The 95,474-nt window shown below is 34.6% G+C and carries 88 protein-coding genes and 1 riboswitch; of the genes, 17 read left to right on the plus strand and 71 right to left on the minus strand.

The annotated features are described in order from the left end of the window. From DOK76_RS08155 to hrcA, 3 genes are all read right to left on the minus strand, one after another. Positions 1 to 650 (minus strand): Hsp70 family protein (locus tag DOK76_RS08155; RefSeq protein ID WP_206966651.1); only part of this gene is annotated, 650 nt, incomplete at its 3' end. Between the two features lie 30 nt (positions 651 to 680). After that, entirely contained in the window at positions 681 to 1,223 is a 543-nt protein-coding gene (gene grpE, locus DOK76_RS08160) for a nucleotide exchange factor GrpE (RefSeq protein WP_206966653.1), read from the minus strand. 24 nt (positions 1,224 to 1,247) lie between these two features. Next, complete coding sequence (gene hrcA / locus DOK76_RS08165) at positions 1,248 to 2,294, minus strand: heat-inducible transcriptional repressor HrcA (protein WP_206966814.1); 1,047 nt, start codon at positions 2,292 to 2,294, stop codon at positions 1,248 to 1,250. 275 nt (positions 2,295 to 2,569) lie between these two features. On the opposite strand from hrcA, the gene DOK76_RS08170 reads away from it, so the two are divergent. Then, positions 2,570 to 4,099 (plus strand): YfcC family protein, encoded by a 1,530-nt coding sequence (locus DOK76_RS08170; RefSeq protein WP_206966654.1) that lies wholly within the window; start codon positions 2,570 to 2,572, stop codon positions 4,097 to 4,099. Positions 4,100 to 4,145: 46 nt separating this feature from the next. On the opposite strand, the gene hemW is transcribed toward DOK76_RS08170, so the two are convergent. The 17 genes from hemW to rimP all read right to left on the minus strand — a co-directional run bounded on the left by hemW (position 4,146) and on the right by rimP (position 19,128). Continuing rightward, positions 4,146 to 5,315 (minus strand): radical SAM family heme chaperone HemW, encoded by a 1,170-nt coding sequence (gene hemW, locus DOK76_RS08175; protein WP_206966656.1) that lies wholly within the window; start codon positions 5,313 to 5,315, stop codon positions 4,146 to 4,148. A gap of 159 nt (positions 5,316 to 5,474) precedes the next feature. After that, positions 5,475 to 6,425: a riboflavin biosynthesis protein RibF gene (gene ribF / locus DOK76_RS08180; RefSeq protein ID WP_206966658.1), complete on the minus strand. Its 951-nt coding sequence runs from the start codon at positions 6,423 to 6,425 to the stop codon at positions 5,475 to 5,477. Between the two features lie 12 nt (positions 6,426 to 6,437). After that, entirely contained in the window at positions 6,438 to 7,349 is a 912-nt protein-coding gene (gene truB / locus DOK76_RS08185; protein ID WP_206966660.1) for a tRNA pseudouridine(55) synthase TruB, read from the minus strand. Between the two features lie 77 nt (positions 7,350 to 7,426). Then, entirely contained in the window at positions 7,427 to 8,839 is a 1,413-nt protein-coding gene (locus tag DOK76_RS08190; RefSeq protein ID WP_206966663.1) for a phospholipase D-like domain-containing protein, read from the minus strand. 145 nt (positions 8,840 to 8,984) lie between these two features. Then, positions 8,985 to 10,073 carry a M42 family metallopeptidase gene (locus DOK76_RS08195; protein ID WP_206966665.1) on the minus strand — a complete coding sequence of 363 codons (1,089 nt, stop codon included), beginning with the start codon at positions 10,071 to 10,073 and terminating at the stop codon, positions 8,985 to 8,987. 26 nt (positions 10,074 to 10,099) lie between these two features. Next, entirely contained in the window at positions 10,100 to 11,056 is a 957-nt protein-coding gene (locus tag DOK76_RS08200) for a Gfo/Idh/MocA family protein (RefSeq protein WP_206966667.1), read from the minus strand. 129 nt (positions 11,057 to 11,185) lie between these two features. Then, a complete protein-coding gene (folP, locus tag DOK76_RS08205) occupies positions 11,186 to 11,962 on the minus strand; it encodes a dihydropteroate synthase (RefSeq protein WP_206966669.1) in 777 nt (258 codons plus the stop codon). A 7-nt stretch (positions 11,963 to 11,969) separates the two neighbouring features. Then, a complete protein-coding gene (locus DOK76_RS08210; RefSeq protein ID WP_206966671.1) occupies positions 11,970 to 12,557 on the minus strand; it encodes a non-canonical purine NTP pyrophosphatase in 588 nt (195 codons plus the stop codon). A 9-nt stretch (positions 12,558 to 12,566) separates the two neighbouring features. Beyond that, positions 12,567 to 13,133 (minus strand): GTP cyclohydrolase I FolE, encoded by a 567-nt coding sequence (folE, locus tag DOK76_RS08215; RefSeq protein WP_206966673.1) that lies wholly within the window; start codon positions 13,131 to 13,133, stop codon positions 12,567 to 12,569. 4 nt (positions 13,134 to 13,137) lie between these two features. After that, positions 13,138 to 13,626, minus strand: coding sequence for a 2-amino-4-hydroxy-6-hydroxymethyldihydropteridine diphosphokinase (gene folK / locus DOK76_RS08220; RefSeq protein WP_206966675.1), 489 nt, complete (start codon positions 13,624 to 13,626; stop codon positions 13,138 to 13,140). Next, positions 13,623 to 13,994, minus strand: a complete 372-nt coding sequence (gene folB / locus DOK76_RS08225) for a dihydroneopterin aldolase (RefSeq protein ID WP_206966677.1) — start codon at positions 13,992 to 13,994, stop codon at positions 13,623 to 13,625. The genes folK and folB overlap by 4 nt, the downstream gene beginning before the upstream one ends. Before the next feature lie 185 nt (positions 13,995 to 14,179). After that, positions 14,180 to 14,533 carry a 30S ribosome-binding factor RbfA gene (gene rbfA, locus DOK76_RS08230; protein ID WP_206966679.1) on the minus strand — a complete coding sequence of 118 codons (354 nt, stop codon included), beginning with the start codon at positions 14,531 to 14,533 and terminating at the stop codon, positions 14,180 to 14,182. Positions 14,534 to 14,553: 20 nt separating this feature from the next. Beyond that, positions 14,554 to 16,851 carry a translation initiation factor IF-2 gene (gene infB, locus DOK76_RS08235; protein ID WP_206966681.1) on the minus strand — a complete coding sequence of 766 codons (2,298 nt, stop codon included), beginning with the start codon at positions 16,849 to 16,851 and terminating at the stop codon, positions 14,554 to 14,556. Positions 16,852 to 16,863: 12 nt separating this feature from the next. After that, a complete protein-coding gene (locus DOK76_RS08240; RefSeq protein ID WP_206966683.1) occupies positions 16,864 to 17,172 on the minus strand; it encodes a YlxQ-related RNA-binding protein in 309 nt (102 codons plus the stop codon). Beyond that, positions 17,162 to 17,461: an RNase P modulator RnpM gene (gene rnpM / locus DOK76_RS08245; RefSeq protein ID WP_206966686.1), complete on the minus strand. Its 300-nt coding sequence runs from the start codon at positions 17,459 to 17,461 to the stop codon at positions 17,162 to 17,164. The genes DOK76_RS08240 and rnpM overlap by 11 nt, the downstream gene beginning before the upstream one ends. A 19-nt stretch (positions 17,462 to 17,480) precedes the next feature. Continuing rightward, complete coding sequence (nusA, locus tag DOK76_RS08250; RefSeq protein WP_206966688.1) at positions 17,481 to 18,632, minus strand: transcription termination factor NusA; 1,152 nt, start codon at positions 18,630 to 18,632, stop codon at positions 17,481 to 17,483. 22 nt (positions 18,633 to 18,654) lie between these two features. After that, the gene (gene rimP / locus DOK76_RS08255) at positions 18,655 to 19,128 is read right to left on the minus strand and encodes a ribosome maturation factor RimP (protein ID WP_206966689.1); all 474 of its coding nucleotides are present in this window, start codon (positions 19,126 to 19,128) and stop codon (positions 18,655 to 18,657) included. A gap of 219 nt (positions 19,129 to 19,347) precedes the next feature. Between rimP and DOK76_RS08260 the strand changes: the two genes are divergently transcribed. Next, positions 19,348 to 20,184, plus strand: coding sequence for a metallophosphoesterase (locus tag DOK76_RS08260; protein ID WP_206966691.1), 837 nt, complete (start codon positions 19,348 to 19,350; stop codon positions 20,182 to 20,184). A 20-nt stretch (positions 20,185 to 20,204) separates the two neighbouring features. On the opposite strand, the gene DOK76_RS08265 is transcribed toward DOK76_RS08260, so the two are convergent. From DOK76_RS08265 to DOK76_RS08310, 10 genes are all read right to left on the minus strand, one after another. Continuing rightward, positions 20,205 to 24,539 carry a PolC-type DNA polymerase III gene (locus DOK76_RS08265; protein WP_206966693.1) on the minus strand — a complete coding sequence of 1,445 codons (4,335 nt, stop codon included), beginning with the start codon at positions 24,537 to 24,539 and terminating at the stop codon, positions 20,205 to 20,207. An 83-nt stretch (positions 24,540 to 24,622) separates the two neighbouring features. After that, on the minus strand, positions 24,623 to 26,323 hold the full coding sequence (locus tag DOK76_RS08270; protein WP_206966695.1) for a proline--tRNA ligase: 1,701 nt from the start codon (positions 26,321 to 26,323) through the stop codon (positions 24,623 to 24,625). A gap of 24 nt (positions 26,324 to 26,347) precedes the next feature. Continuing rightward, on the minus strand, positions 26,348 to 27,619 hold the full coding sequence (gene rseP, locus DOK76_RS08275) for an RIP metalloprotease RseP (RefSeq protein ID WP_206966697.1): 1,272 nt from the start codon (positions 27,617 to 27,619) through the stop codon (positions 26,348 to 26,350). A gap of 29 nt (positions 27,620 to 27,648) precedes the next feature. Next, positions 27,649 to 28,440, minus strand: a complete 792-nt coding sequence (locus tag DOK76_RS08280; RefSeq protein WP_206966699.1) for a phosphatidate cytidylyltransferase — start codon at positions 28,438 to 28,440, stop codon at positions 27,649 to 27,651. Positions 28,441 to 28,453: 13 nt separating this feature from the next. Further along, a complete protein-coding gene (gene uppS / locus DOK76_RS08285; RefSeq protein ID WP_206966701.1) occupies positions 28,454 to 29,236 on the minus strand; it encodes an undecaprenyl pyrophosphate synthase in 783 nt (260 codons plus the stop codon). Between the two features lie 176 nt (positions 29,237 to 29,412). Continuing rightward, positions 29,413 to 29,970, minus strand: a complete 558-nt coding sequence (gene frr, locus DOK76_RS08290) for a ribosome recycling factor (protein WP_206966703.1) — start codon at positions 29,968 to 29,970, stop codon at positions 29,413 to 29,415. 1 nt (position 29,971) lies between these two features. Continuing rightward, positions 29,972 to 30,694, minus strand: coding sequence for a UMP kinase (gene pyrH, locus DOK76_RS08295; protein ID WP_206966705.1), 723 nt, complete (start codon positions 30,692 to 30,694; stop codon positions 29,972 to 29,974). A 118-nt stretch (positions 30,695 to 30,812) separates the two neighbouring features. Then, complete coding sequence (tsf, locus tag DOK76_RS08300; protein ID WP_206966707.1) at positions 30,813 to 31,691, minus strand: translation elongation factor Ts; 879 nt, start codon at positions 31,689 to 31,691, stop codon at positions 30,813 to 30,815. Between the two features lie 117 nt (positions 31,692 to 31,808). After that, positions 31,809 to 32,591, minus strand: coding sequence for a 30S ribosomal protein S2 (gene rpsB, locus DOK76_RS08305; protein ID WP_206966709.1), 783 nt, complete (start codon positions 32,589 to 32,591; stop codon positions 31,809 to 31,811). 181 nt (positions 32,592 to 32,772) lie between these two features. After that, positions 32,773 to 32,994 carry a hypothetical protein gene (locus DOK76_RS08310; RefSeq protein WP_206966711.1) on the minus strand — a complete coding sequence of 74 codons (222 nt, stop codon included), beginning with the start codon at positions 32,992 to 32,994 and terminating at the stop codon, positions 32,773 to 32,775. Positions 32,995 to 33,144: 150 nt separating this feature from the next. Here DOK76_RS08310 and DOK76_RS08315 point away from each other — a divergent pair, with 150 nt between their 5' ends. Further along, positions 33,145 to 33,768 carry a histidine phosphatase family protein gene (locus DOK76_RS08315; protein WP_206966713.1) on the plus strand — a complete coding sequence of 208 codons (624 nt, stop codon included), beginning with the start codon at positions 33,145 to 33,147 and terminating at the stop codon, positions 33,766 to 33,768. A gap of 69 nt (positions 33,769 to 33,837) precedes the next feature. Further along, complete coding sequence (locus tag DOK76_RS08320) at positions 33,838 to 34,404, plus strand: hypothetical protein (protein WP_206966715.1); 567 nt, start codon at positions 33,838 to 33,840, stop codon at positions 34,402 to 34,404. On the opposite strand, the gene DOK76_RS08325 is transcribed toward DOK76_RS08320, so the two are convergent. Next, positions 34,401 to 35,762 (minus strand): hypothetical protein, encoded by a 1,362-nt coding sequence (locus tag DOK76_RS08325; protein ID WP_206966717.1) that lies wholly within the window; start codon positions 35,760 to 35,762, stop codon positions 34,401 to 34,403. The genes DOK76_RS08320 and DOK76_RS08325 overlap by 4 nt on opposite strands. Positions 35,763 to 35,879: 117 nt before the next feature. On the opposite strand from DOK76_RS08325, the gene DOK76_RS08330 reads away from it, so the two are divergent. From DOK76_RS08330 to rpsT, 7 genes are all read left to right on the plus strand, one after another. Continuing rightward, a complete protein-coding gene (locus tag DOK76_RS08330; protein ID WP_206966720.1) occupies positions 35,880 to 36,623 on the plus strand; it encodes a MerR family transcriptional regulator in 744 nt (247 codons plus the stop codon). 67 nt (positions 36,624 to 36,690) lie between these two features. Beyond that, entirely contained in the window at positions 36,691 to 37,320 is a 630-nt protein-coding gene (locus tag DOK76_RS08335; protein ID WP_206966722.1) for an MBL fold metallo-hydrolase, read from the plus strand. 197 nt (positions 37,321 to 37,517) lie between these two features. Next, positions 37,518 to 38,351, plus strand: coding sequence for an undecaprenyl-diphosphate phosphatase (locus tag DOK76_RS08340; RefSeq protein ID WP_206966724.1), 834 nt, complete (start codon positions 37,518 to 37,520; stop codon positions 38,349 to 38,351). Between the two features lie 126 nt (positions 38,352 to 38,477). After that, positions 38,478 to 40,349 carry a heavy metal translocating P-type ATPase gene (locus DOK76_RS08345; protein ID WP_206966725.1) on the plus strand — a complete coding sequence of 624 codons (1,872 nt, stop codon included), beginning with the start codon at positions 38,478 to 38,480 and terminating at the stop codon, positions 40,347 to 40,349. Positions 40,350 to 40,462: 113 nt separating this feature from the next. Continuing rightward, the gene (locus DOK76_RS08350; protein ID WP_206966727.1) at positions 40,463 to 41,014 is read left to right on the plus strand and encodes a DUF1836 domain-containing protein; all 552 of its coding nucleotides are present in this window, start codon (positions 40,463 to 40,465) and stop codon (positions 41,012 to 41,014) included. Then, a complete protein-coding gene (locus tag DOK76_RS08355) occupies positions 41,007 to 41,855 on the plus strand; it encodes a DegV family protein (RefSeq protein ID WP_206966730.1) in 849 nt (282 codons plus the stop codon). Before DOK76_RS08350 ends, DOK76_RS08355 begins: the two co-directional genes overlap by 8 nt. Positions 41,856 to 41,965: 110 nt before the next feature. Beyond that, a complete protein-coding gene (gene rpsT, locus DOK76_RS08360) occupies positions 41,966 to 42,217 on the plus strand; it encodes a 30S ribosomal protein S20 (protein WP_206966732.1) in 252 nt (83 codons plus the stop codon). A gap of 51 nt (positions 42,218 to 42,268) precedes the next feature. Here rpsT and holA read toward each other — a convergent pair whose 3' ends face one another. From holA to DOK76_RS08445, 17 genes are all read right to left on the minus strand, one after another. Beyond that, positions 42,269 to 43,282, minus strand: a complete 1,014-nt coding sequence (holA, locus tag DOK76_RS08365; RefSeq protein ID WP_206966733.1) for a DNA polymerase III subunit delta — start codon at positions 43,280 to 43,282, stop codon at positions 42,269 to 42,271. 50 nt (positions 43,283 to 43,332) lie between these two features. Then, positions 43,333 to 45,432: a DNA internalization-related competence protein ComEC/Rec2 gene (locus DOK76_RS08370; protein ID WP_206966735.1), complete on the minus strand. Its 2,100-nt coding sequence runs from the start codon at positions 45,430 to 45,432 to the stop codon at positions 43,333 to 43,335. 205 nt (positions 45,433 to 45,637) lie between these two features. After that, the gene (locus DOK76_RS08375) at positions 45,638 to 46,126 is read right to left on the minus strand and encodes a ComE operon protein 2 (RefSeq protein ID WP_206966737.1); all 489 of its coding nucleotides are present in this window, start codon (positions 46,124 to 46,126) and stop codon (positions 45,638 to 45,640) included. 29 nt (positions 46,127 to 46,155) lie between these two features. Then, positions 46,156 to 46,764: a helix-hairpin-helix domain-containing protein gene (locus DOK76_RS08380; RefSeq protein ID WP_206966738.1), complete on the minus strand. Its 609-nt coding sequence runs from the start codon at positions 46,762 to 46,764 to the stop codon at positions 46,156 to 46,158. Between the two features lie 58 nt (positions 46,765 to 46,822). After that, positions 46,823 to 47,857, minus strand: a complete 1,035-nt coding sequence (locus DOK76_RS08385) for a SepM family pheromone-processing serine protease (RefSeq protein WP_206966740.1) — start codon at positions 47,855 to 47,857, stop codon at positions 46,823 to 46,825. 15 nt (positions 47,858 to 47,872) lie between these two features. Next, positions 47,873 to 48,361, minus strand: coding sequence for a pantetheine-phosphate adenylyltransferase (coaD, locus tag DOK76_RS08390; RefSeq protein ID WP_206966742.1), 489 nt, complete (start codon positions 48,359 to 48,361; stop codon positions 47,873 to 47,875). Between the two features lie 3 nt (positions 48,362 to 48,364). Continuing rightward, positions 48,365 to 48,925 (minus strand): 16S rRNA (guanine(966)-N(2))-methyltransferase RsmD, encoded by a 561-nt coding sequence (rsmD, locus tag DOK76_RS08395; protein WP_206966744.1) that lies wholly within the window; start codon positions 48,923 to 48,925, stop codon positions 48,365 to 48,367. Between the two features lie 95 nt (positions 48,926 to 49,020). After that, positions 49,021 to 50,379: a phosphoglucosamine mutase gene (glmM, locus tag DOK76_RS08400; RefSeq protein WP_206966746.1), complete on the minus strand. Its 1,359-nt coding sequence runs from the start codon at positions 50,377 to 50,379 to the stop codon at positions 49,021 to 49,023. Between the two features lie 53 nt (positions 50,380 to 50,432). Next, positions 50,433 to 51,461, minus strand: coding sequence for a CdaR family protein (locus DOK76_RS08405; RefSeq protein WP_206966748.1), 1,029 nt, complete (start codon positions 51,459 to 51,461; stop codon positions 50,433 to 50,435). After that, on the minus strand, positions 51,461 to 52,348 hold the full coding sequence (cdaA, locus tag DOK76_RS08410) for a diadenylate cyclase CdaA (RefSeq protein ID WP_206966750.1): 888 nt from the start codon (positions 52,346 to 52,348) through the stop codon (positions 51,461 to 51,463). The genes DOK76_RS08405 and cdaA overlap by 1 nt, the downstream gene beginning before the upstream one ends. Positions 52,349 to 52,492: 144 nt before the next feature. Then, the gene (gene efp / locus DOK76_RS08415) at positions 52,493 to 53,053 is read right to left on the minus strand and encodes an elongation factor P (RefSeq protein ID WP_206966752.1); all 561 of its coding nucleotides are present in this window, start codon (positions 53,051 to 53,053) and stop codon (positions 52,493 to 52,495) included. 100 nt (positions 53,054 to 53,153) lie between these two features. Beyond that, positions 53,154 to 54,491 (minus strand): type I glutamate--ammonia ligase, encoded by a 1,338-nt coding sequence (gene glnA / locus DOK76_RS08420; RefSeq protein ID WP_206966754.1) that lies wholly within the window; start codon positions 54,489 to 54,491, stop codon positions 53,154 to 53,156. 22 nt (positions 54,492 to 54,513) lie between these two features. Beyond that, the gene (locus DOK76_RS08425; protein WP_206966756.1) at positions 54,514 to 54,840 is read right to left on the minus strand and encodes a MerR family transcriptional regulator; all 327 of its coding nucleotides are present in this window, start codon (positions 54,838 to 54,840) and stop codon (positions 54,514 to 54,516) included. Between the two features lie 109 nt (positions 54,841 to 54,949). Further along, positions 54,950 to 56,200 (minus strand): methionine gamma-lyase family protein, encoded by a 1,251-nt coding sequence (locus DOK76_RS08430; RefSeq protein ID WP_206966758.1) that lies wholly within the window; start codon positions 56,198 to 56,200, stop codon positions 54,950 to 54,952. Next, complete coding sequence (gene hflX / locus DOK76_RS08435) at positions 56,184 to 57,437, minus strand: GTPase HflX (RefSeq protein WP_206966759.1); 1,254 nt, start codon at positions 57,435 to 57,437, stop codon at positions 56,184 to 56,186. Before hflX ends, DOK76_RS08430 begins: the two co-directional genes overlap by 17 nt. Before the next feature lie 7 nt (positions 57,438 to 57,444). Beyond that, entirely contained in the window at positions 57,445 to 58,386 is a 942-nt protein-coding gene (gene miaA, locus DOK76_RS08440) for a tRNA (adenosine(37)-N6)-dimethylallyltransferase MiaA (RefSeq protein WP_206966761.1), read from the minus strand. Next, positions 58,383 to 59,114, minus strand: a complete 732-nt coding sequence (locus DOK76_RS08445) for a glycerophosphodiester phosphodiesterase (RefSeq protein ID WP_206966763.1) — start codon at positions 59,112 to 59,114, stop codon at positions 58,383 to 58,385. The genes miaA and DOK76_RS08445 overlap by 4 nt, the downstream gene beginning before the upstream one ends. 138 nt (positions 59,115 to 59,252) lie before the next feature. On the opposite strand from DOK76_RS08445, the gene DOK76_RS08450 reads away from it, so the two are divergent. Continuing rightward, positions 59,253 to 59,420, plus strand: coding sequence for a DUF3042 family protein (locus tag DOK76_RS08450; protein ID WP_086342884.1), 168 nt, complete (start codon positions 59,253 to 59,255; stop codon positions 59,418 to 59,420). Between the two features lie 48 nt (positions 59,421 to 59,468). On the opposite strand, the gene DOK76_RS08455 is transcribed toward DOK76_RS08450, so the two are convergent. The 7 genes from DOK76_RS08455 to DOK76_RS08485 form a co-directional block, all read right to left on the minus strand. Beyond that, positions 59,469 to 59,870, minus strand: a complete 402-nt coding sequence (locus DOK76_RS08455) for a rhodanese-like domain-containing protein (RefSeq protein WP_206966765.1) — start codon at positions 59,868 to 59,870, stop codon at positions 59,469 to 59,471. A 29-nt stretch (positions 59,871 to 59,899) separates the two neighbouring features. Then, complete coding sequence (locus tag DOK76_RS08460; RefSeq protein ID WP_206966767.1) at positions 59,900 to 60,862, minus strand: ROK family glucokinase; 963 nt, start codon at positions 60,860 to 60,862, stop codon at positions 59,900 to 59,902. Next, positions 60,859 to 61,071 (minus strand): YqgQ family protein, encoded by a 213-nt coding sequence (locus DOK76_RS08465; RefSeq protein WP_206966769.1) that lies wholly within the window; start codon positions 61,069 to 61,071, stop codon positions 60,859 to 60,861. The genes DOK76_RS08460 and DOK76_RS08465 overlap by 4 nt, the downstream gene beginning before the upstream one ends. A 78-nt stretch (positions 61,072 to 61,149) precedes the next feature. Then, the gene (locus DOK76_RS08470) at positions 61,150 to 61,872 is read right to left on the minus strand and encodes a rhomboid family intramembrane serine protease (RefSeq protein WP_206966770.1); all 723 of its coding nucleotides are present in this window, start codon (positions 61,870 to 61,872) and stop codon (positions 61,150 to 61,152) included. Continuing rightward, complete coding sequence (locus tag DOK76_RS08475; protein ID WP_206966772.1) at positions 61,869 to 62,423, minus strand: 5-formyltetrahydrofolate cyclo-ligase; 555 nt, start codon at positions 62,421 to 62,423, stop codon at positions 61,869 to 61,871. The genes DOK76_RS08470 and DOK76_RS08475 overlap by 4 nt, the downstream gene beginning before the upstream one ends. Positions 62,424 to 62,523: 100 nt before the next feature. Beyond that, complete coding sequence (locus DOK76_RS08480; protein ID WP_206966774.1) at positions 62,524 to 62,823, minus strand: MazG-like family protein; 300 nt, start codon at positions 62,821 to 62,823, stop codon at positions 62,524 to 62,526. Positions 62,824 to 62,872: 49 nt separating this feature from the next. Further along, positions 62,873 to 63,166: a hypothetical protein gene (locus DOK76_RS08485; protein ID WP_206966776.1), complete on the minus strand. Its 294-nt coding sequence runs from the start codon at positions 63,164 to 63,166 to the stop codon at positions 62,873 to 62,875. 348 nt (positions 63,167 to 63,514) lie between these two features. Here DOK76_RS08485 and DOK76_RS08490 point away from each other — a divergent pair, with 348 nt between their 5' ends. Further along, positions 63,515 to 63,754: a helix-turn-helix transcriptional regulator gene (locus tag DOK76_RS08490; RefSeq protein ID WP_206966777.1), complete on the plus strand. Its 240-nt coding sequence runs from the start codon at positions 63,515 to 63,517 to the stop codon at positions 63,752 to 63,754. Further along, positions 63,744 to 64,094, plus strand: coding sequence for a DUF2178 domain-containing protein (locus DOK76_RS08495; RefSeq protein WP_206966779.1), 351 nt, complete (start codon positions 63,744 to 63,746; stop codon positions 64,092 to 64,094). The genes DOK76_RS08490 and DOK76_RS08495 overlap by 11 nt, the downstream gene beginning before the upstream one ends. A 572-nt stretch (positions 64,095 to 64,666) precedes the next feature. Here DOK76_RS08495 and rpmG read toward each other — a convergent pair. From rpmG to DOK76_RS08520, 5 genes are all read right to left on the minus strand, one after another. Continuing rightward, complete coding sequence (gene rpmG / locus DOK76_RS08500; RefSeq protein WP_077275288.1) at positions 64,667 to 64,816, minus strand: 50S ribosomal protein L33; 150 nt, start codon at positions 64,814 to 64,816, stop codon at positions 64,667 to 64,669. Positions 64,817 to 64,938: 122 nt separating this feature from the next. Beyond that, positions 64,939 to 67,041: a penicillin-binding transpeptidase domain-containing protein gene (locus DOK76_RS08505; protein ID WP_206966781.1), complete on the minus strand. Its 2,103-nt coding sequence runs from the start codon at positions 67,039 to 67,041 to the stop codon at positions 64,939 to 64,941. 233 nt (positions 67,042 to 67,274) lie between these two features. Beyond that, positions 67,275 to 69,218, minus strand: a complete 1,944-nt coding sequence (thrS, locus tag DOK76_RS08510) for a threonine--tRNA ligase (protein ID WP_206966783.1) — start codon at positions 69,216 to 69,218, stop codon at positions 67,275 to 67,277. 313 nt (positions 69,219 to 69,531) lie between these two features. Beyond that, a complete protein-coding gene (locus tag DOK76_RS08515; protein ID WP_206966785.1) occupies positions 69,532 to 71,160 on the minus strand; it encodes a hypothetical protein in 1,629 nt (542 codons plus the stop codon). After that, positions 71,153 to 71,872 (minus strand): ABC transporter ATP-binding protein, encoded by a 720-nt coding sequence (locus DOK76_RS08520; protein WP_206966787.1) that lies wholly within the window; start codon positions 71,870 to 71,872, stop codon positions 71,153 to 71,155. The genes DOK76_RS08515 and DOK76_RS08520 overlap by 8 nt, the downstream gene beginning before the upstream one ends. 183 nt (positions 71,873 to 72,055) lie before the next feature. Between DOK76_RS08520 and proC the strand changes: the two genes are divergently transcribed. Continuing rightward, the gene (proC, locus tag DOK76_RS08525; protein WP_206966789.1) at positions 72,056 to 72,838 is read left to right on the plus strand and encodes a pyrroline-5-carboxylate reductase; all 783 of its coding nucleotides are present in this window, start codon (positions 72,056 to 72,058) and stop codon (positions 72,836 to 72,838) included. A gap of 13 nt (positions 72,839 to 72,851) precedes the next feature. Here the strand turns inward: proC and DOK76_RS08530 are convergent, their stop codons facing one another. From DOK76_RS08530 to DOK76_RS08540, 3 genes are all read right to left on the minus strand, one after another. Continuing rightward, positions 72,852 to 73,226, minus strand: a complete 375-nt coding sequence (locus DOK76_RS08530; RefSeq protein ID WP_206966791.1) for an MmcQ/YjbR family DNA-binding protein — start codon at positions 73,224 to 73,226, stop codon at positions 72,852 to 72,854. A gap of 78 nt (positions 73,227 to 73,304) precedes the next feature. After that, positions 73,305 to 75,182 (minus strand): ABC transporter permease, encoded by a 1,878-nt coding sequence (locus DOK76_RS08535; protein ID WP_206966793.1) that lies wholly within the window; start codon positions 75,180 to 75,182, stop codon positions 73,305 to 73,307. Continuing rightward, a complete protein-coding gene (locus DOK76_RS08540; protein ID WP_206966795.1) occupies positions 75,172 to 75,921 on the minus strand; it encodes an ABC transporter ATP-binding protein in 750 nt (249 codons plus the stop codon). Before DOK76_RS08540 ends, DOK76_RS08535 begins: the two co-directional genes overlap by 11 nt. 196 nt (positions 75,922 to 76,117) lie before the next feature. Between DOK76_RS08540 and DOK76_RS08545 the strand changes: the two genes are divergently transcribed. After that, positions 76,118 to 78,211: a Na+/H+ antiporter gene (locus DOK76_RS08545; protein ID WP_206966797.1), complete on the plus strand. Its 2,094-nt coding sequence runs from the start codon at positions 76,118 to 76,120 to the stop codon at positions 78,209 to 78,211. Positions 78,212 to 78,259: 48 nt separating this feature from the next. Here DOK76_RS08545 and DOK76_RS08550 read toward each other — a convergent pair whose 3' ends face one another. From DOK76_RS08550 to DOK76_RS08580, 7 genes are all read right to left on the minus strand, one after another. Beyond that, positions 78,260 to 80,614 carry a DNA translocase FtsK gene (locus tag DOK76_RS08550; RefSeq protein ID WP_206966799.1) on the minus strand — a complete coding sequence of 785 codons (2,355 nt, stop codon included), beginning with the start codon at positions 80,612 to 80,614 and terminating at the stop codon, positions 78,260 to 78,262. 60 nt (positions 80,615 to 80,674) lie between these two features. After that, entirely contained in the window at positions 80,675 to 82,057 is a 1,383-nt protein-coding gene (locus DOK76_RS08555) for an aldehyde dehydrogenase family protein (RefSeq protein WP_370590121.1), read from the minus strand. Between the two features lie 77 nt (positions 82,058 to 82,134). Beyond that, on the minus strand, positions 82,135 to 84,210 hold the full coding sequence (locus tag DOK76_RS08560; protein WP_206966801.1) for a DNA topoisomerase 3: 2,076 nt from the start codon (positions 84,208 to 84,210) through the stop codon (positions 82,135 to 82,137). After that, entirely contained in the window at positions 84,158 to 84,517 is a 360-nt protein-coding gene (locus DOK76_RS08565; protein ID WP_206966802.1) for a DUF1033 family protein, read from the minus strand. The genes DOK76_RS08560 and DOK76_RS08565 overlap by 53 nt, the downstream gene beginning before the upstream one ends. Positions 84,518 to 84,628: 111 nt before the next feature. Beyond that, a complete protein-coding gene (gene mgtA / locus DOK76_RS08570) occupies positions 84,629 to 87,271 on the minus strand; it encodes a magnesium-translocating P-type ATPase (protein ID WP_206966805.1) in 2,643 nt (880 codons plus the stop codon). Between the two features lie 360 nt (positions 87,272 to 87,631). Further along, a riboswitch (M-box (ykoK) riboswitch) is annotated at positions 87,632 to 87,800 on the minus strand. Between the two features lie 63 nt (positions 87,801 to 87,863). Then, positions 87,864 to 88,991 (minus strand): tRNA 2-thiouridine(34) synthase MnmA, encoded by a 1,128-nt coding sequence (gene mnmA, locus DOK76_RS08575; RefSeq protein ID WP_206966807.1) that lies wholly within the window; start codon positions 88,989 to 88,991, stop codon positions 87,864 to 87,866. 526 nt (positions 88,992 to 89,517) lie between these two features. Continuing rightward, the gene (locus tag DOK76_RS08580; RefSeq protein ID WP_206966808.1) at positions 89,518 to 89,874 is read right to left on the minus strand and encodes a YrvL family regulatory protein; all 357 of its coding nucleotides are present in this window, start codon (positions 89,872 to 89,874) and stop codon (positions 89,518 to 89,520) included. 516 nt (positions 89,875 to 90,390) lie between these two features. Here DOK76_RS08580 and DOK76_RS08585 point away from each other — a divergent pair. Next, on the plus strand, positions 90,391 to 92,040 hold the full coding sequence (locus DOK76_RS08585; RefSeq protein WP_206966810.1) for a phosphoenolpyruvate carboxykinase (ATP): 1,650 nt from the start codon (positions 90,391 to 90,393) through the stop codon (positions 92,038 to 92,040). Positions 92,041 to 92,154: 114 nt separating this feature from the next. On the opposite strand, the gene DOK76_RS08590 is transcribed toward DOK76_RS08585, so the two are convergent. After that, on the minus strand, positions 92,155 to 95,286 hold the full coding sequence (locus tag DOK76_RS08590) for a type I restriction endonuclease subunit R (protein ID WP_206966812.1): 3,132 nt from the start codon (positions 95,284 to 95,286) through the stop codon (positions 92,155 to 92,157). Positions 95,287 to 95,474 lie beyond the last annotated feature (188 nt).

Genomic DNA, 95,474 nt, shown 5'->3' on the forward strand with positions numbered 1-95,474 from the left:
TTTTTGAATTCTTCTACTAAGTAAGCGATGATTTTTTCGTCAAAGTCATCTCCACCTAAGTTGTTATCTCCAGCAGTTGATAATACGTCAAATACGCCATCACCTAATTCAAGGATAGAAACGTCAAACGTACCACCACCAAGGTCAAATACTAATACTTTTTCTTCTTTATCTGTTTTGTCTAAACCATATGCTAATGCAGCTGCAGTTGGTTCGTTAACAATACGTTCTACTTCTAAACCAGCGATTTTACCAGCGTCTTTTGTTGCTTGACGTTGCGCATCGTTAAAGTATGCAGGTACTGTAATAACAGCTTTTTCTACTTTTTCGCCTAAGTAATCTTCAGCAAAACCTTTTAAGTATTGTAAAATCATTGCTGAGATTTCTTGAGGTGTGTATGTTTTTCCTTCGATTTCTTCTTTGTATCCAACTTCACCTACGTGACGTTTGATAGAAGCAATTGTGTTAGGGTTAGTTACTGCTTGACGTTTAGCAACTTCACCTACTTGGATTTCTCCATTTTTAAATGAAACAACAGATGGTGTTGTTCTGTTACCTTCTGGGTTTGTAATAATTTTTGCTTCTCCACCTTCTAATACTGATACAGCAGAGTTTGTAGTTCCTAAGTCAATACCGATAATTTTACTCATAATAATAGTCTCCTTTAATGTTTTCTATTTTTATTGTGCAACGATTACCATTGCAGGTCTTAAAACGCGGTCATGTAAGATGTAGCCTTTTTGTAAGACTTGAACAATCTCATCAGTTTGTTGTCCTTCTGATAAAGGAACAGTTTGAACTGCTTGATGTTTGTTCGGGTCAAAAATCTGACCAAGAGAATCGATTTCAACAACGCTTGCTTCTTTCAAAGCATGAATCATTCCTTCACGAACCATTTCGATTCCTTTTTTCATTGCTTCACCATGTTCATCACTTGTTTCGATTTCAAGAGCACGATCCAAGTTATCTAATGATGTTAGCAAATCTTTCGCTAAGTTTTGTGCGCGATATTTCGCTGAATCTTCACGTTCTTTATTGTGACGATTTCTCATATTCACAATTTCAGCCTGTGCACGTAAGAATTTATCTTCCATGTCACTTAATTCTTGCTTCAATGTGTCTTCAACAGAAATTTCTGCCACCTCTTCTGTAGCTGCCTCATCAATGGCTACTTCTTCTGCCACTTCTTCTTTTTCAATATGTTCAGTTTTATCTTTCTTCAATTCATGACTCTCCTTTTCCTAGCTTTATTGACTAATTGAGTCATTCAAGCTTCGATAATATGAATCTAAATGTCCTGATAACTCAGTTGTCATAGTAGTTACTAAACCATGTAACTTCGAGTAAGACATATTAGTTGGACCTAATAAAGCAATAACACCTTTACCATGATTTGGTACTTCGTAAGCAGCGGTAATCAAACTCATGTTAAGTAACAAGTCATTTTCAATTTCATCACCAATTTTTATTTCGATTCCGGTAGAATCTGGTAATAAAATCTCTGTTAATTGATCTGTGTCACTAATTAGGGAATAAATAGATTTAAACTCAGCAATATCTGTTACGTTTTCTGAATTCAATAAATTCATTCCACCACTAATGTAAACCTGATCATCAAAAGCTTGGTTAAAGACTTCTTCAAACAAGTACAACACATTAGTTGAATTAACAAAATACTTTTGAAGGACCAATGGAATCTCTGTCCTAAGTTTATGATAGACAGTCAACAAGCTCTCTCCAACTAATCGATCATTGATGATTTGAATCATTTTTTCAATATCCTCAGAGGTAATACTTTCTGGAATCGAAAAAACTTGGCTTTCTACATAACCTTGATCCGTTACAATAATCGCAATCAATTGATTCTTATTTAGAGGAACAATTCTAAAACCTGTTAACTTTCTCTCCTTCACTTCTGGGCCAAGAGAAAACGCTGTGTAACTTGTTAAGTCAGAAAGAATCTTAGCAGATGCTTCTATAATTTCATTTGTCGCATGGTACTGCTTGTTTAAAAGCTGGCGAATTTGAAATATGTCATGACTTGATACTTCAGTTGGTCGCATCAGATGATCCACATAAAACCGATAACCTTTAATGGAAGGAATCCTTCCTGAAGATGAATGGGTCTTTTGAATAAGTTCAAGCTCTTCTAATTTTGCTAAGTCATTACGAATCGTCGCAGAACTTGCCTTTATCCCTTGATTCATCAAGGTCTTAGAACCAACTGGCACTCCCGTTTCAGTGTAAATTTTTACAAGTAAATGTAAGATGTTCAGTTGTCTTTCACTTAAAATAATCATCACCTTCTTTATTTAGCACTCTTATTTAACAAGTGCTAATTACATTTACTAATATAACAAGGATTAATTTTATTGTCAACAGTTAACACTTAAATTTTTAGCACTCGAATACAACGAGTGCTAAAAATTAAAACTAAGGAACTTGTAAGCGGGACCATTGTTAATTAATGGCTTTTTCATTAACTTTTTTATTCTTTTTTAGACTTTTTCTCATATATCAATCGCACTTTAATAACTTACGTTATAATTTATTTATCACGAAAGAGGAGATGGATGTTTTGAAAAAGAAAAAATTTAGCTTTCCTACTGCGTATACAGTTATACTAATTGTCTTGTTACTTGTGATGGTTCTCACCTTCTTTATTCCGGCTGGTAAATACGCTAGTTTAAGCTATGATATGGCTAAAGAAGAATTTATTGTCACGCAACCAGATGGTAAAACATCAGTTGAACCTGGAAACCAGGCAACACTAGATAAGTATAATATCAATACAAATCTAGATAAGTTTAAAGATGGTTCTGTTTATAAGCCTGTTGGGATTCCTGGCTCTTATGAAGAGTTAGAAAGAGAAAAAAGAACAGCTTTTGGAACTCTTACCGAATTTTTAAAAGCTCCTATTCAAGGACTAGCTGAGTCCATTGATATTGTTACATTCGTATTAATTTTAGGTGGTATTATTGGAGTTATTAATAAAACCGGTGCTTTTGCAGCTGGTATGAATGCTTTATCTAAGAAACTAAAAGGGAAAGAAAAATGGCTTATCATTTTAACATTAACCCTGATTTCTATTGGTGGGACAACATTCGGGCTTGCTGAAGAAACTATTGCTTTTTATCCTATACTAGTTCCAATTTTTATAGCGGCTGGTTATGATGCTTTAGTAGCTATTGCCACAATCTATTTAGGTAGTTGTATTGGGACTCTTGCCTCCACAATCAACCCATTCTCAATTGTTATTGCAAGTAATACTGCTGGGATTAATTTTACTGACGGCATAGGATTAAGAATTGTCATGTTAGTACTTGGTACCTTATTATGTATTTGGTACACAGTTAGATATGCTGAAAAAGTTAGAAAAAATCCTGAAGAATCTCTTATTTACGATCAAAAAGAAGAGTTAGAGCATAAGTTTTTAATGGCAAATGCCGATGAAGAGATTCCAACATTTGATTTCCGTAAAAAATTGATGTTAATTATTTTTGCCTTAGGCTTTGTCGTTATGGTTTATGGCGTGAAAGAGTTAAACTGGATGTTCGTTGAAATCTCATGTGTGTTCTTATTAATTACTTTCATTCTTGCAATGATTTCTGGCCTTAAAGAAAAAGACTTTGTTGGTGAATTTGTTACAGGAGCAAGTGATTTACTTGGTGTCGCTCTTGTTATTGGTTTAGCTCGTGGTGTAACTATCATCATGGAAAACGGTATGATTAGTGACACTTTAATGTACTGGCTAAGTAATGGTGTATCTAATATGAGTGGTCCTATCTTTACCACATTTATGTTCTTTATCTACATTTTGCTTGGTTTCTTCATTCCTTCTTCATCTGGTTTAGCTGTGCTATCTATGCCTATTATGGCGCCTCTTGCAGATGTGGTAAATGTTGACCGAGCTCTTGTTATTGATGCCTACAATTGGGGACAAGGAATCATTTCATTTATTGCTCCAACAGGTTTGATTCTTGCCTCCTTAGCAATGGTTGATATTACCTTTGATAAGTGGTTGAAATTTATTATGAAACTGATGATTATGATTATTATCCTTTCTATCGTTTTACTTGCGATTGGTGTATATATTTAAAAAAAGTGGTTGTGACGAAATAACGTCGCAACCACTTTTCTTCATATTAATTAATTAAAAATTCTTTAAATACTTCGTTTCCTAAGATGAGGCCTTTTTCTGTTAAACAAAGACGATCATTATTCGTCTGAATCATTTTATCCGCTAATAACTTTCCAATAACATCCCCGTAAACAGAATCCAAAGATTGATTAAACTTCTCCTCAAAATGCGAAACAGAAACACCTTCTATTTTTCTTAATCCTAAGAACATCTCTTCTTCCATTTGATTTTGAATAGTTAAATTCTCAGTTGTAATCGTTGGTAATTGATTTTCTCTTAAAGGTTTTAAGTAATGTTGAATTGGTCCGTGATTTTTATAGCGAACATTACCCAAATAACCACTTGCTCCAGCGCCTAGTCCATAGTAGTGTTCATTATTCCAATAAACTAAGTTATGCTGACTCTCTTTACCTGGTATACAGAAATTACTGACCTCATATTGATGACGACCTGCCTTAGTCATTTTATCAATCGCTAATTCAAACATGTCACCCTCAACATCAATTCCTGGTAAATGTAATCTCCCTTGTCTTGCCCAATTGTAAAACATTGTCTTATTCTCAAGTATTAAAGAATACATAGAGTAGTGAGGCAAATCTAAAGATAATGCTTGATTTAAGGTATCTTCAAAATCCTCAATGGTTTGATTAGGCAACGCAAAAATCAAATCGATACTAACATTTCGAAAATCAGCTGCTTCAAAAATCTTCATGGTATCATACACGTCTTGAGCTGTATGCTTACGACCAATTTTTTTAAGCAGACGATCGTTAAAAGATTGAACCCCCATAGACAAACGATTGACACCATAATTTTGTAATACTTGCAGTTTTTCAAGTGTTAAATCTCCTGGGTTTGCTTCAACCGTAAACTCATCACCATCAGTAAAAGGCAATTCTTCTCTAACACCCTTTAGTAAGGCATCCAATTGGTTAGCTGATAATGAAGTTGGAGTTCCACCACCAATATAGATAGTATTGGTTTTTTTACTTGGGTATTTCAATCTAGTTAATTTAATTTCTTTGATTAAGGCTTCAATGTATTCATCTACTGGTTGCCCCTCAATAAAAACTTTATTAAAGTCACAATAAAAACAGATATGCTCACAAAAAGGAATGTGAATATACGCTGAGATGCTTTCTTGCTTTTGATTTATTTTATTTAGTTCAGTCATTTAGTTACTCCTCTGAGTTAGTCTCAGTGCTTATTTTAACATACTTTTCTTTTTTACGTTAAAAAGAGCCTATAAAAGCAAATCAGCTTACCTTCATTATTAACCTATCTCAGTATAAAAAACATGACCTCCTCATTATGAGATGTCATGTTTTATAGTTTATTTGATTCCTTTGTAAGTAAAATATTCTCGTGTATCTTCTTCATCAATTTTCAATTGTGTGACTAATCCTTCTACACCATTAAATTTCATCTCTTTACGTAAAAAATGACACCACTGAACAGATACTTGTTCACCATAAATATCATCATCAAAATCCAAAATGTTTACTTCAATGGTCATTGGACGATCTTTTTCAAAGGTAATGTTATAGCCAATTTGAGCCATTCCCATATACCATTGGTTAGCAACTTTGATTTTCACTGCATAAACGCCACCAACTGGCAATAAAGACTGTTGTGGAATTTTTATATTAGCTGTTGGAAACCCTAGAGTTCGTCCTCTTTTATCTCCATGAACTACCATACCAGATAACTCATAGGTATAACCTAAAAAGTCATTAGCGCCTTCCATATCGCCATTTGCCATCATTTTTCTAATGTTCGTTGAGCTAATTTTTTCCTCACCTTGAGTTTGTTTAGCTACTTCAATAATATCAAATCGACCATTAGCATATTCTGGTAAGTGAGACATCGCTGCAATATCTTTTTTGCCGTAAGTATAATCAAAACCTGCAACAGCTACTTTTGCGTGTAAACCAACAATGTATTGATCAACAAACTCTTGAGGAGACAATCCAGCAAACGCTGATGTGAATTCTACAACGTATAATAAATCTACATTAGCTTCTTCCATACGTTTTGTCTTTTGTTCAACTGTTGTAATGTACTTCATTTTTTTGTGATCTACTTTTTGAAAGACCACTGATGGATGATGATTAAACGTCATCACCGCAAGTTTTAATCCTCTATTATTTGCTTCTTGTCTTGCTGTTTCAATCACCTTTTGATGACCTCTATGAACGCCATCAAAAAAGCCAAGAACCAAGACAACGTCGCCTTCTGGTATTTCTGTTGTTTTATATGGATGGTGTATATGTATAACTTCCATGAACTTTCCCCTTTAATCGTTTCTAAATACTTTGACTGGTTTCAACAACCCTGTTTTAGTTGGGTGCTCCCCGTAAATACTAACTGCCTGATTCTCATAGAATAAAACGGTTGGTTCCTTGATGGTATCACCTTCAAAGAAGGTATCTTCAAGTACAGAACCGTTTCTAACCACTTGATACATCTCTTTTGTTAATGTAATAGAAGGGAATTCTGCCAATCCTCTTTCAAGAGGTAGTAAAAATTCATATTCTCTTTCTAATTCCATTAATAAAGCAATTTCTTCTATAGTAAAGCACTCTTCTTTTGTGAAGCCACCACTTTTTATTCTTGTTAAATCTGACATATGGGCTTGAAAACCAAGTTTGCTACCTAAATCCACTGCTAGAGTTCGCACGTAAGTTCCTTTACCGCAATCAACGTGGAATTGCCACTTTTGTAACCCTTCAGAAAAAGTAGGCTCACTTTGACGAGAAAACTCATAAATCATTACCTTTCTTTTTGGTCGCTCTACTTCTTCACCTTTTCTGGCGTAGTCATATAATCGACGACCATTAACTTTAACTGCGGAATACATAGGTGGAATTTGTGTGATTTCGCCTAAAAAACTAGCCATAGTTTCATCAATTGTTTCAATTGATACAGGTTGATCTAAAAGACTTGTTTCAATAACCTCTCCACTAGCATCTTCTGTTTCAGTAGAAAAACCTAAGGTAACTTCACCTTGATAAATCTTGTTTGAATCTTGAATGTATTCAATTACTTTAGTCGCTTTACCAATACAAATTGGTAGCACACCGTCTACATCTGGATCTAGGGTACCACTGTGACCGACTTTTTTTGTTTTTAATATCTTTCTTAGTTTGAAGACCACATCATGACTAGTCATGCCACGAGGCTTCCAAACGGGAATTATTCCTTCCATTCGCTAACTCCTTAACATAGAATATACGTTGAATATTATAACACACTTAACCTAATATAAATAACTACCAGAGCTTACTAAAGTAAAAATCTAAAGAACGGACTAAAAACACTCAACAGATTAACCAAAATCTTTTTAAACAAATTAACTGGTTTTTCCATTACACTTCGATTCTCTTCATAAGTTGTTCGTCCAGTTACTTTAAGACTTTGATTCTCATAACGGGTAATAACAGATTGTAACTCTTTAGCTAACCCTTCGCTTTGCACAATTAACATATTTTCACTACTAAAAAATGCAGATCTTGAATCACTGTTCATTGAGCCAACACCAACAATACCTTCTTCCATTAAAAAGGCTTTTTGATGATTCGAATTCTCTGCTTGCAATTCCCAAATATCAGCTTTTTCTAGTAATTTATTTTTTTGAAATAAATAACCACTAAATGCCAATACATTGGGGCTATTACTCATAGAGTTTGTATATATTTCTAATTGTGCGTTGTTGTTAGCTTTTATGTAATCTTGCATAGGATTCGTTAATACAACATAAGGACTTATTAATTTAAACTTTCCAGTACCTTGATTCATAAAGGCTGTCATTTGAGCCCACACAATTGGCTTTTTCACCCATTCGTTCGTTGAATTATAACTAAAGAAAGCACGATCCATTGGATAAAAATCCAGATTAGATAATACAGGTTGTCCTATATCATTCTTCAATTCCTTAGTTGTTTGACTCACCTCATTTGAAAAATCAGATGAAGTAGTTAGCCATCTTGAATTCGGGTATTTCTTTTTATTTTTGGCATAATCAGCTGCCCATAATTCGTTGTAATACGCTTTTCCTTCATTAATTATTTTAGGACTCTTCTCATGTTTCCCATTTTGAACAATAATATCTAAATCATTCACTACAGCTTCTTTAGTTGAAGGTACTTGAAAGCGGTCATTCACATTACGACCTGAAGATAGGAGATACTCATCGTCCACAATAATGAGCTTATCATGAATCACATTATTCATTTTCCAAGGCTGGAGTAGGTTTATTCCTCCGACTACTTTTATTTCCACATTCTCAAACTCATCTAAAACTGATAAATAAGAATTTTTTGACACACTATTTGAGAAGCGATTGACTAATAGTTTAACCTTGACACCTCTTTGGGCCGCTTCTTTGATTTCATTAACAAACATCAAACCACTTTTATCATGACCAATAGAATATTGACTAATATAGAGTTCTTCTTTTGCTGATCTAATCAAATCTAGTCTTAACTGAAGCGCTCCTTCTACTGTCGAATGTAGGGCAACAGTCTCCGTTAAGTTAGGCTCACTACTAGTAAACTCATCTAAGCTGACAATCTCTTCATCTAAAATAGACTTATTTTGAACATTCATCTTAATAAAAGAATAACCAAATAAACTAATTAACACATACAAGCTATATACCAATAAGGAAGTAGCAATAATTTTCATTGTTTTTGACATTCAAAAAACCTCCTTTATTTTCATAAATAAATCTCTATTCTTTTATTCTATCATTCCTCTTAAGAAAAAATCAAAATTTGTTTCCTAAACCAACAAAAAAGAAGCTAACCAGATTGTCAGCTTCTTCTTATTCTCTACTTTGTTATTACCCTAAAGGCTTAGCTAATAAAGCAACATCAGCTTCTGACAATGACTCTAAAAAGATGACCACTAATTCTTTAGCTGCTTGATAATCTCTGAAATCAACATAACAATGATGGGTATGAGCATATCTCACGGGAATTCCCACAACAATGGCTGGTGCTCCATTATATAAATTAATCGGCGCACCATTTGTTCCACCACCACTTCTAACAGACACTTGGACTGGAATGTTTTGTTTTTTCGCAAGATCAATAACCTGATCTTGAAATTCAGGATTAGTTATCATGGATACATCAAAGTAACGTAACATAGGACCTTTCCCAAGAGCTGATTGAATCATGTACTCTTCAGAAGACGTATCATCAGCAGGACACCCTTCAAACACAATAGCTAAATCTGCTTGAACTCGCTTAGCACCAACTTGAGCCCCACGTAAACCTACTTCTTCTTGAGAAGATAGTGTTCCTGCCAGTTTAAAAGGTAAGGACTTCTCTTTAAGTTCATCAAAAACGTCCATCATACACGCAACTCCAATGCGACAATCAAAAGCTTTTCCTAAAAAAAGGCCTGTTGATCCATCAAAAGAACAAGCGACATCTGGAATCACTGGAGCCCCAATCCGAATTGAGAATCTCTCCTCCACGTCTTCAATTGAAGTAGCGCCAATATCGATTGATAAAGAAGAGATGCTTAATCCTTTAGCACGTTCTTCTTCACTCATAAAATGAGGCGGTTTGCTGGTGACAATTCCTTGAATGTACTCACCTTTTTTGTTTTTAACTTTTACTTTTTGAGCAGCAATATTACTTGGAATCCAACCACCCACAGTTAAAAACTGCAACAAGCCATTTGGTTTAATCGCTTGAACAATAAAACCAACCTCATCACTATGAGCGTCCAACTGAACAGTGAGTGAGGACTCTTGATTTCCCACACCATCTAAATACAAATTTTTAATCCCATCTGTATCTGTCTGGCCTAACTTGTCCCAACTTTCTCGGACATAAGTCACAACTTCATCTTCAAATCCTGAAACACCTGGTAAATTAGATAGGTGAACAATATTTTTGATTGCTTCTTGTTTTTTCATTTTGTAACAACCCTCTTCTTCATTTTTTAGTTATTATTCCAAGCTTTTCCCATGTCGTCCATTAAGGAAATTACTTGTTGTGTGATATCTCTTAGATCATTTTCTTTTGGTGCTCCTTGTAAATAATCATTTAACATATCTAACTCATAGTTAAAGACTTCTACTGAATTCCCACTTGTCACCTCAACTACTTCTCCCGAATTCATATACATAGTTGCTGTTTCTGCACGTGGAAAATCATTTATTTGAACAAATCCCTTATCTCCCGTAATAAGTATTTGTTTAGGCATTTTCCCTCTAAATGAGATCATCACACTTGCTTGTTGCCCCGATTCATTTTTAAAGATAGACACAGATTTTTCATCAACACCTGTTGGAGCAAACTCAACATCTGTTCCTAAAAGACTTAATGACGTACCTAAAAAGTAAACTGCTGCTGAAAGAGCATATGTTCCAATATCAAACAATGCTCCGCCACCTTTTTCTTTTGAGAAAAAGCGATTGTTTGGATCATAGTCTTTACAACTTCCAAACAACACACTAGCGCCACTGACTTTTCCTATTTCACCATTAGCAATTTTTTCTCTAACAGCTTGAAACATAGGCATATAAAATAAAGTAACAGCTTCTAATAGAACGACCTTATTTTCTTTAGCCACTTGAAATAGATGTGCTGATTCCTTACTTGTTAAAACCATTACCTTTTCACATAAGACATGTTTCCCATGTTCTAATGCTTTCAGGACATAGTCATAATGAGTCGAATTAGGTGTAGCGATGTACACTATTTCTACCTCTTTATTAGCCAAAAATGCTTGGTAATCTGTTGTACTATTTTTTAATGAATAGTCTTGAACAAATTGTTTTAAAGAAGCCTCACTATGATTGTAGACAGAAACCACTTCATATTTACTTCGATCTAGCTGACTTACAAATTGTTTAGCAATGTCACCTTTTCCGACGACACCAATTTTTGTTTTCAATCATATCCCTCCTTATTAGGCTTTATTTTATCACACCTTGCCAAAAGTACTAGTCCTATATCCCTAAAAATTAGTAACAAAAATGAAAAAAGAAGCTGACAATTAAGTCAAACTCCTTTTCATTTCATCTTAATCTGCTAATTGCTGCCAAACCTTCAGAGCATCTTTCATTCCTTTGACTTGATGAACTCGAATAACCTCTACGCCTTTTACTGCGCTATATAAGGTTGCTGTTACAGAAGCATAATCTCGTTCTAGGGGACGATCTTCGTCTACTAAATGAGCAATCGTTCTTTTTCGCGAAACACCGTATAATAAAGGAAAATCTTTAAAACGATATTTATCTGGATATTTTAAGATATCTATGTTTTCCTCTAAGCTTTTACCAAAACCAATCCCTGGATCAAAGAAAATACGTGTTGGATCGATTCCTTCTTTTAAACAGGCTTCGTATTTTTCAGTGTAAAATTGTTGAATGTCTTCTTCAACACTAAGCTCAGTTCTTCTATCTCGTGAATGCATGATAACTAAATCTGCTTCAGGGTATTTTTTAGCAACTGCCATCATACCTTCTAAATCTAGTCCACGCACATCATTTAAAATAGTAGCCCCATTGTTTAACGCATAATCGGCCACTTCAGGGAAATACGTATCCACAGAAATAGGAATATCACTTTTCTCTCGAATCGCTTTAATAACAGGTCCAATACGCCTAATTTCTTCTTCTGGAGAAATTTCAATATAACCTGGTCTAGTTGATTGACCACCAATATCTAAGATATCTGCTCCTTCTTCAATTAGTTGAAAGGCATGTTGAATCGCTTGATCAGACTCAAAAAAATTACCACCATCTGAAAATGAATCTGGCGTCACATTAACAATTCCCATTACTTTAACATCATTCATGACTATCTTACTCCTGTTCTAAAATACGTTTAGTAATTTCTTTTAAGGCTCTTACTCTAGGGCTGTGCTCATTTCTTTTAGTTAAAGGAAGCTCTGCCAATGTTTTTCCTATTTCAGGTAAATAGAAACAACGATCAAAACCGTAACCTTCCTCACCAATTTCGTTATGAGTTAATTCACCTACTAGACTTTTTTCTACAATAATTGACTCTCCTTGAGGATCAACATACGCCAGTGTTGCAAAAAGAGTGATTCTTCGATTTGTTTCACCAGCCATTAAATCAAATAATTGTTGATTCTTTTCGTGATCATTTGTCCCTTCATGAAAGAAACGAGCTGTTTTCACCCCTAAAAGAGTCGGAAACGCTTCTAAAATTAAGCCTCCATCATCTGCTAAGACAGGTCTTTCAAGTAATTTGGCAAAATTTTGTGCTTTTTCTAAGGCGTTTTCTTTAAAAGTAGTCCCTGTCTCTTCAAAGTCAACTCGTTTCTTACTCTTTTCTCCGTAAGAAACAAGTTTCACTTTTGAAGTATTTAAACTTTCTTGCATCTCATTTAATTTGCCTAAATTATTTGTCCCTACAATGATTTCCATTATCTACACCTAATTATTAATAGCAGCTAAAAAATCATTTTTCCACTCACGGTCTTCTTTAAAAATACCTGTATAATGGAAAGTTTTAGTTGAACTACTTGGTGTTTTTACTCCACGCATCGTCATACACATATGCTCTGCTTCAACAGAAACAGCAACACCTTTTACAGGTACGTGTTTCATTAATTGATCCGCAATCATTATTGTTAAATCTTCTTGAACACTTGGTCGTTTGGCACAATACTCAACCAATCTTGGTAATTTACTTAAACCAAGGACTTTATTGCCATCTGGAACATACGCAACATGAGCTTTACCAAAGAAAGGTAGTAAATGATGTTCACACATAGAGTAAAACTGAATATCTTTCACTAAAACCATATCTTCATCGTTACGACTGTCAAATAAGGCATAGTCATCAAACTCAGGGCCAGTTAAAGAGGCAAAGACTTCGTTATACATTTTTGCTACACGTTTTGGTGTATTTTTTAACCCTTCACGTTCAGTATCTTCACCGAGTGCTTCTAAGATTTGCTTGACTGCCTCTTCTATAATCACTTGTTTTTCAGTATCCATTAGTTTACCAACTTTCCGTCGTTTCCCAAACTTCTTCTTTATTACCAGTTTGGTTAATCAAATTTTCTAGTGTTTGTCCAAATAAAGTATCTTCTTCATAAACATCTTTTAAGGGTATCAAAACAAAGGAGCGCTTTTTAATTTCAATATGAGGAATAGTTAAACGCTCAGTATTCACGTGTTTATCTCCTAAAAGAATTAAATCAATATCTATAGTTCTTGGGCCCCATCTAATAAGACGTTCCCTACCTAATTTCGCTTCAATCCCTTGTGTGATATCTAATAGCTTAATAGGTTCAATAGACGTCTCAATTTTTACCACTGCATTTAGGTAATTATCTTGAGGAACGTCACCATAAGGCTCAGTCTCGTAAATCTTAGACTTACCTAAAACGCTTATCCCTTCTGTCTCAGAAAGATAGGTTACAGCTTGCGTTAAATAAGACATTCTATCGCCTAAATTACTTCCTAAAGCTAAGTAACCTATTGTCATTTACCTGACATCTCTCTTTCCATTTCGATTTCAATATTATCAAATATACCTGGCATTGGCACACTGTATTTTCTAATTCGAACCATGGCTTTTTGTAACTTATCTCCATGGACTTCTTCTATATCATCTAAAATAGCTGAAGCAACAGCTTCGATTAAATCAAACGAATCACGTGCAAGGCGTTCACTGATTTGATCATTCACTTCTGCGTAACTAACTGTATCCATCACATCGTCTGTTTTTCCTGCTTTTGTTAAATCCATTGTTAATTCCACATCAACTTCTAGTTGTTGACCTAAAACTCTTTCCTCTTTCAATACACCATTTTTTGTGTAAAACTTTAAGTTATTAATTCGAATTTTTCCCATCAGTAACATCCTTTGTATTGTTAGTTTTTTCATCAATTAAAATAATTATTGATAACGTTATCCTACCACAATAACTAGGCATAGTTCACCATAAAAGTGACAAAAAACCGTCTATAATTCAAAATTTTCTCATTTAAACAAAAAAGAGCTTAGCCCAAATGGACTAAACTCTTTTTAATTAACTCTTAGTATTCACTTTTGTTTAAATTTCTAAGTAACTCATCAATATGATTACCATATTGTACTGAACTATCTACTTCAAAAATAAGTTCAGGTGTTTTGTAAATGCTTAGTCTATGTCCTAATTCTCGACGAATTAAGCCACTAGCTTTAGCTAAACCTTGTTGCACTTTTTCTTTTTCAGAAGCTTTATCACTTAAAGAACTATAATAAATAGTTGCTTGTTGTAAATCACCTGTTACACGAACTTCAGTAATCGTAATTTCTGAAACGCGAGGATCTCTTACTTTTTTCTTTAAGATATCATTTACTTCTCTCAAAATCTCTTGAGCTACTCGGCGGTCACGATAATTTGCCATCGTTTATCCTCCTTTTGAGATTATTTTCTCTTAACTTCTTCCATAATGAAGCCTTCAATAATGTCGTCAACTTTAACATCATTGTATTTTTCAATCATGGCACCACATTCAAATCCTAATTTAACTTCTTTAGCATCATCTTTAAAACGTTTCAAGCTTGCTAATTCACCTTCATGAATAACAATACCATCACGAATTAAACGAATGCCGCTTTCACGACGAATGAAGCCTTCTGTTACGTAACAACCAGCAATAGTTCCGACTTTAGAAACATTATACGTTTCACGGACAACCATTTGGCCTGTAATTTTTTCAACAAATTCAGGATCTAACATACCATTCATTGCTGTTTCGATTTCTTCGATTACTTTGTAGATAATACGGTGTAAACGAATATCAACGTTTTCTTGTTCAGCTTGGCTTCTTGCTTGTGGTGTAGGTCTAACGTTAAATCCTACGATGATTGCATTACTTGCTGATGCTAACGTGATATCACTTTCGTTGATTGCTCCAACGGCAGAGTGAACGATTTTCACACGAACGCCTTCTACATCAATTTTGTTTAAACTTGCTGCTAAAGCTTCAGCTGATCCTTGAACGTCAGCTTTAATAATCACATTAACTTCTTTCATTTCGCCATCTTTTAGACTTTCAAATAAGTTGTCTAAAGTCACGCGTTGAGCTGATGAACGTTGCTCTAATAAAGCACGTTTAGCTCTTTCTTCACCCGCTGTACGAGCTGTTTTTTCATCTTCAAAAGTTACAAAACGATCTCCTGCTTGAGGAACATCATTTAAACCAGTGATTTCGACTGGTGCTGCAGGACCAGCTTCTTTATCACGACGACCAATGTCATTTGTCATGACACGAACACGTCCGTGAGTATTACCAACAACAATTGGATCACCTACATGTAGCGTTCCTTGTTGAACTAATAATGTAACAATAGGACCTTTACTCTTATCAAGACGAGCCTCAATAACTGTACCGATAGCGCGTTGTGTTGGGTCAGCTTTTAAATCTTCAACTTCTGATACAAGTAAAACCATTTCTAATAAATCATCAATGTTGTCACCGAATTTAGCTGAAATTGGTACGAAGATTGTATCTCCACCCCAATCTTCAGGAATTAAACCATGTTCTGATAATTCTTGCATAACGCGATCTGGGTTAGCAGTTGGTTTATCAATTTTGTTAACAGCAACAATAATCGGTACACCAGCAGCTTTAGCATGGTTAATAGCTTCAACTGTTTGAGGCATTACACCATCATCAGCTGCAACAACTAAAATTGTAATATCTGTGATACTTGCTCCACGTGCACGCATGCTAGTGAAGGCCGCATGTCCTGGTGTATCTAAGAAAGTGATTGTTTTACCACCAGTTTCAATTTGATAAGCACCAATATGCTGTGTGATTCCTCCTGCTTCACCTAAAGATACTTTTGTGTTTCTTAATGTATCAAGTAAAGTTGTTTTACCGTGGTCAACGTGTCCCATGATAGTTACAACTGGTGGGCGTGTCACTAAATTATCTTCATTAATTGCTTCACCTTCGAAGAATTTATCGATATCAGCCACATCTTCTTGAATTTTTTCTTCAGCATTAATGCCATAATCAGCTGCTAAGATCTCAATAGTGTCTTTATCTAAAGGTTGGTTTTGGTTAACCATAACACCTAGCATAAATAATTTTTTAATAATTTCTGCTGGCTCACGGTAAATTTTCTTAGCAATATCTGCTACATTCATACCTTCTGTATAAACTAATACTTCTGGCAACTCTTTAAACTTACGTGCTGGAACTGCAGGTTTATTAGATGTAGGATATTTCTTTTTACCTTTTTTACCTCTTTTGTTAAAGCGGTTGTTAGGATTTTGACCAAAATTTTGGTTTCGGTTTTTGTTTCCTTTGTAATTGCTGTTGTTGCCACCTTGAGATTTGTTTTGGTCATTCTTTTGAGTAGAATGTGGTTGTGATTGTGTGTTACTTGGTTTGTTTTGAGCTGGTTTGTTACTTGGTTTACTTTGAGTCTTGTTTGAGTTGTTACTTGGGCGATTTTGTTCTTGTTTATTCACAGGCATTTCCTTACTATTTGGTTTATTTTCCACTTTAGTAGAATGAGTTGTTGCTTTTTTTGCTTCTTGTTTTGGTGCTTTATGTTTACCAATTTCATTCTTGATTTTAGTTATATCAGAATCGGCTAAGGTACTCATGTGATTCTTCACATCGATTCCTATTGAATGAGCTTTGTCCACAATATTCTTGCTTGACATCTCTAGTTCCTTTGCCAATTCGTATACGCGTTTTTTACTCATACCATCACCATCCTATTCTTCTTTCATTAATTCACGCATCTTCCTAGAAAAACCATTATCGCAAACGCCTATGATCGCACGACTTTTGCCAATCGCATGACTTAACTCAGCTTTTGTACAAGTAATCATCATAGGTGTTTCATAATAGTGGCACTTATCTGTAAATTTTTTAATGGTGCCTTCACTGGCATCAGTGGCAACAATAACCAAACTCACTTTTTCTTTTCTAACTGATGTTAATGTCGTCTCATCTCCTGAGATTAGCTTCCCTGCTCGAGTAGCTAATCCCAATAGATTTAAAAATTTTTCTTTATTTGTCATGGCCGAATAACTCTCTTCTCGCTTTTTGATGAGTCACATAATCAAGTAACTCTTGGTAAAACTCATCTGTTAATTTTGATTCAAGTACTCGGTCAAGAATCTTGTTGTCCCAACTGCGTTGAACAACATCAGGCTCCATAGAAAGATAAGCACCTCTTCCAGCTAGTTTTCCTGTTGGATCAATTGAGATTTCTCCCTCTTTTGAGCGTACGATTCGAATCATCTCTTTTTTGGGTTTCATTTCGTTAGATACCACACATTTTCTCATTGGAATTTTTCTTGGTTTCATCTATTTCGCCTCCTAATTTCTACTCTTCTGAACTTTCTTCTGTATCAGCTACAACTTCTGTTACGATTTCTTCTGCTACAGCTTCAGTCATTACGTCTTCTAATTCTTCTACTACTTCTTCAACTTCTGCTTCTAAAGCTTCCATTTCAGATTCAGGTTTAATATCAATCTTGAATCCTGTTAATTTTGCTGCTAAACGAGCATTTTGTCCTCTTTTACCAATAGCTAATGATAATTGGAAATCTGGAACAACCACTGTACAAGCGCGTTGTGTTTCATCAAAAATAACATCAACAACTTGTGCTGGGTTTAAAGCATTTGAAATAAAGATTGCTGGGTCTTCGTTCCACTCAACAATATCCATGTTTTCACCTTTAAGCTCATTAACGATTGCTTGAACACGTTGGCCTTTTGGTCCAACACATGTTCCCACAGGATCAATATCAGGGTTATCAGATTTAACAGCTACTTTAGCACGATCTCCAGCTTCACGAGCGATACTGACAATTTCAACTTCTCCGTCGTATACTTCTGGGATTTCTTGCTCAAATAAACGTTTTAATAAATCTGGGTGACTACGGCTTACATATACTTGAGGGCCTTTTGATGTGTTTTCAACTTTATGAATATACACTTTGATACGATCAAATGGTTGGTATGTTTCATTTGGAATTTGGTCGTGTTTTGAAAGAACTGCTTCAATTTTTCCAAGGTTAACATAGATATAACGACTATCTTGTCTTTCTACGATACCTTGCATAATTTCATTTTCATATTCACTAAATTCGTTATAAATAATTGAACGCTCAGCTTCACGGACACGTTGTAAAATGACTTGTTTAGCTGTTTGAGCGGCAATACGACCAAAGTCTTTTGGTGTTACTTCAAAACGAATGGTATCGCCAATTTCATAAGCTGGATTAATTTTAGTTGCTTCTTCTAAACTAACTTCTAATTGGGAGTCCATCACTTCTTCAGTTACTTCTTTCACTGAATAAATATGAACGTCTCCTTTTTTATCATCAAACTCAACTTCAACGTTTTGTGCTTGTCCATAATGACGTTTGTATGCTGAAATCATCGCTGCTTCTAAAGCTTCAATAACAATTGCTTTAGAAATCCCTTTTTCGGTTTCTAGGGCGTCTAATGCGCCTAACATTTCCTTGTTCATGATTCTTTCTTAACCTCCGATATTAAAATTGAATTGCTAATCTAGCTTTAGCAATGTTTTTACGTTCAAACACCATTGTTTTTTCTTGGGTTTTTATTTTCACACGTAATGTTAATTCATCTTTATCAATGCTTTCTAAGAAACCTTGAAATTGTTTTTCACCTTCAACAGCTTGGTAAAACGAAACATTAATGTATTCGCCTAGAGCATTGGTGTAATCCTCTTCTTTCTTTAAAGGGCGCTCTGCTCCTGGAGAAGACACTTCTAGAAAATACGCTTGTGGGATTGGATCTGGTTGTACGGTATCTAACTTCTCACCAAGTTTTTCACTTACAAGAGCACATTCATTGATATCAATGCCTCCAGTTTTATCTATAAATACACGTAGAAACCAATTTTTTCCTTCTTTCACATACTCCATGTCTACCAATTCAAATGATAATTCATCTAGAATGGGAGTCACTAAGTCTGTCACTATCTCGACAACGTTTGCCAATTAATAGTCGCCTCCTTTAAAGTTTTTATGCAGTTCATCAAAAAGAGTGAGCGTCTACACGCTCACTCCTCACACATATCTTACAAAAGTATTTTATCACGTCTCACGAAAAAAAACAAATCTCTTGCTAAAGGTCCTTAAGCTTTTATTAAAACTGTTATTTATTAAAGAAACTTTAACCATTATTTGTTACAGTACCATTACATTAAGAGGTGACTTATGAAACTATATAAAAAAATAACTATAGCAAGCCTTGTCTTAACGGCTGCACTATTTTTAGAAGGCTATCGTGAAAATAGACAATTAGAAAAGTCTTATTACACGATTCATTCCAATAAAGTAACATCAAGTAAACCAATCAAAATTGCTCAAGTCTCTGACACGCAATTTCCAAGACTTAGAGTCTCTATGGACAAACTAGTCAATGCTATTTCAAATGAAAAACCTGATATGATTTTTTATACAGGTGATACCATAGACCGAACAGAAACAATTGATGAAACAGACTTGACCCTGTTTTTAAAAAAATTAACCCAAATTGCACCAACCTTTGTTGTCTCAGGAAACCACGAAACCACTCATCCTGACTACAAACAATGGCTATCGATTATTGAAAATAGTGACGCAATTTTACTAGAAAATGAAGTTAAACAAATGACTGTCAATCAAGACAAGGTCAATGTAGTCGGTTTAAGTAACGGCTCTACTCAACTACCTAAAAAAGAGTTAGACAAAATAGATAGCTCGTCAGAGACTCTAGTCTTAGCTCATCATCCTGAAAAAATGGACGACTACAGTCAACATCTTAAAACAAAAGGTTTTACTGTTTTTAGTGGTCATGCCCATGGTGGACAAATTATTATTCCTGGGATTGGTGGTGTTCTTTCACCTGATCAAGGGTTCTTTCCTGATTACACAGACGGCTTGTACCAAGTCGAAGACAACCATCTCGTTGTTAGTCGGGGCTTAGCTAATAGTAGTTTCCCTGCGAGAATTAACAATTACCCTCATTTAATTTTTACAACTATATCAAACGAAAAAGCAGACAACTCCTAAATAAGAATTGTCTGCTTTTTTTAAAACATATCAAATAATGATAATTGGTTCTCGTCTGGTAAGTCTTTCAACACACCATTTTCAGTCATATACTCAATAATGGTTTTAGAAACTTTACCCCGTGTTGCTAAATCTTCTTTAGAAAGGAACTTGCTTTCCTCTCTGGCAATACAGATTTGTTTCGCCACGTTGGCTCCCAAACTTGGCACGGAACGAAACGGCGGAATCAATGTATCCCCATCAATGATGAAGTTTTCAGCATCTGATTTATATAAATCGATCATGCTAAATTTGAATCCACGTTCTAACATTTCGTTAGCTAGCTCAAGAACCGTTAATAAGTTCTTCTCTTTGGTTGAAGCGTCCATTCCTTTGTCCATGATTTCTTTCATACTTGCTTTTGTTGCATCTTTTCCTTGAGACATAGCAACAATATCAAAGTCATCTGCACGCACACTAAAGTACGCAGCATAGTAAAGAATAGGGAAATGAACTTTAAAGTAAGCCACACGTAAAGCCATTAATACATAGGCTGCCGCATGGGCTTTCGGGAACATGTACTTAATTTTCAAACAAGAATCAATGTACCACTCTGGCACATTATTATCTCTCATCTCTTTTTGCCAATCATCAGGAATCCCTTTTCCTTTACGCACGCTCTCCATAATTTTAAAGGCAATCCCATCTTCAAGTCCTGCATGCATTAAGTAAACCATAATATCATCACGACAACCGATTACTTTAGCTAAGGTTGCTTCGCCTCTTTTAATCAATTCATCGGCATTACCTAACCATACGTCTGTTCCGTGGGATAGACCTGAAATTTGAAGTAACTCAGCAAATGTTGTTGGTTTTGTTTGTTCTAACATGCCTCGAACAAATTTTGTCCCAAACTCTGGAATACCTAGTGTTCCTGTTTTTGAGTAAATTTGCTCAGGTGACACACCCAACACGTCAGGACCAGCAAAAATCTTCATCACTTCAGGATCATCTGTAGGAATCGTTTTGGGATCAATTCCTGATAAATCTTGTAACATCCTAATAACAGTCGGATCATCATGACCTAATATATCAAGTTTTAGGACATTATCATGAATAGAATGAAAATCAAAGTGAGTTGTACGCCATTCCGCATTTTGATCATCTGCCGGATACTGAATCGGCGTAAAATCATAAACATCCATGTAATCAGGAATAACAATAATCCCCCCCGGATGTTGTCCTGTTGTCCGTTTCACACCAGTTGAGCCTTTAGCCAAGCGATCAATTTCTGCTGCTCTAAAGTTAAAATTATTATCTCTTTCATATCCCTTTACAAATCCATAGGCTGTTTTGTCTGCCACAGTACCAATTGTTCCCGCTTTGTAAACATAGTCTTCACCAAATAAAACTTTGGTGTAGTTATGCGCTGTCGATTGATACACTCCAGAGAAGTTCAAATCGATATCGGGTACTTTATCCCCGTGGAAACCTAAGAATGTTTCAAATGGAATATCATGACCATCTTTAAATAAACGGACACCACATTTTGGACATTCTTTTTCAGGTAAGTCAAAACCAGAACCATATGAACCGTCTTCAAAAAATTCAGAGTAATGACATTTTGGACATCGGTAATGAGGAGGAAGTGGATTAACTTCAGTGATTCCTGTCATAGTTGCTACAAAACTTGAGCCAACAGACCCACGGGAACCTACTAAATAGCCATCTTCTAAGCTTTTATGCACTAATTTTTGAGAGATTAAGTAAATAACTGAGAAACCATTTCCATTGATACTTTTTAATTCCTTCTCAATTCGTTTCACAACGATTTCTGGTAACTCTTCTCCATACAATCTGTGAGCTTCGGTGTAACTTAAATTCGTAATCTCATCTTCAGAACCTTCAATTTTCGGTGTATAAAGATCTGTTTTAACTGGGACAACTTCCTCACACCAATCAGCTATTAATTGTGTATTATCTACAACAACCTTTTTAGCTACATCTTTTCCTAGAAAAGCAAACTCATCTAACATTTCATTTGTAGTTCTAAAATGAACTTCAGGTAAGGAATAGCGATTAAGAGGATTGGCTCCCCCCATAGAATTAATTAAAATCTTACGATAAATACCATCTTCTTCATTTAAGTAGTGAACATTCCCTGTCGCAACAACAGGCTTATTCAATGTCTCACCAATGTTAACTAAGTTTTGAATGATATCTTCCATATCTTCATTATTCTTAACAAGCTCAGCTTCAATTAATGGGGCATAAACAGGCTTAGGCATAATTTCAATGTAGTCATAAAACTTCGCTCGTTTCTTAGCTTCTTCGACCCCTTTTTGCATCATTGCTTCAAAAATTTCACCTTTACTACAAGCAGAACCAATAATTAAGCCTTCTCGTAGCTCAGATAGTTTTGAACGAGGAATACGAGGAACTCGGTAATAATAATTAACATTAGACATAGAAATCAACTTAAACAGATTTTTTAAACCTGCTTGAGTTTTCGCAAGAATAGTCACATGGAAAGGACGAGCTCTTTTATAAGCATCCCCCTCACCAATATGTTGATTAAACTCATCGTGATACTCTACTCCAAAATCTTCTTTTGCTTTTTTTACAAATAACCAACATAAATGCCCTGTGGCTTCTGAATCATAAATCGCACGGTGATGCTGTTCCAGATTGATGTTGTATTTTTTAGACAAAGTGTTTAAACGATGTGATTTCATCTCAGGATGAAGTAATCTTGACAACTCTAACGTATCAATGACTGGATTGGGTGCTTCAGGCATGTCGTATTTTTCATAACTCGTATTTAAGAATCCCATATCAAAACTAGCATTATGGGCTACTAAAATATCATCGCCACAAAACTCTTTAAACAACTTAAGGACTTCTTCTTCTGACTTAGAGCCACGAACCATCTCGTCTGTAATTCCTGTTAAATTAATCGTTGTCTGAGATAAGGGATGACCTGGATCAATAAACTCTTCAAAGGTATCAATCACATTTCCTTTATGCATTTTAACCGCAGCTAACTCAATAATCGTATCGTAAACAGCTGATAGACCTGTCGTCTCAACGTCAAACACCACATAAATAGCATCTGTTAAGGCAACATGTTTGGGCATGTAAGCAATAGGAACACCATCATCAACTACATTGGCTTCGATACCAAATAAAACTTTGACACCGTGTTTTTGACCTGCATGATAAGCATCAGGAAAAGCCTGCGCCCCCGCATGGTCTGTGATAGCAATTGCCGGCATGCCCCATTTTCCAGCTTGAGCCACTAAATCCCCTACTCCACTAATGCCGTCCATAGTACTCATATTAGTATGGGTATGTAGTTCTACTCTTTTTTCATTTTCAGGAGCAGTGTCTTTTCTCGTTGCGTGTTTGACTTCAATTAAATCCTGGCAGTTCATCACTAAATCACGCATGAAGGTATCTTCCTGGATACTTCCTCGTACCTTTAGCCAAGAACCTTCTTTAATCGCATCAAAAACAGCAACATCTTTATCGTTATTTGAGAACTTTTTAACGGAAAATGAAGACGTATAATCTGTCATCTTGATAATTAAAATCTTTCGTCCAGAGCGCAAGTCTCTAACTTCTTTAGAAAAAACAAACCCTTCAAGTGTCACACGACGTTCTTCTTCAAAAATATTCCCCATTGGCGTAATCATTTCATCTGCAGGAATAGATCGTCCTAATTGAATTGGACCAGAAAGAGGTGCCACTTCAGCCTTTTGTTTTTGCTGTTGTTCATTTTTTTCAATAGCTTGAGCCGCTTGTTTCATCATTTGCTCTGTTTGTTCTTTTTGTCTTTCATCAAAGGCTTTTTTGATTGCTTCTGCTTTTTGTTCATCCATTTTAGGTTGGAACTTAAATTTCGGAAACCCAAATTTTTGATAACTGTCCACAATAAATGTGCCATATTGTTGTGTAATATAATCAATCATGCCCTCATTTTCAACTAACAATACCACTTGTTGATCTTCTAAAAAAGGTGCTTGTGTTGCTAACTTTTGTCTAACAACTGGTGTGACACAATTTTTATCTTTTAATACTTCTAACCAATAGTCTTGAAGTAACTCATTAGTATACGTCTCATTTTTAGCTGCTATTTTAATACTGACATTAGCAATTGACTGAAACGCCATTGTTAAGCGATTAGAGAATTCTTGATACAAAGAAAAGGGTAAAATCTCTGAAAACTCTAAGTAAAACTCCCATAAGCGACTTTTCTTATGAACTTTTACTTCTTTAATTTCTCCAGATTTTAACGTACCTGTTGTATCTTGTTCTAACTCTAATCCAATTTGATTTAGTAATTGAGAAAATAATTCCTTCGAATTCATAGCCATTCAATCACGCCTCACTTTCTCATTTATTCTACATGAAAAAGGACCTTAGCAAAAGCCTAAACATCTGCTAAAGATCCCTTTATTTAATTATTTAAGATACTTAAAATATCATGAAGCTCTTCTCTTCTAACTTCTAGCATTTCTTCTGTTTTCTTAATTTTAACTTCAACAATGCCTTCTTCAGCTTTTTTACCTACCGTAATTCTGAAAGGCGCTCCCACAAGGTCAGCATCTTTAAATTTAACGCCAGGGCGTTCTTTACGGTCATCAAGAAGGGTATCTACTCCTTTAGACATCATCTCTTTTTCAATATCAAGTGCTAGTTGCCACTGAATCTCATCATTTGGATTAATTGGAATAATATGAGCATCAAACGGCGCAATTCCTTTAGGCCAATTGATTCCTGTTTCATCTGCATTTTGCTCAGCAATAGCTGCTAACAATCGGCTAACACCAATGCCGTAACAACCCATTTGAACTGGAATAGAACGACCATTCTCATCTAAAACCGTAGCCCCCGTCTTCTCACTATAGAAAGTTCCAAGCTTGAAGATATGACCTAGTTCAATTCCCTTCGCAAATTTCAGAACACCTTGACCGTCTGGAGAAGGCTCACCCTCTTTAACTAATCTAAAATCTTCATAATATTCAACATCAAAGTCTCGTCCTGGCGTCACGTTAATGATATGATAACCATCTTCATTAGCACCAACCACGCTATTCGTTAACTCTTGAACGTACATATCTGCAACAAGTTTAATGTCATCAGATAAACCAACTGGGCCTAAAGACCCAAAATTAGCACCTAAAATGCTTTTGGCTTCTTCTTCTGTAGCAGCTTCAAGGAAATCTACACCTAAAAAGTTTTTAAGTTTAATGTCATTTAACTCATGATCTCCTCTTAAAAGAACAACAACAGGTTTGTCATCTGCCATAAACAATAAAGACTTGATTGTCTTCTCAGGTGATATATCTAAAAATTCGGCCAACTCTTGAATAGTTCCCACATTAGGTGTTTCAACTTTTTCTTGTTCTAAAAGAGGCTCATGAGATTTTTTTCCTGTATACAAGCTTGTTGCCATTTCTAAATTTGCAGAATAATCACTTGTATCAGAATAGACAACTGTATCTTCACCAATTTCAGATATTCCCATAAATTCTTTTGAATCATTACTTCCCATGGCACCACCGTCACCAATGATTACACGGAAATCCAAGCCACATCGTTCGAAAATTTTCACATAAGCTTGTTCGAAAGCTCTAAAGCCTTCATCAAGACTTTCTTTTGTACTATGAAATGAGTACGCATCTTTCATAATAAACTCGCGACCTCTTAATAGGCCAAAACGAGGTCTTTTTTCATCTCGATATTTTGGTTGAATCTGATACAAGGACATAGGTAACTTTTTGTATGACGAAATATCATTTCTTATTAGATCAGTAAATGTTTCCTCATGGGTTGGTCCTAAGACAAACTCTTTACCATTTGAGTCATTTAATTTCAACAAAGCATCGCCATAAGTTGCATATCTGCCAGATTCTTTCCATAACTCGGCAGGAATTACTGCTGGTAGTAGCATTTCATTCGCACCAATTGCTTCAAATTCTTCTCGCATAATTTGTTCTAATCGTTTAATCACTCGGTATGCTAGTGGTAAATAACTATAATAGCCACTTGATACTTGACGAATGTAGCCACCTCTTAAAAGCATTTGATGACTAATAACCTCTGCATCACTTGGGACTTCCCTTAAAGTGGGCATAAAAAATCTTGACTGTCTCATCTTTAACAAACTCCTTTTTACTGTTTATTGAATAAAGAACCTCTGAATATCGTTCCAAGTCACAGCAATCATTAATAACAACAGGATACCAACACCAATCATTGTAATCATGACTTCTTTTTCTTGACTTAGAGGTTTTCCTCTAACACCTTCAAAAATATTTAAAGCTAACTTACCACCATCTAATCCAGGTATAGGAATTAAATTCATGATACCTAAGTTAACTGATAACATAGCTGTAAATGATAAAATGGCAATAAAACCACTATTTGATACTTGTTCTGATGCTTTAAAGATCATCACAGGTCCACCTAATTTATTTAAGCTGAAATCTGTCACTAAGTTACCTAGTGCTTTAAAAATCATTAATGAATTAGCAAACGTCTCAGTTACACCATATTTGAATTTCTCAAATAGAGATAACTCTTTATATTCAGGAGAAATCCCAACCATACCTTGCTCTGGATTTTCTTTGCTAGCTGCAGGAACTACAGGAATATTTTTAGTTTCACCTGATTTCTTTTGAACGAGTAAATCAACTTTTTTATTTGCATTAGGTGAAATTTCACTTGAAAGCTCATTAAATGTGCTTGTTTTCTTACCATTTACTTCTAGTATTTTATCGCCAGATTCAATCCCAGCTTTTTGAGCCACACTATTATCGACTACTTTTCCAATGGTATTAGAATTTTGATACATCCCGCCCATTAAAAAAGCAACTAAGGTAAACAAGACAAATGATAAGATAAAATTATTCATTGGTCCAGCAAAGTTAGTCATCATACGACGGCCTAATGAAGCAGACTGAAATTGTACGTCTCTTGGAGCGATTTGAGTTTCTAAACCGTCCTCTTCTATAATAGTTGCGTTATGTGCCACTTCAAATCGTTTTTCTTTTGTCTCGTCTCCGTTTTCATAACCCGTAATAAATAAGTCATCTACTAAATCATACTTAATGACTTCTACAGGGACACTATTTGGTAATTGTACTTTTTTATTTGGGTTAATTTTGATAACCACACCATTTTCATCTAGTACAAGTGATACGGGCATTCCAGGTGCAAGTTCTACCTCTTCGTCTGCCTCACCTGCCATACGTACGTAGCCACCAATGGGTAACATACGAATCGTATAAGTTGTTTCATTTTTTCGGTGATGGAACAATTTTGGTCCCATTCCTATTGCAAATTCTCTCACTAAAATTCCGCCTCGCTTGGCGAAAATAAAATGTCCAAACTCATGGACTAAGACTATAAGTCCGAAAACAAAAATAAATGTTACGATTGTACTTACCATTCATCTAATCCTTTCTGAATCAATCTAATTTAGAATATACCAACAAGATGCATTAACGGAAATACAAACAACAAACTATCAAACCTATCTAAAATCCCACCATGACCTGGTAAAATATTTCCTGAATCTTTTACGCCATAATGACGTTTATAAGCTGATTGAACCAAATCTCCCATTTGTCCAACAACTGAAAAAATAGCTGTTAATGGTAACATAATTAGTAGATTGTAATTAGCCATTGGCCAAACTAATAGATACACTAACGCGACTACTACTGCACAAATCACACCACCTAAAGCACCTTCAATCGTTTTGTTAGGTGAAATATGTGGAGCTAATTTGTTCTTACCAAATTTCATTCCGCAGAAATAAGCGCCAATATCTGTTGACCAAACAACTAATAAAGCAAACATTAATACGGTCACACCTGATTCTCTTGCTAGAATGAAGTTTTGGAAACCAAAACCAACATATAGACTGACTAATACAGGAAAGGCTGCGTCATCAAAGGTATAACTATTCTTTGAAAAAACAGGTACCATTAGAATAAACATCACGATCAAATAAAATAAAGTGATATTAGTTACAGTATCTGGTAAAAAGTTGAACCATGTTGCTTTAGGAAGAACTAGAAGAACACTGGCTAAAATAGCTAATACACCTTCTAAACTTTTAATTTCTAAACCCTTCATATTAAACAATTCGTAAACGCCTACTCCTGCCATAGCTGCTGCTAAAAGTTGAAGAGGCATTCCGCCAATAGCCACTAAAGGAATGAAAAAAAGTAGGGCTACAACGGCTGTAATAATTCGTTGTTTCATCTTAAAAACTCCTTTATTTTTTCGCTTTCACATCGCCAAAACGACGATTTCTACTTTGGAAAGAACCAATAGCATCTTCCAAATGTTGAGATGTAAAATCAGGCCAGTACTTATCTGTGAAAAATAGTTCACTATAGGCAATTTGCCACAATAAGAAATTACTGATTCTCTCTTCACCACTCGTTCGGATTAATAAATCTGGATCTTGTAAATCAGGACCTAAACTTGCAGTCATTAAGTGCTTTGCAAATTCTTCTTCTGTGATTTCCTCTGTCAAACGCTCTTCTTTGACTAATGACATAATGTCATTCACAGCAGTTAAAATTTCTGCTCGACTTCCATAATTCAAAGCAAAATTTAGAATCATCCCGGTATTATCTTTTGTTTGCTCAATAGCATTTTCCACTGCTTTTTGCGTGTGCTTTGGAAGGCTCTCTTGATAGCCCATTACTTGAACCTTAACATTTTCTTCTATTAGTTCAGGAACAAACACATCAAAGAAGTCCACAGGTAATTTCATTAAAAAATCTACTTCTTCTGTTGGACGTTTCCAATTTTCAGTTGAAAAAGCATAGAGCGTTAACACTTTAACACCTAACTGACTAGCGTGTTTCGTGATGACCTTAACGTTGTTCATCCCTTCTTTATGACCAGCAATTCTTGGAAGGAAACGCTTTTGAGCCCAGCGACCATTACCATCCATTATAATAGCAATATGCTTGGGTATTTCTTTATCAGTATCGAAAGATCCTAATAGTGTTTCTTCGTTATTATTATTTTTTAAAAAATTAAACATGATGAAGCCCCCTAAAAGACTATAATTACTTAAACTACCTTTTCTATTGTAGCAAAACCTTGATAAAAAGCCTATATAAAAAGAAAAATATCCCTTTATTTAAGGAAATTGTAAAATATCAAGCCTAAATAATAAAAATCGTGGAAATTTGATTTAAACTTCCACGACTTTGATTATTAAACTTCTAATAACTCTTCTTCTTTTTTAGCAACAATGCTATCAATATTTTTTGTACTAGCATCTGTCAATGTTTGAACATCTTTTTCTAAATTGTGTAATTCGTCTTCAGAAATATCTTTTGATTTTTCTAATTTTTTCAATTCATCAATTGCATCACGACGAATATTTCTAATCGCCACTTTTGCGTTTTCGCCATTTTTACCAACTTCTTTAGCTAGCTCTTTACGACGTTCTTCTGTTAATTGAGGAATGACTAAGCGAATGATTGAACCATCATTTGTTGGGCTGATTCCAATATCACTTGCTAAGATAGCTTTCTCAATGTTTTCTAATGCACTTTTATCAAAAGGAGTAATCATTAAAACACGTGCTTCTGGAATTGAGATTCCGGCAATTTGATTTAGTGGTGTTGGTACACCGTAGTATTCAACTTGAATACGGTCTAAAAGACTTGCATTAGCGCGTCCTGCTCTGATTTGGCCTAACTCACGAGTTAAGCTTTCTTCTGACTTCGTCATTTTTTCTTTCGCATCGTTTAAAATTACGTTTTGCATGTTATTTCCCCCTTACAGTTGTACCGATTTGCTCACCTAAGCAAACTCGTTTGATATTTCCTGGTTCATTGATATTAAACACAACTAATGGAATATCATTATCCATACTTAAACTACTTGCAGTTGAATCCATTACTGATAATCCTTTAGAAATCACATCTAAATGAGTTAGTTCTTCAAATTTAGTAGCAGATGCATCTAATTTAGGGTCAGCTGAATAAACACCATCAACGTTATTTTTAGCCATTAAGATAACATCAGCATTAATTTCTACTGCTCTTAAAGCGGCTGTTGTATCTGTTGTGAAATAAGGGTTACCTGTTCCTCCAGCAAAAATAACCACACGACCTTTTTCTAGATGACGAACTGCACGACGTCTGATATAAGGCTCAGCGATTTGACGCATTTCAATTGATGTTTGAACACGTGTTGGAACACCTTGGTTTTCTAATGTATCTTGTAACGCAAGTCCATTCATCACAGTTGCAAGCATTCCCATGTAATCAGCTTGAGCTCTTTCCATACCCATTTCAGCGCCAATATTTCCTCGCCAAATATTACCACCACCGACAACGATAGCCACTTCAACACCTAAACTGTGAACTTCTTTAATTTCTTTGATTAATTCATTCACAACTGGTGGGTTAATACCAAAGCCTTTCTCTCCTGCTAGGGCTTCTCCACTAACTTTAAGTAATATTCTGCGGTATTTTGGTTCTGTCATTATAATTCCCTCCGTCTAATATCTGTACCTAATTTTATCATAAATAGGTTCATTTTTCCCTAAAAAAAAGGAGCGCAAATATCATAACAATAATAGATGCGTTCCCATAAACTTCCTGTTATTTCATTTGGCTAGCAACTTCAGCAGCGAAATCTTCTTCGCGTTTCTCGATTCCTTCACCAACTTCAAAACGTACGAAACCTTTAACAGTTCCGCCTTTAGAAGCTACAAATTTTTCAACAGTCATGTCTGGATCTTTAACAAATGGTTGGTCAACTAAACAAACTTCAGCTAAGAATTTGTTCATACGGCCCATTACCATTTTTTCAACGATATTAGCAGGTTTTCCTTCGTTTAATGCTTGTTCAGTTAAAACTTTTTTCTCATGTTCTAACTCTTCAGCAGATACTTCGTCTTTAGTTACGTAACGAGGGTTGATAGCCGCAACGTGCATAGCAACGTCTTTAGCAGCTTCTTCGTCTGTAGTTCCTTCTAAAGTAACTAATACAGCGATTTTACCACCCATATGTAAGTAACCACCAAAGGCAGCGTTATCTTCTTTTTCAACAACTTCGAAACGACGGAAGCTGATTTTTTCACCGATAACTGTTTGAGCTTCGATTAAATCTGTTTCAATTGTTCCTTTTTCAGTTTTAATAGCCATAGCTTCTTCCATTGTAGCTGGTTTGTTAGCAGCAATTAAAGTAGCAACTTCTTTTACTAAGTTTTGGAATAATTCATTTTTAGCAACAAAGTCTGTTTCTGAGTTGATTTCAACGATTGCAGCTGTATTTCCATTGATAGCAACGTTTGCTAATCCTTCAGCAGCGATACGATCGTTTTTCTTACCAGCTTTAGCCATTCCTTTTTCTCTTAATAAGTCAATAGCTTTTTGTAATTCTCCTTCAACTTCAACTAATGCACGTTTGGCATCCATCATACCAACACCAGTTAAGTCACGTAATTCTTTAACCATAGCAGCTGTAATTTTAGACATGTATTATTCCTCCGATTTTTTTTAGTTAAGTAAAAAACTGTCCCAAGCAATGAAAACTCTAGGCTACTTTGTTCACCTTGACCTTCGTAGCCTGAGACAGCCAATTTTATTTAGTAATTATTCAGCGTTGTTTCCTTCAACAGCTTCAACGATTTCTTCGATTGAAGTTGCTTCAGTTGTTTCTTCAGCTGAGAATGATTCTTCAGTTACTTCATCTTCGCCTTGACGTCCTTCGATAAATGCGTCAGCCATTTTAGCTGAGATTAATTTAACGGCGCGGATAGCGTCATCGTTTGATGGGATAACTACATCAATTTCATCAGGGTCACAGTTAGTATCAACCATAGCCACGATTGGAATATTTAATTTATGAGCTTCTTGAACTGCAATACGCTCTTTACGAGGGTCAACGATAAACATAACGTCTGGGATTCTTGGCATATCAGCGATACCGCCTAAGAATTTTTCTAAACGTTCACGTTCTTTGTTTAATCCTGCAACTTCTTTTTTAGGAAGAACTTCGAATGTTCCTTCTTCTTCCATTTTGTTGATTTGTTTTAAGCGAGCAATACGTTTTTGGATTGTATCCCAGTTAGTTAAAGTTCCACCTAACCATCTGTGGTTTACATAGTATTGACCAGAGCGGATAGCTTCATCTTTAATAGCTTCTTGAGCTTGTTTTTTAGTACCTACGAATAAAGCGATTCCGCCTTCTTCAGCTACATTTCTCATGTAGTTGTAAGCATCGTCTACTAAACGAACTGTTTTTTGTAAGTCGATGATGTAGATTCCGTTTCTTTCTGTGAAGATGTATTTCTTCATTTTAGGGTTCCAGCGACGTGTTTGGTGACCAAAGTGTACACCAGCCTCTAGCAATTGTTTCATTGAAATTACTGCCATTTTTGTTTCCTCCAATTGGTTTTGTATTTCCCTCTCAACTGTATCCTCTCTTAATAGAACTAAAAATAATTTAGCACCACTATTAAAATCACAGGTGATGTGGATTAGTGTTTTTAACACCTTAATTAATATAACCTAATCAATCAGATATTTCAACTATTATCTGTTAACTTTTTCATTTTTAGTCATTTACCTCATTCATTCGATCAATTTCTCTGTCAATCAATAAGATAGACAATTTAAGAGCCTTGACTCTTTCGTTTGATAAAGTAATTTGTGCGGTTAGTTTTTTCCCTTGGGCTTCTTTTTCTTCTAAACTCACAATCGCTTTTTCAATCTTATTCAATGTAGAAACTAGTGATTTTTTTGCTGCAATATAATCTGTCAACTGATATTCTTTCACGAAACACACCTTCTTTTCTTCTATAATTATAAAACGGCTTATGAATCATGGTCAATCATAGTTCAAAAATGATAACTATCCTATATTTTTTTACTTTGTTTCTGCTTTCTACTATAATAAACCTATCAAATAAAGGAGTGACATAACGACATGACAACTTTTTATTGCGTCAGACATGGTAAAACAGAATTCAACTTAAACAGAGTGTTTCAAGGTGGTCTTGCAGATTCCCCTCTTTTACCTGAAGGAATTGAAAATGCCAAGAAAGTTGGCGAGCATTTAAAAGACATTACCTTTGAAGCTGCCTTTGTTAGCCCACAAACAAGAGCCCAAGACACAGCTAAGAACATTTTACTTGGACTAACTTCACCCCTTGAACTCAATACAGTCAAAGATTTAAGAGAAATGGAGTTTGGTGAGTGGGATGGTCAGCCTGAATCTATTTATGAAAAAGAAGAAGAATTTCAAAATCTAGTTCATTGCCCTCATTTATATAACCCTTCTGAATTTGGCGGTGAAACATTTGAAGAATTAATCGAGCGCGCTTTAGCTGTCTTTAAAAAAATCAGTCTTGCCTATCCAAACGGTAATGTATTAGTTGTTTCCCATGGTTTAACGCTTCAATCCATCCTTAAGCACCTTGATGGCTCGTCTATTGCTGATATTAGAAGTGGACGTTTACTTGATAACACAAGTATCACTATAATAGATAACACAAAAGATTTTGATACTTATGAAATGGTTAAATGGAATGACACAAGTCACTTAGCTTAAATTTTAGTATTAAATCATTTCTTTTCATGATAAACTAGTTTGGTTCATCAATGTTAAGGAGTGAGATAGTTGCTAAGTAACAAAGTTAAATCATTAGTTTATCTATTAGATCGCTATGAATGGATTAGTTGGATTAGCGCCATGATTATGATGGCTGTTAGTATTAATTTATTTATCCACTATTCAGCTCAAGCATTTGAGATCATTATTATTATTGGTCTAATGGCTATATTAAAAGGTTTCTTAAACTTCCATATTTGTTTATCCCTTGATTTAGCAACACATAAACCAAAAGGTATTATCTCTTTTGTCTATGTGGCTCTAATCAATATCTTTATTGGGATTACCTTGATACTAAATTTATTAACAAGTCCTCTCTTGCTAATTCTATTGGTATCAGCATGGATGGCTATTGATTCCTATCCGTATATCCAATTTATCATTAGAAATAAAATCGGTTTTCAACATAAATACAATCCATTTATTTTTAGCTATCTAGCTATTTTAATCGTGATTATTATGCAAGTAATGACACTAAAAACAACTGCTTATGGTCCAGCCTTAACAACAGGAAGTTTTTTAATGTTATCTTGTTTAAATTTATTTCTACTCAAAAAAGAAAGCAAAGCAGCTTAATCAAGCGCTTTGCTTTTTTTATATTGTTTTTGTAAAACGTATAAACTAACTAAAAAAATAAAGATAATAATGGCTTTAGTCACGTTTAATGTCAGAAAAGCTGATTCATCTACATGCTTGTAAGTATACAATTGTAGAATCTCATCGATGGTAATTGTTTTAAAATAAATCGTTGCTAAATACATAATAAACATCATTATTAATTGATGAAGGACACTGCCCACATTTGTTAGTCTGTATTTAGCTAACAAGCGATGATCTTTTGGTAGTTCTGCTTCAAAATACACTAATTTATTCAATCTTAAATTTAACTGTGACGTAAATAAACTTAACAAAAGAATACCTACATAAAAACTAGGTGACCATAAAATTAACAATAGCCCACTTGCTATTCCTAACACAATGACATTCACTATCTTCGTATCTAAGTAACGCTTTAGTAAACGAGAATAAATCATTGGCGCTAAAGTGATTGCCACTAAATAAATCAGATAGATTTTATTAATCGCCATGCCACCTTCTTTAATCAATTGATAGAAAGTACAAAAAACAAGAATAAAGTTAGTTAACATCCCTTTAAAAATAATCATTCTGGTCAATAAAGGTGATAAACGTCTTTCTGGTTTAGTCTTTTTAACAAAGAAAAAGTACAATATAATTAATGTTGCTAAAAAGAGGAAAAAAATAGGTAATGAATCTGCTATACCTAGTTTTTTATCAATTTTAATAATAAAAATAACAAAAAATCCTGTTATAAACAAAAACAAAGTTTCAAATACTGGATACCTGACTTCTTCGGTATCTTCAACTATCTCATAATGAGGATACGCTCTTAAGATAGCAAGTAGTAAGGCTAATGATAGAGCTAAAAACAGAAACGTTAATGAAATTGAATATTTGATTAATCCAAATAGAGCTAACGCATAGATAATAGCAAAACCAATTGAATACAAAGGATCTTTTTTCCCTGAACCAAAATCATTGTATGTCTTTTCATGAAATTGAACGGTTAAAAAACTTGGATAGAGTGTTCCTGAACAAATACCCAAAAGTGCTCCTGATAACAACCCAAAATAAATATTACTTTCATACAAACTTCCCATAACAGAGCCAATGATGCCAATAATAATCGATCCCTGTAACAACTGATTTACCGTGATTGGCTTCAATCGTATTAAAAATAGGACTGTCGTTTTAAAACTATAATATAAAATCAAAGGCAACACATATTTATCAATGTCACGATACTTAAGATATATCTGCGCCAAAATTAAAACTGGAAATAAATTCATACCGTTTGTCAAAACAAATGGGATAAAGCGAAGGGAAAGTAGAAAGTGTTTGTTTTTTTCGCTCATAAAACCCTCCTCATGGTGTTAATAATTACATTATACTTGTTTTGTTACTAATAAAACATCTTTTTCTTGACACTAACCTTACGTAACCCCCTATACTTCTAGTTAGAGGTGATAAGGATGTACTTAATTATAGAATTTGCTAACTTAACCGGTGTGACTGTTAGGACTCTTCGTTATTACGATGAGATAGATCTACTTAAACCTCATCAAGTTAATGAAGCTGGTCACAGAATCTACACTGAAAAAGAAAGTAAACAACTACAACAAATCCTATTTTTGAGAGAATTAGACTTTTCTCTAAAAGAAACAAAAGAGCTTTTAGCCAATGAAACCAACCAACTTGCTTTTTTTGAAGAACAACGATTAGCTCTTATTGCCAAAAAGGATCACTTAACAGATATTATTCACTTAATCGAAGACACGATTAAGGAACAGAAAGGACAATTAAACATGACTGACTCAGAAAGATTTAAAGCTTTTAAAAACAAACAATTAAAAGAGAACCGTGATAAATACGGCCAAGAAATCATTGATACGTATGGACAAGAGTCTCTTGAATCATCAGAAAAAAAATACCAACAACTATCTGAAAAAGAACTTTTCGGAGAAATGCCAGAAATCGAATCAGAGTTACTTGATTTATTAAAAGCAGATGTCGTGATTCCTTCTGATAGTGCCGCACGCATCTATGCTCTTCACGCCAAATGGCTTAGTTTTTCATTAGATTTGACACCACAGATTCACTTATCTTTAGTTGATATGTATTTATTAGATGATCGCTTTAAAGCCTATTACGATGACAAATCAGGTGCCGGAGCCACACAACGTTTACATGATATAGTTCATTTCTACAGTAAATAATCGTGATTTTTGATAATTAAGGACCTTTTCAGTTATAATAGTGGTTATAACCAAGGAGGTATTTTTTATGATTAACATTAAACAAATTGTAACTGGTCCGATTCAAGAGAATTGCTATGTTATTTACAGCGAAAAGCAAGCTTTAATCGTCGATCCAGGTGCAGATGGTGACTTAATAAAAACAACAATCGCTTCTCTTAATGTGACTCCAGTAGCTGTTTTAATTACACATGCTCACTATGATCACATTGGTGCTCTTGAAGAGATTCGTTCTGAATACAATATTCCAGTTTATATCAGCCCTATCGAACAAGATTGGTTGACAGATCCAAGTCTAAACTTATCTGGGTTAACAAGACACGATGATATTCCTGACGTGGTTTGTCGCCCAGCAGAATTTGAATTTAATAACTATGATAGTTACACACTTGGCGACATGACTTTTAAAGTGGTCCCAACGCCAGGGCACTCACCAGGAAGTGTTAGTTTCATTTTTGATGACTTTGTGGTTACAGGAGATGCTCTTTTCAGAGGAAGCGTTGGACGAAGTGACTTACCTATGGGAGATGGCGCTCGCTTACTACGAGGCATCCAAGAAGAATTATTCACTTTACCTGATTCATTCAAAGCTTTTCCAGGTCACGGACCACAAACAACTATCAGACGTGAAAAAGAAACCAATCCATTTTTTAATTAAATAAGACAAACAAGAGGTTGACTCACATGTCAGCCTCTTGTTTTTTACTGAATTTTCTATACTAGTTAGCGAATAAAAAGTCTGGTTTATTCCCCAACCTAACAAAACTGTTAGAAAATTTTACTGGTGTTATCATCTATTATCATCTAAAATGATATCGTTAGTACTTATTATTTATATATGAAGGGAATGTCAAAATGGATTTTATTAATATACTAAAAGTTATTTTCCTAGGAGTCGTCGAAGGAATCACTGAATGGCTACCAATCAGTAGTACTGGTCATTTAATTTTAGTTGATGAATTTATCAAACTAAATGCTTCAAAAGATTTCATGGAAATGTTTAATGTGGTCATTCAGTTAGGAGCTATTTTAGCCGTTGTTGTTATTTACTTCAGTAAGCTAAATCCTTTCTCATCTACTAAAACAGCGGGTCAAAAAAAAGCAACTTGGGTCTTATGGTCTAAAGTAGTTATCGCTTCAGTGCCTGCCGGTGTGTTAGGTTTACTATTCGATGACTTTTTAGAAGAACATTTTCATAAGTTCTTACCCGTTGCATTAATGTTAATCATTTACGGTATCTTGTTTATTGTCGTTGAAAATCGTAACAAAGACCGTGAACCTACAACTCTGACATTAGGTAGTTTAAGCTATCAAACAGCGATGATCATCGGTATGTTCCAAGTGCTTTCTTTAATACCTGGTACCTCACGTTCAGGAGCTACTATTATTGGAGCTATTTTATTCGGTTGTTCTCGCTACGTTGCTGCTGAATTTACTTTCTTCCTTGGAATCCCAGTAATGTTTGGTGCTAGTGGTTACAAAATCCTTAAATTTATCAAAAACGGTAACTCTTTTGATTTAACACAAACAACTCTTTTATTAATTGGTTGTGTGGTTGCCTTTGTAGTTTCAATCTTTGTCATCAAGTTCTTAATGAATTACATTAAAAAACATGACTTCAAAGTATTTGGTTGGTACCGAATTGTTCTTGGAACAATTATTATTGCCTACTGGTTATTTTTCTCTTAAAGAATCCTTTTTAGGATTCTTTTTTTATAGTCATTTTAACTGATAATGACTATCATTCCTATCTAGATTATAATCATTCCAATCTATATATAACTATGTTACACTTAAAATGTAGGAGGAATGAACATGACATTCATAAAAGAAAGAAGTAGTATGATCGCAACAATTGTTTGTGGAATACTTATGGTTACTGGGTTAATTAATCAAAATATTGGAGGGACACTGTATCCATACATTTTTGTTATTGGAATGATTATCGGTGGCTACAACCAAACGAAAGAAGGTATTATCGATACAATCGAAGAACGTCATTTAAATGTCGATTTATTGATGGCTCTTGCAGCTATCGGAGCTTGTACGATTTCTTATTACTTTGAAGGGATTATGCTGACCTTTATCTTCTCTTTAAGCGGCTCATTAGAAGAGTTCACAACCAATAAAAGTAAAAAAGAAATCGAGGGTTTAATGGAAATTCAACCTGAGAATGCTTTTCTTCTAAATGAGAATGGACAAACAACTGAAGTACCTGTAAAAAGCTTAAAAATTGGTGACTTATTGATTGTGCCAAAAGGTGCTAGTGTTCCTATTGATGGTATTCTTTTAACAGATAATGCCACCATTGATGAAGCTGCTATTACAGGAGAATCCATTCCAAATGAAAAATTAAAAAACAATGACTTATTTGCTGGGACAATTAATATTGGTAATTCCTTAAAAATGAAAGTTTCGAAAGAATCTAAAGATACTTTATTTAGTAAAATTATTCAATTAGTTGACGAAGCTCAAAATACCCCTTCTAAAACTGCTAGTTTTTTAACAAACTTTGAAAATATTTATGTGAAAGCTGTTTTAGTGATTGTTCCATTAGCTATTCTTATTCCTTATTTTTTCCTAGGCTGGACATGGAGTGAGAGTTTCTACCGCGGGATGGTTCTTTTAGTAGTAGCTTCCCCTTGTGCTCTTGTTGCCTCTGCAACACCAGCAACTTTAGCAGCAATCTCTCATGGAGCTAAGAATGGTGTTCTATTTAAAGGTGGTATCTATCTAGAAGCTTTAGCTGATTTAAAAGCCATTACTTTTGATAAAACAGGTACCTTAACAAAAGGCTTTCCTGTTGTAACAGATGAGTTCTTCCTAAGTGACGACAAACAAACCATCATAAATACTCTTGTCGCAATTGAAACGGAATCAACTCACCCATTAGCTAATGCTATTACAACGAAGTTCGCTAATAAAACAACTCAAAAATTAAGTTTAGATGTTAAAGACGTTACTGGTTCAGGTATGCTTGCTCATGAGAATAACAACGAATGGAAAGTTGGAAACATTGAGTTCGTGACAACACAAACCGTCTCAGAAGCAATCGCCTCACAAACCGAACAACTTCAAAACGAAGGTAAAACTGTTATCTATGTCTCAAAAAATAATGACATTCTCGGATTCTTTGGTTTACTAGATGTTCCAAAAGAAGATGCCATTAAAACCATTGAATACTTTAAAAAAGAAGGCATTGTCACAACTATGTTAACAGGAGATCATTCTCACACAGCTAATGCAGTTGCTGACATGTTAGGAATTGATGCTGTTGTTGCCGATTGTTTACCTGAGGACAAAACAGTCTTTATCAAAAAACAAAAAGAAACTGTCGGAACGAATGCAATGATTGGAGACGGAGTCAACGACGCCCCTGCCCTTGCCAACGCTACTATCGGTATCGCTATGGGCCAAGGAACTGATATTGCTATTGATGTTGCTGATATTGTTTTAATGAAAGATGACTTAGAAAAATTAGCAGTGAGCCATCAGTTATCAAAAAAATTAAAACGAATTGTCACTCAAAATATTGTCTTTTCTCTTTCAGTGATTACTATCTTAATCATTTCAAACTTCTTTAAAGTCATTAATCTTCCTCTAGGCGTTATTGGGCATGAAGGAAGCACAATTCTCGTTATTCTAAACGGACTACGTATGCTTCGAAAATTACCCATGGAAAAATAAATATTTAAAAAAACCTTAGTTTATCTAAGGTTTTTTTGTGCCCCCGTTGTAATCTTAGTTATCTTGTGATATAGTTTTCGTTACTAGATGTACTTTTTAAGGAGATTAGATACATGACACAAACACCATCCACTAAACAGTGGGAAACTGAGCTACTCAACGTTTCAATGCCACGTTGGGATGATTTACCAGAAATTGAAATATATATGGATCAGCTTGTTAAAATAGTCGATAGGTACACAAGCGCATTGCAACTCGATCATTCAAAACCCATTACACCAGCAATGATAAACAACTACGTTAAATTAAAGCTTGTTCCTAAACCCGTTAAAAAGAAATACGGGAAAAATCATTTAGCTAGAATTATTGTCATCACTCTCTTAAAACAAGCTTTTGATATTCCAGCTATTAAAAGCGGGATTGAATTTCAAATTCATTCAACTAACGCAAAGGATGCTTACAATTTCTTTTGTGATCATCTTGAATCAACGATTCGCTGGTTTATTATCAAAGAAAATGAAACTATTACCATTGAACACATTAAGCACGGTTATGCACCCATCCAAATGGCCTGCACAACTTTTATCGCTAAATTAATTACAGAAAATAATTTGAGTGACCTATTAACACAACAGGTTACAACGGGGGAAACAATCAATGACTAAAATCGCATTACTAGTAGACTCAGGTATGGATGTACCTGTAGAACTAATCAACCAAGGTGGTATTTTTGTTGCGCCATTAAATATTATGTACAAAGATAAAACCTACATGGATAAGATTGAAATCACATCAAAGGAAATCTATGATCGTCTAGATCAAGAAATCCCTAAAACGTCATTACCTTCTATGGCATACGTTGAAAAATTAATCGCAGAAATTACAGAACAAGGTTACACTCATGTCATTGGGATTACAATTGCTAGCGCTTTAAGTGGTACGCATAACGCCTTAAGACTTGCCTTAGAACATCATCCAGAGTTAGAAAGTTTTATGGTTGACACAAAAAGTATTGGTATTGGTGGCGGTATGCAAGCAGCTTTCCTAAAAGAGGAAATTGACAAGGGCACTAGTTTTGAAGAGCTACGAGACATTTCTCAACAACTTCCTGTTAATGGTCGCGTTTATTTTAGTATTCCAACCTTAGAGTATCTAAAAAAAGGCGGTCGTATCGGCTTAGTTACTTCTGTATTAGGAACTGCTTTAAACCTAAACCCTATTATTTCATGTAACGAAGATGGTGTTTACTACACCGTTAGTAAAGCACGCGGTAGAAAAAAAAGCTTATCCAAAATGCTTGATTGCATGGAAAAAGCGTTACATGGATATGCTGCTTATGATTTAGCTATTGCTTATGGAAATGATAAAGAAGAAGCATTAAAATTAATGGCAGTCATGAAAGAGCGCTTTAGCAACTACCGTCATTGTTATTTTGGTGAAGCGAGCCCTGTTTTAGGAGCCCATACAGGACCCGGCGTTGTCGGAATTGGATTTTTACCGATTTAACTGTAAACTTTTTAGATTAATTATTGCAAACTTAAAACTCATTCTGTATAATGAGAATGTTGATTATATTTGTTTTACAAATATAAAGTCTATGCCGGAGGTGAACTTAAATGCCAAACATCGAATCTGCTATCAAACGCGTTCGCACAAGTGAAAAATCTAATGAAGCTAACTCAGCTAAATTAAGCAAAATGCGTACTGCTGTGAAAAAATTTGAAAAAGCTGTAGAAGCTAACGCTGATAATCAACAAGAATTATTAGTTGCTGCGACTAGAGAAATTGATGTAGTCTCTGCAAAAGGACTTATCCATCAAAACAAAGCTAACCGCGAAAAATCTCGCTTAGCTAAAAAACTAGCTTAATAAAAAACTTGTTGGAAATGATATTATATCACTCTAACAAGTTTTTTTATTTTATCTATTTTTAAGTAAAAACAGTTCAAAACCTAATTCTTTTTCTACTTGTCCTGTTTTAATGTTGTAATCCAGATCGATTAATTCGTTAAACATCTCTCCAAGATTTTTTTTGTCTAGCGTCCTGCTTTGTTGAACAGCAAGCTTCACTCGGTACGGATGAATCTTAAGCGCATCAGTGATGTTACTTTGTTGATAGTTCATTTCAAGTAAGAATTTCACTTGAAGCAACAGTCGAATTTGTCCGATTAAAATAGATATGACTTTAATCGTCTCTTCTCCTGCCACCACCAAACTTTGATACAATTCCAAGGCTTCACCAATCTGATTGTTTAGTACGTATTGATTCAAATCAAAAATATTATGTTCTAAAGATTTAGGAATCAATAAATCCACATCATGCTTAGTTATTTTCTTTTCTTCCATCTTAAATAAGAAGAGTTTATCCAATTCATTCATCACTTGACTTAGTTTCATATCTGTTAAATAAAGAAGCTGTTCAAATGCTGATTTATCTATCTGATAACCTTCACTCTCCACATAATGACTCACATATGGAATTAGCTCTTTTTCGCCCATTTGATTCACATCAATTAATTGGCTCTCTTTTTTAAGAAGTTTCACTACTTTTTTTCGCTCGTCTAATTTAACTACATTAGTAATAAAAACTAACACAGTGGTTTCCATCGGATTTTTTAGGTAAGCCTCTAAAAGAGTTGTGTCATGAGTTAGGTCATTCTTCTTCTTTTCCCCTGTAAAAAAATAAGGATTTTCTACAAAGATTACTTTATTATCTCCAAAAAAAGGAATCGTTTCTGCTTCATGAATTACTTCGCTTAACTCAGTTTCTAGCATATCAAATAAAATGATATTTAAATCCTGACTATCGCTATCCACGCTATCTTTTAACGTCTCTTTAAAGGTCTCAATTAAATAGGACTCAGTTCCTAAAAGGGTATAAACTGCTTGATAATCTCTTTTTTTTATTTTAGTTAGTTCAGTTTGTAATGTCATCTCTTCACCTGCTTCACTCTATATCCTATCATAAATTATTGATTCAGACCTCATTTAATTGTATGGCCGTGAGATAATTTTTTTGAAAAGACGTGCCAACTAAAATAAACCATTCCTTTTTCATCTGTTCGAAAATAATCAATCTGTTTGTCAGCTAACGTTTCTAATGTCTCAGGTGAGGGATGTCCATATGAGTTATGCAGGCCACAAGATATAATGCCTATCTCAGGTTTCACCTCTTCAATAAAACTAGGTTGTGAAGAAGTTTTACTTCCATGGTGACCCATTTTCAGGATGTTTGCTTGGAGTTTGTCACTAGAATGAGTTAGTAATTCTTGCTCTCCTTCTTTTTCTAAGTCTCCCATGAGTAGTACACTAGAATCTTTAACTCCTAATTTCAGAACAACTGAATCGTTATTTTGACCATCTCCTTGCCCAATTGGATACAGGCAATCTAAAGAGATAGATCCTTTTTGCCAGTTATTTTGATTAGTGATACTGACTTTTCTAGTTTTAGCTAAACTTGGTTTATCCAAAAGATTACGAAAATTTTGTTGCGTATAACTTCCTGGACCGAACAAAACCGTTTTAACCTTGATAGATTCACTAATTCGGTCTAAATCCCCAAAGTGATCTTCATGAGCGTGTGAGATAAAGACAGCATCTAATGTCTTCACTCCTCGGCTTTTCATAAAAGGAATCAATGTATAATCTGCTCCTCGTTTATCCGATGATTTCTGCCACTCTTCTTCATTAAACCCAAGCCTACCACCCGTATCAACTAAATAATTCCCTTGATGGAAGGGTAGTTGTACAAAAACGGCATCGCCTTGACCAACATCAACAAAGGCTATCATACCTCTTGGGTCCATGTACTTGACGAATGATAAGCCAAAAACAACGATCACTAAGAAATAGCTTTTCTTATGCCAAAAAGTCCTTTTCTTCTCCCATTCCATTAACCACAACCACTGACAACCTATTGAAAGAATTAAGAGTATGAAAGGTAATTTACCTGTAACTTGCTTAAACAAGGATACCGAGGACAATAAATGACCTCCTTGTTGAAACCAAAGTAATAATTGCTCTAGCCAGTTAAAGCTCCAACTACTCACTAAAAGTCCCATAACAAATGCAACTAATAAGATAGGTAGGATAACCATCATTAACAGTGGTCCTAGAATCAAATTAGTCAAAAAGCTTAACCAATTCCATTCGTAAAAATAATACCAAATTAAGGGTAATGAAAGCCATGAAAGGACAATATTAAATAACCATCCTCTATACAATTCTCCTTCTATCTTTCCAATCATTGGCTGAATCACGATTATGATAAACGTCAAATAGTAAGTTAATTGACCTCCTACTGTTAGCAAAACATATGGATCAAATAAGCAATTAATGAACAACGCTAAGGACCAACAATCTAATGGACTAAGCTGCCATGAAAAAGTGTCATTATACTTCTTAATTAACCACTGTAAACCTGCCCTAGCCATCCCATAACCAAATCCTGTTAAAACCACTAAACTTAGTACAAAAGGATGACTCCATTTGAAGAGGGCTTCTTTTGTAACCCCCATACTTAACAATAAATACTCAAATAAAAAGATAAAGACATAAATATGCATTCCAGACAAACTAAATAAATGGGCAACTCCTAATTCCTGCCAAGTCACTTGAAAAGCGCCAGGTTCATTACTTTTACTACCAAAAAGCAAAGCACTCATATAATTAGCGGTTAATGGGTGAAATTGATTCCTAATCCTTATCAAGCACCAACTTCTAACTTCTCTTAAACCTTGTAGGGGTTGAAACCATTTTGCAGGTATAGCCTTTACCTCTATTAGTGATTCAATAGTCATTTTCTGTGAAACTCGCGTTATCTCCAAGTATTTTTCGTAATCAAATCCATTCAAGTTTCTAACTGTTTGAATCTCCATGCTCGTAGTTTTTGCAGTTATGCTTAGGGTATTTGTTTGTTGCTTAAACCACTCTTTTTCTGATTCACTTGCTAATCGATAATTTAGCAATACCTTCTCTTTAGTTCCCTCTTCTATCCCCTCCATAGTCAATAAATTTCCATCTACCTTAATCGTATCAGGATAGACTTTAAAACTAAGGTTTTGTGAGGTTTCTAGAAAAGACAACGAAGAATCTTTTTGATAATAGGCACTTACTACAACAGATAACCCTATGCCAATAAGACCTAATAAAAAAACTTCACGCCTTTTTAAACAAATCAAACGAGTGATAATAAAAAAGAGGCATAACACAAAAAATAGGTTAGGCTCTCTTAAACACAGTAAACTAATGACAAATAACATAATCGGGAAGAGATAAAAGCCAGTGATTTTATTCAGAAATAAACTCAGAATCGTCTCCAAACTGAAGATTATTGAAATATTGTTTGGATAATTTAACCTGATGAACAGAAGCTCCTGCTTGTTCAATCAGGTTAATGGCGTAATCATCATTGCGGTAATCTTTTAAATAATGAATCTTTTTAATGCCTGATTGGAGAATCATTTTAGTACATTGTAAACAAGGAAAGTGAGTCACATATATTTCTGCTTCATCAGTCCCCACACCAAACTTAGCACACTGTAAAATAGCATTCATTTCAGCATGAATGGTCCTCACACAATGACCATCTACTAAATAACAACCTTCATCTATACAGTGGACATCTCCACTGACAGAGCCATTATATCCTCCTGCTATAATACGTTTATCACGAACAATAGTCGCTCCTACAGCTAAACGTGTACAAGTACTTCTTAATGATAATAATAAACTTTGTCCCATAAAATATTGATCCCAGGGGATTCTTTCATATTGCATGACGTCACTACTTTCTATTTAGTCTTTCTCTATATTGTAATATAGCTACTCAAACTGTCAAATGATTTCTCGCCAAATCCATTCACATTTTTCAACTCTTCAATAGTTTTAAAAGAACCGTTCTCTTCACGATAATCAATAATCTTCTCCGCTTTTTTCTCCCCGACGCCATTTAATGTCATTAATTCTTCCTTTGTCGCTGTGTTTAAGCTAACTTTACTATCCTCTTCCTTTGTTCCACTTTGACTAGATGTGGCTTTAGCCAGTGATTCTGGTATCTCTTCACCTTCTTTAGGGATATAGATAATCATCTGATCTTCAACTTTTTGAGCAAAATTAATTTGCCCTTCATCAGCTTGACTCGTTAAGCCTCCTGCCATATCAATCACATGTAGCACCCGCATATCAGATGTTACTTCATACATACCTGGCAGTTTAACAGCTCCTTTAATATCTACATATAACTTACTTGGTGTGGCACTTTCTTCTGAAGAAGGAGACGTTGATTCAATTGTCACATCGTCTAACAGAACATCTGAGGTAACTGCCTTAGAAAATAAACTTTTAAATCCAATAAAACCAATCAACAACAATAGAACTACAATAATTAAGTACTCTCTTTTTATTTTTCCTTTCATCTTATGCTCCTTTCGATAGAAACATAAGAAAAAGAAAGTAAAAGATATTTTTTATCTCTTACTTTCTTTTTTCTAAATAATCAACTGCATCTTGTGCTGTTTTAACTGGCACTATGGTTAATTTCAATTTATTTTTCTTAGCAGATTCAACCGCTTCTTCATAATTTGTTTTTATATCAGGGTATTTCTTTTTGAGCTCTGGTGAAATGTCATCGTCCGGGGCAAAAAAGACATCGGCTCCACTGTATTCTGCGGCAATCACTTTTTTATCAATGCCACCAATACGCCCAACTTCCCCTTTTGAGTTAATCGTCCCAGTTCCAGCAATTTCTAAACCATGTCGAATATCTTTTTGAGCAAGTAAGCTATATAGCTCCAAAGTAAACATCAAGCCAGCTGAAGGACCACCAATATCTTTAGTTTGAAACTCTATCTTGTCTTTTGATTCAAGAGACGTATGATCCACTAAGGAGATGCCAATACCGGTTTTCTTTGTTTCTTTTAACTCAACTAGTTTACCAGAAACTTCTTTTGTTTCTTTATCCTCTTCAACTGTTAATGTAACCGTGTCACCTGGTTTCTTGTTTTGAACGGTTTTAATCAACTCTTCTGAAGAAGTAATAGGTTTTCCTTCTATATGAGTAATCGTGCTTCCAATAGTCAATTTCCCTTTGAAATCTGATTCCTCATTAATTGACATGACGTAAACACCTTTATAGTTAATATCATAAGGCTTATCAGTTAAATCTAAAGCTACCTTACTCGCAAAGTTTTGCGAACTTTCCATATAGTAAGACTGCATTTGATTGTATTCTTCTGAACTGCTTGAGCCCATCATTTCTTTTTTACTAACAATCTCCCGACTTGGATCGAAATAACTTGTTAGTAAATTAAAGGGAGTTCCTTGTTGCACTGCGACTGTTGTTAGCATAAAAGAACCTTTATAGTCATCACTTTTACCATTCACTGTCACATGGTCTCTTAAATCTTCAGCCGTTCCAGGCATTTCAATGAAATAAGGGAGTGGTAAAAAGAAAAAGACTAATATCCCTAGTACTGCTACAATGAGCCATTTAATATTTATTTTTTTCATTTTGTTACAAATTCCTTATCCTAGTTTTTCGATTAACGCTTGATTGACTGCTTCTGGTACAAAAGCAGAGACATCTCCTTTAAATCGAGCAATTTCTTTAATCATACTTGAGCTGATATTGCTATACTCTTCATCTGACAATAAAAAGACGGTATCAATTTCAGGTGCCATTTTTTTATTCATCGAAGCGATATTTTTTTCGTATTCATAATCTTGACTATTTCGGACACCACGAACTAAGAAATTAGCTCCTAATTCTTTTGCAATCGTGACTGTTAAACCTGCCGATTGACTAACAATCTTTACATTATCTAAATGACTGGTCGCCTCACAAGCTAATTGTTCTTTTTCCTCTGCCGAAAATAAAGGATGTTTCGTTGTATTAGTAAAAATCCCAACAATTACTTCATCAAACAACGCACTTGCTCGTTCCACTGTATTAAGATGCCCATTTGTAAATGGATCAAAACTCCCTGGAAATAAAGCTACTTTTTTATTTGTCATTGGTTATTCCTCCATTACACGCTTATAAATTGTTACTTTTGTTGTTCCGTAAACTTGAGTTTTAACTAATTCTAATTCACCTATAGATTCTGGTAAATCTACTTGTTTATCCGTCTCGCATACGACACGGGCAAATGGATTTATCAATTGACATTCTAACATTTCTTCAAGTTGCTCAACTATTCTTTGTTTAGCATAAGGTGGGTCTAGAAAAACTAAATCTAAAGTTACTTGATTGTCTTTCAACCACAATATCGCCTTGTCAGCATCCATTTTTTTCACCACAAAAGCTTTTTCCTCTTTTGTTAAGGCAATGTTTTCTTTAATTACACTAATTGCCTTAAAATGATGATCGAAACAGTACGCTTTTCGACTACCTCGTGAGATCGCCTCAATCGCTAAGTTACCACTGCCACTATATAAATCTAAAACAACTTCATCATCAAAATAAGGTCCTATCATATTAAAAATAGAGCCTTTTATTTTATCACTTGTGGGACGTGTGTTATCTCCTGAAAGTGAATTTAGTTTTCTGCCTTTAAAATTACCTGCTATTACTCGCATTGTGTACTCCCTTGTTTTGTCTTATGTTATCTATTATAACAAATTTTTTCCATAAAAAAACCTAGAGTTCTCACTCTAGGTCTCTCTTATAAAAATTAGTCTAAACCAATTTCTTCTACTACAACTGCTGCAATTTTATCAACATAGTAATTCACTTTTTCAGTTGTTGGCGCTTCTGCCATCACACGTAAAAGCGGCTCTGTTCCTGAAGGTCTAACTAAGATACGTCCGTCTCCGTTCATTTCTTGTTCTACTTCTTCAATGATTGCTTTGATTTTAGGAACATCCATAGCACCATTTTTGTCGCTAACTTTAATGTTCACTAATTTTTGTGGGTATTCTTCAATGTCCGCTGTTAATTCAGATAATGTTTTACCTGTTTCTTTCATCACGTTCATTAATTGGATACCAGATAATAAACCATCACCTGTTGTATTGTAGTTTAAGAATACAATGTGTCCTGATTGCTCTCCACCTAGTGAATAACCAGATTTACGCATTTCTTCTACCACATAACGGTCACCTACTTGTGTACAAATAGCTGTCATATCTGCTTCATCAACTGCTTTATGGAAACCAAGGTTACTCATAACAGTTGCTACGATTGTATCTTTATCTAATAAGCCTTTTTCTTTTAAATGTTTACCACAGATATAAAGAATTTTATCACCATCAACAATATTTCCTTTTTCGTCAATAGCAATCACACGGTCGCCATCACCATCAAAAGCTAAACCAAGGTCTGCCTGTTTTTCAACAACAAATTTAGCAAGTTCTTCTGGATGAGTTGATCCAACACCATCATTGATATTAATGCCATCTGGTTTAACTCCCATTGTATAGAAGTCAGTATCTAAGTCTGCAAATAAATGGTTAACAATTGGAGATGTTGCTCCATTAGCTCCATCAAGACAAACTGTTAAACCTGATAAATCATTAGGAATCGTACTTTTCAGGAATTCCATATATTTTTGTAAGCCTTCAGGATACACATCAAGTGTTCCTAATCCATCAGCAGAAGGTCTTGGTAATGTATCTACTTCAGCATCTAGTAAAGCTTCGATTTCTAATTCTTCATCATCTGCTAATTTAAATCCGTCTGAACCGAAGAATTTAATCCCGTTATCGGCTGCTGGGTTATGTGAAGCTGAAATCATAACACCTGCAGCAGCTTTTTGAGTTCTTGTTAAATAAGCTACACCTGGTGTTGAAATAACGCCTAATTGTAACACTTCAATTCCAACAGATAGTAGTCCAGCTACTAATGCTTGTTCTAGTAATTGTCCAGAAATTCGAGTGTCCCTTCCAACTAAAACTTGTGGCTTGTTTGTTTCAGACGCACTATGCTGGCATAAAACAAATCCTCCACAACGTCCAATTTTAAAAGCTAACTCTGGTGTTAATTCTTGATTAGCAATCCCTCTAACACCATCTGTTCCAAAATACTTACCCATTTTTAAATCTCCTAACTAATAAATATATTTACACTTTATTTTTATATATTTTGTTATTTTTTAATACTGACAGGAATTTTATCAGACTTTTTTTGTATTGTCGATAATTTACTATCAAGTTGTGCCGTTTTCTCATTTTCTTTTTTCGGAACGACTTGTACTGTCAATGTTTCCGGTGAGACACTTACATCTTTTGGCACCACAACTGGGTACGCATTTTCTATTGTTTCTTTAATGTTACTTGTATCAATTTTTAATTCTATTAGGTTAATCTCATCAAGAATTTCTTTTGGTCCTGTAATTTCCACTTCGTCTTGCTTCATATTGAACGCATAATCTTTAATGCCTTGTGGTATAGTGCCTGTTTGAACAGCCTTAACTTTTACCTTTTTAGTTGGTTGTTTTAATGAAATGTCCACTCGAACAGATTCAGGCTCAACTCGAACATTCAAAGGTTCATTATTGGCATCTACAGCATATGGTTTGATTTTTTCATAAAAATCACCACTGACATTTGATTTTTCACTCACACTCGCAATTACTCTTGCTACTTTTTTGATAGATTCTTCCCCACCATAAAGGGTGACATTTTCAGGATCAACTTCTGCTTTATCTAACTCATACCCGTTAGCAAAAATACTTGGGTCAATAACAGGATCCACTTTAAACTTGTTACTTGCTTTGTTTTCTACTGTCACATTGAGCTTATTCGGTGAGATTTTAGCTTTCATGCCACTTGGTAAGCCTGAAACTTGTAATGGTACCTCATGAGTCCCTTCACCGTATTTGGTTAAGTCCATTACCACTGAAAAACTTCTAGTTTCAGCATTAGACTCTTTGTCGAGTAAAATTTTATTAGCTGATGATAACTCAACATTAACTGTCTGCTCATAGCCAGAGATAAAATACTTGTCTTGATTATAGGTTACATTGACAGGCACCTTTTCAGCTAAAGCAGTAAGTTGCGTAAAATTGGTATCATTTTTATTAAACTTCGCTAGATTCGCATTATAAAAAAACAATAACGCGAAAAACAAAGATAAAATACGAATCAACCAAGGGGTTTTTCCTTTACTACGCATTATTTACTCCCCCCTTTAAATCCATGAATAAAGTCTTCCAAAAACTGAGTAAGTCCATTATTTTTTGACTCTTCTTCTTTCTCAATTAATTCTTTATTCAAAATAGCTAAATACTCTTCTTTTGAAAGGTGAGGTAAAAATTTGTTACTGTGAGCGATACTAACATCACCTGTTTCTTCTGAAACAATTAAAGTCAAAGAGTCGCTAACTTCGCTCAAACCTATTGCCGCTCGATGTCTCGTTCCATACTCTTTAGGTATTAAGCTACTTTCTGAGAGTGGTAAATAAGAACAAGCTGATGCAATCTTATCATCTCTGATAATAACGGCACCATCATGGAGTGGTGTGTTTGGAATAAAAATATTAATCAACAACTGACTGGAAATGTCTGAATCTAGTGAAATACCTGTTTCAACGTAATCAACTAAACTATCTTTTTTCTCAATAGAAATCAGAGCACCAATCTTACGTTTTGACATGTACTGAACAGCTTCGTCTAATTGATTAATCAAACGATCTTTATTATTTTCTTTCTTACGAGAAGACTTAAGAATCGAGCCTCTTCCTAAATGCTCTAAGCCTCGTCTTACTTCTGGTTGGAAGATGACAATCGCAGCAATTGCTCCATAAGTGATTACTTGGTTCATCAACCAAGATACGGTTGAAAGACCAATCACATCACTCACAATTCGAATAATGATGATAACTGCGATCCCTTTAAATACTTGAATGGCTTTTGTGCCGTTTAATAACATAATTAGTTTATAGATAACAAACCATACGACTAAAATATCGATGAGATGTATGATGACATCAGATGAAAAATGGGTGGTAAAAAATACCTGCCATGTACTGGGTTTGAACAAGTCAAAAAAATGTAGTTCCATCTTGTTCCTCCCTCTCTATTATATTTGTATACGAGCTTAAGTATAGCACAATGACAATTCACATGTTTACCTTTTGAGAAGTTTTCGAAAAAAATTCGAAAAAAAAGCAAAATAACTCATATAGTTACTTGCTTTTTTTATCTATTATTTTGCTCGTTTCATGTATGTTCCTTCTTGTGTACTGATTTCGATTAATTCATCGACTTCAATAAAATCTGGAACGTTTACAACTAGACCAGTTTCCATTGTAGCAGGTTTACCTGAACCTGACACTGTAGCACCCTTAATAGAAGGCGGTGTGTCTTGAACTCTTAAGACCACTGTTCCCGGTAGAGTTACACCAATTACTTCGTCACCATAAAATTGAATTTTAACTTCCATATTATCTAATAAATACAATAACTCTTCTTTAATAATACTTGTTGGAATTTCATATTGTTCGTAAGTATCTAAGTCCATGAATACACCCATGTCATCTTGTAGGTATAAATATTGAACTTCTTTACTATCAATATGCGCTTTTTTAACTTTTTCTTCAGGACGCATAGTTGTTTCTGTTGTTGAACCACTTCTTACGTCTCTTAATTTAAGGCGCATTACTGTGTTACCTTTTCCTGGTTTATGGTGGCTTGCTTCTAATACTTTAATTAGCTTACCATCCTTTTCAAACGTCATTCCACTTCTTAAATCTGAAATAGCAATCATTTTGTTGTCTCCTTTATTTTTGAACTAGCCACATTTTAACACACATCCTCAAAATAAAAAAACCTTTGTTAATTTTGAACTTAACAAAGGTTTAATTGGTCTAGTACATTTCTAAGTATTGTTCTCTTTCCCACTCAGAAACTTGTTGACGATACGCTGACCACTCCATTTTTTTAGCTTCAATGAAGTTGTTGTAAATATGGTTACCTAATGCTTCCTTAACAATCTCATCTTTTCTCATATATTTAATAGCATTATGTAATGTTGATGGTAAATCTGTAATGTCAGCTTCTTTTCGTTCATCTTCAGTCATAACATAAATATTTCTATCCACTGCTGCTGGAGGAGTGATTTTATTTTTAACCCCATCTAATCCAGCTTGTAGTAAAACAGCCATTGCAAGGTATGGATTTGCTGTTGGGTCTACTGAACGTAATTCTAAACGAGTTGAAAGCCCACGTGAGCTTGGTACACGTACTAATGGCGAACGATTTTTTCCACTCCATGCCACATAAACAGGCGCTTCATAACCAGGTACTAAACGTTTATAAGAGTTAACGATTGGGTTACACACAGCCGTATAACCTCTTGCATGTTTCAATAAACCGCCTAAGAAATGATAAGCTGTTTCACTTAAACCATCTACGCCGTTTTCATCATAGAAGACATTGCCGTTTTCGTTAAATAAAGACATGTTAATATGCATTCCACTACCTGCAATACCATGTAAAGGTTTTGGCATGAAAGTTGCGTGTAGACCATGTTTTCTAGCAATCGTACGAACAACTAATTCGAAGGTTTGGATATTATCACACGCTTCAATAGCGTTAGCATACTTAAAGTCAATTTCATGTTGCCCTGGTGCACACTCATGGTGAGAAGCTTCTACTTCAAAACCTAAACTTTCTAATTCTAATACAATATCACGACGACAGTTTTCACCTAAATCAGTTGGAGCAAAGTCGAAGTAACCACCTTGGTCATTCAATTCTTGAGTTGGATGACCTTTTTCATCTAATTTAAATAAGAAAAACTCTGGTTCTGGTCCAATGTTAAATCCTGTAAACCCTAAATCAGTCATTTCTTTTAAAACACGTTTTAAATTACCACGAGGATCCCCTGCGAATGGTTCTCCTTCTGTATTATAAACATCACAAATTAAACGAGCTACTTTTCCTTTTTCGCTTTCCCATGGAAAAATCATCCATGTCGAAAAATCTGGGTGTAAGTACATGTCACTCTCTTCAATACGGACAAATCCTTCAATAGAAGAACCATCAAACATCATTTTATTATCTAGAACTTTGTCTATTTGGCTAATAGGAACCTCAACATTTTTTAGTCGACCTAAAATATCAGTGAACATTAATCGTAAAAATCTGACATTTTCTTTTTGTGCTGCTTCTTTAATCTGTTCTTTTGTTGTGTATTTTCCCATTATTCACGCCTCTTCTTTTAGTTTAATATAGTCCGCTTTCTTTCATTAAGTCATTGTATAAAGCAATTCTAATTTTTTCTTCAGAAAGTTGTTTTTCTTTCTGCTCAATTTTTAAGAATTGTTTTTTTATTTCCTTAATAGAGAAATCATCACTAAGCATTTCTTTAATATCCAGAAGTCGATCAATATCGTTTAAAGAAAACAAACGATTATTACCTGCATTCCGTTCTGGAAAAATTAGTTCCTGTTCTTCATAATACCTAATTTTTCGTGCTGTTAAGTCTGTTAATTGCATAACAGAGCTCATTGGAAAGACAGCTAAATTTCGACGTAATTCTTTTTCACTCATTTTTTCGACCTCCTTTTCTTAAAGGTTAAAAAGATAATAACAAGGCACAAAAAAAAAGTCAACTATCCATGTTAGATAATCTAACATGGATAGACAACTTTATTGAAATTTAATAAAATATTTGATTAACCGCTTGAGATACGGCTATTTTAACATGTTCAAAAGTTAGACCACCTTGGACATATAATTCGTATGGCGCTCTAATAGGACCATCCGCTGTTAATTCCAAGCTTGCTCCTTGAATAAAGGTTCCAGCAGCCATAATCACATCATCTTCATATCCTGGCATATAAGAAGGAATAGGCAAAACATGAGCATCAATTGGAGATGCTTTTTGAACAGCTTGACAAAAAGCAATCATTTTTTCTTTGTCTTTTAGTGAAATCAATTGAATTAAATCTGTTCTAGGGTCATTCCATTTTGGTGTTGACTCAATACCAAACTCTTCTAATAAAGCTGCTGTGAATACAGCTCCTTGAATTGCTTGAGACACAACATGAGGCGCTAAAAAGAAACCTTGAATCATTTCATGGGTACTATAAATCATCGCTCCCCCTTCACCACCAACACCAGGTGTTGTTAAACGGAAGCTAGCTTTTTCAACTAATTCTTTTCGCCCAACAATGTATCCACCAGTTTTAACAATACCACCACCAGGATTTTTAATTAAAGAGCCTGCCATTAAATCTGCTCCAACTTCTGTTGGTTCCATCGCTTCAGCAAATTCTCCATAACAGTTATCAACAAAAACCACTAAATCAGGATTAATCTCTTTAACAAAAGCGATCATCTCTTCAATTTGTCCCACTGTAAAGGACGGTCTTGAATCATAACCACGAGAGCGTTGGATACCAATTACTTTCGTTTTCTCCGTAATGCTTCTCTTAACTGCATCAAAATCAACGGTTCCGTCTGTTTTTAGTAGGACTTCTTGGTAGCCGATGTTGTATTCTTTAAACGAGCCAACACCACTCCCTGTTGTACCGATAACCTCATGTAACGTGTCGTAAGGTGTTCCTGTGATGTAAATTAACTCGTCTCCCGGTCTAAGAACACCAAAAAGAGCTGTAGCAATCGCATGAGTCCCTGAAATAATTTGGGGACGAACTAGGGCTGCTTCTGTATGAAAGACTTCAGCATAAACAGCTTCCAAAGCATCTCTTCCTAAATCATCGTAACCATATCCTGTTGAAGGAGCAAAATGACTTTCTGATAGTTTATTATTTCTGAAAGCTTCTAGTACTTTAGCTTGATTCGTTAAGGCGATTTCTTGTAATTCTTGACGCACGCCCATTATTTTTGCATCTGCTTTTTTTATTTTTTCATTTAAATCTGGGTGAAAATTAGTATTCCAACTCATCTGTTTCTTCTCCTCTAGTCCACTTTGAACGCTCATGAGCATATCCTTGAACTTGGTACGTGTTGCTTTCTTCTAAATACTCATAAGCATCTATTAATGTTTCTTTTTTCATTTGACTGATTTTATAGGCATCTTTTGCTTCTAAAGTAATATCAAAAGATACAAATAATTCTTTCATTCGTTTAGTGATTGCTTCCACTAGTACTTCCTGACTCTCCTGATTCATTGCTGAGATTAAGCAATTTGGGTATAGAGTCGGTACAAATTGAGTCGCATCATCTAATAAATCAGCTTTGTTATAAACGGTTAAAACAGGAATATGATTCATCTCTAATTCATCTAAAAGAGTCATTACCGTTTCTTCTTGTTGATGACGATTATCTGAACTGGCATCAACTACATGAAGCAGTAAATCCACACTACGACTTTCCTCTAAAGTTGACTGAAACGCCTCAATTAATTGTGTCGGTAAATCTTGAATAAATCCAACTGTGTCAGTTATCGTGGTTTCAAAGCCATCTGGTAATTGCCATTTTTTGGTTAAAGGATCCAGGGTTGCGAATAATTGATCCTCTGCGTAGGTTTTTGTATCTGTCAACAAATTCATAATCGTCGATTTCCCTGCATTGGTATAACCAATTAATCCAATTTGAAACACAGAAGAGTCCTTTCTTTTTTGACGACTGCGCTCACGGTGCTCTTCTGTTTCTTTTAATTCCCTTTTGATTAAAGTAATTTTATGACGGATATGACGACGGTCTGTTTCCAATTTCGTTTCACCTGGACCACGTGTTCCTATCCCACCACCAAGTCTTGAAAGTGAGGTTCCTTGTCCCACGAGTCGAGGCAATAGATAGTTAAGTTGCGCTAATTCTACTTGAAGTTGTCCTTCTTTTGATTGAGCACGCATCGCAAATATATCCAAAATCAACTGTACACGATCGATAATCTTTGCATCAACTACTTCTTCAATTAACCGAGCTTGCCTAGCTGACAGCTCATGGTTAAATATAACTGTATCTGCCTCTTTTGAGGCAACTAATGCCGAAAGTTCTTCTAGTTTCCCTTTTCCAACAATGGTTCGTCGGTCAATTTTTTGACGTCTTTGAATCAATTCACCTACTACTTCTCCTTGAGCTGTTTCAGATAAATTAACTAACTCTTTCATAGACTCGGGAAAATTTCCGTAATTCTCTTGATTTTCAACGCCAACTAAAATAATCTTCTCCACACACAACTTCCTTTCATTCCAAGAGCCAATCTGCTACTTGTTGTTCAATACGAGCCATGTCTTCTGGTTGTTCTACCACATCAAACCAATCGACTGTCATTCGGTTTTTAAACCACGTTAACTGACGTTTGGCATACTGTCTTGAGTGTTGTTTCACTTTTTCAATACAAATATCTAGTGACATATCGCCTCTAAAATAAGGGAAGAATTCTTTATAGCCAATCCCTTGAGTTGCCTGTACATCACCTAAGGAAAATACATACTCTGCTTCTTTTAGTAAACCTAAATCCATCATGATATCCACTCGCTGATTAATTCGCTTATATAACAACTCACGATCTGTTTCAAGACCAATTAACATCACATCATAAGGCGATTGACTTAAATCTTTCAAATCAATCCCTTGTTGATCTAAAATGCTTGTTCCGGTTTTTTCCATGACTTCAATCGCACGAATCACTCGCTTTTCATTGTTTAAGTGAATCGATTGAGCAGCTCTTTCATCCATTTCGTTTAAGACTTGCCAAAGGGCTTCTTTTCCTTTTTCTCTTGCAAATGTTTCCCAATACTCTCTTCGTTTAGAAGCGTCAGCATCTGACTCAGGAGCACCTAGTTGAAAATCAAATAAGAGGGATTGAATGTACATACCCGTCCCACCTGCGATGATGGGTAACTTGCCTTCATAACTGATTTCATCAATACATGCTTGAGCCGTTTCTTTAAATTCAAAGGCAGAATAAGAATCGGTTGGTTCTTTAACATCAATCAAATGATGGGCAACCCCCTCTGCTTCTTCTTCCGTCACTTTTGCTGTCCCAATATCTAACTTCTTATAGACTTGAAGTGAGTCCCCACTAATAACTTCCCCATTAAACGCTTTGGCAAGTTGAATACTTAAAGAGGTCTTTCCAACAGCAGTGGGTCCAACGATTACGAGAACTTTTTTCTTTTTCATGACAAACTTTCCTTCAACTGCATCGCTTTTTCAGGAAAATCTGTATGGAACCCTGTGATACCTAACTCAAAGCATAAGGTCATATCCTCTGTTGAATTAATAGTCCAAGGACGTAAGCCCTCATTAAAACCTTTCACAGTCTCAATATTACCTTTAATCCACTCAATCGAAGGATGCATCCCACTTATTTCAGTGGTTTCTTCGCAGAAAGCAATTTTTCTCTTAGAGCTATCCAAAATAATCGCTTTTTCAAACGTGTTATTTAAAGCAATTAGTCGCTTCATGGTTTCTGTATTAAAACTAGATAGCATAATAGTAAATGGATACTCTTTTGAGGTAATCACTTTTAAGACCATCTCTTCAATACCTTCATAATCATATTCATCTGTTTTTATTTCTATATTTAAAAGCCCTTTATAATCTGACTCATCTAATAATGCAATGACTTCTTCAAAGGTTGGAATGGTTTCTTTGTTATAGTCTTCATGAAACCAACTACCTGCATCAAATTCTTTTAACTCTTTCAAGGTATACTCCTTAACGAGACCTTGCCCATTTGTCGTTCGGTCCACTTCACCATCATGAATGACTACTAAATGATTATCTAAACTTAATTGAACATCTAATTCAATCCCTTCAGATTTGACGCGAACTGCTTCTTTAAATGCTGCTAATGTATTTTCAGGGTGAGTCCCTTTTGACCCACGATGTGCTAATACCATTGTCATTTCTATCACTTGCCTTTCCGTTAATAGTTTAACACTTCATGTTACTTTTGACATCTATTGTACATAAGTTAATACTGGATTTTTTTACGAAAATGTTAGATAATGATAATGTACAAAAAACAGAGGAAGTGTGAACTTATGAAAAAATTTACATCAGGATTTTTAACTGGAACAACTGTTACTCTTGCAGCACTAGCTGGGGTTGCTTTAGGCTTTAAAAAATTAGTCATCGAACCCGTTGAAGAAAAAGAAATGATGATCGACGATAGCCGTAAAAAAGCAATGAGAAAAAGTCGCGCACGTTAACACACAAAGAGAAGAGGTTTGCCCTTAACTAGGACAACCTCTTCTTTTTTATTTTTTCTTTGTTTTTCCTGTCCAACCGCTATAGCCTTCTTTTAAGATATAAATATCAGTAAATCCTTGTTTTTTAAGCATTCTAGCCATGTAGATAGCCATTGTTTGCTTGTTATCATATAAATAGATAGGTTTATCTTTTCTAATAGCTGTTAAATATTCTTTGTGCGCTTTAGAAATAGTATAAGGAACACTTCTAGCTCCTAAAATGTGACCACGGTTGAAATCCTCTTTTTCACGGACATCAATGATTTGAACATTTCTCATGTTTTCTTGAAATTCTTCTTGAGTCGCTACTTTAGCAGCACTCTTTCTTAATAAGAATAAATACAAACGATTTAATCCGTATAGAACACCGATTGTTAAAATAAAAATAGTTAATGTGTTTAAAAAGCTCATTACTCAATACCTCTTCCAATTCTCGTCTTTTAGTTAAAATCACGGGCTAATGAAGCAGCTCCAATAACACCTGCCTCGTTCCCTAATAAAGCTAATTTAATCTGTGTACTTTCTCTTACTTGAGGGAAAGTAAATGTATCAAAATGTTTTCTGACTTTCTCTAATAAGAAATCACCTGCTGCTGATACGCCACCACCAATGACAATGTCACTAGGGTTTAACATGTTGCCGATATTACCACAGGCTAATCCAAGATAGAAACAAACTTTATCTACTACTAGTAACGCAAAATCATCATCGTTTTTAGCTGCATCGAAAACATCCTTACTTGTTACTTCTTGACCATCGTCAATCTGGAATTTCAAATGAGAATCACCTGAATAAGTTTCAGATAAAGTTCTTGCTAGACGTACTACACCAGTGGCACTTGCTACTGTTTCTAGACAGCCTTTTTTACCGCATGTACACATGAAGCCTTCTGGATCAACAGTGATGTGGCCAATCTCTCCACCAGCACCATTAACTCCATGAATTAAATTGCCTTCAGCGATAATACCACCACCAACACCTGTTCCAAGTGTAATGAAAGTGACGTCAGCAGAGTTTTCACCTGCACCCATCCATCTTTCACCAAGAGCTGCAACGTTGGCATCATTGTCTAAAGTAAATGGAATACCTAAAGCTTCCTCAATTGGTTTTTTAATTTCTTGAAGTGTTTTCCAATTCAAGTTGTATGCCCCAATAACTGTTCCATTTTCACGGTTAACAGTTCCTGGTGTTCCCATGCCGATACCGATAAAATCTTCAGCCGTCATGTTGTATAAATCAAGACGATGTTTAATAGATTCAATAATATCTGGAACAATATGTGTTCCTTCATCGTTGATATTTGTCTCGATACTCCACTTTTGTTGAATCTCACCTGTTTCTGTTAGAATGGCAAACTTCGCCGTAGTTCCCCCTAAATCAATACCAATTAATTTCTTGCTCAATTTAGTCCCTCCTGATATTCCAATTCATCTTGGTGTTCTTTTTTTAAAACCATCATAGCATTAAGAAAGACTTGTCTCTCAATCACACCACTGTCATACAACTCACGTATTTCTATTTGCATCATTTCAATATCCCACAAACGATTGCCTACATAAATAAACGTACCAAATTGTTTCAACAGCTGTTGCACATCATACATTGTCCTCATCATAACGCTCCTATATCATTATACAGATAACAAAAATAAAATAATAGAGTCTTTTTCATTTTCATTTCTTTTCATTCATTATTTAAACCGAAAGCCGTACATCACACAAAATACCATAAAAAAGATAACAAAGATTCCGACAGCTATTCGTTGATGCACATTTAATTTTTCACTTAAGTTCTTTTTAGGAACTCCTAGAACAATCATCATAAGAACGCCACCGATTGCACCACCTAAATGCCCTAAAATATCCACACCAGAATCAAATAAATTCATCACTAAGTTTAGGATAATTAGTAACTTCATGTTTTGTGACATATGTCGAATAAGTGGATGATACGGGAACCATCTGCCTAAAATAATAAAGGCCGCAAACATACCAAAAAGAGAGGTACTTGCTCCAGCTGATAAACCATAAGCATCTCCAAAAGCAAAGCTCAGCATATTTCCCATGACACCACTCAGTAGATACAATAGGAAGAACCTAGTGTGACCGATAATCGGCTCAAGAATACGGCCGACAAAATAAATACTAAGTGAGTTAATTGCTAAATGACTTAAACCAATATGAATAAATATCGGTGTCACAAATCGCCAATATTCGTGATTTTGGATAACCGCTTGAGGCGACATAGCTCCAAATAAATACAAAATTTGAGAATTCTCTGAGCCACCACTCATACCAAATCGCATACCTGAAATTTCCATTAAGACAAAAACAACTAACTGAATGCCTAAAAATAGAAACGTAAAAAATGGCGCATTGTTTATTTTTTGGAGTTTTCTTTGATATGGCTTCATAATGGCCCCTCCTCTTGATAAGTAAATAAAGTATCAACAGGCAGGTCATATTTGTCAGGAGTAAACTCATTTAATAATTGCTCATCAAATACTAGACTACAGGTTTCCCCTTCATAATCAGCTAAGTAGCGGTCATAAAAACCACCACCAAAACCAATGCGGTAGCCCTCTTTCGTAAAACCAACACCAGGAACTATAAGTAAATCAATCTCTGATTTATCAAATTTTTGACTATCTACTGGTTCATATACACCAAAACTGGTTTGAAACATTTCAATCGTTTCGTCATAGAAATGAAAGTCCATTAACCCTTTACCAAACGTTTTTGGCACACAAATAGTCTTTCCTGATCTGATTGCTTCTTTAATTAGCCTTGAGGTGTCAAATTCAATAGGCATAGCTAGAGTTACACCAATAACTTGACTCTCTTGCCACTCAGGACTTTGATATAGCTGTTTTAAGATATTATCTTCTTTATTTTGCTTCTTTAAACTATCTTGACTCATGTCTTTTAATGAAGCTAAAATTTTTTTTCGATACGTTTTCTTCACGCGGTCTCCCCCTTCTTTATAGATGAATAGTTTTATTATACTCATTTCAGAAAGTAAAACCAAACAATATCTAAAAATGCTGTTCTTTCTCCTTAAACTTTTATTTCCCTTGCTTACTTTCCCACTTATTAATTTTCTTTGTCAAAAGATTAGTTAGTTCCTCATTTGAAATACCAGTCTTCTTTAATAGAGTCAACGTCACAAGAATAGTATCCACCAACTCCTCTTGAAAATCTTCATCAGTTAATTCCTTGTACTGACTGCCAGATGCTTTCACTGTTGACAGATGGGCTTGAGACACTTCTCCAACCTCTTCCATTAATTTGATAATAAGTTGTTCTCTAGATTTAGGTTCTGTTTCTGCGACCTTAAAAATTCGATTGATTAATTCTTGGTTCATGTTTGTCTCCTTTATTGTATTTATTCCTTAATTATAGTTTAGTCTCTCATTATCCTAGCCATAACATGAAGACCAAAAAGAGAAAATCTACAATAATAAAAATTGTTTTTTCTAATTTCCCTGACAGATTGCTAAAAAATAATGGTTCCTTTGCATGCCAATTTTCTCCAAATTTAATAGCATACTGGTTAGGTATTTGAGCATTTAGCCTTAAGCAAATAAAAAACATCACCATAAATAAAAGAAGATTCCTTTTTACCATGAAATAGACACTTAAAAAGAATAACACCTGAGATAATATAAAGGATATTCTAATCACTTTTAAACTTTGGTTATTTTCCACTTTAACAACCCTCTCTAACATGTATTTATACTCTTAGTAATCACTTATGTTATGAAGCTAATACATTCATTAGTATAACACGATACGTAGTTAGTTTTATTTATCATTATTTATATGTCACAAATTCTAGTTTTATCATTTGTAGAAAAATCGGTCTTATTTTTAATGAATACTTTGGAGATATGAGACTCGGTTTATTATTTTAAAATCATTAAGTAGTTCAATCGAACAGTTTCCAAGATGATTAATATATTTAGCAGGGAATAAAAGTATTATTAGTTTGAATATAACTTTACTTTACTTTTGTATAAGTATAATGTATATTGATTTACATTAGGAGGTGCATAAATGAAAAAGGATCCCATAGATTTCATTAATAATAAAGTGTATGACTATAGAGTTCTTTCTCGAATGACACAACAAGAACTAGCTGATAAGGTTGGTGTGTCTAAACAAACCATTTTTGTAATGGAAAAAGGAAATTATGTTCCATCGTTGTTATTAGCATTTAGAATTGCAACTTTTTTTGAAGTTGAAATATCAGATATATTTACTTACGAATCAGGAGGAGAAGACAATGAAAATTAAAAGCTTAATGGATGTACCGTCAGCACTATTTTATCCGTTAAAAGAATGGACAGAAAAATCAATAACTAATTTTAATATTTTTGTTGGTATCGGAATGGCATTTATGATTTTTAGTATGGTTCTTTATTATATATATGCATCAAAGATAGGTAAATCAGATGAACGGACTTCTAAAATACATTTAAAAAGCGCTTATTTTATGCTTATGACAATTATTATCTGTGACTTAGCGTTTCCTCGTGATTATCTTGTAAATCAATTTTTTATGATTAAATATAGCCTTGCTATTTTTGTCTCAGGAGTTTATTTGTCTCTCCAATATCGCAAAGACTTTAAATAAAAATCAATATTAAATCCATTTGATATTTTTTATAAGCTTTTATTTCTAAAAAATTTACTCATTAGCAGTTAGACATATTTAGCCTACTCCTTTGATTATTATTAGTTTATTTATATATGCTATAATAAATCAAAAAAAGAGGTTTCTTATGAATAAAACAAGTAAAATAATCTGTCTAGAAATATTTTTTATTGTACTCTCACTATTAATGTATAGTATCCAACCTTTTATTAACCCCACAATGAATTTATTTATATCTAACTTAGGAATTATATTCTATGTTCTATTTTTAATTTTCCTTTTATTTTTCGGAATTATCTACACTGCTAAAAATAAAGAACCTCGATTATTACTTACTAACATATTGTTGTTTATAGTCTATTTGATATCACCATTTATCATTTCTCATTATTTTCATTTTTATGGCTAGTTTCACGCTTTAGTTTGTATGACTAGGGAATAGAATGACTAAAAAATAACAAGTTTTAACTAATATGTATTATCACCTTTTAAATACAACAAAAAAAGCTGTACTCCTTACAAATAAAAGGGTACAGCTTTTCTTTAATTAATTATTTTGTTTCACGGTGTAAAGTAACTTTACGCTCACGTGGACAATATTTTTTAACTTCTAAACGATCAGGGTTGTTACGTTTGTTTTTATTTGAAAGATAGTTTCTTTCTTTACATTCAGTACATTCTAAAGTAATGTTTACGCGCATGTTGTTTCCCTCCAAAAATATATATAATTCAAGTACATCTACTTGACACTAGAATATAGTAACATGATTTTTTATGAAATACAAGTCTTTGTTAAGTAAAAGTCCTTTACAAAATTGAGGACTTATTTATTTTTTGTTTCTGCATAGGCGTTCACAACTTGTTTCAAGATAGCAGTGTTAACACCATCTTTGTCATCAGTAATTTGCGGAATCACAACACTTACGGCAATTTCTGGATTGTCGTAAGGTGCAAAGCCAACAATCGTACTATTGATGACAGATTTACCACCTGCAAATGTTTCGGCAGTACCTGTTTTAGCAGCAATTGGAAGTGAAGCGCCTTGTAAAGCGTGCCCTGTTCCAAGTGGTCCATTAACTACTTGAACCATACCTTCATGAATAATATCAAACTCATTGTCATAACCTTCGATGATATTCATAGTTTTTGGTTTGATTTCTTCTTTCAACTCTCCTAAATCACCTTTTTCATCATTACCATAAATTCCTTTAACCACGTGTGGTGCCACTCGTGTGCCTTTGTTTGCCACTGTTGCCACGTATTGATTCAACTGCATTGGTGTATAAGTATCGTAGTTACCAAAAGATAAATCGAGAACTTTCCCCATTGTTCCAGGGATCATGTTACCATTTTTATCAGTGTACTGCGTATTGACAATACCTGTTCCTTCACCTGGTAAATCAATACCAGTTGACACTCCTAGACCAAACTGTTCATAAGTTTTTCTTAGAGTTTCGAAGACATCAGTTCGAATCGGTAAGCTTAAGTTAGGTTGATACGTTACGCCCATCATACCTAAAGCAATTTTCATCATATAAACGTTTGAAGATACTTCTAAGGCTTGAACTGTCGTTAGTGGATAAGAACCATACTGATTAAATAAGGAAGATTTCACTTGTCCGCCTTCAAATACTAACGGCTCATCTACCATAACTTCATTTCCACTAATAATACCATTTTGATACCCTGACATAACCGTTGCAGCCTTAATTGAAGAACCTGGTACATAGGCTTTATTGTACGTACCTAAGGCATCATCTTTTAATTCGCCTGTCTCAGGGTCACGATTTAAACCAACCATAGCTAAAATATTCCCTGTTTTTGGCTCACTTACAACAACATAAGCACCTTCTGAGTCCTCAGCTTTTCCATTTTGAATCAATGTCTCATAGTTTGATTTTAAGATTTCTTCTACTTTTTTCTGGAATTCAAGGTCAATCGTTAAGACAACGTTGTCCCCTTTTTCACTTGGTTTTGTTTCTGTTTTTGAAACGATTTTTTGATTTTTATCAGTCACTACCTCAGATGTTCCTTTTTTACCTTTAAGATTATCTTCATAAGACTCTTCTAAGTAACTTAAACCAACACGGTCGTTGATTTTATAACCTTTTTTCAAGTATTCATCTGCTTTTTCTTCAGGAATCCCTTGTTTTTCTGTTGAAACAGTCCCCAAAATCGAGCGAATTTGATCTTTTTCTGGGTATTCTCGCTCCCAGTCCATACCAGCTGATAAGCCAGGAATAGTGGCTGTGTTCTCACCAACAATAGCGACTTCTTCTGCTGATACATCTTTATTTTTAATCATGATTGGTTGCAGAGCTGTCCCTGCGTTGATTTTCTTAAAGATTGTCGCAATTTCCATCTCTTCAGGTGTTAAATCTAATTTCTTAGTATCCACTTTGTCTACCATTTTAGAGTATAGCTCTCCTTGAGAGATTTGCTCACCCTTACTGTTTAATTTATCTGAGACAGTTAGTTCCGCTTCTGCTTTTTTTAGCTCATCTGGATTAGCTAATAAGAAATCTGCTTTGTCACGCTCAGATAATTTTTCCGGCTCAACAGTGATTAATTTAGCAATTTTTTCACTGACATCTTTTATTTCTTGAGCACTCATACCGTTACTTCTTGTATAAAGAATTGCTTGATTGGCTTTGTTGCCAACTAAAACTTTCCCGTTGGCATCATAGATATAGCCACGTGGTGCATTTTCTTCAACAATATTCGTTTGACCTTTTTCCACGATTTCAACAAATTCATCGTGTTGGTTGATTTGTAAGTATGATAAACGGACAACTAGTGCCGTGAATAAGACAAATACAATGAAAAAAAGAAAATCGAGCCTAATCGGTACATGTCCCTTTTTATTAGAACCTTCTTTTTTTACTTTTTTTGAAAATGGACGCCAAGATGTTTTTTTATTTTTCATGTATGTAAATAGTCCTTTCAATTCGAGGATTGAGTTTTATTATAAAATACCATTCATTAAAATGATAAGTTTCATTTGAAATTTAAGAAATTTTTAGTTTTAAACGCTAATAATGAGTATCTCATGTATTTCTTGTATTTTCAATGAAATTCACTTTCTTTTCATATTTTTTTAGGAATCAAAAAAGAAAGAAATTCTTAGTTTCCTAAGAACTTCCTTCTCACCTCGTATGACTATTTTCGGCTGTAGTTTTTCACATCTGCTACTACAGATTCGACAAACATATCCACGTTCATTGTGTTTGTTTCTTTACTTCCATAACGACGAATATTTACTTCACCGTTATCTAATTCTTTATCACCGACAACAATTTGGTAAGGGATTTTTTGTGTTTGAGATTCACGGATCTTGTAACCCATTTTTTCATTACGTGCGTCTACATCAAAACGTAACCCTTGCATATCTAATTTTTCTTTGATTTCATAAGCGTAATCACTATGTAAATCTAAGTTAACTGGAATGATTGTTCCTTGAACAGGAGCTAACCAAGTTGGGAAGGCACCTTTATGCACTTCAGTTAAGTGAGCCACAAAACGTTCCATTGTAGAAACGATACCACGGTGAATAACCACTGGACGGTGATTGTTTTCTCCATCTTCACCAACATAAGTTAGGTCAAAACGCTCTGGTAATAAGAAGTCTAATTGAATAGTAGAAAGTGTTTCTTCTGTTCCTAAGGCTGTTTTAATTTGAACGTCCATCTTAGGTCCGTAGAAAGCTGCTTCTCCTTCTGCTTCAAAGAACTCTACACCAGCTTCATTTAATGCTTCTCGTAAAGTACTTTCTGCTTTTTCCCACATCTCGTCATCATCAAAGTATTTTTCAGTGTTGTTAGGGTCACGTAAGCTTAAACGTAAACGATAATCATCAATATTGAAGTCTTCATACACATTCACCATTAAGTTAAGTGTTCTTAAGAATTCATCTTTGATTTGATCTGGTCTAACAAAAGTATGACCATCGTTTAATGTCATTTCACGAACACGAGCTAGTCCTGATAAAGCGCCTGATTTTTCATAACGGTGCATCATACCAAGTTCTGCGATACGAATTGGTAATTCACGGTAGCTATGAATATCATTTTTATAAACCATCATGTGGTGTGGACAGTTCATCGGACGTAATACTAACATTTCGCCGTCTCCCATATCCATTGGTGGGAACATATCTTCATGGTAATGATCCCAGTGACCACTTGTTTTGTATAGTTCAACGTCTGCCATGATTGGAGTGTAAACGTGTTGGTAGCCTAAGCTAATTTCTTTATCAACAATATAGCGTTCTACAACGCGACGAATTGTTGCGCCTTTTGGTAACCAGAATGGTAAACCAGATCCAACATCAGGGTTCACCATGAATAAATCAAGCTCTTTACCTAATTTACGGTGGTCACGTTCCTTAGCTTCTTCACGCATTTTCAAGTACTCTTTTAATTCTTTTTTATCAAAGAAGGCAGTCCCGTAAACACGTTGCATCATTTTATTGTTTGAGTTTCCTCTCCAATAAGCACCAGCTACAGATAATAATTTGAAGACTTGAATACGTCCTGTTGAAGGCACATGTACCCCGCGACATAAATCGACAAAGTCACCTTGATCATAAACAGTAATTGTTTCATCTGCTGGTAAATCATTGATTAATTCTTGTTTATAAGAATCATCTGCAAATAAAGCTAAAGCTTCTTCTTTTGATACTTCTTTTCGAACGATTGGGTTGTTTTCTTTAACAATCTTCATCATTTCTTCTTCGATTTTAACTAAGTCTTCTTCAGAAACAGCGTGTCCTTCGTTATCTGTATCATAGTAAAAACCATTGTCAATTGCTGGTCCTACACCAAAATGAATATCTGGAAATAGTCTTCTTAAGGCATTAGCCATTAAGTGAGCTGTTGAGTGACGTAAAATTTGTAGTGAATCGTCATGACCTGGTGTCACGATTTCTAATTTTCCATCTTCCTCAATCTCGCGGTTCAAATCGATTAATTCTCCGTTTAATTTTCCAGCTAAAGCTTTTTTAGCTAATCCTGGACTAATACTTCTTGCAATATCATAAGTTGTTGATTTTGCCTCAAATTCTTTCACAGCACCATCTGGAAAGGTAATGTTAATAACTGACATATAATCTCCTCCTAAAAATAATAAAAAAAGCCCTATTAAGTCATCATGACCTAATAGGACGAAGTTATCGTGGTTCCACCTAATATTTGAATTTATGCGACATAAATTCTTCTCAAACGTGATAACGGTACGACCGGTTTAGCTTCAACTAAACTCTTGAAAGTGGTCAAACATTGGACTTATTTAAAAAGCTCTCAGTCATGGCTTTTCTCCCTGATAAATAGTTTTCAATGAAAGGTGTCTTTCGCATCAATCAAATATTAACTTTAAAGCTATTTAAACACTTTTCCATGATTTTATCAAGAGCTAAGAGTTAATTTTTTAGCTTAAATGTTTTTGGCGCCACTTTTGTAATCACGATAATACCAATCACAAAGTACACAAGTGAAAAACCAGAAACAAGTAAGGCATAGATAAATCCAGCTGTTTTGATTTGTAAACTAAAGTAAGCAAGGAAATAAAATAAACCATCCACTACTTTGTAAACTGGATTTTTCACTTGAAAATCACTGGTGAAAGGCTGAAGAATGTAATAAACAAATAACTCATGGAATGAAAAGAGGATCGATAAACTAAGCATAACAAAGGCTAGAATAAGTAAAAAGTCTATTCCTAGAGGTTGATGATTCACGATGTTAAAAACAAAGACCCAAACGTAAATCGTTGCACTAATAATACCGTTGTAATAAAAAGTCTTAAAGAATCGATAGAAAAATCCTCTGACAATAGCCCCTGATTCTCTATAAAAAGGATAAGCTAACATAGACGAGTCACAGTTAACAAAAATCGTTTGAACCACTTTTTTCCCAAATGACAATAAGTACAAAATAAAAAACATAGCTGGAATAAAATTATAAAGAATGGTCTCCATTCGTTCACCACTAATGCCAATTGGAAACAAGATGCTTGCGACAACAATCCCTAGCATCACAATACTAATACCACCTACGCGGTATAAAAGTTGCTTTCGAAGTGCTGTATTAAAACGACTAAACAATAATGTATTTAAGTAGTTGCTGCCAGTTAAGTGATCTAAACTTTTATCATTGGCTGTTTTTTCAAGCTTCATTTTTTGGCCTTCACCAAGGTATTGTTGTTTGTCCTTATTTTCTGTATTACTGTAGTTAATCATAACTTCTGAAGACTTAAACATTTGTTGTGCGTATTGGTCATAATGTTTAAAGTGAACGTATAAGTAAAGAAATGGGAACCATGCGACAAGCCAAATAAAAGCAATCATCCAATTTAAACTAACTTGCTCCATAACTGCTAGTTCTTGGTTGATTAATAACCAAAAAGCTCCCCCTATAATCATAAGTGTCCACGCAGAAATAAGAGTTAGTTTTAAAGCCAGTCGATTTTTCATTAGTGTCATGTGCAGCTCTACCACTGACCAAATAAGTGACATAGATAAAAATGAAAATAAGCCAATCAATAGATAAAGAATGACATTTTCTCCATTAACTCCTAAAACAATCATACCAGGCAACATGAAGACCATGTCTTTTAGCGTTGATAAGATAGTTGTGCGCTTAATGTATTGTTCTTTTGACACTCTAAAATTTGTAATAAATTGAATTTCTTGTTTATTCAAACTTGGAAATATTTTAGCAATGCAAGTCCAAACCAGATTAAATAGGACAAACCAAACTAAAAAGACTGAAATTTTCTCGTCACTGACTGTATTAACCCCTTTTGCAATAACAAAGCTTAGGGCAAAAGGAATTGATTGAATGGCAAAGGAAATTAAAAAGGATAAAGCTAACTTAATTCCTGCCACGCCTTTTTTTAAGCCATATTCTCGGTATAGCATAGTCGTTGGTACATGTTTTCCTACAAGTGGAATACGTCCTAAAAAGTAGAACAGTCCATTAACAAAAGTACTGGCTTTAAATTGCCTGAATCGCCAGTCAAGGTAAAGTAATTCTTTAAACTCACTCATCGTGACTCACTCCATCTTCCTCAGACAAAAGACGCACGACTTCATTTTCAAAATCAGGGTCATGAATGCTTGCTGCAGGAATACCACGCAACTCACCATTGTGTAGTAACACAATTTCGTCACACAAATCTTTTGCTAACTGTAAGATATGTGTTGAAAAAATGACCACTGAATCTGATTTCATTGATAAGATTAATTCCTTCACCTCATGAGCTGCCACCACATCAAATGAGGTTAAAGGCTCATCTAATAATAAAATCGGTGGTTGAATCATCATAGTAGCAATCATTTGGACTTTATTTCTCATACCATGAGAGTATTCTTTCATTAATCTATGACGGTCTTCTTCCTTGATACCCACTTTTGCTAAATAAGCATCGGGTGTTCTAATGTGTTTCATTTGATGTTGATTCATATCAATAAAAAACTTAATAAATTCATAGCCAGTCATAAAGTCAGGTACATTAGGTGTTGCATGGACTAAACCAATATCCGTTTCCTTGTAGTCAACTAACTCCCCGTTCTCTTCTAACTTAACGCTACCGCTTTCAAAAGAAATGTCTTTTGAAATACAACTAAATAAAGTCGTCTTACCTGCGCCATTTCGGCCCAGTAAACCGTATATTTTTCCCTTTTGAAATTCAAAAGAAGCATTTTTTATCACTTTTTTACCCTTGAATTCTTTTTCTAATTGTTCAACAACTAATTTCATTTTTCTCCTCCAAAAACAATTTCATTCATTATACCTAAACAATAGCTTTTTGACAAAAAACATTTGTCATTTAAAAGTTTGACTCATTTTATCATCCCTTTTTGTAATTTCACAGGAAAAATCCTGTATTTTTGTCTCAAGTCATCTATAATAAGAGGGAATAAAGACACAAGGAGTGATTCAATGAAAATCGGAATTTTTGGCGCAGGCCACATGGGAAGTGCAATGATTAAAGGGTGGATTCGCTCAGGTGAAATCGCTCCACCAGATATTTTTGTCCAAGGTGGCAAGCGTGGTACGGCACAAAGTTTACAACAAGATTTACATTTTACTCTAAGTAATAATATGACCGATTTTAAGAATACTGATATTATTTTCTTAGCTGTAGGAACACCTGTCATTTTACCTATTTTGACAGATTTATACACCGAACTAGCCGGTAAAGTGATTCCAATTATTTCTGTTTCAGCTGGTGTTTCAGTTAAAGCTATGCAAGAAATCACTGGAGACACTTACCCAATTGCTCAAGCTATCCCTAATACACCTGTTCAAATTAATGAAGGGATGACTGGTATTGTTTATCCAGATAACTTATCTGAAGAACACAAAAACCTTATGACAACTTCTTTAGAACTTTTAGGTGAATTAGTAGAAATTACAGAAGATAAAATCGGTATTTTCGGGACTCTTGCTGGTTGTGGACCAGCCTTTGTAGATGTCTTCATGGAAAGTTTAGCCGATGGCGCTGTTTTAAACGGTATGGACCGTGATATGGCTTATCATGTAGCTGCTAAAATGGTAAGTAGCTCAGCTAATCTACTTCTGAAATCAAAAAAACATCCTGGTGAATTAAAAGACGGCGTAACGTCTCCAGGTGGTACTACTATTAAAGGGATTACCGCTCTTGAAAAAGAAGGCTTCCGTTACGCAACGATTAATGCCATTGATACAATTATGAAAAGCTAGAGACCTTGATTCTCTAGCTTTTTTCTTTGTATTCATTTCTAACTTTAGCTGGTAAATTCTTCCAAACGAGATCATATGAAACTTGTACCATTTGTTTTAAGGCGTCATCACTTAGTTCTGTGGTTTTTAAATAAATCGAGTTCCAATGTTTTTTATTCGCATAATACCCAGGAATCACATCTTGATACATCTCTCGCCATTCTTCATTTTTTTCAGGAGGCCCCTTCAATGTAATCATACTCTCTTCACTTGCTTCCTTACTCATCATGCCAAATTGTTTACCTAGTAAATCAAAAAAAATACAATCCCAGTCTTCTCGGTAATAAACTTTAGCATGTGGTAATTGATTGCCAAAATCAGTTAATAAAGTCATTCGTTGTTCAATCATCGACTCACCTCTTTTTGTTTCCATTATACCAAAATAGCCATCAACCACATAATTCTTTTAAGGCTGATGGCTAACTTATTACTCAGTAACTGAACGATATAACTTATTAAAGTAAAAGACACGAGCAATTAAGTAATACACAATTTGAATAACGATAAATGCTCCTAACACATAGAGTGCTGTAACTTGTAACCCTTGTTCAAACAAGGCATACATGGCTGTCAAGGCCACTGCTCCGTGAATACAAGAAACAATAATCGGTGTAAAGAATAGAATGCCTACTTGTTGATAGACGACTTTCTTCATTTCTTTTTTACTAAATCCTAACTTGTGAACCATTTTGAATTTCTCAATATCCACATTCATATCACTATACAATCTAAAGTATAGGAAACTTCCTGCAGAAATAAAGAAGATAATACCGATAAAGAAGCCAATGAACAGAATCGGTGCATACGCATCAGTAATCATTTGTTTCATAAATACTTTCGCTTGAACGTCATGATTATTTTCAAATGTTTTACCGATAGCTAATTGATCGTCGTAAGAACCTTTTGTTACGAGCCAAGCGTAGAAAGGAGCCGCTTGATTTTCTTTATCTATTTTTTCGTAGTTTTCTGACGAAATCACATAAAGATTTCCGAATGATGGGTAAGCTACTTTATTCACTTCTTTGTCTTCAATCGGTAACACTTGTTGATTGATTGTTAAATTAGCAGCTCTTGTGCCACCCATTCCTTGAGTCATGCCAGATACATTTTTATCTTTAACAGCAATAGCTTTGGTCGAATCAACAGATAATGCTTCTTCTCCAATTGCGGTAGCGGCTTTGTTGTATTCATCAACTGATACTAGTTTAACATTCATATCTTGTCTGCCATCAATTCCAGTCATGGTCATAGCATTTAATTGATACTCTTCTGTTTCAATTCCTTGTTTATTGAATGATTCTTTTAAGGCAGTAATATCTTCACTACCTTTAGCTGGATCTTCTTTATTGATTTGATAAGAGAAATCATATGGATCTTGATTTGCCCCTTTTAACGTCATCTCTTTAAATCCAGTTAATGTTCCAATAGCTGAGAAAGCGACTGTTGTAATAACAGCGACTAAAAAGAATGAACGAGCATTATCTTTCATACGGAAGGCTAAATCCGAAAAGACTAACATATTTGTTTTTTTCCAGAAACGACTTTCTTTTTTCTTAAGTAAGTTAACAACAAAGACACTTACTTGATTGAATAGTAATTTCGTACCTACGATAACCATAATGATGACTGGCACCATTGCCATAACAACTTGCATACCTTCTACATAAAGAGCCACAGCGTAACCAACTGCAATTAAAGCCACACCTAATATAGATTTAAAAATAGAAGCTTCCACTTCCCCTTTACCTAAATCTTGACTCTTCAATAACTCTTGAACGTCCATTTTTGGAATCTTAAATTGAATGAAGAATGAAATTAACATAAACAATAGAAGGAAGGAAATAAATGTGACCCCCATTGCTTTTAATGGGAAGTAAAATCCTAAGTCAACATGCATGGTTACTTTACTTAACCAAAGAATGAATTGAGAGAAGAAAATTCCTACAACAATCCCAACGGCAGTGGCAAAGAAACCAATAATCGTATTTTCTTGAAAGACCATTTTTCTTAACTGTTTTGGCGACATCCCTTGAATTAGTAACAAGCCAAATTCTTTCTTACGTGATTGGAGAAAAATATCCATTGAATAAAGGACATAAAAGAAAGAAAAAAGATAGATAATTACAGCAGAGACCGTCATACCTGATTTCACTGCCATATGTAACCCACTACTTAATTTTGGGTGAAAAACAAACACAGCAAAGGTAAAAAAGGTCATAACAGTTGTCAATGTACTGAAAAAGTAAGCCATGTAAAGATTTTTGTTGCGAATCGTGTTCTTAAAGACGAATTCCTTAAATCTCATTTGATGCACCTTCTAACTCTCGCAAGTTTAAAAGAATTTCATCATAAAATTCTGCGCGACTACCATTATTTTGAATCTGTTGAACTAACTCGCCATCTTTAATAAAAATAATTTTTTCGCAATAACTTGCTGCAAACGGATCATGAGTTACCATTAGAATCGTTGATTTTTCTTCTTCATTTAAACGTGAGAGTAAGCCCATTACGTCTTTAGATGATTTAGTATCTAAATTTCCCGTAGGCTCATCTGCTAAAACTAATTTTGGTTGATGAATCATTGCACGAGCAATTGCCACACGTTGCGCTTGACCACCTGAGATAGTGGCGATACGTTTTTTTAGTAAGCTTTCAATGCCTAACGTTTTTGCTACTTCATAAAGTGCTTTTTTCATCACACTAACTTTTTCTCCGTCTAGTGTTAATGGTAAGACAATATTTTCTTCCACTGTTAAAGTTGGCATTAAGTTAAAACTTTGGAAAACAAAACCTAATTGGTTACGTCTAAATTTAGCTAACTCTTCTTGATTTAATTTTGCTGGTTCAAAACCGTCTAAAGAAATACTACCTGACGTTGGCTTGTCAATTGTACCGATTAAATTAAGTAAGGTAGATTTTCCACTTCCTGATGGTCCCATGACACCAATGAATTCTCCTTCTGCTACTGTTAAATCAATGCCTTTAAGTGCTTGATATTTTACTGTATCTCCATATGTTTTAGTTACATTTTTTATTTCTAACATGTTTTGTCCCTCTTTCTCATTAATTGATCTTGACTAAAGTTTACCGAAAAATAAGTAACTTTTACATGGATGTATCTAACAACAAACGAACAAATTTGTAAGATAACAAAAAATGTCGGAATAAAAGTACAAAAAAGTGAAAAAAATGCACGTTTTTTTGTTATACTATAAGTGAAATAAAAAACGGAGGTGTTTTATGGCAGTATTAGAAACAACAATTTTACTTGTATTACTTGTGATTATTTCTAACATCATTAGCCATTATTTAGTGTCGATTCCAACGGCGTTAATCGAAATCGCTATTGGTGTTGCCGCAGCAGTGTTATTAAATTTGAACATAGAACTAGAGACGGATTGGTTCATGCTTCTCTTTGTCGCCCCACTTCTTTATAGTGATGCGAAGCATTTTCCTAAAAAAGAATTATGGGAAATGCGTGCCCCGATTTTCGCCAATGCGATTTGGCTAGTCTTCTTAACAACCATTTTAGGTGGTTTCTTAATTAATTTCTTTGTCGCTGAGATTTCTCTACCACTTTCATTTGCCTTAGCAGCAGTTCTTTCACCTACAGACCCTGTAGCCGTTCAAGGGATTGCCGAGCAGGTAAAACTTCCAAAAAGAATTTTAAGTTTAATTAGCGGTGAGAGTCTAATCAACGATGCCAGTGGATTAATCGCCTTTAAATATGCGTTAGCAGCCTTTTTAACAGGTGCTTTCTCAATTAAAGATGCAACAACTGACTTCATTTATATGGCAATTGTTGGTGCTATTATCGGGTACTTATTCTCTAAATTTATGTATTTCTTAGAGGTTGCTCTATTAAGACAAGGAATTCAAGATGTGATTTTACATACATCTTCTCAAATTTTAACACCCTTTATTATCTTTATTGCAGCAGAAATCGTTCACGCTTCAGGCGTTATCGCTGTTGTAGTTGCTGGGGTTGTTGCCGTTCAACAAGAACCGCTTTACCGTGGACAATACTCAGAAATCAAACTCGTTACGAACAAAGTTTGGGATATTATCATTTACCAACTTAACGGGATTGTCTTTGTTGTATTAGGTTCAACACTACCTTTAGCCATGCGTGCAGCTATCATTGACCCATCTATTAACAACTTTACTTTAATCTTCTATGTTGTTGTGATTTGGTTAATTTTACTTATTATCAGAACTTTCTGGTCATATGGTTACATGTGGATGTCTTACAAAAAAACGCGTAATGTTATCAATCCAAAACCTAAATTCTACACAGCCCTTTTAACAGGACTAACAGGTGTGCGTGGTGCTATTACAATGGCTATGGTACTATCTATTCCTTTCTTCTTACCTAATGGTGAAGTATTCAAAGAAAGATATTTAGTCATCTTCTTAGCCAGTGGCGTCATTTTAATGAGTTTATTAGTTGCTGTTATTACCTTGCCATTCTTGACGAAGAAGAAAACAAGGTTGATTTTAACAGGTGATGAAGCAAGCTTTGAGCCAGAAGATTTCGAAGATGATTCTGATTTGTCAGAAGTTGAAGCGAAGAAATTGATGACTAAAAAAGCGATTCGTTCATTGCAACAGGACTTAACAGGTGAAAACAGAACCGTAGTCACTGACCTATTAAACGACTTAGATAATCAGCTCAAGCATTTATATCTTGCTGATAACGTCACATCTAATGAACTATATCACGCCATCGAAATGAATTACCGTAGTATTGCCGTTCAAAGCGAATTTAACGCTGCAATGAAATTAATCGATGAAAATGATTTTTCAAAAGTAATGGTTAAAAATTACTTACAAATGTTGAACTATAAGAAACGTGCTCACAATACGAATATTACCATTGTGATGAAGCAATCACTTTACCGTGCAAGTAGAAAAACGAAGAAACTCTTTATTCAAACTTTCTTACGTCAAAACTATCGCCCACAAGTGAATCAAGAAGAAATTATTCTCCTTGAAAACGAAAGTTCAAGAGAAGCTATTGTTACCTTGAAACAGCTTCAAGCAGATTTAAATCAAACTGATCCTGATTTTGGATTAAAAAACTCTATTCTACATCAAATTATTTTAGAATATAAGAGTAAAGTTGACCGCATTCAAAATTACAAGTTCCGTCAAGAAGAAGAGTATCAAACGACTTATCAAGAGTATTTCTTAAAAACCCTTGATGAAGAACGTAGTGTAATTCAATCCCTTCTGGAACAAGGTCGCATTTCAGCAGACTTAGCCAACCAGCTAAGACAAAGTGTGAACTACAATGAGACAACCTTTATCCAAGGTTCAGTTGACGTTCATTAAAACCCAAAAAAGTGCTACGACTCAAATGAGTCATAGCACTTTTTTTATTTATTCTGTGTAGGTTTCATTCTCATCAGGTAGATAAGTCAACAGAACTTTTCTTGGTTTACTACCTTCAGATGGCCCCACAACTCCATGTTCTTCTAGCTCATCAATTAAACGAGCTGCACGGTTATAGCCAATTCTAAAACGACGTTGTAATAAAGAAATACTTGCCGTTTGCATCTCTACAATTAAAGCTTTCGCTTCCTCAAAGTACTCATCTACAGAGGCACCTGAACCACCAGTTGAAGATTCAACTTCATCAGGCATCATGTGTTCTTGATAGTCAGCTTCTTGTTGATTGGTTACAAACTCAACAATATTTTCAACTTCCTGATCGGAAATAAACGCTCCTTGAATACGAATCGGTTTATTCTCACCCATTGGGACAAACAACATATCCCCACGGCCTAATAATTTTTCTGCTCCATTGCCATCAATGATGGTACGTGAGTCAATCCCACTCGAAACGGCAAAGGCAATACGTGAAGGCACATTGGCTTTAATAATCCCTGTAATAACGTCCACACTAGGTCGTTGTGTAGCTAGAATCATATGAATCCCAGCGGCACGAGCCATTTGGGCAAGACGAATGATGGCGTCTTCTACTTCATTACTTGCAACCATCATTAAATCAGCTAACTCATCTACAATTACCACAATATAAGGTAACAGTGATTTATTCTCACCTGTTTCATGATTATGACGCTTAACCATATCATTGTAGCCGTTCATATTTCTAACACCAAAACCTGCGAATAACTCGTATCTGCGCTCCATTTCTTCAACAACTTTTTGTAGCGCTTGAGCTGCCTTACGCGGATTTGTTACCACTGGTGTTAACAAATGAGGAACGCCATTATACACATTTAACTCAACCATTTTCGGGTCAATCATCATTAATTTCACTTGATTTGGCTTAGCTTTCATCAGTAAACATGAAATAATCCCATTAATACAAACTGACTTACCACTACCAGTTGAACCAGCAATTAATAAATGAGGCATTTTCGTCAAATCACAAGACATGACATCTCCAGAAATACTTCGTCCCAAGGGAACTTCTAATAATCTATCGGGATGACTTTCTTGTGACTCAACCACATCACGGAATGACACCATACTTGTTGTTTGGTTTGGCACTTCAATTCCAATCAATGATTTTCCAGGAATTGGCGCTTCCATCCTGATATCTTTAGCTGCTAAAGCAAGGGCTAAATCGTCTGTTAATCCAACAATTTTACTTACCTTGACCCCAACAGCTGGTTGGATTTCAAATTTTGTAACAGAAGGTCCTAAACTCGCTCGAACGACTTTGGCATCTACTCCAAAACTATCAAATGTTCTTTCTAACACTTGGACATTTTTCTCTACTAATTTGTATTCCTTACTTTGATCCGTTAAAGGAATTTCATTTAATAAATCAATACCAGGCAAGACATAGTCTTCGTTTTCTATTTCTTCTGGAATATCAAAATCTAATAATTGCTCTTTTTCATTTAACTCTTCTTTTGCTTCACTTGGTTTTGTTTCTTTAATAGAAGCTTTTGATTTATGATAAGTATCTTGATAACTATCAATTTCAAGAGTCATTTGCTCTGTTGGGACAACCGCAGGAACATCTTGATTTTGTTTAGCTAATAATTCTCCTGGCGACAATTCTCTAACAGAGTTTTCAGAAAGTTTCTTCTTCTCTTTCTCTATTTTCAACTTTTTTTTTTCCTCTTGACGCTCAGCCATTTGTTGTTTCTTTTCGTCCATGCTCTCAGCAGCACTGCCACCCCATGTACGAACTTTTTCTATCACATCATTCAAACCAATATTAAAGAATAACAACACACCTGTAGCCATTCCCACAAAGGAAATCACATAAGAACCAAACTTAGAAACAAGGAAATAAGTCACTGTATATAGGGTAGCTCCAATCATACCTCCACCTACTGATTGACTAATTTGATTGGTTTTAATATCAGCAAATATTTTTTGCCATGTCATAGACATAATGGCAGTATCTCGACTAATCTGTTTGAAAAGACCGATTTCTAAAAATAATAGGAAACTCATGTAAAACACAAGTCCACCAATCCAAATGGTTTTTCGCTTAAACTTAGGATCTTTTCCCATAAATAATAACAACACACCATAAATAACTAATAAAACTGCCATTACAGCATAAGTATTACCTACTAAAAAGCGAAACGCATTGGCCATAATCATCCCTAGAAAGCCTAATTTTAAGCCACCAATAATACCAAATATAATAAACCCTAGACCAATTAAAAAATAAGTGGTCTTTTCTTGTTGTTGTTTTTGTTTTTTTGTCGGGGCTTTCTTTGCTTTCCCGTTCTTTTTCTTCGCCATACACATACTCCTTACTTTTCTCACCCATTATTATACCCTAAATGCCATTTTTTTGTGAGATTAGTTAAAAAATGAACGGATGGTATTATCTTTTTCCTTAGTAAAAGGAGGAAACATAATCGGCAATCTAAAAATAGTTGATCGCTTCAAAACTGATTTAGTATGAGTAAATGTCTCAAGGCTTTTACGTCCGTGATAATGTCCCATACCAGACTCACCCACTCCACCAAACGGCAAGTTTTCGTTAGATAGATGCAACAACGTATCATTCACTGTCGCTCCACCAAAATCAACTGTTTCAAGTAAATACTCGATTTCTTCTTTATTATTTGAGAACGGATAAAAGGCTAATGGTTTACCTTTTTGTTTCACATACGAGACCGCTTCTTCTAACTCTTCATAAGCTAGGACGGGTAAAATTGGTCCAAAAATCTCTTCTTCCATGGTTCTTAAATCATCTGACAAAGAAGCAGAAAGCAGTGTTGGTTCTAAATAGTTGTCATCATAGTTATAACTACCACCTTGATAAACAAACAACTTATCGTAATCTAATTGATTCAATAAACGAGTCAAACTGCGGTCATTGATTAAACGACCATAATCCACACTATCTTCAGGATACACACCGTAAAATTTAGTTAATTGATTTCTCAATAACTTCATAAACTCATCTCTAATGCTTATGTCCACTAAACAATAATCTGGTGCCACACACGTTTGACCTGCGTTTACAAATTTTCCCCAAATAATTCGCTCAACAGCTACTTCTAAGTCAGCATATTTGGTTACAATAACTGGGCTTTTTCCACCCAATTCAAGTGTCACAGGTGTTAAATGCTCAGCGGCTTTTTGTAAGACAATTTTGCCCACTCTCGTACTTCCAGTGAAAAATATTTTATCAAAAGGATGAGTCAACAATTCTGTATTGACTTCTTTACTACTTGTCACCAAATAAATATACTCGGACATAAATGCTTCACCAATAAGCACTTGAAGTACATGATTAGTATGCTCTGTATGCTCTGAAATCCCCACAATCGCTGTGTTTCCTCCAGCAATAGCACCAATCAAAGGATCCAGAGTTAGTAAGACTGGGTAGTTGAATGGTGCAAGAATCAACGTATTGCCATAAGGTACTTGAATCGTGTAACTTTTTGCAGGCATCAAAAATAAAGGGGTTGAGACACGTTGTTTTTTTCCCCATTTTGGTAATTTTTTTATCATTTCATCTAAGTGACGATAGACTAGACCAATTTCAGTCATAAAACTTTCAGTTCGATGCTTTCCTAAGTCTTTTTGTAAGGCATCAATCAGTTCTTCTTCGTAACGTCTAACTTGATGTTTTAATTTTTTTAGTTGGTCCACGCGAAAAGCTAAGGACTTTGTTTTTCCAGTTGCATAAAACTGACGTTGTTTTTCTATTACTTCCATTATCTCTTCCACAAAACAACCTCCTATTGGTACATTATAGCATGACTCCGCAGAAAAAGACTAAGCCAAAAACCTAGTCCCTTTCATCTTTATTTCTTTTCCATGGCAGCTTTTAAAGCTAATGCTAATGGGCTTTCTTGTTCTTCTTCTTGATTGACTTTTTTCATCAAACGATTGGTTTCATGTTTAGTCATTTTTTTATTCTTTTTACCTTTAGGATCTAATTTTTCCGTAATATTACAGTTCTTACATTTAAAGTAAGCACCGTTTTTATTCTCTAAAATTTCCATTTTTTTCTTACATTGAGAGCAACGACGATTAGACAGTTTCGGGTCTTTTCGACGTCGATATGAGCAACCCTCACTACTACACACGTAAATTTTACCATCTCGTGTGTTTTTCTCTCTTAGTTTTTCACCACAATCAGGACACACCTTTGTTGTTAAAGAATGATCCACATAGTTATCTTCACTCATTTTGATTTCTTTAACAAGAGCTGTTGTTTCTTGTTCAATCTCTTTAATAAAGGCTTGATAATTTAATTGTCCTTGTGCTATTTTTTCAAGGGAAATTTCCCATTTCTGAGTTAACTCTGGTGTCACTAGAGAAGGGTTCACTAAAGTTAATAGTTGTTTTCCTTTTGGTGTTACCGATAATTTACTATTAGAACGCTCCATTAGCTCTGAGCTGATTAATTTTTCAATAATTTCTGCTCGTGTAGCTGGCGTTCCAAGGTTATGTTTTTCCATTTGACCAAGCAAAGTACCTTCATTTAATGAGGCTGGCGGTGTGGTTAATTCTTTATTAATCACAAAATTAGCAGGGATGACTTGTCCTATTTTGAAATCCACACGTTTTTGAGTTGTTTCTTTTTCTTGTTTCCAACCATATGTCTCAACTTTAGATTGTCTAAATAAGAAAATATAACCTTTCACTTCTGCTTTAATTGTTTGGTTAGTTGAAACAAATGGCTCTTCAAACAACCCTAAGAAACGCTCAACAATTAAGCGATAAATTTTTAATTCTTCATTATCTAGTTTTTCTAATCTAGGTGCTTGCTCAGTTGGGATTAACCCATGATGGTCTGTTACTTTCTTATCTTGGAAGACACTTTTTTGTAAAACTGTTCCTCCATTTCGAATAATCCCTTTCACACGGTCACTATCCATAACTGTTACTGCTTGTAGTCGGTCTTTCATGGTTTGTTTTAAGTCAGTTGTTAAGTATTTTGAGTCTGTTCGAGGATACGTCACAATTTTGTGTGTTTCATAAAGACGTTGAATAATTGACAATGTTTTTTTAGCAGAATACTGGTAGCGAGCATTTGCCTCTCGTTGCATCTCTGTTAAATCATAAGGAAGTGGCGCTCCTTCTTTTTTTGTCTTCTCATTGATATCAACTACTTTAATTGGTGTTCCTTCAACTTGTTTAATCAACTTCTCTAATTCTTGACGTTCTTTGTACTGTCTTGGATTCTTAAGTTGTAACTTCCCTGACAAACCTTGATACGTTAAATCTAGCGTAAAATAATTTTCTGGTTTAAAGGTTTCTTGTTTTTCTTCTTGACGTCTGACCATAGCAAGCGTTGGTGTTTGAACACGTCCAGCTGATAGACTATCTTTGTATTTAACTGTTAAGGCACGGGTCACATTTAATCCAACTAACCAGTCTGACTCTGCTCTAGCAATAGCTGAATAATACAAATCGTCATACATTTTACTTGGTTTTAGATTTTTGAAACCATCTTTAATGGCTTTATCTGTTTGAGAAGAAATCCATAAACGTTTTACTGGTTTTTTAAATTTCACATATTGTAAAATCCATCTAGCTACTAATTCACCCTCACGTCCAGCATCAGTTGCAATAACAGCTTCTGACACATCTGCTCGATTTGCCAATTGACTAATCGCTTTTAGTTGAGGTCTTGTTTTGGGTAATGGTTTAATGCCTGTTTTTTTAGGAATCATTGGTAATGTATTCATTTCCCAAGTTGTCCAATCTTTATTGTAATCTTCTGGCATTTTTAAGCCCAGTAAATGACCTAATGCCCAAGTCACAATCACATTTTTTCCTTCTATATAATTCTTACTTTTTTGAGTCGCACCAAGAACACTAGCGATGTCGCGGGCAACACTTGGCTTTTCTGCAATTATTAGCTGTTTCATCTTCTCCACATTCTCCAATATCTAATTTTTCATGATTTTTAAGGATCATTAAGCCTTTATATGCCTGTAACTCTTCGTCACAGTCCTCACAATAGATAAGCTCCCCTTCATTCCAAAAAGCAACCATCCAAGGATCTTTTTCTCTTAATTCTTCATATTCTTTGTGTAATTGTTTGGCGATTTGATGGAAGTAAGACATCGCTTCATTAAAATCTTGATATTCTTTTTCTTCTATTATATCTTCTTGCCAATCCTCAAAAAACCACCAAGGTTCATTTTCACCATACATTGTAATGACTTGATACATAAATAGAAGCCTCCCTTTTTGTCCTCATATTATAACACATTACCCAATGATCTTCTAAATAAGGCATTCCAAACAAAAAAAGAGAAGCATAGCGCTTCTCTCATTTGACTCTTATAGTAATTCTCCAAAACGATTAACGTAAATTTTCTTAACAAACATTACTAGAACTAAGTATGCCACAATTGTTACTGCTAAGAATCCCCAATAGTTACTTGGTAACGGTGCTAATCCTAAGTTTTCGCCAAAAGCAGTGAATGGTAAAATTGAACCTACTGCAATACCAATACTTGTAATCGTAGTTAAAATAAATGAAGCGTTACTTTGTAAGAATGGTAATTTTGGTGTTCTTAATGTATGGATTACTAAGGTTTGAGACCATAGAGACTCAACGAACCAACCAGCATGGAATACAGCTACAAATAGAGCTTGTTGTTCTACATTTAATGAATGATAAGAACCACCTGCAACAGCAGGACAAATAACAAAGTACATTAAGGCATAAGTTGTAATATCAAAGATAGAACTTGTTGGTCCTAACCATCTCATAAATGAACCAATACTTGAAGAATCCCATTTCTTAGGCTCTTCTAAATACTCTTTATCCATATTATCCCATGGAATTGACATACATGAAATGTCATAAATCAAGTTCAGGAATAGTAATTGTAATGGTAGCATTGGTAAGAATGGTAAGAAGATACTTGCCACAACTACTGAGAACATGTTACCAAAGTTTGAGCTGGCAGTCATTTTCACATATTTCATGATGTTACCAAAAATAGTACGACCAGATAAAATACCACGTTCTAAAATCATTAAATCTTTTTCAAGTAAAATAACATCTGCAGATTCTTTTGCAATATCTACTGCTGTATCTACTGAAATACCAACATCTGCTTCTTTCATTGCTGGCGCATCGTTGATACCATCTCCCATGAAACCAACTGTATGACCTGCTTCACGTAAAACTTTCACTAAACGTGTTTTTTGAGCTGGAGATAGTTTAACAAAAATATTGAATTCTTCTGCCACAATCGTTAATTCTTCATCGGTCATTTTAGCAATTTCACTACCAGTAATTAACTCTTCTTCTGCTAAACCAACTTGTTTACAAACAGATTTAGTTACAAGAGCATTGTCTCCTGTTAGTACTTTCACTCCAACACCGTGGTCTTTTAATGCTTTTAGAGCATCTTTTGTTGTTTCTTTTGGTGGGTCTAAGAAAGCCAAGTAACCAATCAATACCATGTCACTTTCATCTTTAATTGAAAATTCGCCTACAACACTTGGATTTGTTTTTTGAGCCACAGCAATAACACGTAGTCCATCTTCATTTAAATCATCTACTGTTTTTAAAATTGTTTGGCTTAATTCTTCTGTTAAAGGAATCACTTTACCTTGATAATCTACATAATTTGAGATTTCAAGCATTTCCTCAACAGCGCCTTTAGTAATCATTTGTGTCTTACCATTAACGTCTTCAATAACCACACTCATACGACGGCGTTGGAAATCAAAAGGAATTTCATCAACTTTATTGTAGTTTGACACATTGATATCAAGCTCTTCTTCTGCTGATTCAATAATCGCTTTATCCATTAAGTTTTTTAATCCTGTTTGGTAGTAGCTGTTAAAGAACGCATGACGTAATACACGTGCATCTTCATTACCGTCAACATCCATGTGATACTCTAAAATAATTTTATCTTGAGTCAAAGTCCCTGTTTTATCTGTACATAAAATATCAATGGCACCAAAATTTTGAATAGAGTTTAAATTTTTAATGATAGTCCCTTTCTTAGCCATACTTGAAGCACCTTTAACTAAGTTAGTTGTTACAATCATTGGTAACATTTCAGGTGTTAAACCAACTGCTACTGATAAACCAAACATAAATGCTTCTAACCAATCTCCCTTAGTTAACCCATTAATTAGGAAAACGGTTGGAGCCATTACTAACATGAAACGAATTAATAACCAAGATGTTTTATTAATACCAATATCAAAACTTGTTAATTTTTTTGTACCAGAAACATCTTTAGCGATTTGCCCAAATAGTGTTTTATTACCAACTGCAATAACGATTCCTAAAGCACTACCACTAACTACATTGCTTCCCATGTAAGCAATATTTTCTAAATCTGTTTCACTACTATGCTCAACAACTTCAAAATGAGCTTTCTTTTCAACAGGATAACTTTCACCTGTCATAGCTGCTTGTGAGACAAATAAGTCTTTTGTTTGGAATAAACGAATATCTGCTGGAATCATGTCTCCTGCTGATAGCTTAATCACATCACCACAAACTAATTCTTCAATTGGCAGTTCATCTTCCTTGCCTTTTCGAACAACAGTCGCCGTTACTTTAACTAAGTTACCTAACTTCTCTGCTGCGTTGTTTGATTTTACTGATTGAATCAATGTCATCGTTCCACTTAAAGTTACCATCACCACAATAATAATCACACCAGTTAAATCTCTTTCTGCTGGAGAAACTAAGACATAATCTGTCATGAATGAAATAATAGCTAAAATAATTAAGACAATTGTAAATGGCGTAAAATAAGCTTTTAAAATTTGAACAATCAATGGTGTTTTTTTCGTATGAGAAATCACATTTTCTCCATATTCTTCTCTTAAATCACTTGCTTGTTGATTAGAGACACCACTTTTTGAGCTATCGTACTTACCAAAAACACTTTCGATTGGCATTTGTGACATTGTTTCGTAATTGAATTTATTTTTTTCTGTCATTTTTCTTTACCTTCTTCCCATAAAATATTCCCCATAGAAAACATCCAACACCTAGAAACAATAAAAAAATTGTTAATTCTGACATGTTTGTTTCCTCCTATTCTAGTGGGTTCACGGAAGAAAGTTGAGCTAAAGAAGCACTACATCACTGTTTAGAAACAAATAAACAATAATAGATTTTCTTTATTTCATAGGTTTCTTCACATAAACCCTGTCGACTTCGACCCTGACTACTGTCGTCCATTTGTTTCCATCTCCTTTTTCCCTTTTGTTATTTAAATAGATTTAAACATCAAAAAACCTCTCGCAAAAAACTCGACGAGAGGTTTTGAAGTCATCACTAAATAAGACATTCATATGTATAAGATCCCATCGTTGAGTTTTAGCACTATACAACGTAAAAGCAATTGCTTTAGCTACGTTAAGAAGAACCTTAGATCGGTAATTCCTGTTATACCCATTGGCGTCTCTCGACATTTTTGGGCAGCAGCCTGTGTTTGTATAGGAGCCTCACCTAACAAATCTATTTAATTATTAATACAAACGTACTATAAATCATTTTTAAATAACTGTCAACCACAAATTTCAAAAACTATACGTATTGTCTAATTTTATTTTCGTTAAAAGCACTGTCAATCAAGCCGCCACCTAAACACTCTTCACCATTATAAAAAACAACAGCTTGTCCTGGTGTAATGGCACGAACTGGTTCATCAAAAATAACTGTACCTGTTTTTTGATCGTCATTTAAAATAACAGTAACCCCTGTATCTTGTTGACGATAACGGAATTTAGCTGTACATTTAAATTCTTTTGGCATAGGTGTATTACTTGTAAAATGAATCTCACTTGCTTCTAAACTAGTAGCATATAAATGCTCATGGTGGAAACCTTGACCTACAAGTAATGTATTCGTTTCAAGTTCTTTTCCGACTACAAACCAAGGCTCACTTGCCTCACCTTGTCCACCGCCAATACCTAATCCTTGTCTTTGACCAATGGTATAGTACATTAGTCCAGCGTGATCACCCTTAACTTGACCATCAAGAGTCACCATTTTCCCCGGTTGAGCAGGTAAATATTTACCTAAGAATTCTTTGAAGTTTTTCTCACCAATAAAGCATACACCTGTAGAATCTTTTTTCTTAGCTGTTGCTAAATTAGCTCTTTCAGCAATGGCACGAACTTCGGATTTCTCCATATGTCCTAATGGAAACATCGTTTTTGCTAATTGCTCTTGAGATAATTGGCTTAAAAAGTAAGTTTGATCTTTATTGTTATCAACACCTCTTAGCATATGTACCGTACCATCTTCATCACGCTTAACTTGTGCGTAATGACCAGTAGCCACAAAATCAGCTCCTAAGTCCATAGCATAGTCTAAAAAGGCTTTAAATTTAATTTCTTTGTTACACATGACATCAGGATTAGGCGTTCTACCTAAACGGTATTCAGCTAAAAAGTATTCAAACACACGGTCCCAGTACTCTTTTTCAAAATTGACAGAGTAATAAGGGACACCTATTTGGTTTGCTACTTTGGCAACATCCTTGTAGTCTTCTGTGGCTGTACAGACACCATTGTCATCTGTATCGTCCCAGTTTTTCATAAAAACACCGACTACGTCATATCCTTGCTCTTTTAATAAAAGTGCCGTTACAGAAGAATCCACTCCGCCACTCATTCCAACAACAACACGAATCTTACTGTTATCGTTCATTCAATCACCATCATTTCTTTAGATTCTGAAATCTAATACGATTTGAAGGTCGTAATTTTTCAGTGCCTCTATTATAAACATTTTTCCTTAGAAAATCACGCTTTTAATACTAAAAAAAATTTCTTATAAAAAATCTGAACTTAGAATAACATTTGGGAGAATAAAAAACTTAATATTACTTGATTACCACTTTGGACATACGACAAATTTTTAAATTTGCGCCATCACATAATTCGTTCAGATATTATAGAATCAACATCCTGAACATATGGAGCTATGATTGTACTTATAATAACTAAAAATAAACATTTCATTTGGCGCCAAATCACTTTAATAAACAAAAAGAGTTGCTATTTCGTTAAAAATAGCAACCAATTCAGATTTAAATCAATCATTTTTTTATAATAACAGACGTTCAGCTCTTGCGAATACTAGATTTCTTATATTTGAACTGCTTTGAACAAAGTGATTTCATGCCAAATATGGCGCAAATTTAAAAATTTGTCGTATGTCACTTTCTACTCTTTTAATCTTCATCATCATCTAATTGATCAAGAATATATTCAACAATCGTAAACACAATTGCAATCAATAATAAAGCAACTGGACTGATTAAGATTGAATCAAATAATTGATCGGTGACAAACATTGCTAGTAAGACTCTCAAAAAGTTCATCCAATAAGTGTTATTCCACTTACTGACTAATACTTCTAATAGGTTATCCATAATAAATTCGATAAATAAGTAAACTAGTAAAAATAGGAATAAAGACAAATTATTCTTGTATTCCACACCTACTAATTTAAATAACCCTAATGTCGCTAAAATAATTCCTCCTAGAGGAACGATGGTAAATAGTATAACTGCGAGTTGTGTTTTCATTTAACAAAAATCTCCCATAATTTTTCAATAACTTATTATATCAGTCCAATAAAAAATGACCTAGAAAAAAGACCAGATCACTAAATTATTTCTATTTTCAACTCATCCATCAATGGCAGAATTACCTTAACTAACACAAAAAGGCGTTAATAGTTTGATAGCCATTAACGCTTTTTGTATCATCTTTAAGTACTTTCTTGAGGTACTTTTAGCTTTATAGATAGCACACTTCCTAAAAAATAAAGTAATGCAAAAACAATTAGTACAAATTCGCCTCCAAAACTTTGGAATAAGAAAGTGATTAATGCAGATAAAGGTCCAAAGGTTGAAATACCCATATGCGTACACTATAAATGCCACTAATAATAGATAGTTTCATGGGTACTTATACGTCACAAAAGCCATAAGTAAACACGATATAGTTGCTGATAATGATAAAAACAACTGGTCTTTTGCTTATTTTCATCTACTAATTGTGATAAAATGAACATATAACATTAAAAAGGAGTGAGAGATATGTCTAGTATTCAGCATTTTTCAGTTGATGACTTAATAAGTGATAACCCAATTTTTTCAAATTTCCGATCAATTATAGAAACAGCCTTTTATGGAAATAATGTAACTCCTGTTTCAACTATTTCAGAGGCATATGAATTAGCTTACCAGTCTCCTGGCACCATTGTAACTGACATTCCAATCCTTCAAGCAGCAGAGCTTCATTTACCTCCTGAATCAAAAGTATTAGTTTTTAATGATGGTCAAATTGTTGGTCGAACTGCTGCAGCTCGAAAAATAATTGGTCAACCAAATGTAGACCCTACTTACTACAGCGGCATTTTACGTGAAGCTATCTTTAATAGTCGAAATCAATCCTTTTATCAAGGAAATGTAGTTGTTGGTCTAGCTAGTGACTTCATGATTGCTGTACATCTCTTAATTCCAGCTGGTTTTGAAAACAATTTGTATTCCTATTTACTCAATTTTCAACTAATGGATGCCCTTCAAAGTGACATCTATCAACAGTCTCAAGCTTATGACGAGGGTGATTTATTTATCTATTCAGATCCTGAATGGTCGCATCCAGATTTCCCTTATGGTTTAACTCTTTTTGATCCAGAACATAATGTCGCAGCTGTTTTAGGTCTACGCTATTTTGGTGAACTAAAAAAAGCCACACTAACGTTAGCATGGGCAGTAGCACATCGAAATGGTTTTGTCGCCTGTCATGGTGGTATGAAGCAATATATCTTACCTCAATCCCAACATACTATGGCTGTTTTTGGACTTTCCGGCTCAGGTAAATCAACCATTACCCTTTCCAACCATCATAACCAGCAAGAAACCAAAATTCTACATGATGATGCTTTTATCATTAGCAAAACAGATGGTTCCTCAATTGCCCTTGAGCCTAGTTATTTTGACAAAACACAAGATTATCCTATGAAAGATGACAGTATTAAATATTTTTTAACCTGCCAAAACGTCGGCGTTACATTGAATAATAACAATGAAAAAGTATTACTCACAGAAGATATACGAAATAATAATGGACGAGCAATCAAATCCCATTTCACAGTACCAAATCGTTTAAATCAATTTAATCAAGCAATTGATAGTATTTGTTGGATTATGAAAGATGAAAGCTTGCCGCCTATCCTCAAAATAAAGGACCCTATTTTAGCGACCGTTTTTGGATTAACATTAGCTACAAAACGGACGAGTGCTGAAAATATTGTCTCAGGAATTGATAAAGATGCACTTGTTATCGAACCTTTTGCCAATCCTTTTAGATGTTTTCCTCTTAGTGAGGATTATGAAGATTTCAAAACGCTTTTTAATAAAGAAAATATGGCTTGCTACCTGTTAAATACTGGCTATTTTAATGGGCAGAAAGTAACCCCTGAGATAACACTAAATTCAATAGAAGACATTGTAAATGAGACATCTCAATTTGAACCTTTTGGTACATTTGAAGATATTTCCTTTTTACCCATTGAAGGATTTTCACCTGACTTCTCTAACCCAGCTTATCTTGAGTTATTAAGAAACAGTTTTGAAAATCGTCTACTCTTTTTAAAAGAAATGGATTTTCTAATGGATGGCTATAACTCATTACCACAAGAAACAGTTGATACCATTCAAAGTCTTATTAACGAGCTTAAGTAAATATGGTTTTATCCTTTTGATGTGGACTATTTTTTGTTCACATCTTTTTTATTAAAAAAACTGCTATCTCTTAAGAAATAGCAGCAAAATAAACAATTTATTAATTTTCAACAATCACTTTAACTCATCCATCAATGGCACTATTACCTTATCTAATTCGCTCGTCCATTTTTTAGTCATTAAAGAGTTATACTTTAATGGCTTTACGTCAGGATGACTGACTTGATACTCTTTCATACGTCGACTTTTAGCAACTTTACTAATATTGGGGATTGATGTCATTCCGATTTCATATTGCATAGCTGACGTATGTAATTCTTCTTCAGATAAGCACCATTCAGTTGCAAACTGTTCAACTGCTCGATTTTTCTCATTTGTAAAAAATGCTCGTTTCACCACAAAAATGTCTTCGTCTGAATCAATAATTTCTTCATCGATACTGTTTAAAATTAATCGATAGACTTCTTTGACTGATTCTTCTTTATTCATTTTATTTAAAGCTTGTTCAATTTCTTCTCGAGTATCCTGATTATTCGCTGAGTAATTACCTAATAGTTGGTTAATGTAAGCTGAATCAATGTCATAGAGTTTTGTACTATTATTACTAAAAAATTCTAAGTCTGAAAAATCAAAATCTGGACCTGGCTCCAAACCTTTTAAAGAGCCCTTCACCGTTTCATATCTTGCCTGTTCTTCTTTAACAAGATTCACATCATAATAGCCACCTGGAGTTGCTTGTTCTAACTCATCATTGTATTCATCATACGTCACAAGAGCGCCAAAAGCATTACTTAAGGCTTGATATGATTTAACGTACTCCACTCTCTCCTCAACCTTATCATGCTCATCTACACCTTCAGGATATTGGACTAATAACTCTTGAAAGGTGTCATATGTATCAAAAAATTTCTGTCTCGATTCTTCATAGCTTGGATAAATTAGATTATTACTTTCCTTTTTATGAGAATATAATAATGTTGCTTCTTTGACATTTTTTTCCATAATAGCTGGGTACCTAAACGTCATAATTAATCCTTTAGATTTATCTGGATACGTTCGATTCGTTCTTGAGAATGCTTGAATTAAATTGGCATAACTCATGGTTCTGTCCACGTATAACGTTTGAACAGTGGGTGCATCAAATCCTGTTAACAAACGATCCACAACAATCACTAAATCAATGTGTTCACCAAATTTTTTGAACTCACCTTTTTTACGGGCCAAACGATTATTAATGTCCCCATTATAGCGCTCAATATCATTTAATTCCCAAGAGGTCCCATAATAATCATTAAAGTCTTGAATGATTTGTTTCATTTCCTCATTGCCAAGACTTGAGTTCTCTTCGTTTTCTTGCATCGAATAGGTGATTGCAATACGCGGGAAATCAGGGTCAGACATAGTGCGACCTATTCTGAGATAGTTTTTACCATAAATTTTTTCAAGCCAGTTCGCTTCACTTGTCATCTCTTTAATTAACTTGTAATACTGTTTAGCCATGGCAATCGAATTAGTTGTCAGTATCGCTGATTTTTGCGGTAAACCATTTTTGAATTCAAATTTATTATAAGCATCATTTGGTTTAAAAATCATCTTGATAACTTCTGTGATGTGTTCCTTATTTTCGTAAGCTCTAGCATTTAAATAGCTTTCTTTTTCTACTTGAGACATCTGCGTAATTTTTTTATTTATTTCATCTTCATCTTTCGAAGAATTTTGTTTTTTTAATTGCTTGAAAACTGCTCCCTCTAAGCTATCATCACCAATCGTATCTCGATGCTCCACTTGAAAGCCTAAAACAGCTTCATCTTCTAAAGCATTTTTTATCGTGTAGGTGTGTAAACATGGCCCATACTGATCATCAGTAGTTCTAGCTAGTAAACCTTTTGCTTGTTTTTTGTTTTCTTCAAAAATAGGAGTTCCTGTAAAACCAAACCAAGTAGAATTAGGAAAATAATCTTTTATTCCTTCCATACCTTCTGAGCTGACTGCACGGTGACACTCATCTACTACAAAAACAATGTGCTGACCTTTTAGTTTTTCAAAACGTTTAGTTCCCTTTTCAGCTTCGATTTTTTCTGCATAACGAATAGCTGAATCTAATTTTTGTCTCGTGGTAATAATCACTGTATTACTGTTGGTATCTGAGAGTAACGCTTTACTCAATTCTCTTGATGAGTCTGTACCAATAATCAAGCTATTACTTTTCCCATCTCCTGAAGAAATCCCCGTATTATACTCTGAGGCAAATTTTGTAAATTCACCTGTTGTTTGACTATCCAAATCTTTTCTATCAATCAGCATAATCGTTCGATCGATTCCTGATTTTCTAGCTAATAGCTTAGTGGAGACAAAACTTGTTAAGGTCTTCCCGCTACCTGTAGCATGCCAAACATAGCCTGATTGATGCTTCATAGCTGATGTATATAAAGACTCAATGGCATGAATTTGATAAGGATGTAGCACCATTAAAACTTGATTATCTTGCTCTTCACTAACAATTGTGTAATCGGCAATCAAGCGGTGAGCATCTGGTATATTTAGCATTTGCTTTGAAAATTCATAAATATCATCTACTTTTTTATTATCTTTTGTTCGCCAACTGAAAAGAAACTTTTTATGTAATTTAGCTGGTAAAGCATTAGCAAAATAACGAGTTGTCTTCTCATTGGATATCACGAATAACTGTAACGTAGAGAAAATATTATTACGAAACATTCCTTCTTCAGCATATTTTTTAATCTGATTAAAGGCTTGAAACACACCATCTTTAGCACTTACTTTTTTCAGTTCAATCTGAACAATTGGTAAGCCATTAATTAATAAGGTCACATCAAAACGACTCTTAATGCCACTTTGAGTCGTAGCAATTTGATGCACTACTTCATAACTAGAAAAACCGCCTGTATAGTCTCTTGTAAACATCTCTAAAGAAATTTGACCTAAATCGTTATCCCTATCAATGGTTACTCTAGCAATTCCGTTTTCTCCTTTTAACCACTTAGCAGCAGAAAAAGGTGTTCTAGTGCGACTTAGTAGAGCCACTTTAATTTTTTCAAATTCAAAATCAGTCAGGGGAACATCATTTAATTCAGCTACATTATTTTGGCTAATTTTTTGACGAAGGTTCTTCCATAAATCTTCCTCTGATTTCAAATCAGGTCTAAATGACCACTGATTATGCCCTTCTCCTAAAACATGAATCAGTCTTTTCTCAACTTCCAACTCATCTAATCCAAACTCCACCTCACCAACCACCTTTTATCGATTATTTCTGTCTATTTACTATTATAAGTAAAACATGTGATTTTATTATAACATTCTATTTTGAAAACAAATGAAAAGCTTGTAAAAAGATTTAAGAAATGGGGAAAAAAGGGTGGTTAGAACTCGGTAACTGATACTTATGGTTTATTGGGAACAGCGTAAGTTGG

The organism is Candidatus Vagococcus giribetii (assembly GCF_017316185.1).
Taxonomy (GTDB): domain Bacteria; phylum Bacillota; class Bacilli; order Lactobacillales; family Vagococcaceae; genus Vagococcus; species Vagococcus giribetii.

Coding starts and splice junctions, on each gene's coding strand:
- DOK76_RS08325 (WP_206966717.1), bottom strand. CDS start 35,762: ATGAGCGAAAAAAACAAACACTTTCTACTTTCCCTTCGCTTTATCCCA.
- DOK76_RS08455 (WP_206966765.1), bottom strand. CDS start 59,870: ATGAGCTTTTTAAACACATTAACTATTTTTATTTTAACAATCGGTGTT.
- uppS (WP_206966701.1), bottom strand. CDS start 29,236: ATGTTTAATTTTTTAAAAAATAATAATAACGAAGAAACACTATTAGGA.
- DOK76_RS08335 (WP_206966722.1), top strand. CDS start 36,691: ATGATTAACATTAAACAAATTGTAACTGGTCCGATTCAAGAGAATTGC.
- DOK76_RS08340 (WP_206966724.1), top strand. CDS start 37,518: ATGGATTTTATTAATATACTAAAAGTTATTTTCCTAGGAGTCGTCGAA.
- DOK76_RS08505 (WP_206966781.1), bottom strand. CDS start 67,041: ATGAAAAATAAAAAAACATCTTGGCGTCCATTTTCAAAAAAAGTAAAA.
- DOK76_RS08385 (WP_206966740.1), bottom strand. CDS start 47,857: ATGAAAAAAATAAATATTAAATGGCTCATTGTAGCAGTACTAGGGATA.
- DOK76_RS08280 (WP_206966699.1), bottom strand. CDS start 28,440: ATGAAACAACGAATTATTACAGCCGTTGTAGCCCTACTTTTTTTCATT.
- DOK76_RS08490 (WP_206966777.1), top strand. CDS start 63,515: ATGAAAAAGGATCCCATAGATTTCATTAATAATAAAGTGTATGACTAT.
- rpsT (WP_206966732.1), top strand. CDS start 41,966: ATGCCAAACATCGAATCTGCTATCAAACGCGTTCGCACAAGTGAAAAA.
- DOK76_RS08450 (WP_086342884.1), top strand. CDS start 59,253: ATGAAAAAATTTACATCAGGATTTTTAACTGGAACAACTGTTACTCTT.
- rsmD (WP_206966744.1), bottom strand. CDS start 48,925: ATGCGAGTAATAGCAGGTAATTTTAAAGGCAGAAAACTAAATTCACTT.
- frr (WP_206966703.1), bottom strand. CDS start 29,970: ATGCAAAACGTAATTTTAAACGATGCGAAAGAAAAAATGACGAAGTCA.
- folB (WP_206966677.1), bottom strand. CDS start 13,994: ATGGGAAAAATTCGAATTAATAACTTAAAGTTTTACACAAAAAATGGT.
- cdaA (WP_206966750.1), bottom strand. CDS start 52,348: ATGGAACTACATTTTTTTGACTTGTTCAAACCCAGTACATGGCAGGTA.
- mnmA (WP_206966807.1), bottom strand. CDS start 88,991: ATGAACGATAACAGTAAGATTCGTGTTGTTGTTGGAATGAGTGGCGGA.
- DOK76_RS08170 (WP_206966654.1), top strand. CDS start 2,570: ATGGATGTTTTGAAAAAGAAAAAATTTAGCTTTCCTACTGCGTATACA.
- DOK76_RS08545 (WP_206966797.1), top strand. CDS start 76,118: ATGGCAGTATTAGAAACAACAATTTTACTTGTATTACTTGTGATTATT.
- ribF (WP_206966658.1), bottom strand. CDS start 6,425: ATGGAAGTTATACATATACACCATCCATATAAAACAACAGAAATACCA.
- DOK76_RS08265 (WP_206966693.1), bottom strand. CDS start 24,539: ATGGCTATGAATTCGAAGGAATTATTTTCTCAATTACTAAATCAAATT.
- rnpM (WP_206966686.1), bottom strand. CDS start 17,461: ATGAAACCAAGAAAAATTCCAATGAGAAAATGTGTGGTATCTAACGAA.
- glmM (WP_206966746.1), bottom strand. CDS start 50,379: ATGGGTAAGTATTTTGGAACAGATGGTGTTAGAGGGATTGCTAATCAA.
- proC (WP_206966789.1), top strand. CDS start 72,056: ATGAAAATCGGAATTTTTGGCGCAGGCCACATGGGAAGTGCAATGATT.
- coaD (WP_206966742.1), bottom strand. CDS start 48,361: ATGACAAATAAAAAAGTAGCTTTATTTCCAGGGAGTTTTGATCCATTT.
- DOK76_RS08195 (WP_206966665.1), bottom strand. CDS start 10,073: ATGAAAAAACAAGAAGCAATCAAAAATATTGTTCACCTATCTAATTTA.
- folP (WP_206966669.1), bottom strand. CDS start 11,962: ATGAATGATGTTAAAGTAATGGGAATTGTTAATGTGACGCCAGATTCA.
- rseP (WP_206966697.1), bottom strand. CDS start 27,619: ATGGTAAGTACAATCGTAACATTTATTTTTGTTTTCGGACTTATAGTC.
- DOK76_RS08430 (WP_206966758.1), bottom strand. CDS start 56,200: ATGAGTTGGAATACTAATTTTCACCCAGATTTAAATGAAAAAATAAAA.
- DOK76_RS08315 (WP_206966713.1), top strand. CDS start 33,145: ATGACAACTTTTTATTGCGTCAGACATGGTAAAACAGAATTCAACTTA.
- DOK76_RS08345 (WP_206966725.1), top strand. CDS start 38,478: ATGACATTCATAAAAGAAAGAAGTAGTATGATCGCAACAATTGTTTGT.
- DOK76_RS08580 (WP_206966808.1), bottom strand. CDS start 89,874: ATGAAAACACAACTCGCAGTTATACTATTTACCATCGTTCCTCTAGGA.
- DOK76_RS08495 (WP_206966779.1), top strand. CDS start 63,744: ATGAAAATTAAAAGCTTAATGGATGTACCGTCAGCACTATTTTATCCG.
- DOK76_RS08190 (WP_206966663.1), bottom strand. CDS start 8,839: ATGTCAAAAACAATGAAAATTATTGCTACTTCCTTATTGGTATATAGC.
- DOK76_RS08515 (WP_206966785.1), bottom strand. CDS start 71,160: ATGAGTGAGTTTAAAGAATTACTTTACCTTGACTGGCGATTCAGGCAA.
- DOK76_RS08405 (WP_206966748.1), bottom strand. CDS start 51,461: ATGCGTAGTAAAGGAAAAACCCCTTGGTTGATTCGTATTTTATCTTTG.
- DOK76_RS08380 (WP_206966738.1), bottom strand. CDS start 46,764: ATGAAAGGAAAAATAAAAAGAGAGTACTTAATTATTGTAGTTCTATTG.
- DOK76_RS08535 (WP_206966793.1), bottom strand. CDS start 75,182: ATGAGATTTAAGGAATTCGTCTTTAAGAACACGATTCGCAACAAAAAT.
- DOK76_RS08270 (WP_206966695.1), bottom strand. CDS start 26,323: ATGAGACAGTCAAGATTTTTTATGCCCACTTTAAGGGAAGTCCCAAGT.
- pyrH (WP_206966705.1), bottom strand. CDS start 30,694: ATGACAGAACCAAAATACCGCAGAATATTACTTAAAGTTAGTGGAGAA.
- rpmG (WP_077275288.1), bottom strand. CDS start 64,816: ATGCGCGTAAACATTACTTTAGAATGTACTGAATGTAAAGAAAGAAAC.
- DOK76_RS08520 (WP_206966787.1), bottom strand. CDS start 71,872: ATGAAATTAGTTGTTGAACAATTAGAAAAAGAATTCAAGGGTAAAAAA.
- truB (WP_206966660.1), bottom strand. CDS start 7,349: ATGGAAGGAATAATTCCCGTTTGGAAGCCTCGTGGCATGACTAGTCAT.
- tsf (WP_206966707.1), bottom strand. CDS start 31,691: ATGTCTAAAATTACAGCTGCTATGGTTAAAGAATTACGTGACTTAACT.
- DOK76_RS08260 (WP_206966691.1), top strand. CDS start 19,348: ATGAAACTATATAAAAAAATAACTATAGCAAGCCTTGTCTTAACGGCT.
- DOK76_RS08375 (WP_206966737.1), bottom strand. CDS start 46,126: ATGCAATATGAAAGAATCCCCTGGGATCAATATTTTATGGGACAAAGT.
- DOK76_RS08425 (WP_206966756.1), bottom strand. CDS start 54,840: ATGAGTGAAAAAGAATTACGTCGAAATTTAGCTGTCTTTCCAATGAGC.
- rpsB (WP_206966709.1), bottom strand. CDS start 32,591: ATGGCAGTAATTTCAATGAAACAATTGCTAGAGGCTGGTGTACACTTT.
- thrS (WP_206966783.1), bottom strand. CDS start 69,218: ATGTCAGTTATTAACATTACCTTTCCAGATGGTGCTGTGAAAGAATTT.
- efp (WP_206966752.1), bottom strand. CDS start 53,053: ATGATTGCTATTTCAGATTTAAGAAGTGGAATGACGTTTGAAAAGGAT.
- hemW (WP_206966656.1), bottom strand. CDS start 5,315: ATGACTGAACTAAATAAAATAAATCAAAAGCAAGAAAGCATCTCAGCG.
- DOK76_RS08530 (WP_206966791.1), bottom strand. CDS start 73,226: ATGATTGAACAACGAATGACTTTATTAACTGATTTTGGCAATCAATTA.
- DOK76_RS08540 (WP_206966795.1), bottom strand. CDS start 75,921: ATGTTAGAAATAAAAAATGTAACTAAAACATATGGAGATACAGTAAAA.
- DOK76_RS08330 (WP_206966720.1), top strand. CDS start 35,880: ATGTACTTAATTATAGAATTTGCTAACTTAACCGGTGTGACTGTTAGG.
- DOK76_RS08355 (WP_206966730.1), top strand. CDS start 41,007: ATGACTAAAATCGCATTACTAGTAGACTCAGGTATGGATGTACCTGTA.
- DOK76_RS08445 (WP_206966763.1), bottom strand. CDS start 59,114: ATGACAATGGTATTAGCACATCGTGGGTCAAAAGGGACTCACCCTGAA.
- folE (WP_206966673.1), bottom strand. CDS start 13,133: ATGGATACTGAAAAACAAGTGATTATAGAAGAGGCAGTCAAGCAAATC.
- DOK76_RS08465 (WP_206966769.1), bottom strand. CDS start 61,071: ATGAGGACAATGTATGATGTGCAACAGCTGTTGAAACAATTTGGTACG.
- mgtA (WP_206966805.1), bottom strand. CDS start 87,271: ATGACAGAAAAAAATAAATTCAATTACGAAACAATGTCACAAATGCCA.
- rbfA (WP_206966679.1), bottom strand. CDS start 14,533: ATGGCAAATTATCGTGACCGCCGAGTAGCTCAAGAGATTTTGAGAGAA.
- DOK76_RS08550 (WP_206966799.1), bottom strand. CDS start 80,614: ATGGCGAAGAAAAAGAACGGGAAAGCAAAGAAAGCCCCGACAAAAAAA.
- DOK76_RS08565 (WP_206966802.1), bottom strand. CDS start 84,517: ATGTATCAAGTCATTACAATGTATGGTGAAAATGAACCTTGGTGGTTT.
- DOK76_RS08240 (WP_206966683.1), bottom strand. CDS start 17,172: ATGACAAATAAAGAAAAATTTTTAAATCTATTGGGATTAGCTACTCGA.
- nusA (WP_206966688.1), bottom strand. CDS start 18,632: ATGAACAAGGAAATGTTAGGCGCATTAGACGCCCTAGAAACCGAAAAA.
- DOK76_RS08350 (WP_206966727.1), top strand. CDS start 40,463: ATGACACAAACACCATCCACTAAACAGTGGGAAACTGAGCTACTCAAC.
- glnA (WP_206966754.1), bottom strand. CDS start 54,491: ATGGGAAAATACACAACAAAAGAACAGATTAAAGAAGCAGCACAAAAA.
- folK (WP_206966675.1), bottom strand. CDS start 13,626: ATGACAATAGGTTACTTAGCTTTAGGAAGTAATTTAGGCGATAGAATG.
- DOK76_RS08470 (WP_206966770.1), bottom strand. CDS start 61,872: ATGAAGCCATATCAAAGAAAACTCCAAAAAATAAACAATGCGCCATTT.
- miaA (WP_206966761.1), bottom strand. CDS start 58,386: ATGAAAAAGAAAAAAGTTCTCGTAATCGTTGGACCCACTGCTGTTGGA.
- DOK76_RS08560 (WP_206966801.1), bottom strand. CDS start 84,210: ATGAAACAGCTAATAATTGCAGAAAAGCCAAGTGTTGCCCGCGACATC.
- DOK76_RS08585 (WP_206966810.1), top strand. CDS start 90,391: ATGTCTAGTATTCAGCATTTTTCAGTTGATGACTTAATAAGTGATAAC.
- holA (WP_206966733.1), bottom strand. CDS start 43,282: ATGACATTACAAACTGAACTAACTAAAATAAAAAAAAGAGATTATCAA.
- DOK76_RS08210 (WP_206966671.1), bottom strand. CDS start 12,557: ATGGAAATCATTGTAGGGACAAATAATTTAGGCAAATTAAATGAGATG.
- DOK76_RS08480 (WP_206966774.1), bottom strand. CDS start 62,823: ATGAACCAAGAATTAATCAATCGAATTTTTAAGGTCGCAGAAACAGAA.
- infB (WP_206966681.1), bottom strand. CDS start 16,851: ATGAGTAAAAAACGCGTATACGAATTGGCAAAGGAACTAGAGATGTCA.